This window comes from Aeromonas sp. SER (assembly GCF_038739615.1).
Taxonomy (GTDB): domain Bacteria; phylum Pseudomonadota; class Gammaproteobacteria; order Enterobacterales; family Aeromonadaceae; genus Aeromonas; species Aeromonas jandaei.
Map to the genome: position 1 here is coordinate 226165 of NZ_JBCGFC010000001.1, position 113849 is coordinate 340013.

General features: G+C 58.8%; 108 protein-coding genes (2 of these 108 only partly in view). 65 read left to right on the forward strand and 43 right to left on the reverse strand.

The annotated features are described in order from the left end of the window. From AAHA41_RS01140 to AAHA41_RS01200, 13 genes are all read left to right on the forward strand, one after another. Positions 1 to 511 carry the 3' portion of an autotransporter gene (locus AAHA41_RS01140; RefSeq protein ID WP_208736842.1) on the forward strand. 146 nt of this gene lie to the left of the window's left edge, so only the last 511 of its 657 coding nucleotides appear in the window; its start codon lies off the left edge, out of view; the stop codon is at positions 509 to 511. A 180-nt stretch (positions 512 to 691) separates the two neighbouring features. Then, the gene (locus AAHA41_RS01145; RefSeq protein ID WP_139394956.1) at positions 692 to 1639 is read left to right on the forward strand and encodes a DUF523 and DUF1722 domain-containing protein; all 948 of its coding nucleotides are present in this window, start codon (positions 692 to 694) and stop codon (positions 1637 to 1639) included. 69 nt (positions 1640 to 1708) lie between these two features. Then, a complete protein-coding gene (locus AAHA41_RS01150) occupies positions 1709 to 2596 on the forward strand; it encodes a MerR family transcriptional regulator (protein ID WP_279007052.1) in 888 nt (295 codons plus the stop codon). After that, positions 2593 to 4014: a deoxyribodipyrimidine photo-lyase gene (gene phrB / locus AAHA41_RS01155; protein ID WP_323068565.1), complete on the forward strand. Its 1422-nt coding sequence runs from the start codon at positions 2593 to 2595 to the stop codon at positions 4012 to 4014. Before AAHA41_RS01150 ends, phrB begins: the two co-directional genes overlap by 4 nt. A 1-nt stretch (position 4015) precedes the next feature. Next, complete coding sequence (locus AAHA41_RS01160) at positions 4016 to 4444, forward strand: nuclear transport factor 2 family protein (protein ID WP_005338685.1); 429 nt, start codon at positions 4016 to 4018, stop codon at positions 4442 to 4444. Further along, positions 4441 to 5175 carry an SDR family NAD(P)-dependent oxidoreductase gene (locus tag AAHA41_RS01165; protein WP_323068566.1) on the forward strand — a complete coding sequence of 245 codons (735 nt, stop codon included), beginning with the start codon at positions 4441 to 4443 and terminating at the stop codon, positions 5173 to 5175. The genes AAHA41_RS01160 and AAHA41_RS01165 overlap by 4 nt, the downstream gene beginning before the upstream one ends. Then, positions 5172 to 6431: an FAD-dependent oxidoreductase gene (locus AAHA41_RS01170; RefSeq protein ID WP_323068568.1), complete on the forward strand. Its 1260-nt coding sequence runs from the start codon at positions 5172 to 5174 to the stop codon at positions 6429 to 6431. The genes AAHA41_RS01165 and AAHA41_RS01170 overlap by 4 nt, the downstream gene beginning before the upstream one ends. Continuing rightward, positions 6428 to 7210, forward strand: coding sequence for a DUF1365 domain-containing protein (locus AAHA41_RS01175; protein ID WP_323068570.1), 783 nt, complete (start codon positions 6428 to 6430; stop codon positions 7208 to 7210). The genes AAHA41_RS01170 and AAHA41_RS01175 overlap by 4 nt, the downstream gene beginning before the upstream one ends. Further along, a complete protein-coding gene (locus AAHA41_RS01180) occupies positions 7210 to 8466 on the forward strand; it encodes a cyclopropane-fatty-acyl-phospholipid synthase family protein (RefSeq protein WP_323068571.1) in 1257 nt (418 codons plus the stop codon). Before AAHA41_RS01175 ends, AAHA41_RS01180 begins: the two co-directional genes overlap by 1 nt. Positions 8467 to 8468: 2 nt before the next feature. After that, entirely contained in the window at positions 8469 to 8945 is a 477-nt protein-coding gene (locus AAHA41_RS01185) for a DUF2878 domain-containing protein (protein WP_041208039.1), read from the forward strand. Next, positions 8945 to 9163 (forward strand): TIGR02450 family Trp-rich protein, encoded by a 219-nt coding sequence (locus AAHA41_RS01190; RefSeq protein ID WP_033114239.1) that lies wholly within the window; start codon positions 8945 to 8947, stop codon positions 9161 to 9163. Before AAHA41_RS01185 ends, AAHA41_RS01190 begins: the two co-directional genes overlap by 1 nt. Further along, entirely contained in the window at positions 9120 to 9662 is a 543-nt protein-coding gene (locus tag AAHA41_RS01195) for a chalcone isomerase family protein (RefSeq protein WP_323068573.1), read from the forward strand. The genes AAHA41_RS01190 and AAHA41_RS01195 overlap by 44 nt, the downstream gene beginning before the upstream one ends. Before the next feature lie 14 nt (positions 9663 to 9676). Further along, a complete protein-coding gene (locus AAHA41_RS01200) occupies positions 9677 to 10240 on the forward strand; it encodes a DUF3833 domain-containing protein (protein WP_323068575.1) in 564 nt (187 codons plus the stop codon). Positions 10241 to 10314: 74 nt separating this feature from the next. Here AAHA41_RS01200 and nqrM read toward each other — a convergent pair whose 3' ends face one another. From nqrM to AAHA41_RS01245, 9 genes are all read right to left on the reverse strand, one after another. Continuing rightward, positions 10315 to 10539, reverse strand: coding sequence for a (Na+)-NQR maturation NqrM (nqrM, locus tag AAHA41_RS01205; RefSeq protein ID WP_041208041.1), 225 nt, complete (start codon positions 10537 to 10539; stop codon positions 10315 to 10317). Between the two features lie 9 nt (positions 10540 to 10548). Further along, on the reverse strand, positions 10549 to 11586 hold the full coding sequence (locus tag AAHA41_RS01210) for an FAD:protein FMN transferase (protein ID WP_323068577.1): 1038 nt from the start codon (positions 11584 to 11586) through the stop codon (positions 10549 to 10551). Between the two features lie 3 nt (positions 11587 to 11589). Beyond that, on the reverse strand, positions 11590 to 12813 hold the full coding sequence (gene nqrF / locus AAHA41_RS01215) for an NADH:ubiquinone reductase (Na(+)-transporting) subunit F (RefSeq protein WP_033114210.1): 1224 nt from the start codon (positions 12811 to 12813) through the stop codon (positions 11590 to 11592). A 32-nt stretch (positions 12814 to 12845) separates the two neighbouring features. Further along, the gene (gene nqrE, locus AAHA41_RS01220) at positions 12846 to 13442 is read right to left on the reverse strand and encodes an NADH:ubiquinone reductase (Na(+)-transporting) subunit E (protein ID WP_041208043.1); all 597 of its coding nucleotides are present in this window, start codon (positions 13440 to 13442) and stop codon (positions 12846 to 12848) included. Positions 13443 to 13445: 3 nt separating this feature from the next. Continuing rightward, the gene (locus AAHA41_RS01225; RefSeq protein ID WP_033114212.1) at positions 13446 to 14078 is read right to left on the reverse strand and encodes an NADH:ubiquinone reductase (Na(+)-transporting) subunit D; all 633 of its coding nucleotides are present in this window, start codon (positions 14076 to 14078) and stop codon (positions 13446 to 13448) included. Further along, entirely contained in the window at positions 14071 to 14859 is a 789-nt protein-coding gene (locus AAHA41_RS01230) for a Na(+)-translocating NADH-quinone reductase subunit C (RefSeq protein WP_041208044.1), read from the reverse strand. Before AAHA41_RS01230 ends, AAHA41_RS01225 begins: the two co-directional genes overlap by 8 nt. Further along, positions 14849 to 16078 (reverse strand): NADH:ubiquinone reductase (Na(+)-transporting) subunit B, encoded by a 1230-nt coding sequence (locus tag AAHA41_RS01235; RefSeq protein WP_041208045.1) that lies wholly within the window; start codon positions 16076 to 16078, stop codon positions 14849 to 14851. The genes AAHA41_RS01230 and AAHA41_RS01235 overlap by 11 nt, the downstream gene beginning before the upstream one ends. Positions 16079 to 16081: 3 nt before the next feature. Then, positions 16082 to 17425 (reverse strand): Na(+)-translocating NADH-quinone reductase subunit A, encoded by a 1344-nt coding sequence (locus tag AAHA41_RS01240; RefSeq protein ID WP_041208046.1) that lies wholly within the window; start codon positions 17423 to 17425, stop codon positions 16082 to 16084. Positions 17426 to 17862: 437 nt separating this feature from the next. Continuing rightward, positions 17863 to 18177, reverse strand: coding sequence for a BolA/IbaG family iron-sulfur metabolism protein (locus tag AAHA41_RS01245; RefSeq protein ID WP_033114216.1), 315 nt, complete (start codon positions 18175 to 18177; stop codon positions 17863 to 17865). A 205-nt stretch (positions 18178 to 18382) separates the two neighbouring features. On the opposite strand from AAHA41_RS01245, the gene AAHA41_RS01250 reads away from it, so the two are divergent. From AAHA41_RS01250 to AAHA41_RS01270, 5 genes are all read left to right on the forward strand, one after another. Beyond that, positions 18383 to 19516 (forward strand): methyltransferase, encoded by a 1134-nt coding sequence (locus AAHA41_RS01250; protein WP_323068582.1) that lies wholly within the window; start codon positions 18383 to 18385, stop codon positions 19514 to 19516. A gap of 12 nt (positions 19517 to 19528) precedes the next feature. Next, positions 19529 to 20113 carry a YajG family lipoprotein gene (locus AAHA41_RS01255; protein ID WP_043849300.1) on the forward strand — a complete coding sequence of 195 codons (585 nt, stop codon included), beginning with the start codon at positions 19529 to 19531 and terminating at the stop codon, positions 20111 to 20113. Between the two features lie 2 nt (positions 20114 to 20115). Further along, positions 20116 to 20691: a peptidylprolyl isomerase gene (locus tag AAHA41_RS01260; protein ID WP_033114219.1), complete on the forward strand. Its 576-nt coding sequence runs from the start codon at positions 20116 to 20118 to the stop codon at positions 20689 to 20691. Between the two features lie 164 nt (positions 20692 to 20855). After that, complete coding sequence (locus tag AAHA41_RS01265; RefSeq protein WP_108571658.1) at positions 20856 to 22229, forward strand: AmpG family muropeptide MFS transporter; 1374 nt, start codon at positions 20856 to 20858, stop codon at positions 22227 to 22229. Between the two features lie 156 nt (positions 22230 to 22385). Further along, positions 22386 to 23228, forward strand: a complete 843-nt coding sequence (locus AAHA41_RS01270) for an outer membrane protein OmpK (protein ID WP_215807416.1) — start codon at positions 22386 to 22388, stop codon at positions 23226 to 23228. Positions 23229 to 23329: 101 nt separating this feature from the next. Here the strand turns inward: AAHA41_RS01270 and AAHA41_RS01275 are convergent, their stop codons facing one another. Beyond that, entirely contained in the window at positions 23330 to 23812 is a 483-nt protein-coding gene (locus AAHA41_RS01275) for a YajQ family cyclic di-GMP-binding protein (protein ID WP_104015496.1), read from the reverse strand. A 199-nt stretch (positions 23813 to 24011) separates the two neighbouring features. On the opposite strand from AAHA41_RS01275, the gene AAHA41_RS01280 reads away from it, so the two are divergent. Then, entirely contained in the window at positions 24012 to 24953 is a 942-nt protein-coding gene (locus AAHA41_RS01280; protein WP_042030228.1) for a 2-dehydropantoate 2-reductase, read from the forward strand. A gap of 31 nt (positions 24954 to 24984) precedes the next feature. Further along, positions 24985 to 25545, forward strand: coding sequence for a DJ-1 family glyoxalase III (locus tag AAHA41_RS01285; RefSeq protein ID WP_323068586.1), 561 nt, complete (start codon positions 24985 to 24987; stop codon positions 25543 to 25545). A gap of 112 nt (positions 25546 to 25657) precedes the next feature. Here the strand turns inward: AAHA41_RS01285 and AAHA41_RS01290 are convergent, their stop codons facing one another. Next, positions 25658 to 25864 (reverse strand): hypothetical protein, encoded by a 207-nt coding sequence (locus AAHA41_RS01290; RefSeq protein ID WP_323068587.1) that lies wholly within the window; start codon positions 25862 to 25864, stop codon positions 25658 to 25660. Positions 25865 to 25996: 132 nt separating this feature from the next. On the opposite strand from AAHA41_RS01290, the gene dinB reads away from it, so the two are divergent. The 6 genes from dinB (at position 25997) to rlmM (ending at position 32601) form a co-directional block, all read left to right on the forward strand. After that, complete coding sequence (dinB, locus tag AAHA41_RS01295) at positions 25997 to 27052, forward strand: DNA polymerase IV (RefSeq protein ID WP_323068589.1); 1056 nt, start codon at positions 25997 to 25999, stop codon at positions 27050 to 27052. 67 nt (positions 27053 to 27119) lie between these two features. Then, positions 27120 to 29261: a methyl-accepting chemotaxis protein gene (locus tag AAHA41_RS01300; protein WP_323068591.1), complete on the forward strand. Its 2142-nt coding sequence runs from the start codon at positions 27120 to 27122 to the stop codon at positions 29259 to 29261. Between the two features lie 283 nt (positions 29262 to 29544). Next, positions 29545 to 30465: a transcriptional regulator GcvA gene (locus tag AAHA41_RS01305; RefSeq protein WP_005338622.1), complete on the forward strand. Its 921-nt coding sequence runs from the start codon at positions 29545 to 29547 to the stop codon at positions 30463 to 30465. Then, positions 30458 to 31096, forward strand: coding sequence for an alpha/beta fold hydrolase (locus tag AAHA41_RS01310; protein WP_323068605.1), 639 nt, complete (start codon positions 30458 to 30460; stop codon positions 31094 to 31096). Before AAHA41_RS01305 ends, AAHA41_RS01310 begins: the two co-directional genes overlap by 8 nt. A 31-nt stretch (positions 31097 to 31127) precedes the next feature. Beyond that, on the forward strand, positions 31128 to 31514 hold the full coding sequence (locus tag AAHA41_RS01315) for a DUF423 domain-containing protein (protein ID WP_041208057.1): 387 nt from the start codon (positions 31128 to 31130) through the stop codon (positions 31512 to 31514). Then, positions 31507 to 32601 (forward strand): 23S rRNA (cytidine(2498)-2'-O)-methyltransferase RlmM, encoded by a 1095-nt coding sequence (rlmM, locus tag AAHA41_RS01320; RefSeq protein WP_201907843.1) that lies wholly within the window; start codon positions 31507 to 31509, stop codon positions 32599 to 32601. Before AAHA41_RS01315 ends, rlmM begins: the two co-directional genes overlap by 8 nt. 75 nt (positions 32602 to 32676) lie before the next feature. Here rlmM and AAHA41_RS01325 read toward each other — a convergent pair whose 3' ends face one another. The 7 genes from AAHA41_RS01325 to queF all read right to left on the reverse strand — a co-directional run bounded on the left by AAHA41_RS01325 (position 32677) and on the right by queF (position 41815). Next, entirely contained in the window at positions 32677 to 33132 is a 456-nt protein-coding gene (locus AAHA41_RS01325) for a hypothetical protein (protein WP_231499725.1), read from the reverse strand. Between the two features lie 116 nt (positions 33133 to 33248). Continuing rightward, positions 33249 to 34256 carry an isocitrate dehydrogenase gene (locus AAHA41_RS01330; RefSeq protein ID WP_042030240.1) on the reverse strand — a complete coding sequence of 336 codons (1008 nt, stop codon included), beginning with the start codon at positions 34254 to 34256 and terminating at the stop codon, positions 33249 to 33251. 158 nt (positions 34257 to 34414) lie between these two features. Then, the gene (gene xni / locus AAHA41_RS01335; protein WP_323068595.1) at positions 34415 to 35215 is read right to left on the reverse strand and encodes a flap endonuclease Xni; all 801 of its coding nucleotides are present in this window, start codon (positions 35213 to 35215) and stop codon (positions 34415 to 34417) included. Positions 35216 to 35346: 131 nt separating this feature from the next. Beyond that, positions 35347 to 36702, reverse strand: a complete 1356-nt coding sequence (gene ppnN, locus AAHA41_RS01340) for a nucleotide 5'-monophosphate nucleosidase PpnN (protein WP_033114234.1) — start codon at positions 36700 to 36702, stop codon at positions 35347 to 35349. A 150-nt stretch (positions 36703 to 36852) separates the two neighbouring features. Continuing rightward, positions 36853 to 38469, reverse strand: coding sequence for a GGDEF domain-containing protein (locus tag AAHA41_RS01345; RefSeq protein ID WP_071912266.1), 1617 nt, complete (start codon positions 38467 to 38469; stop codon positions 36853 to 36855). An 88-nt stretch (positions 38470 to 38557) separates the two neighbouring features. Continuing rightward, positions 38558 to 40831 carry a hypothetical protein gene (locus AAHA41_RS01350; protein WP_323068597.1) on the reverse strand — a complete coding sequence of 758 codons (2274 nt, stop codon included), beginning with the start codon at positions 40829 to 40831 and terminating at the stop codon, positions 38558 to 38560. A gap of 135 nt (positions 40832 to 40966) precedes the next feature. Beyond that, complete coding sequence (gene queF / locus AAHA41_RS01355; protein ID WP_323068599.1) at positions 40967 to 41815, reverse strand: NADPH-dependent 7-cyano-7-deazaguanine reductase QueF; 849 nt, start codon at positions 41813 to 41815, stop codon at positions 40967 to 40969. A 182-nt stretch (positions 41816 to 41997) separates the two neighbouring features. Between queF and syd the strand changes: the two genes are divergently transcribed. Continuing rightward, positions 41998 to 42546: a SecY-interacting protein gene (gene syd, locus AAHA41_RS01360; RefSeq protein ID WP_323068601.1), complete on the forward strand. Its 549-nt coding sequence runs from the start codon at positions 41998 to 42000 to the stop codon at positions 42544 to 42546. Positions 42547 to 42672: 126 nt separating this feature from the next. Here syd and AAHA41_RS01365 read toward each other — a convergent pair whose 3' ends face one another. The 5 genes from AAHA41_RS01365 to AAHA41_RS01385 form a co-directional block, all read right to left on the reverse strand. Beyond that, the gene (locus tag AAHA41_RS01365; RefSeq protein ID WP_323068603.1) at positions 42673 to 43458 is read right to left on the reverse strand and encodes a Zn-ribbon-containing protein; all 786 of its coding nucleotides are present in this window, start codon (positions 43456 to 43458) and stop codon (positions 42673 to 42675) included. A gap of 3 nt (positions 43459 to 43461) precedes the next feature. Then, complete coding sequence (locus AAHA41_RS01370) at positions 43462 to 43758, reverse strand: DNA-binding protein (protein WP_041208065.1); 297 nt, start codon at positions 43756 to 43758, stop codon at positions 43462 to 43464. Positions 43759 to 43851: 93 nt separating this feature from the next. After that, positions 43852 to 44088 carry a DUF2789 family protein gene (locus tag AAHA41_RS01375; RefSeq protein WP_043849317.1) on the reverse strand — a complete coding sequence of 79 codons (237 nt, stop codon included), beginning with the start codon at positions 44086 to 44088 and terminating at the stop codon, positions 43852 to 43854. Between the two features lie 342 nt (positions 44089 to 44430). Next, positions 44431 to 44730 (reverse strand): DUF3301 domain-containing protein, encoded by a 300-nt coding sequence (locus AAHA41_RS01380; protein ID WP_041208068.1) that lies wholly within the window; start codon positions 44728 to 44730, stop codon positions 44431 to 44433. Between the two features lie 119 nt (positions 44731 to 44849). Then, the gene (locus AAHA41_RS01385) at positions 44850 to 45890 is read right to left on the reverse strand and encodes a DUF3549 family protein (RefSeq protein WP_041208069.1); all 1041 of its coding nucleotides are present in this window, start codon (positions 45888 to 45890) and stop codon (positions 44850 to 44852) included. Positions 45891 to 46149: 259 nt separating this feature from the next. Between AAHA41_RS01385 and AAHA41_RS01390 the strand changes: the two genes are divergently transcribed. From AAHA41_RS01390 to ptsG, 6 genes are all read left to right on the forward strand, one after another. Continuing rightward, positions 46150 to 46485 carry a YqcC family protein gene (locus tag AAHA41_RS01390; protein WP_033113715.1) on the forward strand — a complete coding sequence of 112 codons (336 nt, stop codon included), beginning with the start codon at positions 46150 to 46152 and terminating at the stop codon, positions 46483 to 46485. After that, a complete protein-coding gene (gene truC, locus AAHA41_RS01395; RefSeq protein ID WP_323070334.1) occupies positions 46482 to 47255 on the forward strand; it encodes a tRNA pseudouridine(65) synthase TruC in 774 nt (257 codons plus the stop codon). The genes AAHA41_RS01390 and truC overlap by 4 nt, the downstream gene beginning before the upstream one ends. Before the next feature lie 77 nt (positions 47256 to 47332). Further along, complete coding sequence (locus AAHA41_RS01400; RefSeq protein ID WP_042030251.1) at positions 47333 to 47767, forward strand: flavodoxin; 435 nt, start codon at positions 47333 to 47335, stop codon at positions 47765 to 47767. 526 nt (positions 47768 to 48293) lie between these two features. After that, positions 48294 to 49625, forward strand: coding sequence for a maltoporin (locus AAHA41_RS01405; RefSeq protein WP_156852357.1), 1332 nt, complete (start codon positions 48294 to 48296; stop codon positions 49623 to 49625). Between the two features lie 91 nt (positions 49626 to 49716). Further along, the gene (locus AAHA41_RS01410; protein ID WP_198037932.1) at positions 49717 to 50688 is read left to right on the forward strand and encodes a MalM family protein; all 972 of its coding nucleotides are present in this window, start codon (positions 49717 to 49719) and stop codon (positions 50686 to 50688) included. A gap of 420 nt (positions 50689 to 51108) precedes the next feature. Then, the gene (gene ptsG / locus AAHA41_RS01415) at positions 51109 to 52539 is read left to right on the forward strand and encodes a PTS glucose transporter subunit IIBC (RefSeq protein ID WP_201960008.1); all 1431 of its coding nucleotides are present in this window, start codon (positions 51109 to 51111) and stop codon (positions 52537 to 52539) included. A gap of 172 nt (positions 52540 to 52711) precedes the next feature. Here ptsG and AAHA41_RS01420 read toward each other — a convergent pair whose 3' ends face one another. The 4 genes from AAHA41_RS01420 to map form a co-directional block, all read right to left on the reverse strand. Continuing rightward, the gene (locus AAHA41_RS01420) at positions 52712 to 53095 is read right to left on the reverse strand and encodes a DUF3461 family protein (protein ID WP_323070335.1); all 384 of its coding nucleotides are present in this window, start codon (positions 53093 to 53095) and stop codon (positions 52712 to 52714) included. A gap of 127 nt (positions 53096 to 53222) precedes the next feature. After that, the gene (gene dapD, locus AAHA41_RS01425) at positions 53223 to 54050 is read right to left on the reverse strand and encodes a 2,3,4,5-tetrahydropyridine-2,6-dicarboxylate N-succinyltransferase (protein WP_033116099.1); all 828 of its coding nucleotides are present in this window, start codon (positions 54048 to 54050) and stop codon (positions 53223 to 53225) included. Positions 54051 to 54223: 173 nt separating this feature from the next. After that, on the reverse strand, positions 54224 to 56860 hold the full coding sequence (glnD, locus tag AAHA41_RS01430; RefSeq protein ID WP_323070336.1) for a bifunctional uridylyltransferase/uridylyl-removing protein GlnD: 2637 nt from the start codon (positions 56858 to 56860) through the stop codon (positions 54224 to 54226). Positions 56861 to 56946: 86 nt separating this feature from the next. After that, complete coding sequence (gene map, locus AAHA41_RS01435) at positions 56947 to 57735, reverse strand: type I methionyl aminopeptidase (protein WP_108570430.1); 789 nt, start codon at positions 57733 to 57735, stop codon at positions 56947 to 56949. A 371-nt stretch (positions 57736 to 58106) separates the two neighbouring features. On the opposite strand from map, the gene rpsB reads away from it, so the two are divergent. The 17 genes from rpsB to accA all read left to right on the forward strand — a co-directional run bounded on the left by rpsB (position 58107) and on the right by accA (position 77448). Continuing rightward, complete coding sequence (gene rpsB / locus AAHA41_RS01440) at positions 58107 to 58835, forward strand: 30S ribosomal protein S2 (protein WP_005303470.1); 729 nt, start codon at positions 58107 to 58109, stop codon at positions 58833 to 58835. Positions 58836 to 58939: 104 nt separating this feature from the next. Beyond that, positions 58940 to 59821 carry a translation elongation factor Ts gene (gene tsf / locus AAHA41_RS01445; protein WP_033116096.1) on the forward strand — a complete coding sequence of 294 codons (882 nt, stop codon included), beginning with the start codon at positions 58940 to 58942 and terminating at the stop codon, positions 59819 to 59821. Between the two features lie 71 nt (positions 59822 to 59892). Beyond that, positions 59893 to 60627, forward strand: coding sequence for a UMP kinase (pyrH, locus tag AAHA41_RS01450; RefSeq protein ID WP_041208077.1), 735 nt, complete (start codon positions 59893 to 59895; stop codon positions 60625 to 60627). Positions 60628 to 60675: 48 nt separating this feature from the next. Next, positions 60676 to 61233, forward strand: coding sequence for a ribosome recycling factor (frr, locus tag AAHA41_RS01455; RefSeq protein WP_041208078.1), 558 nt, complete (start codon positions 60676 to 60678; stop codon positions 61231 to 61233). Between the two features lie 72 nt (positions 61234 to 61305). Then, positions 61306 to 62082, forward strand: coding sequence for a polyprenyl diphosphate synthase (gene uppS, locus AAHA41_RS01460; RefSeq protein WP_033116093.1), 777 nt, complete (start codon positions 61306 to 61308; stop codon positions 62080 to 62082). A gap of 27 nt (positions 62083 to 62109) precedes the next feature. Beyond that, on the forward strand, positions 62110 to 62967 hold the full coding sequence (locus tag AAHA41_RS01465) for a phosphatidate cytidylyltransferase (RefSeq protein WP_041208079.1): 858 nt from the start codon (positions 62110 to 62112) through the stop codon (positions 62965 to 62967). After that, positions 62967 to 64163, forward strand: coding sequence for a 1-deoxy-D-xylulose-5-phosphate reductoisomerase (gene ispC, locus AAHA41_RS01470; protein ID WP_323070337.1), 1197 nt, complete (start codon positions 62967 to 62969; stop codon positions 64161 to 64163). Before AAHA41_RS01465 ends, ispC begins: the two co-directional genes overlap by 1 nt. After that, positions 64163 to 65515, forward strand: a complete 1353-nt coding sequence (rseP, locus tag AAHA41_RS01475) for a sigma E protease regulator RseP (protein ID WP_323070338.1) — start codon at positions 64163 to 64165, stop codon at positions 65513 to 65515. Before ispC ends, rseP begins: the two co-directional genes overlap by 1 nt. Positions 65516 to 65549: 34 nt before the next feature. Further along, the gene (bamA, locus tag AAHA41_RS01480; RefSeq protein WP_323070339.1) at positions 65550 to 68090 is read left to right on the forward strand and encodes an outer membrane protein assembly factor BamA; all 2541 of its coding nucleotides are present in this window, start codon (positions 65550 to 65552) and stop codon (positions 68088 to 68090) included. Between the two features lie 149 nt (positions 68091 to 68239). Beyond that, positions 68240 to 68752, forward strand: a complete 513-nt coding sequence (locus AAHA41_RS01485) for an OmpH family outer membrane protein (protein ID WP_033116088.1) — start codon at positions 68240 to 68242, stop codon at positions 68750 to 68752. 3 nt (positions 68753 to 68755) lie between these two features. After that, complete coding sequence (lpxD, locus tag AAHA41_RS01490; protein WP_005343790.1) at positions 68756 to 69775, forward strand: UDP-3-O-(3-hydroxymyristoyl)glucosamine N-acyltransferase; 1020 nt, start codon at positions 68756 to 68758, stop codon at positions 69773 to 69775. Positions 69776 to 69799: 24 nt separating this feature from the next. After that, positions 69800 to 70261: a 3-hydroxyacyl-ACP dehydratase FabZ gene (fabZ, locus tag AAHA41_RS01495; protein ID WP_005338559.1), complete on the forward strand. Its 462-nt coding sequence runs from the start codon at positions 69800 to 69802 to the stop codon at positions 70259 to 70261. A gap of 5 nt (positions 70262 to 70266) precedes the next feature. Further along, the gene (gene lpxA, locus AAHA41_RS01500) at positions 70267 to 71058 is read left to right on the forward strand and encodes an acyl-ACP--UDP-N-acetylglucosamine O-acyltransferase (protein ID WP_042030265.1); all 792 of its coding nucleotides are present in this window, start codon (positions 70267 to 70269) and stop codon (positions 71056 to 71058) included. Further along, positions 71051 to 72190, forward strand: a complete 1140-nt coding sequence (gene lpxB / locus AAHA41_RS01505) for a lipid-A-disaccharide synthase (protein WP_201930266.1) — start codon at positions 71051 to 71053, stop codon at positions 72188 to 72190. Before lpxA ends, lpxB begins: the two co-directional genes overlap by 8 nt. A 153-nt stretch (positions 72191 to 72343) precedes the next feature. Next, positions 72344 to 72934 carry a ribonuclease HII gene (gene rnhB / locus AAHA41_RS01510; protein ID WP_042030268.1) on the forward strand — a complete coding sequence of 197 codons (591 nt, stop codon included), beginning with the start codon at positions 72344 to 72346 and terminating at the stop codon, positions 72932 to 72934. Between the two features lie 68 nt (positions 72935 to 73002). Continuing rightward, on the forward strand, positions 73003 to 76482 hold the full coding sequence (gene dnaE, locus AAHA41_RS01515) for a DNA polymerase III subunit alpha (protein ID WP_323070358.1): 3480 nt from the start codon (positions 73003 to 73005) through the stop codon (positions 76480 to 76482). A gap of 15 nt (positions 76483 to 76497) precedes the next feature. Then, on the forward strand, positions 76498 to 77448 hold the full coding sequence (gene accA, locus AAHA41_RS01520) for an acetyl-CoA carboxylase carboxyl transferase subunit alpha (protein WP_108570439.1): 951 nt from the start codon (positions 76498 to 76500) through the stop codon (positions 77446 to 77448). A gap of 150 nt (positions 77449 to 77598) precedes the next feature. On the opposite strand, the gene AAHA41_RS01525 is transcribed toward accA, so the two are convergent. Both AAHA41_RS01525 and tal read right to left on the reverse strand, forming a co-directional pair. Then, entirely contained in the window at positions 77599 to 77781 is a 183-nt protein-coding gene (locus AAHA41_RS01525) for a DUF3545 family protein (RefSeq protein WP_005338547.1), read from the reverse strand. Between the two features lie 159 nt (positions 77782 to 77940). Beyond that, positions 77941 to 78891, reverse strand: coding sequence for a transaldolase (gene tal / locus AAHA41_RS01530; RefSeq protein ID WP_323070340.1), 951 nt, complete (start codon positions 78889 to 78891; stop codon positions 77941 to 77943). Positions 78892 to 79602: 711 nt separating this feature from the next. Between tal and AAHA41_RS01535 the strand changes: the two genes are divergently transcribed. Then, complete coding sequence (locus AAHA41_RS01535; RefSeq protein ID WP_041208088.1) at positions 79603 to 81033, forward strand: sodium:alanine symporter family protein; 1431 nt, start codon at positions 79603 to 79605, stop codon at positions 81031 to 81033. A gap of 71 nt (positions 81034 to 81104) precedes the next feature. Here the strand turns inward: AAHA41_RS01535 and AAHA41_RS01540 are convergent, their stop codons facing one another. From AAHA41_RS01540 to AAHA41_RS01550, 3 genes are read right to left on the reverse strand one after another with little or no spacing between them, the layout of a single operon-like run. Continuing rightward, positions 81105 to 83075, reverse strand: a complete 1971-nt coding sequence (locus AAHA41_RS01540) for a DUF3488 and DUF4129 domain-containing transglutaminase family protein (RefSeq protein WP_323070341.1) — start codon at positions 83073 to 83075, stop codon at positions 81105 to 81107. Then, the gene (locus tag AAHA41_RS01545; RefSeq protein ID WP_323070342.1) at positions 83062 to 84045 is read right to left on the reverse strand and encodes a DUF58 domain-containing protein; all 984 of its coding nucleotides are present in this window, start codon (positions 84043 to 84045) and stop codon (positions 83062 to 83064) included. Before AAHA41_RS01545 ends, AAHA41_RS01540 begins: the two co-directional genes overlap by 14 nt. Then, a complete protein-coding gene (locus tag AAHA41_RS01550; protein WP_323070343.1) occupies positions 84042 to 84962 on the reverse strand; it encodes an AAA family ATPase in 921 nt (306 codons plus the stop codon). Before AAHA41_RS01550 ends, AAHA41_RS01545 begins: the two co-directional genes overlap by 4 nt. 210 nt (positions 84963 to 85172) lie before the next feature. On the opposite strand from AAHA41_RS01550, the gene ampC reads away from it, so the two are divergent. The 6 genes from ampC (at position 85173) to dtpB (ending at position 92941) form a co-directional block, all read left to right on the forward strand. Next, entirely contained in the window at positions 85173 to 86321 is a 1149-nt protein-coding gene (ampC, locus tag AAHA41_RS01555) for an FOX/MOX family class C beta-lactamase (protein ID WP_323070344.1), read from the forward strand. A gap of 294 nt (positions 86322 to 86615) precedes the next feature. Next, entirely contained in the window at positions 86616 to 87788 is a 1173-nt protein-coding gene (locus tag AAHA41_RS01560; protein WP_323070345.1) for an MdtL family multidrug efflux MFS transporter, read from the forward strand. Between the two features lie 18 nt (positions 87789 to 87806). Beyond that, on the forward strand, positions 87807 to 88766 hold the full coding sequence (gene yidZ, locus AAHA41_RS01565; RefSeq protein ID WP_323070346.1) for an HTH-type transcriptional regulator YidZ: 960 nt from the start codon (positions 87807 to 87809) through the stop codon (positions 88764 to 88766). Positions 88767 to 89195: 429 nt separating this feature from the next. Beyond that, positions 89196 to 89549, forward strand: a complete 354-nt coding sequence (locus AAHA41_RS01570) for a hypothetical protein (RefSeq protein ID WP_323070347.1) — start codon at positions 89196 to 89198, stop codon at positions 89547 to 89549. 440 nt (positions 89550 to 89989) lie between these two features. After that, positions 89990 to 90955: an HTH-type transcriptional regulator YidZ gene (gene yidZ / locus AAHA41_RS01575; protein ID WP_041208097.1), complete on the forward strand. Its 966-nt coding sequence runs from the start codon at positions 89990 to 89992 to the stop codon at positions 90953 to 90955. A gap of 480 nt (positions 90956 to 91435) precedes the next feature. Next, positions 91436 to 92941, forward strand: a complete 1506-nt coding sequence (dtpB, locus tag AAHA41_RS01580; protein WP_323070348.1) for a dipeptide/tripeptide permease DtpB — start codon at positions 91436 to 91438, stop codon at positions 92939 to 92941. A gap of 56 nt (positions 92942 to 92997) precedes the next feature. Here the strand turns inward: dtpB and ruvX are convergent, their stop codons facing one another. Both ruvX and AAHA41_RS01590 read right to left on the reverse strand, forming a co-directional pair. Continuing rightward, complete coding sequence (ruvX, locus tag AAHA41_RS01585; RefSeq protein WP_033116074.1) at positions 92998 to 93420, reverse strand: Holliday junction resolvase RuvX; 423 nt, start codon at positions 93418 to 93420, stop codon at positions 92998 to 93000. A 37-nt stretch (positions 93421 to 93457) separates the two neighbouring features. Further along, positions 93458 to 94012, reverse strand: a complete 555-nt coding sequence (locus AAHA41_RS01590) for a YqgE/AlgH family protein (RefSeq protein ID WP_043849418.1) — start codon at positions 94010 to 94012, stop codon at positions 93458 to 93460. A 118-nt stretch (positions 94013 to 94130) separates the two neighbouring features. Here AAHA41_RS01590 and AAHA41_RS01595 point away from each other — a divergent pair, with 118 nt between their 5' ends. Beyond that, positions 94131 to 95756: a methyl-accepting chemotaxis protein gene (locus AAHA41_RS01595; RefSeq protein WP_323070349.1), complete on the forward strand. Its 1626-nt coding sequence runs from the start codon at positions 94131 to 94133 to the stop codon at positions 95754 to 95756. 108 nt (positions 95757 to 95864) lie between these two features. Here the strand turns inward: AAHA41_RS01595 and gshB are convergent, their stop codons facing one another. From gshB to metK, 5 genes are all read right to left on the reverse strand, one after another. Then, positions 95865 to 96818: a glutathione synthase gene (gene gshB, locus AAHA41_RS01600; RefSeq protein WP_040098063.1), complete on the reverse strand. Its 954-nt coding sequence runs from the start codon at positions 96816 to 96818 to the stop codon at positions 95865 to 95867. Between the two features lie 114 nt (positions 96819 to 96932). After that, complete coding sequence (gene rsmE / locus AAHA41_RS01605; protein ID WP_005343824.1) at positions 96933 to 97664, reverse strand: 16S rRNA (uracil(1498)-N(3))-methyltransferase; 732 nt, start codon at positions 97662 to 97664, stop codon at positions 96933 to 96935. Between the two features lie 119 nt (positions 97665 to 97783). Further along, positions 97784 to 98488 (reverse strand): endonuclease, encoded by a 705-nt coding sequence (locus tag AAHA41_RS01610; RefSeq protein WP_043849340.1) that lies wholly within the window; start codon positions 98486 to 98488, stop codon positions 97784 to 97786. A gap of 73 nt (positions 98489 to 98561) precedes the next feature. Further along, positions 98562 to 99101, reverse strand: a complete 540-nt coding sequence (locus tag AAHA41_RS01615) for a SprT family zinc-dependent metalloprotease (RefSeq protein WP_323070350.1) — start codon at positions 99099 to 99101, stop codon at positions 98562 to 98564. Between the two features lie 68 nt (positions 99102 to 99169). Further along, positions 99170 to 100321 carry a methionine adenosyltransferase gene (metK, locus tag AAHA41_RS01620; protein ID WP_042030287.1) on the reverse strand — a complete coding sequence of 384 codons (1152 nt, stop codon included), beginning with the start codon at positions 100319 to 100321 and terminating at the stop codon, positions 99170 to 99172. A gap of 176 nt (positions 100322 to 100497) precedes the next feature. Between metK and AAHA41_RS01625 the strand changes: the two genes are divergently transcribed. The 3 genes from AAHA41_RS01625 to AAHA41_RS01635 all read left to right on the forward strand — a co-directional run bounded on the left by AAHA41_RS01625 (position 100498) and on the right by AAHA41_RS01635 (position 103843). Beyond that, positions 100498 to 100623 carry a hypothetical protein gene (locus AAHA41_RS01625; RefSeq protein WP_323092244.1) on the forward strand — a complete coding sequence of 42 codons (126 nt, stop codon included), beginning with the start codon at positions 100498 to 100500 and terminating at the stop codon, positions 100621 to 100623. Positions 100624 to 100671: 48 nt separating this feature from the next. Next, positions 100672 to 102663 (forward strand): transketolase, encoded by a 1992-nt coding sequence (tkt, locus tag AAHA41_RS01630; protein ID WP_323070351.1) that lies wholly within the window; start codon positions 100672 to 100674, stop codon positions 102661 to 102663. A gap of 358 nt (positions 102664 to 103021) precedes the next feature. Further along, positions 103022 to 103843, forward strand: a complete 822-nt coding sequence (locus AAHA41_RS01635; protein ID WP_323070352.1) for a hypothetical protein — start codon at positions 103022 to 103024, stop codon at positions 103841 to 103843. 56 nt (positions 103844 to 103899) lie between these two features. Here AAHA41_RS01635 and AAHA41_RS01640 read toward each other — a convergent pair whose 3' ends face one another. Beyond that, positions 103900 to 105165 (reverse strand): RidA family protein, encoded by a 1266-nt coding sequence (locus AAHA41_RS01640; protein ID WP_104015452.1) that lies wholly within the window; start codon positions 105163 to 105165, stop codon positions 103900 to 103902. A gap of 929 nt (positions 105166 to 106094) precedes the next feature. Here AAHA41_RS01640 and AAHA41_RS01645 point away from each other — a divergent pair. Beyond that, a complete protein-coding gene (locus AAHA41_RS01645; protein WP_323070353.1) occupies positions 106095 to 106556 on the forward strand; it encodes a GNAT family N-acetyltransferase in 462 nt (153 codons plus the stop codon). Between the two features lie 80 nt (positions 106557 to 106636). Here AAHA41_RS01645 and AAHA41_RS01650 read toward each other — a convergent pair whose 3' ends face one another. Both AAHA41_RS01650 and AAHA41_RS01655 read right to left on the reverse strand, forming a co-directional pair. Then, positions 106637 to 107755, reverse strand: a complete 1119-nt coding sequence (locus AAHA41_RS01650) for an anhydro-N-acetylmuramic acid kinase (protein WP_323070354.1) — start codon at positions 107753 to 107755, stop codon at positions 106637 to 106639. A 124-nt stretch (positions 107756 to 107879) separates the two neighbouring features. Continuing rightward, entirely contained in the window at positions 107880 to 109217 is a 1338-nt protein-coding gene (locus AAHA41_RS01655; RefSeq protein ID WP_042032862.1) for a peptidoglycan DD-metalloendopeptidase family protein, read from the reverse strand. Positions 109218 to 109326: 109 nt separating this feature from the next. On the opposite strand from AAHA41_RS01655, the gene tyrS reads away from it, so the two are divergent. Then, on the forward strand, positions 109327 to 110526 hold the full coding sequence (gene tyrS, locus AAHA41_RS01660; RefSeq protein ID WP_041208119.1) for a tyrosine--tRNA ligase: 1200 nt from the start codon (positions 109327 to 109329) through the stop codon (positions 110524 to 110526). Positions 110527 to 110548: 22 nt separating this feature from the next. On the opposite strand, the gene AAHA41_RS01665 is transcribed toward tyrS, so the two are convergent. Then, entirely contained in the window at positions 110549 to 111460 is a 912-nt protein-coding gene (locus AAHA41_RS01665; protein ID WP_323070355.1) for a LysR family transcriptional regulator, read from the reverse strand. Positions 111461 to 111568: 108 nt separating this feature from the next. Here AAHA41_RS01665 and budA point away from each other — a divergent pair, with 108 nt between their 5' ends. Together budA and alsS are read left to right on the forward strand one after the other, a co-directional pair. Beyond that, positions 111569 to 112363 carry an acetolactate decarboxylase gene (gene budA, locus AAHA41_RS01670; RefSeq protein ID WP_033115811.1) on the forward strand — a complete coding sequence of 265 codons (795 nt, stop codon included), beginning with the start codon at positions 111569 to 111571 and terminating at the stop codon, positions 112361 to 112363. Positions 112364 to 112381: 18 nt separating this feature from the next. Further along, positions 112382 to 113849: the 5' portion of an acetolactate synthase AlsS gene (gene alsS, locus AAHA41_RS01675; protein WP_323070356.1), read on the forward strand. It continues 203 nt past the right edge of the window; only the first 1468 of its 1671 coding nucleotides appear in the window; it begins with the start codon at positions 112382 to 112384; its stop codon lies beyond the right edge, outside the window.

A 113849-nucleotide genomic window follows, 5' to 3' on the forward strand; every position in this document is an offset into this window, starting at 1 on the left:
GGACTTCTCGCGGGATAATGGCGGCTCACGTGATTTTGGCGGTTTGACTCTGGACTTGTCCAAATCCTTTGCCGATCACTTCTACGGCCGTTTGCTTTCCGAGGGTACCTCTGCTCAGAGCGGCAATGACAGCATGGCTATCGGTAGTCTGGGTGTTGGTGTCTTTACCCCGCTCAGCACTGGCCTGAACCTCTACGGTGAAACCGGTGTGATGGGTTATACCCTGGAGCGAGAGGTGATGAGCAACGTTGACAACAAGGGTTGGGATGCAATCGTGCGCAAAAACAGCGGCAGCATGTACGGTGAAGTGGGCCTGCGCTACGACATCGGCAATGTCGAGCTCTCCACAGCCTACCGCTACGCCAACATGACCGGCGATATGCACGACTTCAAAGTGGGCGGCGCCTACAAGCTCAACCAGAACTGGGCACTGACTGCCGACTACACCTACCGCAAGTGGGATGTGCAACAGGGTTCCATCTCCAGCCTGGGTGTGAAGTACAGCTTCTAATCCCCCTTCCCGTAGTCCGTAGTGTCTTGATTTTTACCCATGGCGTTTGCCATGGGTTTTTTCTTTTTCCGGTGATCCTCTTTTTCTCCTTGTGTCGTATCAGTTGGCAATAGTTATACAACTTCCATTTCTTTGTATAACTGCTATAACTGAATCAATGCTTATACAAGGAGCGTCATCATGTACAAGATTAAAGTCGGTATCAGTGCCTGCCTGTTGGGACAAGAGGTGCGTTTCGACGGGGGCCACAAGCGCTCCAGCTTCTGCGAACGGGATCTTGGCGCTCACTTTGACTATCACCCCGTCTGTCCCGAGATGGCTATCGGTCTCGGGGCGCCCCGCGCCGCCATCCGGCTGGTCAAGCGCCACGGCGAGATCCGCGCCGAGGCGAGCAACGGCAGCTTCGATGTCACCGAAAAGCTGATTGCCTTCAGCGAGCAGAAAGCGCGCCAGCTCGACTTTATCTCCGGCTACATCCTCTGTGCCAAATCCCCCAGCTGCGGCATGGAGCGGGTGAGAATTTATGGTGCCAACAACGAGGGGAGCGCCAAGGAGGGGATAGGCCTCTTTGCCAGGGCGTTGATGGAGGCCAACCCCCTGTTGCCGGTCGAAGAGGATGGCCGCCTGTGCGACCCCATCCTGCGCGAGAACTTCGTGCTGCGGGTCTTTGCCTACCACGACTGGCAGCAGCTCTGCGCCCGCGGCATCACCGCCTCTGCGCTGATCCGCTTCCACTCCCGCTACAAGTATCTGGTGCTCTCCCACGCCACCACCCACTACCGGGCGCTTGGCAAGCTGCTCGGCAATCTGGGCAAGTCCGCCAACCTGCAGGAGGTAGCCGACAACTACATCAAGGGGTTGATGGCTGCGCTGACCCTGCGGGCCAACCGCCGCAGCCATACCAATGTGCTGATGCACCTGCAGGGCTATTTCAAGCGGGTGCTGACCCCGGCCCAGAAGCAGGAGCTGGCCGATACCATCGACAAGTACCGCACCGGCATATTCCCCTTGCTGGTACCGCTCACCCTGATCCGCCACTACCTGCGCGAGTACCCCAATCCCTATCTCGCCGAGCAGGTTTATCTCAATCCCCACCCCGATACTCTCAAATTGCGTTACGGGCTCTGAATCCGTTCTGTTGCCCCGGCGCATGGCTTGCGCCGGAGCGCTTCACCCCTCTGTTTGATGGACGTTGTCATGTCTGATTTACCGCAAGAAGTTGCTCCTCTGGCTGATGAGGGGATCTACCCCATTCGCGAGGTCTCCCGCCTCACCGGCGTCAACGCCGTGACCCTGCGCGCCTGGCAACGTCGCTACGGTCTGGTGCAGCCGGCCCGTACCGAAAAGGGCCACCGCCTCTACAGCGAGCAGGATATTCGCCAGATCGGCGAGATCCTGAGCTGGCTGGAGCGGGGGGTGAGTATCGGGCAGGTGAAGGGGCTCTTGAGTGAACCCCATTCCGAGCCGGTGAGCGATCACTGGCAGCAGACCCTGGAGCAGTTCAGTCAGGCGCTGCTCGCCTTCAACCAGCGCAAGGCGGAGGCCGAGCTCAACGATCTGCTGGCGAGCTACCCGTTCGAGCTGGTGCGCAGCCGGGTACTGCAACCGCTGGTGGAGCGACTGCTGGGGCTGTGGCGCGAGCGGCCCGATGGCGAGCTGCTGCAACAGGTGTGGCTGGGTTGGCTCCATACCCGCTTCGCCCGCCACCTGATCGAGCAGGAGAAGGGCGTGCCGATCACCTTGGCGAGCTGGGGACAGGTCGGCCCCCTCGATCTGGTCTGGGCCGCCTACGAGCTGATCGGTCAGGGCTATGAGGTGCAACTGCTGGGAGCGGTGGAGCCTCGCCATGTCAGCCTGTTGGAAGGACGTGCCGTTACCCCCTGGCTGGTATTGCTGGGAGCCGGTCTTGGCAAACAGGAGCTGGCCGCCGGGTGGCCCGCCGGTACGCGCCTGTTTGGCGAGTTGGGGCGCCTCTACGATGATGAGTGGCTTAAAGCCCACGGCTGGCAGGCGAGCCTTGCCGAGCTGATGGTGGACGTACCTGCTGCGGCTGGCGCCAGTGGACGCGGGAGGAAAAAATCATGAAGCTGGTCTGGTTGCGCAATGATCTGCGCCTTGCCGACAACCCCGCGCTACGGCATGCCTGCGCCGGTGATGAGCCAGTGGCCGCGCTCTTTATCATCTCCCCCACCCAGTGGCAGCAGCACAAAATGGCCCCCATCCGTCAGCGCTTTATGTTGGCGCAGGTCGATGTGCTGGGCCGCGAGCTGGCGGCGCTCGGTATCCCGCTCCATCTGCTGCGAGTGGAGACTTTTGCCGAGGCGCCCGCCGCGTTGGCAGACCTCTGCCGCGAGCAGGGGGTGACCCAGCTCTACGCCAATCAGGCTATCGAGATCGACGAGCAGCGTCGCGATCATGCCGTCAGCGCGGCGCTGGCAGAGCAGGGGGTGAGTTGTCACTGGCTCAACGGTTGTTGCGTATTGCCGCCGGGGCGGGTGCTGACCGGCTCGGGTGAGATGTTCAAGGTCTTCACCCCTTTCAGCCGCGCCTGGCTCAAGGCACTCGATGAGGAGGGGTTTGTCATTCATCGGGCGCCGACACCTCGTGGTGAGCCTTTGCCGTGGCAGCCGCTGGCTGAGCGGGAGTGGGTTGATGAAGCACTCGGCGAGCTGACGACTGATCCACGCTGGCCGGTGGGGGAGGCGGAAGCCCGGCGTCGTTTGAACGATTTTCTGGAGCAGGCGGTGCTCGACTATGGGGAGACCCGGGATTTTCCTGCCATCGCGGGCACGTCCGTGCTCTCCCCCTATCTGGCGGCGGGCATCATCAGCCCGCGTCAGTGCGTGGCGGCGCTCCAGCAGCGGCTCGGCTATCGGCCCCAGTCGAATGCCCAGCCCGGCTTTGTCTGGCTCAATGAGCTCATCTGGCGCGAGTTCTATCGCCACCTGCTGGTGCTGATCCCGACCCTCTCCATGAATCGCCCCTTCAAGCCCGAGACGGCGGCCTTGCCGTGGAGCTGGGACCCGGATGCCTTCGCCGCCTGGTGCGAGGGGCGCACCGGCTACCCCATCGTCGATGCGGCGATGCGCTGCCTCAACGCCACCGGCTGGATGCACAACCGGCTGCGGATGATAGTGGCGAGCTTTCTCACCAAGGATCTCCATATCCACTGGCGGCTCGGGGAGGATTACTTCATGAGTCGGTTGATCGACGGCGATCTGGCGGCCAACAACGGCGGCTGGCAGTGGGCTGCGGGTACCGGCGCCGATGCGGCGCCCTATTTCCGGGTCTTCAACCCCACCACTCAGGGGCAACGATTTGATCCACAAGGGGAGTTTATCCGTACTTGGGTAACTGAACTTGCCGATATTCCCGCCGCTTATGTGCATCAGCCCCACGACTGGCTGCGGCTCAAGGGGCGACAGAATTATCCGGCACCCATGGTGGATCACGCCGTTGCCCGGGTTAGAGCCATCGAGATGTTTCGCTCTCTGGAGAAATAGGATGAACGAGCCGCTGGCCCGCTTTATTGGCCTCTATCAGCAACTGGACAAACAGCAGTTGCACCGCTTGCCCGAGGTCTATGCCGAACAGGTGGTCTTTACCGATCCGGCCCACCGTATCGAGGGGCTGGCGGCCCTTGGCGACTATTTTGCCGCCCTCTATCAGCGCCTCGCCTACTGTCGCTTCGTCATCACCAGTCAGCAGCAGCAAGGGCAGCAGGCCTGGCTCGGCTGGACCATGACCTTCTCTCACCCCAGATTGCGTGGTGGTGAGCCGGTGACGGTGGAGGGGGCCACCCGCCTCGAGTTCGACGAGGCGGGCAAGGTGTGCCAGCACCGGGACTATTTTGATCTGGGCGCCATGCTCTACGAGCAGTTGCCGCTGCTCGGGCCCGTGGTGCGCACCATCAAAAGGAGGCTTGGCGCATGAGCGGCCGAGTGCTTATTACAGGCGCGACCTCCGGCATCGGTCGTCAACTGGCGCTGGATTACCGGCGGGCAGGCTGGCAGGTGTGGGGCTGTGGCCGCGATGGCGAACGGCTGCAGGAGCTGGGGCTGCACGGCATTACCCCGCTGCAGTTCGATGCCCGGGATCTGGCCGCAATGAGCGGGGTGGCTGCCACGTTGCCATCCCTCGATCTGCTGATCCTCAACGCAGGCAACTGCGAGTACATGGATGTCGGCGAGGGGTTTGACAGCGAGCTGTTTGCCCGGGTGATCGACACCAATCTGACCGCTACCGGCCATGCGCTGGCCGCCTTCTTGCCGCTGCTAGGGGCGGGATCACGCCTTGCCATCGTCAGCTCGTCGGTGAGTTGGCTGCCGCTGCCGCGAGCCGAGGCGTATGGTGCCTCCAAGGCGGCCCTCGACTATCTGGCGGATACTTTGCGCCTCGATTTGGCCAGCAAACGGATCGGGGTGACCCTGATCCGCCCCGGCTTTGTCCAGACGCCGCTGACCGCCAAAAATGATTTTCCCATGCCCTGTCTGGTGACGGTGGAAGAGGCCTCCCGCGCCATCATGGACGGGCTGACCGCTGGTCGTCACCAGATCCACTTTCCCCGCCGTTTCATCTGGTTGCTGCGCCTGCTTGGTGCGCTGCCGGTGGGGCTCTGGCTGCGCCTTGGCCGCGCACTCGTATCGAAAGGAAGCCATTCATGAAGAAAAAGATCGCCATCGTCGGTTCAGGGATCTCGGGGCTCACCGCCGGTTTTCTGCTCCACAAACTCCATGACATCACCCTGTTCGAGGCGGCGCCGACCCTGGGGGGGCATACAGCCACTGTCGATGTTAATCAGGCTGGCCGCAGCTATGCCATCGACACCGGTTTTATCGTCTTCAATGATCGCACCTACCCCAACTTCTTGAAGTTGCTGGCTCGGATCGGCATGGCGCGGCAACCGGCCGAGATGAGCTTCTCAGTAAAGAGCCCGGAGGGGCTGGAGTATAACGGCCACAATCTAGATACCCTGTTTGCCCAGCGCAGCAATCTGCTGAGTCCGCGCTTCTACGGTTTCGTCGCCGAGATTTTGCGGTTCAACCGGGAGGCACGAGCTTGGCTGGCAGATGGTCAACATCAGGATGCAGTCCCCGAGCTGACCTTGGGGGACTTTCTGCTGGCGGGGGAGTTTAGCGACTACTTCGCCCGCCACTACATCTTGCCGATGGGGGCGGCGATCTGGTCATCGACCCTGGCCGATATGCGCGCCTTCCCCCTTGGCTTCTTCCTGCGCTTTTTTGCCAACCACGGCCTGCTCGATGTAGCCAATCGCCCCCAGTGGTACGTGATCCCGGGCGGCTCGCGGGAATATATCGGCCCCCTTACCGCGGGTTGGCAATCGCAGATCCGCCTCGCCTGTCCGGTGCAGAGCGTGCGGCGGGAAGCGGACGGCGTGGTGATCCTGAGCAGTTACGGCGAGGAGCGGTTTGACGAGGTGATCTTCGCCTGCCACAGCGATCAGGCGCTGGCGCTGCTGGCGGATCCCGGCGAGCGGGAGCAGGCCATTCTCGGCGACATGCCCTATCAGGCCAACGATGTCTGGCTCCACACCGATGCGCGCTGCCTGCCTACCCGCCGCAAGGCATGGGCCAGCTGGAATTATCAGCTCGATGGTAATGACGAGGCGCGGCCGCTGGTGAGCTACAACATGAACATCCTGCAGGGGGTGAGCTCGCCGGAGCCCTTCTGCGTCAGCCTCAACCCCAGGGGCAAGGTGGATGAGAGCAAGGTACTGCGCCGCTTCGTTTACCACCATCCGGTGTTCAATCAGGCCTCCATCGCTGCCCAGCAGCGCCGCGCGGAGATCTGCGGCCAGCAGCACACCCACTTCTGCGGCGCCTACTGGTACAACGGCTTTCATGAGGATGGGGTGCGCAGCGCGCTGGACGTGGCCAGACGGTTCGGGGCCGAGCTATGAACGGCGCCACCGTGGCCACCGAACATGAGCGTGCCGACGAACTGGCCGGCGTCACCAGCGCCATCTGGCAGGGTTCGGTGCGCCACCGCCGTTTTGCACCGCGGGCCCACGCCTTCTCCTACAGCCTCTTTATGCTGGGACTGGATCTCGACGAGCTGCCGCAGCTCGATCAGGGGCGCTGGTTCGGTGTGGAGCGCTCGGGGCTGCTCTCGTTTCACCGCCATGACTATCTCAAGGGGAGTGAGGGAAGCCTCAAGCAGGCCGTGTGGCAGAAGGTGAGCGAACTGGGTGGCGATGCCGACCCTGAGGGGCGGGTACTGCTGCTCGGCAATGTGCGCTGTCTCGGGTTCTACTTCAGCCCGGTCAACTTCTACTTCTGCTACCGGCAGGGAGACGCCCGCTATCTGCTGGCAGAGGTCTCCAACACCCCCTGGAACGAGCGTCACTACTACCTGCTGGATCTGGCGGTGCTGGCGCCACATGACAAGGATTTTCACGTCTCCCCCTTTATGGGGCTGGCGATGCGTTATCACTGGCGGATCAGGCCGCCCGCGCGGGAGACACTGATCCATATCGAGAGTCATCCCGTATCCGGTGAAGCCAAGCTGTTTGACGCAACCCTGGCGCTCACGCGCGAACCCTTGTCGCGCAAGGGGCTGGTGGCCCTGCTGGCCCGCTGGCCCTGGATGACCATGAAGGTGCTGCTCGGGATCTACTGGCAGGCCCTGCGTCTTTTTATCAAACGAACCCCGATTTTTACCCATCCGGAGAGCCGCTAATGGAACTTGCTCAATCAACCCTCTCTGCCTCTTTCATCGACAAGGGGGCAAGGCAACTGCTGCTCAATCTGCTGGGTCGCCTCGAACATGGCCAGCTGCTGCTGCGAGATGGCGGTGAGCGCTACAGCTTTGGCGTCGCGGGTACCGATCTGCATGCCGAACTGGTGGTGCAGGATCCGGCCTTCTATCGCCGCCTGTTGCTGGGAGGCAGCATTGCCGCCGGGGAAACCTGGGTAGAGGGGCTATGGACCAGCCCGGATCCGGTGGCGCTGGTGCGGCTGCTGGCCCGCAATCTGACCCTGCTCGGCTCCCTCGAGCGGCGCTTGGGCTGGCTCAGCTTCCCCTTCAACAAGGTGCGTCACTGGCTCAACCGCAATACCCTGACCGGCTCGCGCTCCAACATCGCCGCCCACTACGATCTCGGCAATACCCTCTATCAGGGTTTTCTCGACAGCCATATGCAGTACTCGAGCGCCATCTATCCGAGCGCCGGGGCCACTCTCGAAGAGGGACAGCAGGCCAAGCTGCGCACCATCTGCGAGCGACTGGCGCTGGGGCCTGACGATCATCTGCTGGAGATCGGCACCGGCTGGGGTGGCCTCGCCGTTTATGCCGCCCGCCGCTATGGCTGCCGGGTGACCACCACGACTATCTCCCGGGCTCAGCACGACTATGCCAAGGAGTGGATTGCGCGGGAGGGGCTGGAGGATCGCATCACCTTGCTGCTGGAGGATTACCGCAAGCTGGAGGGCACCTATGACAAGCTGGTCTCCATCGAGATGATCGAGGCGGTGGGCCACGCCTTCCTGCCCGACTATTTCCGCCAGTTGTCACGGTTGCTCAAGCCGGGTGGCCGCCTGCTCATTCAGGCCATTACCATCGCCGATCAGCGTCATGCCCAGTATCTGCGCGGGGTTGATTTCATCCAGCGCTACATCTTCCCCGGTGGCTGCCTGCCGAGCGTCTCCCAGATGGCGGGGTTGCTGGCACGGGAGACCGATATGCAGCTGGTGCGGCTGCACGATCACGGCCATCACTATGCTCGCACCCTGGCTCACTGGTGCGAGCGCTTTCTGGCGCTGGCGCCCGAGCTGCCCAAGCTCGGTTACAGCCAGGATTTCATCCGGCTGTGGCACTTCTACTTCGCCTATTGCGAGGGGGGATTCTGGGAGCGCAGCATCAGTCTGGTGCAGCTGGAGGCCGCCAAGCCGGGGCCCGCTGGCTGGTCGGGTGATTTGCCAGTAAGCGGTCACTGACCATGTGGCAGTGGGCTCACCTGCTGGGATTCAACCTCTACTGGTTGCTGGCGGTGAAGTGGCAGCAGCCGGGCCCGCTGCTGGTGATCTTGCTGTTGCACTTTCTCTTCTCACCCAGCCGTCAGCGTGACTGGCGGCTGCTCCCCATCGCGGTGGCCGGCTGTCTGCTGGATGCCCTGCTCTGGCAGCTCGGCTTGTTCCGCTTTCCTGCCGGTTTTCCTCTCTGGCTGGTACTGCTCTGGCTCGGTTTTGCCCTGACGCTTGCTCATGGCATGCGCTGGCTGCTGCGCTTGCCTCGCTGGCAACAGGCGCTGTTTGGCATGGTTGGCGGCACCTCCTCCTATGTGGCGGGAGCCGCCATGGGGGCAGTACACTTACCTTGGGGCATCGGGATCAGTGCGGCACTGCTGGCAGTGATCTGGATGTGGTGGTTACCCGTACTCCTGTGGGTAATGGTCAAGCTGGAGGGTGAGTCATGATGAACTCCTTTTCGACCGACACGCTGCTTTTTTCCAAGTGGACCAAAGAGAGCCAGCACGAGCTGACGGATCGCTTCTATCTGGTGGTTGCCTGCCAGCGGAATGCGCAGGGACAGCTGGTGCAGGTGGTGATGCAGGATATCAATACCCTGCAGGAACAGGAGATGGACTGGCATGAACTCGAAGACCCCAATCACTGGCATATGGGGTGGAATTAGCCTCCACCTTGCCGCCCTTAGCCTGCTCGTTGCGACCACCAGCGATGCGGCAACACTCCCCTGGCAGAAGCTGCGTCCGGTCGGTCAGGGACAGATGCATTGGCTCTGGTTCAAGCTCTACGACGCAACCCTGTTTAGCGAGAGTGGTCGCTACCAGCCGGGCCACTATCCACAAGCGCTTACCCTCACCTATGCCAAAGCCATCGAACGGGATGATCTGCTCGGCGCCACTTCGTCCGAGTGGCAGCGCCTCGGAGTGGGGAGCGATACCGAGCGCAAACAGTGGCTGGAGCAACTTGCTGCAATCTGGCCGGATGTGGCTGCGGGCGATCGGCTCACCTTCTATGTCGATGAGGAGGGCCATGGCCACTTCTGGTGGCAAGACAAACGCCTTGGCTCCCTCGACGATCCCCGCTTTTCGGCTGCCTTTCTCGCCATCTGGCTGGCTGACAACAGTCTGGATCCTGCACTGACCCGCCGTCTACGCGGCCAATCCTGATAGTGGAGTCTGCCATGCTGTTTATCCCGTCGTTGTTACGGCCACTGCTACTTGGGCGGTGTCTATTTGTATTGTGCCTCGGCCTGCTGCTCAGTGGTTGTGGCGCCAGTCTCGACAGTTATCGGGGCCAGGGGCCGAACTGGGATCTCGCCCGTTTCTTCAATGGCAAGCTGGTGGCCCATGGTCTGGTGACCGACCGCAGCGGCGAAGTGACCAGCCGCTTTCGGGTCGAGATGACCGGGCAATGGCAGAACGGCAAGGGCGAGCTGTTCGAGCAGTTCTATTTTGACGATGGTCGCCAGCAGACTCGTACCTGGTATCTCAGCAAGGGGGCTGATGGCCACTGGCGTGGTACGGCATCGGATGTAGTCGGGGAGGCCGTGGGCAAGAGTGAAGGGTTTGCCCTCAACTGGCGTTATCAACTCGATCTGGCGCTGCCGGACGGCGAGGTGGTGCGGGTGAGCTTCGATGACTGGATGTATCTGCTGGATGAGTATCGCCTGATCAATCGTGCCGCCATCAGCAAATTCGGCATCCATCTGGGTGAGGTGATCCTCTACATCGAGCGAACATCCTGACCGATGTGCTTCGCATTCAAGCCAATAAAAAAGCGCGCCGATGGCGCGCTTTTGTCTATCGCAAGGCAGGCAGATCAGATGATCCGGTTCTCCTCCAGCATCTTGCGACGGGCCTCTTCCTTGGCCATCTTCTTCTTGCGATTGTCGCAAGGTTCGGGGCAGTCGCACTCCTTCTCGATGCCGACGCCACCCAGGCCGCCACAGGAGCCCGAGATGGTCTTCTTCTGGAAGATGTAGCCAATGGCCATGGCCACAATCACCAGCATGAATACCCCGAAGGTGATCAGAAAAATCTGCATCTCTACCTCTTACTTCTTGACCAGATAAGGCTTGAAGGCCTCGGAGTAGGCCTCTTCATAGCCCTTGTCGGTCTTGGTGATGACAAAGATCGCCAGACCCCGCTCGTTGGCATAGGCCAGGCTCTTCTCGGTACCCATCACCATGAACACGGTCGCCAGCCCGTCTGCGGTCATGCAGGAGGGGTGGATCACGGTCACCGACACCAGACGATGCTGGATCGGTTTGCCGGTGCGCGGGTCTATGGTGTGGGAGAAGCGCTGGCCATCCAGCTCATAGTAGTTGCGGTAATCGCCGGAGGTGGCAACGCCATTGTCACCCGGGACAATAACTTCCTGCACCGAGCCGGCATTGGCAGTCGGCTTTTCGATGGCGACGCGCCAGGGGTGACCCTTGCCGTTGACGCCATTGATCCGCAGCTCGCCGCCAATCTCCACCAGATAGTTGCGCGCCCCCAGGGATTCCAGATACTCGGCCACCTTGTCGACGCCAAAGCCCTTGGCGATGGCGGAGAGGTCGACGTAGAGGTCGGGAATATCCTTTTGCAGGGTATCGGCATCCACCGAGGTGATGACGTGCAGGTTGCCAAGACCGGTCTTCTGACGGGTCTGGGTGATCAGCTCGTCGGACGGTATCTTGGTTGGTCGCTTGTCCGGGCCAAAGCCCCACAGATTGACCAAGGGGCCGACGGTGACGTCCAGCGCCCCCTGGCTCTCACGGCCAATGTGAATGGCCTCTGTGACTACCCGTGCGGTATCCCGCGAGACCACCACCGGCGTGGAGCCGCGATGCTGGTTGAAGCGCGACAGCTCGGAGTCGGGACGATAGGTGGACATCTGATCGTTGACCCGCTCCAGCAACACATCGACCTCGGCCTGAAGCTTGGCCGGATCTGTGATGACGCTGTCCGCCACCTTGATGGAGTAGTAAGTGCCCATGGTGCTACCGGTGATGTGGATCTCCGGTTTGGATTGGACCGTTTCCTGACCGCACCCAGTCAAGAAAAAGGCTAGCCCGAAGGCTAGCCAGGTCTTTACAACACTGTGCATGGATTAACCACCAAAGTCATCCAACAGGATGTTTTCGTCTTCAACGCCCAGATCTTTGAGCATGTTGATGACGGCTGCGTTCATCACGGGAGGACCACACATGTAGAACTCGCAATCTTCCGGTGCTTCGTGGTTCTTGAGATAGTTCTCGTAGAGCACGTTGTGGATGAAGCCGGTGTAGCCGTCCCAGTTGTCTTCCGGTTGCGGATCGGACAGGGCGACGTTCCAGGTGAAGTTCTCGTTCTCGGCGGCGAGCATGTCGAAGTCTTCGACATAGAACATTTCGCGCTTGGAACGGGCACCGTACCAGAAGCTCATCTTGCGCTTGGACTTCAGGCGACGCAGCTGGTCGAAGATGTGGGAGCGCATCGGCGCCATACCCGCACCACCACCGATGAATACCATTTCGGCATCGGTATCCTTGGCGAAGAACTCGCCGAACGGACCGGAGATGGTCACCTTGTCACCCGCTTTCAGGTTGAAGATGTAGGAGGACATCTGTCCCGGAGGGGCAGTCCAGTTGCTGGGCGGCGGCGTAGCAATACGCACGTTCAGCATGATGATGCCGAACTCTTCCGGATAGTTGGCCATGGAGTAGGCACGGATGATCGGCTCATCGACCTTGGACTCCAGCTCAAAAATCTTGAAGCGATCCCAGTCACCACGATACTCCTCGGGAATATCGAAGTTTTTGTAGTAGACGTGGTGAGCCGGCGCTTCGATCTGGATATAACCACCGGCGCGGAACGGCACGCTCTCGCCATCGGGAATCTGCAGCTTGAGCTCCTTGATGAAGGTGGCCTTGTTATCGTTGGAGATAACAGTACATTCCCACTTCTTCACCCCGAAGATCTCTTCCGGCAGTTCGATGTCCATGTCGCCACGAACGGTGACCTGACAGGCCAGACGCTCGCCGTGACGGGCTTCGCCCTTGCTGATGTGATCCAGTTCGGTCGGCAGGATGTCGCCGCCGCCAGACTTCACCCGCACCTTGCACTGACCGCAGGAGCCACCGCCGCCACAGGCGGAGGAGACGAAGATACCGTTGCCGGCCAGAACGCCGAGCAGCTTGCCACCGGCCGGGCTGGTCACAGCCTTGGCCGGGTCACCGTTGATGCTGATTGTCACGTCGCCCGCGGTCACCAGCTTGGACTTGGCGAACAGAATGACTGCCACCAGTGCCAGCAGGATCACGGTAAACATGACCACACCCAAAATAATTTCCATCTATCGTTCCTTTCTGATTGCAGGAAAGCCGATTACAGGGAGATACCAGAGAAGGACATAAAGCCCAGCGCCATCAGGCCGGCAGTGATGAAGGTGATGCCCAGACCACGCAGGCCTTCCGGAACATCAGAGTACTTCATCTTCTCGCGGATACCTGCCAGCGCAACGATCGCCAGCATCCAGCCTGCACCTGAACCCACGCCGTAGACCACAGACTCCATGAAGTTGTAGTCACGCTGCACCATGAAGGAGACGCCACCGAAGATGGCGCAGTTCACGGTGATGAGCGGCAGGAAGATACCCAGGGCGTTGTAGAGCGCCGGGAAGTACTTGTCCAGCGCCATCTCCAGAATCTGCACCAGCGCCGCGATCACCCCGATGAAGGTGATGAAGCTCAGGAAGCTCAGATCCAGGTCAGGGGAGAGGGCACCTGCCTTCAGCACGTAGTTGTAGATCAGGTTGTTGACCGGTACGGCGATGGTTTGCACCACGATAACGGCAATACCAAGACCCATGGAGGTCTTTACCTTCTTGGACACAGCCAGGAAGGTACACATCCCCAGGAAGAAGGAGAGTGCCAGGTTTTCGATGAAGATCGATTTAATCAACAGACTCAGATAGTGTTCCATACCTTAATCCTTCGCCTCCACCTGCTTGGGATCCTTGGTGCGAACGCCCCAGATGATCAGACCAATGATGAAGAATGCACTCGGCGGCAGCAGCAGCAGACCGTTGGGTACATACCAGCCACCGTTGTTCACCAGCGGCAGCAGCTCGATGCCGAACCAGGTGCCGGAGCCCAGCAGTTCACGCACGGTAGCGACGCTCAGCAGAATGGCGCCATAGCCCAGACCGTTGCCGATACCATCCAGGAAGGAGGGGAGCGGCGCGCTCTTCATGGCGTAGGCTTCGGCACGACCCATCACGATACAGTTGGTGATGATGAGGCCGACGAATACCGACAGCTGCTTGGAGATGTCATAGGCATAGGCCTTGAGCACCTGGTCAACCACGATAACCAGCGAAGCGATGATGGCCATCTGGGCAATGATCCGCACGCTGTTCGGGATCTGGTTGCGGATCAGAGAGATAAACAGGTTTGAGAAGGCGGTGACCGCCATGACCGCGAGGGTCATTACAAACGCTGTCTTCATCTGGCTGGTAACCGCGAGTGCAGAACAGACACCCAGCACCTGCAAGGCGATGGGGTTGTTGCCCAGCACAGGGGTCAACAGCAACTTTTTCATTTCGCTCTTGTCAGCCATTGTTGATTTCTCCTGCACGAACCTTGGCCAGGAAAGGACCGAAGCCCTTGGGACCCATCCAGAAGTCGAAGGTATGCTGTACGCCGTTACCGGTCAGAGTGGCACCGGAGAGACCGTCGATCTCGTGCTCGGAGCCAGCCGGAGCGTGACCCTTGATGACGCGCAGCGCCGGCATGCCATCCTGATCGAACAGCTTCTTGCCGACAAACAGCTCGCGCCAGGCCGGATTCTCGATTTCACCGCCCAGACCCGGGGTTTCACCGTGGTCGTAGTAGGTGATGCCCTTGATGGTCTGGCCATCAGCGGCAACCGCGACGAAGGCATACATGGTCGACCACAGACCCTGACCGTAGATGGGCAGGATGATGTTGTCGATCTTGCCTTCGGCATCCTTGGCGAAGAACACCGGAACCAGCTTGGAGATCTGACGCAGACCAGCCTTGTCGTCGGCAGCAGCCAGACGGATGTTTTGCGCCGGATCTTTGGCCGCCTGCTTGGTATCGAAGTTGTCGGCATCGCCGTCAACAAAGTTACCGGTGGCGAGATCCACCAGACGGGCTTCGATCTTGTCGCCATACAGCTTGGCCAGATCGCGCTTGGCCACATCGCTGATGTCTACGCCGGCTACGGAGAGAATGTTGCTCTGCTTGTCCAGCGCCTTGTTCTCCTCTTGGGTAGAACGCAGGCCAACGGCAGCAACGGATACCACGATGGAACAGGCCAGGCAGAGGCCGGTTACCACGCTGATGGTGCCGAAGGTTGAGTCTTTATTAAACGCCACGAGCAATCCTCCGCTTGATGTTTGCCTGAGCGACGAAGTGGTCAAACAGGGGAGCAAACAGGTTTGCAAACAGAATGGCCAGCATCATGCCTTCCGGGAACGCCGGGTTGACTACGCGAACCAGCACGACCATCACGCCGATCAGGGCGCCGTACCACCATTTGCCCTTGTTGGTAAAGGCGGCGGAGACGGGGTCGGTTGCCATGAAGGCCATACCGAAGGCAAAGCCACCCAGCACCAGATGCCAGTGCCACGGCATGTTGAACATGGGGTTGGTATCGGAACCGATGACGTTGAACAGCAGGGAGGTGGCGATCATACCGATCATCACGCCGGCGATGATGCGCCAGGAGGCGATGCGCATGTAGACGATCATGGCTGCGCCCAGCAGGATCATCAGGGTAGAGACTTCACCGATGGAACCCGGCAGGTTCCCCAGGAAAGCGTCCATCCAGCTGATAGCCTGACCGGTTGCACCGTTGATCAGTGCCATCTGGCCGCCCTGTGCCCACTGGCTCAGCGCGGTTGCGCCGGAGTAGCCGTCAACAGCAACCCATACGGCGTCACCGGAGATCTGGCCCGGGTAGGCGAAGAACAGGAAGGCACGACCGGCCAGCGCCGGGTTCAGGAAGTTTTTGCCGGTACCACCGAACACTTCCTTGGCCATCACCACACCGAAGGTGATACCCAGAGCAGCTTGCCACAGGGGCAGCTCGGGCGGCACGATCAGGGCAAACAGGATGGAGGTCACGAAGAAGCCTTCGTTGATCTCGTGCTTGCGTACCATGGCGAACAGCACTTCCCAGAAGCCACCGACCAGGAAGGCGGTCAGGTAGATAGGGAAGAAGTGGGCGGCACCGATCATCATCTTGCTGCCAATACCGGCAACAGCGGGATCGAGGGAGGCACCCAGCATGGTCGCCAGCGCATATTGCCAGCTGCTGGCACCGGCTGCCGAGCCCATGTGGGCGATCGCGGCAATGGCCTGGTTACCAACGTTGTACATGCCCCAGAACATGGCCGGGAACACGGCCAGCCACACCATGATCATCATGCGCTTCAGATCGAGCGCATCACGAACGTGGGAGGCGTTGCGGGTTACGGAACCCGGGGTATAGAACAGGGTGTACGCCGCTTCGAACAGGGCGTAGTACTTCTCGTACTTTCCACCCGGTTCGAAGTGGTGTTCCATTTTTTCAAGAAGTTGCTTGAAACTCATCGCTTAACCTTCCAGTTCAATCTTGGTCAGGCACTCACGCAAGATGGGGCCGTACTCGGTCTTGCCGGGGCAGACGAATGTACAGAGGGCCAAATCTTCCTCATCCAGCTCCAGACAACCCAGTGCCTGGGCACCGTCGGTATCACCGGAGATCATGTCCCGCAGCAGCAGGGTCGGCAGGATGTCGAGTGGCATCACCCGCTCATAGTTGCCGATAGGCACCATGGCACGGTCACTACCGTTGGTAGTGGTGGTGAAGTTGATCAGCTTGCCCTTCATCAGATGAGAAAGGGTGGTGCGGGTGATGGAGAACTTATTGGCGCTGGGGTTGATCCAGCCCAGGAACTCTTTCTCGCGACCTTCGCCCAGTACGCAAACCTGATTGTGGTAGCGACCCAGATAGTCGTGAACACCGTCAGCCTTGGCACCGCTCAGCAGAGAACCGGAGATGACGCGGTTTTCGTCAGCGCGCAGCTCGTTGTTGGTGAGCTGGCTGATGCAGGCACCCATGCGGGTACGCAGCAGACGCGGCTTGAGCACGTTCGGGCCTGCCAGAGCGATCACCTTGTCAGTGAAGATCTGGCCGGTGGTGAACAGCTTGCCGAATGCGATCACGTCCTGATAGTTGATGTGCCACTGCACCTTGGTGCTGCTGACCGGATCCAGGAAGTGGATGTGGGTACCTGGCAGACCGGCAGGATGCGGGCCAACAAAGATCTCTTCCTTGACCTTGGCCAGAGGAGAGTGAGGCAGACTGCCTTCGCCCTTGCAGACATAGACGGTGCCGTCGGTCAGACGAGTCAGCACGGCCAGACCGTCGAGGAACGCCTGAGACTGCTCCTTGATGATCAGCTCTGCGTTGGCGGCCAGCGGGTTGGTGTCCATGGCGGTCACAAAGATGGCGCGCGGGGCTGTGCCTACCGCGGGAACTTTGCTGAAGGGGCGAGTGCGCAGCGCGGTCCACTGGCCGGATGCAAGCAGGATCTCCTGTACTTTGCTGCGCTCGAGCTTGGCCAGCTCGGCAGAGGCAAAGTGCTCGAAGGTCACCTGTTCATCGGAGCCGTCCAGGTCGATGACCACGGACTGGAGAACACGTTTGGCACCACGGTTGATCTCTGAGACCACACCGGTGGCGGGAGCTGTGAATTTAACGCCCGGATTCTTCTTGTCTTCGAAGAGCTCCTGACCTTTGATGACGCGATCACCTACTTTGACGAACATAGTAGGTCGCATCCCCACGAACTCCTCGCCCAGTGTAGCAACACGGGTGATGGCGGGGCCATCGTAGATTACTTGCTCTGGCGCACCCAGCACGGGGATGTCCAGTCCTCTTTTGATTGTAATCATACTTAATTGCACTACCGTTACGGGAAGAGAGGTTGGTTAGCGCCGAGAAATACATCACGACGGGTGGTTGAATGAATCGGCATTGCAGCCGTGCCAGGCGGGCTGACACAACGATTATTAAACATGCGAGGTCATTCAAAAGCGCCTGAGTTTACCACTCAAGGTGCATTTTTTTCCATGCCAAATGGGCAAAATCCCCGTGGCATCACAAAATTAACCTGCAATGAATAATCGCCAAACCCCTTGTAACTCGTGGTTTTAAAGGTTTTTTATTTGCGCTTTGTCGAGGAAAGAGGAGGGGGAGACCTGGATGAGGCAGCCTTGAACATCGTCCGGGAAAATTGCATTTCCAACCCGTCAAAAAGGCTGGAAATGCACAGTATTTGTTTAATTTATGGCTATTTGCCGATGTTCAGGTTATCGGGAGGTCAATTGTGTCAGGAGAGCGACGGTTTGCCCACACAGCTCGGGGTCCGCGGGGCATTGCCTTTCTCCTGCCACTCGCTGCCGGTGTAGGTGTGCAGCGCCAGCGCATGAACCGGCCCTGCCAGTTCGTCGGCCAGAATGGCGTTGACCTGGCGATGGCGGGCAAGCAGGCGCTGTCCGGCAAATTGTTCACTGACGATGATGACCTTGAAGTGGCTCTCCGAGCCTGGTTCAACCCGATGCATGTGGCTTTCGTTGATCACTTCCAGCAGGCTGGGGGAGAGGGCTGCGGTCAGCTTGGCTTCGATCAGTTGTTGCATGGTCATCTGTGTTGTTTCCGAAACGTGAATGTCGGGCCATTCTATCGGCAGTTGCGGGGCTGAATAACCCCCTTGCGAGGGAAATCATCCATCAGCAGCGCGCTCTGACGCGCTTGCAACTGGTGAAATTCCTGCTCCTCGCTAGAATAGCGCCACTTTGCGTCGTCCCAGGCGCCTGTTATCCGAATCAAGCCGAGGTTGGACTCATCCTATGCAAACCCTTCTCGAGACGCCCCATTGCCAGCTCACGCTCTATCGTTATCCGCGCCTGAGCCAGGAGACGCTGCAAGCATGGGATGCGGCTGACGAATATCTGATCAATACCCTGGCGGAGGCGCCGCTCGAGCAGGTTGGCCCCGTCATCATCATGAATGACAACTTCGGAGCGCTGACAGCTTTTCTGTATGGCCATGCTCCCTGCTGCGTGACCGACTCCTACATCAGCGAGCGCGGGATCCTGGCCAATCTGGCCGAGAACGGACTGGATGTTGGCGGGATCACCCTGCAGGATGCGCTGGCACCGCTGCCTGTTACCCCCGCGCTGGTGGTAATCAAGGTCTCCAAATATCAGGCGCTGCTGGAGCAGCAACTGTTAGCGCTGCGGGAGGTGGTGACACCGGCGACCCGCGTCATCGCAGCCGGCAAGGCGAAGGATATTCATACCTCGACCCTCAAGCTGTTCGAAAAGTATCTGGGGCCGACTCGTACCTCGCTGGCCTGGAAAAAGGCGCGTCTCATTCACTGCGAGCCGCAGGCTGACCTGCCGGCGCTGGCCAACCCCTTTCCGACCGTTTGGCCGCTGGAGGGCACCGACATGCTCATCCATAACCACGCCAACGTCTTCTCGCGCACCAGTCTCGATATCGGGGCCCGCTTTATGCTGGACAACTTGCCTATCCACAGCGCCCGTCAGGTGATCGATCTCGGTTGCGGCAACGGCGTGCTGGGACTCTCGCTGCTGGCGCGGGATCCCGAGGTGGAGGTGACCTTTATCGATGAGTCCTACATGGCGGTTGCCTCGGCTCGGCTCAATGTGGAACAGAATCTGGCCGATGCGCTGCCGCGCGCCCGCTTTATGGTCAACAACTGTCTCGACGGTGTCGCGGCTGGTTCGGCGGATCGGATTCTCTGCAATCCTCCCTTCCATCAGTTGCAGGCAATCACCGATCATATCGCCTGGCAGATGTTCTGCGATGCGCACCGGGTGTTGCCTCGGGGGGGCGAACTCTGGATAGTAGGCAACCGTCATCTGGACTATCACAACAAGCTCAAGCGTCTGTTTGCCAACGCACAAGTCGTTGCGTCGAACAGCAAATTCGTTATTTTGAAAGCCATCAAACGCTAAAGGAAACCCATGATGAAAAAGTCACTCTTGCTGCTGGCCGCCCTGATGCTGGGCGGGTGTGCCACTCACTGGCCGGAGACGGCGATGCTCAACCCGCAGGTGATCCCCGCCAACCAGCAAGTCTACTCTGGTAACCGCATCACCATGGAAGGGGTGGACAAGCGTGAAGCCGCCTATGTCTTCTCCATCAAGTACAAGGAGAAAGCACCTGTGCTGGTCAACAGCGAACGTCCGCTCAACCTGCTGATGGCCGAACGGCTGGCGGAAGGGCTGCGCAGTCAGGGGCTGGAAGTGGGCAACAGCGGTACCACCAACCTGACCCTGGTCATCTCCAACGCCGCGGTCAATGTGGAAGAGAAGACCTTTACCTATGTCACCAAGTCCCGTGTCAGCTTGCAGGTGATCGCCGATTTTCAGGGTAACCGTCTGACCAAGCAGTTCAACATGTCCTCCAGCAAGGAGAGCCCGAGCGAGCCGAGTATGGCGGATCTGGAATCCACCCTCAACCTGCAACTGGGTAGCGCACTGCAGCAGATCATGGCCGACGAGGCGCTGCGTGGTTATCTGAAAGGTCAGCCTGCGACCACAGGGGTGTAAAGATGAAAAAACTCTGGTTGCTGGCCATGTTGATTGCCCCGCTGGCGTTCGCTGGTCCGAAAGTGAAGCTGGAAACCAACCACGGTAATATCGTGGTGGAGCTGGCATCCAAACAGGCACCGCAGACGGTGAAGAATTTCCTGCGCTACGTGGCGGATGGCAGCTATGACGGCAGCATCTTCCACCGGGTGATCCAGGATTTCGTGGTGCAGGGCGGCGGTTACAACCAGCAGTTCCAGCAGCTGCCAACCTATGAACCGGTAGTCAACGAATCCCGTGGCGGCCTGCCCAACAAGCGCGGTACCATCGCCATGGCCCGTACCCAGGCGGTCGATAGCGCCACGCGTCAGTTCTATTTCAATCTGGTCGACAACAACAACCTCAACGCCGATGGCGGTGCCGGTTACACGGTATTTGGTCAGGTGGTGCAGGGGATGGAAGTGCTCGACAAGCTGGCGCAGGTGCAGACTGGCTACAGCCCCATTCTGCGTGCCAACGATGTGCCGACCAGTCCCATCATCCTGAAGAAGGTGGTGTTGCTGGCTGAACCCCCGGTAGAGAAGAAAGCCAAGAAGTAGGTGCCAGTTTTCCCTGCCACGCTCTCTTTGGCTGGTCCGGTAACTGTTTTGAAGGCTCATCCCGTTTGGGGTGAGCCTTTTGTTCATCTATCTCCCTGCCTTGGCTATCGCGCTCCAACCTGCCAAAATGGCGCACTTTTCCCAGATTCGTCAGGTAGTTCAACATGATCCGCAAGCCGAGCTGGCGAGAATCCCTCGCCGTTTATCTCGAACCCAGAGTGCTGATCCTCTTTGCCATGGGCTTCTCATCGGGTCTGCCCCTGTTGCTGGTCTTTGGCACCCTCTCTTACTGGCTGCGGGAAGCGGATGTCAGCCTGACCGATATCGGTTATATGAGCTGGGTTGCACTGGCCTATGGCTTCAAGTGGCTGTGGTCGCCACTGGTGGATCGCATGCCGCTGCCACTGCTCTCTACCCTGCTGGGGCGTCGCCGCAGCTGGATGCTCTTCTCCCAACTGCTGATCGCCGGTGCGCTGGTCGGTATGGCGTTTTGTGATCCCAAGAGTGGTTTGACCCAGCTGGCACTATTCGCCCTGCTGGTGGCGTTTGCTTCAGCGACGCAGGATATCGTGATCGACGCCTATCGCATCGAGTCGGCACCGGAGCGGCTGCAAGCGGCGATGGCGGCCTCCTATATGACCGGCTACCGGTTGGCGATGATCATCGCCGGTGCCGGCGCACTGGCGCTGGCGGCCTGGTTTGGCAGCAACAGCGGGTATGACTATCACGGCTGGCAGGTGACCTATCTGCTGATGGCTGCGCTGATGTCCCTTGGGGTGATTACAACCCTCTTGTGTCATGAACCGGAAATCGATCTGGCGGGACAGAGCCAGCAGCAGGGGGAGCGAAAGGCTCTGTTGCTGGCCCGTGGCTGGCCTGCACCGCTGGCCAGTGCGGGGGCCTGGGGTTATGAGGCGGTCTGGAGCCCCTTTGCCGACTTCTTCCGTCGCTACGGTCACTCGGCAATGCTGATCCTGGCGCTTATCGCCTGTTATCGGGTTGCCGATGTGGTGATGGGGGTGATGTCCAACAGCTTCTATGTAGACATGCAGTTCAGCAAGACCGAGGTGGCCACCATCACCAAGGTGTTCGGGGTGATCATGACGCTGGTGGGGGCCGCCGTGGGGGGGGTGCTGGTGATGCGGTTTGGCACATTGCGCATTTTGTTTCTTGGCGCGCTGCTCACTGCCAGTACCAACCTGCTGTTCGCGCTGCTCCACCAGGTAGGCCACAATCTGGAGCTGCTGACGCTGATCATTTCCCTCGACAACCTCAGCGCCGGTATCGCGACTGCTGCGTTTGTCACCTATCTCTCGAGTCTTACCAATGTCGCCTTTTCGGCGACCCAGTACGCCCTGTTCAGCTCGGTGATGTTGCTGTTGCCCAAACTGCTGGCCGGTTTTTCCGGACAAATTGTGGAGCAGATTGGCTACAGTGCCTTCTTTGTCGGAACCAGTTTATTGGGTTTGCCTGTGTTGTTGTTGATTGTGCTGGTAGCCAGAAAGGGGAGTGCGTTGCTCTCAGCGGCTGACAAATAGCAAGCGTTTGCGTAGAATCGGGGGTGATTAGATTCACACTTCCGGATAAAGTTCCCGAGAAGTTGTTTCTCCCCCTATTTTATTTGATTAGAATTCCTCTCGCTCCTTGTGGGCAGGCTACGGAAAACCTCAACTAACGCACAAGAGACCAATAAAATGGCCAAATTTACCAAGACTCTGATCGCTGCCGGCCTGATGGCTGCTGCTGCCACTCCGGCCTTCGCTGCTGACTACAGTGGTGACATCCACAAAAACGATTATAAATGGATGCAGTTCAACGTAATGCACACCATCGACCAGCGTCCTATGAGCGCGAAAGATGGCTATAACGACACCTATCTGGAAATGGAATTTGGCGGTCGCTCTGGTCTGTTTGACCTGTATGGCTATGTAGACGTATTTGATATTTTCCAAAGCAGCCACAGTGACAAACACAATGGCAGCAACATCTTCATGAAGTTTGCACCGCGTCTCTCTCTGGATGCTCTGACCGGTAAAGATCTCTCCTTTGGCCCCGTGCAGGAACTCTATATTGCCACTTTGAACAACGTGGAAACCGGACACGGTACCGATGGCAATATGATGGAAAACATGATCGGTCTGGGTGCTGATGTACAAGTGCCTTGGTTCGGCAAAGTAGGTATGAACTTGTATGCTCGTCATGCAACTGAAAGTGGCTTCGCAGAGGAAGAAGGCGACTGGAACGGTTATCAGTTCTCAATGAACTGGTTCAAGCCTTTCTATACCTTCTCCAACGGTAGCTTCGTATCCTATCAGGGCTATCTGGATTATCTGTTTGATAAAGATACTCATGGTAATGACAACCAGAGCTCCAATGGTCTTGGGACTTTCCATGGTATCTACTGGCACTCCGATCGTTATGCGGTCGGTTACGGTCTGAAGTACTTCAACGAAATTTATGGTATCAACAATGGTGCGTTCGGTGGTCTGAGCACTACCGGTTTTGGTCACTACTTCTCTGTTACCTACAAGTTCTAATAAAGCTTGGGGTACAAAAAAACCGGAGCCTTGGCTCCGGTTTTTTATTTTCGCGCTTATTGCGTGACGTGCTCGGTAGCGGCGCCACGCAACAACATTATTTAGTCGCGGAAATTCTGGAACTGCATCGGCTGACCCAGCTCGGCGCCACGGATCAGTGCCATGGTCTCTTGCAGATCGTCACGCTTCTTGCCGGTGACACGTACTTCATCACCCTGGATGGCAGCCTGCACCTTGATCTTGGAATCTTTGATCAGTTTGACCAGCTTCTTGGCCACTTCCTTGTCGATCCCCTGCTTGAACTTTACGGTCAGGTGGAAACGCTTGCCGGAGTGAACGGAATCGCCCACGTCCATCGAGCTGTTTTCGATATTGCGCTTGAGCAGGGCGCCACGCAGGATTTCAACCATCTGCTTGAGCTGGAAATCGGCATCCGCCTCCAGCTTGACCTCTTCCTTGTTCAACTCGAAGCTGGCTTCTACCCCACGAAAATCGAAACGGGTGGCCAGTTCACGATTGGCGTTGTCGACGGCGTTCAACACCTCGTTCATTTTGACTTCAGAGACAATATCGAATGACGGCATAGCCGGGCTCCTCATGTTGCGTTATCGGGGGCCAAATCTACCAGAAATAAGGCAAATTTGCTGATTTTGATGGGGCTGCTCTGCTAGAATCTTGTGCGCACAGGATGGGTGGACCCGATAGTGTCCGCCAGCGACAGCTTCACTTATCCCCGGTAACAGGTTGAGAGGATTGCAACCCTTACCCTGACAGAGTCACACCATGCCAAGCGGATTAAAGAATTCCCGACAGCCTGCCACTACTCAATGGTCCATATTGGGTTGCGGTGCTCTCGGCGGCGTTTTTGCCTCCCTGTTGACCCAAAGCGGCCAGTCAACCCGAGTGTTGTTGCGCGAGCATCATCAATCCACCCTGCATCCGGGGTTTGATTTCACCTCGCTGGAAGGGCACGTTCAGCTGCTCAATATCGAACGTGGTTTCGCCAGCAAACCGGGCAAGATCAAGCGCCTGCTGGTGATGACCAAGGCCAGTCAGGTGGTTGCTGCACTGGCGCCGCTGGTTGGCAAGCTGGATGCTGAAGTGCCCATCATACTGCTGCACAACGGCATGGGGATTGCCGAGCAGGTTGTTGCCATGTTTCCCCACAATCCGGTTATTGCCGGTGTGACCAGCCATGGTGCCATGCAGTTGGGCCACTTCGTGTTTCGCCACACCGGCAAGGGCGAAACCTGGCTCGGGCCGGTCAATGAGGCCGCCAGGGCACATGCCGCTCTGGCTGACGAACTGGCACTGGCGCTCGGTCAGGCCGGTTGGGATGAGCAGATTTTGCAGCGTCAGTGGCAAAAGCTGGCCATCAACTGCGCCATCAACCCGCTGACTGCGTTGCACAAGCTGAAAAATGGCGAGCTGGCTGGCCCCCGTTTTGCTGATGCACTGCAGCAGGTCTGCGTCGAGGTGGCCGATGTGATGAGCGCGCAAGGCATTGCCACGACCGCTGAAGAGTTGCTGCGCCGGGTGATGACAGTGGTCGAGCTGACCGCCGACAACTACTCCTCCATGTGTCAGGATATGGAGCTGGGTCGAGAGACCGAGATTGAAGCGATCACCGGATTCCTCTTGGCCAAAGCGGCCGAGCATGGCATCGCGGTCCCGGTCAATCAGGGGCTCTATCAGGCGGTCAAAGAGAAGAGTCAGACCGCCTGACTCTGACGAGGTCAACAGCAAGGAGGCAAAGATGAGCGTACTGGTTCTGGTTGCGCCCGGATCGGAAGAGATCGAGACGGTGGCGATTGTCGATACCTTGGTGCGTGCCCAGCTGGAGGTGGTGTTGGCCTCCTGTTGCCCGCTTGGCGAGCGCCAGATCAAGGCGTCGCGCGGGGTCCAGCTGGTGGCCGACTGCCATATCGATGAGCTGGCTCATCGTGATTTTGAGGCTATCGTGGTGCCGGGTGGCCTGCCTGGCAGCGAAGTGATCCGCGATACCCCGCTTGTTATCGAGCTGCTCAGGGCGCAGGCGAGCGCTGGTCGCTGGCGAGCCGCCATCTGCGCAGCTCCTGCCGTCGTGCTGCACCACCACGGCTTGCTGGATAAGGCTTGCGTGACCTGTCACCCCGCTTTTCAGGCTCGGTTACCGGCAACGCAGCTCTCCACCGCTCGGGTTGTAAGGGATGAGATGCATCGCCTGATCACCAGCCAGGGGCCGGGCTGCGCTATCGAGTTTGCCCTCGAACTGGTGCGGGTGCTGCGTAGTGATGAGTTGGCTGCTGCGGTAGCGGCGCCTATGGTGTTGCCTTAACCAAGGGTTATCTGCTTCATGAGCCTTTAGCTGCGCTCTCATCTTGTCTGACAACGGGCCCCCGCCATATCGGCAGGGGCCCGTTTTTTCTATGCCCGAACGATACCCCTGGTCAGTAGTCGTACTCTTTGCACTGTTTCTCTTTGAACTCGGTGCGCCAGCGGGAGAGCTCTTCCTGCGTGCCCAGCTTGTCCCCCTTCTTGATGGCTTGTTCCAGTGCCGCGATGCGATCGTAGAGCCAACGGCACTCGGAGGTCGGATTGTTTTTGCCGATCCCGGCGAACGGCAGCAGACAGAGTCCCAACCAGAGGTATTTCATTGCCAACACTCCTTGTTGCAGTGATTGATGAGGTCTCTTTGGAGTCTAACAGCAACGCAGCCATTGATTGAGATAGAGCTCCTCCCGGGCTTGCAGTAATATGATGCGATGTCTGTTTATTTATACAGTGGTATGCGCAAAATCATCCATATCGACATGGACTGTTTTTTTGCCGCGGTGGAGATGCGGGATAACCCCGCATTGCGGGAAGTACCGCTGGCGATAGGGGGGGCGTCCGAGCGACGTGGCGTTATTTCGACCTGCAATTATGTTGCCCGCCGCTTTGGTGTGCGCTCGGCCATGCCCACCGCGCTGGCGAAAAAGCTCTGTCCGCCGCTGGTGCTGTTGCCGGGAAGGATGGTGCTCTACAAGGATATTTCCCGTCAGTTAAGAGCCATTTTTCATCGCTATACCGATCAGGTGGAGCCTTTGTCGCTGGATGAGGCTTATCTCGATGTCACTCACAGTCGCTGCTGCGGCGGCAGTGCCACCCTGATGGCCCGGGAGATCCGTCATGCCATCGTCACCGAACTGGGGCTGACCGCGTCGGCTGGGGTAGCGCCAAACAAGTTTCTGGCCAAGCTCGCCTCGGAGCAGCGTAAACCGGATGGTCTGTTCATTATCCGCCCTGACGAGGTGGAGGCGTTTACCTGCCTGCTTCCTCTTGGCAAGTTGCCCGGCGTCGGGCGCAAGACGGCAGAGCGGCTGGAGGCGCAAGGGCTGTTCACTTGCGAGGATGCCCGGGCACTGGCGCCTGAGGAGTTGCAAAGCCGGTTCGGCAAGCTGGGCGAGATGCTGACGAGCCGCATCTGGGGTCTGGATGAAGAGCCGGTGCAGGCACAGCGGGTTCGCAAGACGGTTGGCGTGGAAACCACACTGGCAAGCGATCTCTGTGATGAATTGGCCTGCATGGAGGTGCTAAATCGACTGTTACCCGAGCTGGAGCGCCGCTTCCAGCAGGTCTGCCCGGCAGAACAGCTTATGGGGCAGGGGATCAAGCTCAAATTTGCTGATTTTCACCAGACAACTGTTTATCGCAGTCAGGGAGGATATCAGGCCGAGTTGTTCATACCCTTATTGAAAGAGGGGTTGCTGCGGGCGCAAGGGCGATCGGTACGTCTGCTGGGGTTGGTGGTGGGTTTGCCGAAAGAGGGAGAAGTTAACCAACTATCGCTGGATTTGCTCTGAGATAGTTAAGTTTTTGTTTATAAAGTCGATAAACTATCCATATCGCTATGACGTTAGGAATATTGGCATGAGTGCTCTTTCTGTCCAGGGTCGGATCACCCTGATTGCCGGTTGTTGTTTGTTGGTTACCGCAGCCGCACTGGTTGCTTCATCTCTTTTCAATGCCAACAAGATGCAGGAGCAAGTGCGCCAAGCAACAATGCATGAGGCGCAGCAATCGGCAGAAAACTGGATGAAAGCGATGGGGGCGGAGCAGGCTGCCAAGGTGACCAGTTATCTGGACGAGGCCTATTTCCGGGCGACTCTGCTTGCTGAAAATGTGCTGTTCCAGCGCAAGAATGCGGCCGACAACTTTGTTCACTCCGAGGCGCTACGTGGCGCTATCAACCAGCAGCTGCACGATGCCGCAGCCTCTTCCACCAATCTGCTCGGCGTTTACGCTGTGTTTGAACCCGATCAGCTGGACGGAGAGGACAGCAACTATCAGGGCTCCAGCGAGATAGGCTCCAATGACAAAGGGCGTTTCTCAACCTATTGGGCCTATGACAACGGCAAGCTGGTACCTGAGGTGCAAAACGAGGATGTGCTGGCTGACGAAACACCGACCGCGTCAGGTGGCGTTGAAAACGAGTGGTATCGTTGCAGCATTCGCACCAAGGCGCTCTGCCTGCTTGAACCATATCTGGATGACGTCGGCGATAAAAAGGTTCTGATCACGTCGGTGAGCACCCCTCTATTGGAGAACGGCAACTTGCTGGGGATGGTTGGCGTCGACATCTCTCTGACTGCGTTGCAGAATCTGGTTTCCACCATGGACAAGGAGCTCTATGACGGCAAAGGCAGGATCTTGCTGGTCAGTCATGAAGGGCGTGTGGCAGGTGCTGATCAATTTGATGTCACGCTGGGGCGAGCACTGGATCAGAAGTATCAGGGGTTGGCTGCTGACCTGAAAGGGTGGCTCAACCAAGGGCAGGAGCTGAGCCGCTGGAGCAGCGATGGCTCTATACTACAAACCTTTGTCCCCGTGACCATGCGTGGTACCGATCGCAAGTGGGGCATCTATATCGAATTGCCCCGAGCCGTGGTGCTCGCATCGGCCCAGCAGCTGCAAGAGGATCTCGCCAGTGAATCGAGTCGCAGCGTCGCCACCCAGCTTGGGATTGGCGCGCTTATCTCCTTACTGGCCTTGAGCTTTATCTGGCTGATGGCCCGTCAAATCGTTGCCCCCATCCGTGCCGTGGTTGCCCGACTCAAGGATATTGCCACTGGTGAAGGGGACTTGACCCAGCGGATCGAAATTCATCGTCAGGACGAGATCGGCGAGCTGGCCAAGTGGTTCAACAGCTTCCTCAACAAACTGCAATCGACCATCAGTCAGGTCATCGCTACGGTAGAAGGAACGCGTACCAGTGCCGAGCAGGCGGCTCACGTTGCCGAGCGCACCAGCAGTGGCATGCAGACCCAGTATCAGGAGGTCGATCTGGTCGCTACTGCCTTTGAAGAGCTCAGCGCAACGGCTCTGCAGGTTTCCGGCAACGCCTCCTCGGCGGTGGCTGCGGCCAATGAAACCGACGCGGCAGCCCAAGAGGGCAAGTATGTGGTGGCCGATACCCAGGAGGCGATGCGCAAGCTGATGGCCATCATCAACAATGCACTGCCGGTGGTTGAACGGCTCTCCGCCAACAGTGACAACATCAACGATATTCTCACCGTGATCCAGGGGATTGCGGAGCAGACCAACCTGCTGGCGCTCAATGCGGCCATCGAGGCTGCGCGGGCCGGTGAACAGGGCCGTGGTTTTGCCGTGGTGGCGGACGAGGTGCGCAATCTGGCGGGTCGTACCCAGAATGCGATTGTCGAGATCCAGAAATTGATCAGCGAGTTGCAGTCCGGCACCGGAGCCGTGGTCAAGGCGATCCACGATGGTCATGGTCAGGCTGACCAGACGCTGGGCAAGGTCGATCTCTCGGTGCGGGTGCTGGAGCAGATCATCCAGTCGGTCTCCACCATCCACCAGATGAACGAGCAGATAGCCCGGGCGGCGCAGGAGCAGAGCAGGGTCGCAGACGAGATCAACCGCAACGTCAGCAACATTCGCGATGTGAGCCACACCATCCGCGCCGAGGCTGCGACCTCCGCCGAAAACGGTCGCGAATTGTCGGCGCTGGCCGACAAGCAGCAGCAGCTGGTGGGTCAGTTCAAGGTATAAGGGAATGAAAAAAGGCGCCATCCGACAGGAGGCGCCAAACACATTCAGATGACAGACTGGGTCAAATCGATAAGATTTAAACCCCTCTTCCCGCAGAGGAAGAAACACAACACCACAATCACAGTCGAACGACTCACGAAAAACCCATGCAAACCAACATGTAGTAGAAAATGTGAGCCATATGGCGACTGATTGCTGGGCGAATTATGTTTATTCACTGGTCGACCCGCAACCGACAAATTATAATGCGCCCCATTAGAAAAACTCATCGTCGGCTGGTGTCATGTCTCGTCGTTTACCCCCGCTCAATGCCCTCAAGGCGTTCGAAGCTGCGGCTCGTCACTTAAGCTTTACCCGGGCTGCGGAAGAGCTGTTCGTTACCCAGGCTGCCATCAGTCATCAGATCAAGGCGCTGGAGGAGTATCTTGGCATCAAGCTGTTCCGCCGCAAGAACCGCTCCCTGCTGTTGACGGAAGAGGGGCAGGGCTACTTCCTCGATATCAAGGATATCTTTGCCTCCATCTCGGAAGCGACCGACAAGCTGCTGGCACGCAGCGCCAAAGGGGCGCTGACGGTGAGCCTGCAGCCGAGTTTTGCCATCCAGTGGCTGGTGCCGCGGCTGGTGAAGTTCAGCGAGCGCCATCCCGACATCGATGTGCGGATCAAGGCGGTCGATCTGGATGAAGGCTCACTGACCGATGATGTTGATGTGGCTATCTACTACGGCCGTGGCAACTGGCCGGGTCTGCGCTCGGACAAGCTTCACACCGAATACCTTATCCCCGTCTGCTCCCCCTTGCTGCTGACTGGCCCGAAGCCACTGCGCACTCCGCAGGATCTGACCTTGCACACCCTGTTGCACGACACTTCCCGCCGCGACTGGAAGGCGTGGTTCCGCCAGCTCGACATCGATGCGCCCAACGTCAATCAGGGCCCCATCTTCAGCCACTCCACCATGGTGATCCAGGCGGCGATCCACGGTCAGGGAGTGGCACTTGGCCACAGCGTGCTGGCTCAGCCCGAGATTGAGGCTGGCCGCCTCATCTGTCCGTTCGAGCAGGTGCTGGTGAGCAAAAATGCCTTCTATCTGGTTTGTCAGGAGCAGCAGTCCGATCAGGGCAAGATCGTAGCCTTCCGCGACTGGATGCTGGAGCTGGTTGAGCAGGAAGAGGCTCGCCGCAGAGCGCGACTCGCCGATGCATGAGGTGATCCGTGAGGGGGCTGTTGATGCCCCCGTTCGCATTTTATTGGCACATGGTGCCGGCGCCGGAATGGAACACGCCTTTCTCGCCGAGCTGTCGCGTCTGCTGGCCGGGCCGGATATCGAGGTAGTGCGCTTCAACTTTCCCTATATGAGCAAGCGGGCTCTGGATGGCAAGCGTCGCCCGCCAGACCGGCAACCCGTCTTGCTTGACCATTGGCGCGAGATGGTACGGGAATTTGCCCATCCCCGGCTGTTTCTGGCTGGCAAGTCGATGGGAGGGCGGATGGCGGCCGAGATCAGTGACGAGATCTATTGCGAGATGAATGCTGCAGGTTTGCTCATTCTCGGGTATCCTTTCCACCCCCCGGCTCGGCCCGACCGTTGGCGGGGCGAGGTTCTCAAGCAGATCAAGACGCCGACCCTGCTGCTGCAAGGGGAGCGCGACACTTTCGGTTCTCGCGTCGAACTGGCCGATTTTCCTTTCTCATCCGCCGTATCGGTCCACTGGCTGACCGATGGTGATCATGGTTTCAAGCCGAGAAAGAGCAGTGGTCTTTGCGAGCAGGATAATCTGCAACAGGCCGCCAGCCGGATACGGCAATTCGTTGGTGTTGTGCCGATGCCGGTTTGACGCATCGGGGAATCATAGAAGGAGAGTCAGGATGAGTATCCATCGACACTGGCTGGTGCTGGCCGGTTTTTTCGGGCTGACGGCAACCATGCTGGGGGCTTACGGCGCCCACGGACTGGCCGCCACCGGCATTGCTCCCGAGCGTCTGGCGGCCTTTAATACCGCCGTGCAGTATCAGTTTTTTCACGCACTGGCCCTGTTGGTACTGGGTTGGTGCGGGGTGCGCAGCAAGGTGATTACCGTTGCCGGCACCGCATTTGTGCTGGGGATCCTGGGATTCTCCGGCAGTATTTACGCCATGGTGCTGCTTGGCAGCAAGGGGCTGGGGCTCATTACCCCGGCCGGTGGCCTCTGTTTTATGTTGGGATGGGCGGCTCTGATATGGGCTGGCTGTCGTCTTGGAGGAAAAAATGAATAATCTGCTGCTTTATTGCCGCCCCGGTTTTGAGAAAGAGGCTGCTGCAGAGATCACCGAGCGTGCCGGTAACATGCAGTGCTACGGTTTCGCCCGGGTCAAGGACGACAGTGGTTATGTGATATTTGAACTGTATGACGAGGAGCAGGCGGACCTGCTGGCTCGCAAGCTGCCATTCCGCGAACTTATCTTTATCCGTCAGATGCTGGTGGTCACCCATGATCTGAAGGATCTGGATGTTGCGGATCGGATCACCCCCATCATCGAAGCTGTTCGCGAATACACCATTTGCGGCGATCTGCGGGTCGAGACTGCTGACACCAACGAAGCGAAAGAGCTGTCGGCCTTCTGCCGCAAGTTCACCGTGCCGCTGCGTCAGGCGCTGCGCAACAACGAAATCCTCACCAAGAAGGAGACGCCGAACCGCCCTGTGTTCCACGCATTCTTCATGGCCAATGATCACGTGTTGCTGGGTTACTCCTACTCCTTCAACAACTCCGGATTCCATATGGGGATCCCGCGTCTGCGCTTCCCGGCCGATGCGCCGAGCCGCTCCAGCCTCAAGCTGGAAGAGGCGTTTTACGTGTTCGTGCCGCGAGAAGAGTGGGATACGCGTCTCTGCTCCGGCCTGAAGGCGGTGGATCTGGGGGCCTGCCCGGGTGGCTGGACCTATCAGCTGGTGCGTCGTGGCATGATGGTGACGGCGGTCGACAACGGCATGATGGCGCAATCTCTGATGGATACCGGTCAAGTCAAACATGTGCGCGATGACGGCTTTGTCTGGCGTCCGAGCAAGAAGAACACCTACTGGCTGGTGTGCGACATGGTCGATAAACCGGCGCGGGTCGTTCACATGATTGCGGACTGGTTCCGGGAGAATGATTGCCAGGAGGCGATGTTCAACCTCAAGCTGCCGATGAAGAAGCGTTATGCCGAATCGGTGCACAATATCGAGGTATTGCGTGAGATGCTCAAAGAGATCGACAACGCGTTCGTGATCCAGGCCAAGCAGCTCTACCACGATCGTGAAGAGATCACTGTGCATGTCTACAACAAGTACTGGGTTTCCAAGCTGCAACCCAAGGCCTGATAGACAGGACGCATATCCGAGATAGTAAAAAGACCGGCGAGGAAACTCACCGGTCTTTTTACTATCTGGCACTGGCTAGAAGCGATAATCGACGCGCAGGGAGGATTCGTCATTGGTGACCTTCAGCTCGATCTCGAGGGGAATGCTCTTGTCGACCGGATTGAGCTGCAGTTTTACTCCGTTGCCCCTCAGTTTGATTGCCGTATTCATGGTGCCGGTTCTGAACTTGACCTTGGGTTTGTAGCGCTCGAAAGAGAGGCTGACACTCTTTTCAGGGGTGAGATTGAGCTGCGGATAGGAGGAGATCTGCTGGTTGCCGTAGTTGTCGGTGGTGACTTCAATACCGAACGAGAGCGGTTTGGGAGCTTTGAGCAGATCGTTGGTATCCAGCGTAGAGCGCCACACTTCGCGACTGGTCAGCGCCTGCTGGCGCGGGAGCATGGCTCCCGGATTGGTGCTGTTTTCCAATGCGACAGCCCGGTCAGTCAAGAGTAACAACCCTGTCAAAAATACCATTCCGGTAGTACGCATCGGAGACCCTCCCTGTCACCTCTCCTATGAAAATAGACGGCAAAAGACAGCTGGGTGAGGTCATTGCGAAGATAAAAAAGGGAGCCGCAGCTCCCTTTCAATATCAATGGATTAACTCATAACCGCTCGATGATGGCCTGAGTAAATTCGCTGGTGGAGGCGCTACCACCCAGATCCCGGGTAACCCGATCACCGGATTCGATAGTGGTGCGTACCGCCTCGCGGATCCGCTCCGCTTTATCCTGCATGCCGAGGTACTCCAGCATCTGGATGGAGGCGAGGATCACCGAGGTCGGGTTGGCGATGTTCTTGCCTGCTATATCCGGCGCCGAGCCGTGTACCGCTTCGAAGATAGCTGCACCATCGCCGATGTTGGCACCCGGCGCCATGCCGAGACCGCCAACCAGACCGGCGCACAGGTCCGAGAGAATGTCGCCAAACAGGTTGGTGGTGACCATCACATCGAAGCGCTCCGGATACATCACCAGATTCATGCAGGCGGCATCGACAATCATCTCTTCGCTCTGGATATCCGGGTAGTGGCTGGCGATTTCACGAGCCACTTCGAGGAACAGGCCGGAGGTTGACTTGAGGATGTTGGCCTTGTGGATGATGGTGACCTTCTTGCGCCCCTCCTGACGGGCCAGCTCGAAGGCGAATTTGACGATGCGCTCGGCCCCCTCGCGGGTGATGATGCTCATCGCCTCGGCGCTCTTGTTGTCATCGCTGCGCTTCTGGCCCGCGCCCGAATACATCCCTTCGGTATTTTCGCGCACCGTGATGATGTCGATGTTTTCGTAACGGCTCTTGGTGCCTTTGAAGGAGATGACCGGACGCACGTTGGCGTAGAGGTTGAATTTCTTGCGCAGGGAGACGTTGATGGAGGTAAAACCGCCGCCAACCGGAGTGGTGAGCGGCCCTTTCAGGGTGACCTTGTTCTTCTCGATCAGATCCAGCGTCGCCTGTGGCAGCAGTTCGCCATGCTTTTCAAGGGCAACCAGACCCGCATCTGCATACTCATATTCGAAATCACAGCCTGCGTGGGTCAGGATCTGGATGGCTGATTCGATGATGCTGGGGCCAATGCCGTCGCCCGGGATAACGGTAATTGTTCTTTTGGACATGAGAGGGTTCCACTTCCAGGGTATAGGGGAGGATGGGGCTGCTTTATATCATTTACTTAGCAATCCAACCACATTCCTTTACATTCTACTCATTTTCATCAACGACGAGGGTGAGTCTCGTCATGGTTCGCACCCTTGCCTGCATTTTTGTTCGGGCGTTATTCGGGCTGGGGCGGGTACCGGATGTCCCGCAGGTTGAATCCCAGCGGAATATCCTGTTGCAACCGCACCAATCGCTGGGCCAGCAGCGCCTCTTCCCTGTGCTGACGCAGCTTGAGCAGCGCTTTCGCTGCCTCTTCCTGCTCGCTGGCAGCTAGCATGGCGGCCAGATCGCCATATTGCTGTAGCAACTGGGTAGCGGTCTTGGAGCCAATCCCCGGAACACCCTTGATGTTGGAGCCCCCGATACCGGTAAGCGCCCAGAAATCGACCAGTTGTGTCGGCGCAACCCCGTATTGCTGCTCGACAAAGGCGGCATCCAGCCAGCGCTTGTTGAAGTAGTCGCGGATCTGGATCTGCGGGCAGATAAGTTGGCAGAACCCCTTGTCGGTGGAGATGATGGTAGCTCTTGCCCCGTGTTGGGCAATGCCACAGGCAAGGGTGGCGATGAGATCGTCGGCTTCATCGGTTTGTGAAAGCAGGGCGTCGATGCCGCACTCCCAGAAGGCATCCTGCAGTGTGCCCAGCCCTTCGCGCAGCTCTGGTGGCATGGGTGTGCGTCCCTCCTTATAGGCCGGATAGATCTCCTTGCGCCAGCTATGCACCTCCCCGTCGAAAACCGCGATGACATGGGTTGGTTCGCTATTGGTCAGCAACTTGCGGCAGGTATTGACGAGGTTGGCGCGGGTGGCGACCAGCGCCTGGGCAGGAGTCAGCGCCTGCTGTGATTGCACCGCATGCAGACGGCGGATGAGGTTGAGGGCATCGATGATAAGCAGGTGTGGCCTTGGATTTGACATGGGGCACTCTTGGCAGTCGGAACGCCCCATTGTAACAAACCCGCGAGCCTGATGGGGGATTGATGGCCGTTGGCAGCTGAGTGGCAAAAGAGAGGGGCGCATTGCGCCCCTTGATTTACCTGCTGTACCCGTCAGCGTACGATTTCGTAGCAAGGCACATACTGACTGCCCGGCAGCTTCATCCGCTGCTGCTTGACGAAGCTCTCCAGCAGCTTGTCCATCAGGTGCATCAGCTCCTTGTCGCCGTGCAGCTTGAAGGGGCCTTTCTTCTCGATGGCGCGAATGCCGCCCTCTTTCACGTTGCCCGCGACGATGCCGGAGAAGGCTCGACGCAGGTTGGCCGCCAGCAGCTGGGGCGGCTGGTTGCGGTGCAGATCCAGACTGGCCATATTGGCGTGATCCGGCTCGAAGGGGAGCTGAAACTCCGGCTCAATCTTGAGCGACCAGTTGAAGGAGTAGGCATCGCCGACCGATTTGCGATATTCGCGAATTTTCGGCATCGCCTCTTTCATCACTCGCGCCACTTCCGGCGCATCGCCGACGATGATCCGGTAGAGGCGGGTAGCCGGTTCACCCAGGGTCGCCTTGACGAAGTCGTCGATGGCACGGAAGTAGTCCGCACTCTCTTTCGGGCCGGTCAGGATGATGGGCATCGGCTGGCGTTCGTTGGCCGGGTTCATCATGATACCGAGCAGATAGAGCAGCTCTTCTGCCGTACCTACTCCGCCCGGGAAGATGATGATGCCGTGGCCGAGGCGCACGAAGGCTTCCAGTCGCTTCTCGATATCCGGCAGGATCACCAGCTCGTTGACGATGGGGTTGGGCGGCTCGGCCGCGATAATGGAGGGTTCGGTCAGGCCGATGTAACGGCCGTTGCGTACCCGCTGCTTGGCGTGGCCAACCGCAGCACCCTTCATCGGGCCTTCCATGGCGCCCGGGCCACAGCCGGTACAGATGTTGAGCTCGCGCAGACCCAGCTCGTTGCCGACTGCCCGGGTGTACTGGTATTCGATCTCGTTGATGGAGTGGCCGCCCCAGCAGACGATCAGGTTGGGATCGGCGCCTGGCTGGATCACCTTGGCATTGCGCAGGATGGCAAAGACCACGTTGGAGATGTGGGTCGAATTGGTCAGATTGACCTGACGGTTCGATTCGAGCTGGTTGGAGACATAAAGGATATCGCGCAGCACCGAGAAGAGGTGCTCCTGAATGCCGCGAATGATCTCGCCATCGACGAAGGCGTGCTCCGGCGCGTTGAACAGCTCGAGTTTGACCCCGCGCTCGCGCCGGATCACGTGAATATCAAACGATTTGAAACGCTCAAGTATCTCTTTGGAGCTATCGGTGTGGCTGCCAGAGTTGAGCACCGCCAGCGAACAGTTGCGAAACAGCTGATAGATATCGCTGGAGGCTGTCTGCTTGAGGCGATCGACCTCGAGCTGTGACAGCAAATCCATGCTGCCGACCGGATTTATATGCGTAATCATAGGGTTCCCCTTTACTCATCTTGTTATCGTTGTGCTTTTCCCTGGGGAGAAAAGGGGATGCCTTCTTGCATCCCCTGACTTCGATAGTAGTGGTAACTGAGGGGGGAGGGAAATAGGGGGACGACTGTTCGCTGTTTTTTTGACCGCCAGTCAGGCCAGAGTCACTTGATCCCGACCGGTATGCTTGGAGTGGTATAGCGCCTTGTCCGCCCGCTCGAACACATCGGACGGGTTATCCCCCTCCTTGAACAGGGTGGCACCGATGGAGATGGTGATCTCCACCTTGGCATCCCGAAAGCGGAACGGAATGCTCTTGATGGTCTGGCGCAATGTTTCAAGGGGCTTCTGGAACTTGTCCGGATTGATGTTGGGCAGCAGCACCACAAACTCCTCGCCGCCGAAACGGGCGATGAAGTCGGTGTCACGCAGTGCACTTTGCAGCGCCTTGGCAACCACTTTCAGCGCCTTGTCGCCCGCCATATGACCGTAGTTGTCATTGATGTTCTTGAAGTGGTCGATGTCGATAATGGCCATGCAGAGCGGCGTGCGGTAGCGCAGCCAACGTTTGTACTCCTGCTCCAGCCGTTCGTCGAGGGCGGCCCGGTTGTGCACCTGGGTCAGGCTGTCGAGGAACAGCTTGTGCTTCTGGATGGTGAGCCGCTTCTTGTACTCGGCAGTCTCCTCCTTCATCAACCTGAGCTTGGACTCCATGGTGGAGAGGCGGGTGAGCAGATGGCGCTCCCTTGCCGCCGTGTTTTCGCGCTCCTGCAACAGCTGGTTGATGGCGCCCATATGGCCGGAAATCGCCTCTTTAAGCGCATCGAGAGTGTTGTGGCTGGCCAGCGTCTGATCGATGGCCTGCAACTCGTTAACCAGCGCCTCGCGGGTCTCTTTGGTCTCGTTGTGCAGGGCGCGCCCTTCATCCAGCGACTCGGTAAAACCGACGTGAACGGCGGAAAGGCTTTCGTTGAGGGTGCTCAGGAAGGCGCGGGAAGCTTTGCGCTCCTCACGAGTGCCCTCGATGATGAGTTCGATCACCTGCAGGCTGGTTTCAGCCAGCAGAGCGGGGTTGATCCCGATCAGCAGCTGGCGGCGAATGTCACTCAGGCTCTCGCCGATGGAACCGGCAAAATCGAGCTCGGTGATGAGACGCTGCAACTCGTCGGCCAGACGGACATGCTCCTTGAGATCGAAGGCATCGTTTTCTGTTTGGGGCTCGCCGGGGTTCGCTTCACTCTCGGCTGCGGGTTGCTCCGGATTGACCTGCAGGGGTTGGCTTGGCAGCAGCTGGATCTTGATGGCTTGCTGGTAGAACTCCAGCAGCCGGATCACCTTCTTCTGATGGTCGGCAATGCCGTAACCGGCGGGACTGGCCAAAAACTCCTTGAGGGATTTGCGGGTCTCTTCCGGAAAGCCTTTGATGGTCTTGAGCTGCCTGGAGCCCAGATCGATAGCAGCCTGGGTCAGGGTCATCGACTCTTCGATGGCATTGCTGTGCTGCTGCAGCAGTTTTTCGATCGCCAGCAGATCGGCGTCAAGGGCGGTGAAAGCGGGATTATTATCCAGTTTCTGCTTGAGTTTGGCGAAGCGGTTGTCCAGCTCACGGTCGAAGCCACGGCAGGAGAGCATCAGCTTGTTGATAAACTGAATGCCGCGGGCACGCTCGGCATCGGAGAATGAGAGTACTCCGTCGAGTTCCAGCTGTTTCTGCTGAAGGGATTCCCTTAGCCTTGCCAATTGTCCTGCTACGGCAGCGATATCATTCATTATCAGGTCGCCCTGTTGTCATTATTGTTTTTCGTGTCAGATAGCAACAGTGACCGAACCCGTTATCGAGCCTCGTCTGTTATCTATTTTACGGTTGTGGGCCGGTGTCTTGCTTCCTTGCAAGCTGGTGCCAATTAACCCATTGCTTTTCATGAGAAGAATTGACTTTTACCAGTCCCTTGTCAATTGCCATCAGGGCGCATTGCCACACATCCCCATTAAAAAATGCTGCTTGTTGGCAATCGATGGCGGCCAGCTCCAGCCAGACGTTTTGCTGGTGTTTTTCACTGAGCTGAATGGCTCCCGACAGGGCGAGATAACAGAGGTCAAACAGGCCATGGTGATCGAGTGCGGTCGCCGCCTTCGGCAGGAAGGGGTGGCTGACGATGCCAAGGCTGACCCGGCGATCGATAGGGTAGTCGCAGGGGAAGGCGGCGATGGCGATCAGCAGATCTCCGGCCAGCTGGTGCAGATTGGCCACATGCCGCTGCGGCACCACATAGAGCAGGTGCCCTTCGCGCAAATCGTAGATGCGGCCATCCTGCGGAGTCAGGGTCTCGATATAGGCGCCAAAGGCCTGTTCAATCTCGCTGCTGGCCTGATAGCCGTGCTGCTCCCGCACATTGAGCAGGAAGGGAACCCGGAACAGCAAATAGTGCAGCTTGTCGTCAAATTCGCTGGTGGGCTCTTCGCTCAGATACCAGCGCTCCGATTTGAGCTGACGTTTGGCCATCTCCCGCGGCCAGCGATTCATCAGGCGCTGCCAGTTGGCCAGTCCCGAGCGGGGCTCGATCAGCAGGGCTTCACCGGTGCGCTTGGCCTGCAGACGGGCGGTGCGCAGCTTGAGCCAGAGGGTAAAGAAGAGATAGATAAAAAGGGCGAGCAGCAGACTGGTGGTGATGCTCGACCAGAGATAGCGCTCCTGCTGATGCTCGCTCTGGCTTAGCTGCTGCTCCAGCTCCTTGATGTGTTGCACCCGTTCGACGTGGACATAGTTGTCGCGGATGGCGGCCTGCTCCTGGGCGATCTCCTGCTGGCGTACCTCCTCACCCAGTCGGTGGAAACGCTTGTAGCTGTCCAGCGCCTGGCGCAGGAATCCTTTCTGTTCGTAGGCCAGCGAGAGCAGGCGGAACACTTCGTACTGGCGGCGGGTATCGCCAATCTGGTCGGCCAGTGCCCGGGCATTCTCCAGCTGCAGGATGGCGATGGCGGCCTCCTGCTTTTTCAGATAGAGCTCGCCGAGCAGCAGCAGGGTATCGATAAGCGGCTCTTTGGCATCGTTCAGCTCATGGGACTGGCGCGCCGCATTGAGGTAGTTGCTGGCCAGCGAGAGGTTGCCGCTTTGCAGGTAGGTTTTGCCAATCTCGTACTTGAGCAGGGAGGACTGTGGCCGGTTGCTCCCTTCATCGATGAGGTCGAGGGCATTGAAGAAGTAGACCAGCGCCAGATTGAGGTCTCCCTGATCCCGGTTGAGGCGCGCCAGCACGATGAGCGAGTCGCACAGCAGGGAGGGATTGCCGATGGAGTGGAAGTAGTTGGCCGCTTCATTGGCATACTGGAGCGCTTTCTGGGGCTCCTGCTCCTGCTGGTAGAGCTTGACGATCTGGTTGGAGAGCAGGCCGAGGAAGAGCGGATCGTTGAGATTTCTCGCCTGCTGCTGGGCATCGATATATTCGCCAAGGGCCAGCTGGGGTTGCTGCAGGGCGCGATAGAGATCGCCACTGATGGCGCTGACCCAGGCGCTGGCCAGCGGATAGCCCGCTTTCGCTGCCCAGTTGCGGGCCTCGGCCAGATGCACCTTGGCATCCTCGAGCTGCTGATTGTCGATGTCATAGCTGGTGCGTAGCAGCCGGCTGTAGATCTGCAGCTGGCTCTGCTTGAGATTGGGGGCTGTCAGCTGCTCCTCAAGCTCGCTGAGCAAGGGGCGACTGCTGCTCTGGTGGTCAGGCTTGAGCAGCTGGCTGCGGATCTTGAGATAGAGGCCGTGTGCCTTGAGCTCTGGCAGATTCTCCTTGTCTGCCAGAACCATCGCCTTGTCGAGCGCCTGCTGGGTCGCCTGATACTGGCCCAGCTGCAACAGGCACTCCCCCTTGAGCAGATAGGCGCCGACGGACTGGGCGATGGTGCTGTAGTTCAGGATTGGCTCGCGATAGCCGAACTCCTGCCGGTTGCTGATGATCTGCTGGGGATTGTTGGCTGCGCGCGTCAGGAAGGCGGAGGTGATCTGGACGCATCTGGCGGGATCGGTCTGAACCAGCGACTGAGCCTGCTGGAGGTCGACAGAGAGCTGCTCCTTGTCCAGATCCAGATTCGGAGCGGACAGGGAAGACATCATCATGGCCAGAAAAAACAGTTGATTCATTGGATTAAGGACGGCACAGGGGTGAGGGCATGTTATCCAACGCCCCCCTGTGCGTCCAGAGTTTACTCATGCTTCCCCTGCAGATAAGAAGAGGGCGTCCAACCGACGCCCTCTCATTTCTATTGTCAGCCCGTTTTACTGACGGATCAGCCGCAGATTGGCGGGGACCGCCTCGAAATCGGAGCGGAACGGGTTGATGTCGAGGCCGCCGCGACGGGTATAGCGGGCATAGACGGTGAGCTGCTCCGGCTGGCAGTAGTGCTTGAGGTCGATGAAGATGCGCTCGATGCACTGCTCGTGGAACTCGTTGTGCTGGCGGAACGAGATGAGGTAGCGCAGCAGTTTCTCCCGATCGAGTTGCGGCCCCTTGTAGCGGATCACCACAGAGCCCCAGTCCGGCTGGCTGGTGACCAGACAGTTGGACTTGAGCAGGTGGCTGTGCAGGGTCTCCTCGACCAGCTCGCTGCTGGCTGCGCCCTGCAGCAGGTCGGCATCAAACTCGTAGTGGTCGACCTCGATATCCAGCTCGTCGATGCACTCGCCGGGCAGGGTAGCGATCTGGTGCGGGGCGCGATCGAGCGGGAACAGGGTCACCTTGACCGGCTCGCCGGCGCAGGCGCCGAGATCTTGCTCCAGCAAGGCCGCCAACGCATCGATGGAGTCGCAACGGGTCTGGTTGAAGGAGTTGAGGTAGAGCTTGAACGATTTGGACTCGATAAGATTCGGGCTGGTGGCCGGAATGGTCACTTCGCCCACGGCCACCATCGGCTTGCCCTTGCTGTTGAGCCAGGAGAGCTCATAGAGCGTCCAGACATCGCAACCGGTAAAGGGGAGGTCGTCACCGAGTTTCAGGTCATCCCGGTTCAGGCTGCGGGGAACCGGTTGCAGCAGGGAGGGGGTGTACTGGCTGATGTAGTCGGATTGCTGGCCCAGACTCAAGCCCTTGAGGGCGCTGGCGCCGGCGTATCTATCTTGTTTGCTCACAGGTTTGCTCACCTAATGTGTTCATCATGATTGGGAGGAAGCGGGCCATTGCATGGCCAGAGCGTGCTCGCAGCCTTGCCAGAGGGGATAACCCCGAGCTGCAACGGGGCGCTGGCAACCTTGTCTGTCACCCGGTTTGATGGTGCAATAGCGGACTTTGCCAGCAATTGTGGGGATTTTCGATGTCGGATCAAGTTTTGTCTGCCCTGAAGCACTTTTTTACCCGCTGGCAGCGTGACGGCGAGGCCAGACGAGGCTTGCCCCTGTGCCAGTGGGAGTCGGAGTGGCGCTCCCCCTGTCAGCTTGGCGAGCCGGTCGACGGCCAGATCAGCTGGCGCCCCCATCTGCGCAGCGAACCCGGCGATTTCACCGCCATGAACGAGGCGCTGGAGCTGCAGCTTCATCCTGCGGCGACCACCCTGTTTGGCCACTGGTTCAGCCGACCTGTCCCCTGCCTCTTCAAGGGGCTGCGCCTTGAGCTGATCCTGCCGTGGAACGAGGCGGATCTCGACCTGCTCAAGGAGAACCTCATCGGCCACCTGCTGATGCTGCGCAAGCTCAAGCGCCCCCCCTCCATCTTCCTTGCCACCACCCGCAACGAGATGACCCTCATCTCTCTGGATAACGAGAGCGGTCAGGTGTGGCTGGAGTGGCTCGACTCAGGCCGCCGGCTGCCGCTGGCCCCCTCTCTGCCGGCGTTTCTGGAGCGGCTGGAGACCCTGCCGCAATAGCGCCTGTTCGCGCGACTGTTGCTTGGCGGAACAGATCTCGAAACGAAATGCCGAAACGAATATCGAAACAAAAAGAGCCTTGCCGCGTGGCGAGGCTCTTTTTATGGCGTCACGGGCAGGGCACGCTTAATCCTTGAAATCCCAGGAGAGGTTGGAGACCAGCCGGCAGCTGTCGCACTTGAAGTCGAAGATCTCGTGCAGTGGCGCTGCCAGCGCCCACTCGCCGCCACAGCTTGGGCAGGGGCGCGCCTTCTCCTCGGACGCGCTCACGCCGCCCACCCGGTAGAGGTAGTAGTAGGTGGGGATGCCGGTCAGCACTTCCAGCCGTTTGGCGAGATCGCTGCCACGCCGGTAGAGACGACTGCCCACTTCCCCAATCTCGTGCAGCGCCGCATGTTCGGCGATGGAGCCGTTCATCTGCAGCTGATCGCACGCCTCCCAATCCTCCTGCCACTTGATGATCTGTTTGTGATCGCCGTTGGCGACGGCTGGCACCTGATAGAGCGGGATGGGGGCGAAGTGGTCGCCACAGCGCAGTGGCGAGCAGGTATGCAGGAAGCTGGTGTAGAGCATCATCCAGCTGGGGCGCTCGCCCTGCTGGCCGCAAGGATCTGTGCTGTCGGAGAGCAGATCCGCCCCCTGCAAATGGAGTTTTGGCGCCAGCAGCCCCGCCTGATTGAGCTGCTGCTCGGCCAGTTTTACCTGCTCGCTCTGGTTGTCCGGGTGGAGGCTGTCCTGCTCCGGACAGACCACCCGGCTGACGAAATAGCCCTCGTGCATGCTGGTGGGAAACTCGCGGCCGAGGATCTGGCCCTGATAGCGCAGCATATCCAGATAGTTGACGATGGCCCGCTCGGCTTCACCGAGGGAGGTGTCGCGATAGCACTCAAAGCAGAGTTCGACGATATACATGGCTCAGTTTTTCCCCTGCTGGATGAGCAGGTCGGTCAGCCGATCCACTTTGCGCTCGAGACGATTGAGCTGTTCGGCAAGCTGCAGCAGGGTGGGCTCGGCAACGGGGGCGGGGGCTGCCTGCTCCTGGCTGGCCGCTTCCGGGGCGCCGGCGGGCTGCTGTTTCCACTGGCTCAGCACTTTCAGCAGCTCGGCCATGGCAACCGGCTGGCTTAGGCGAGCCTTGATCATGGCGGTGGTCGGGGTGATCCCCTTGGCGGCCAGTTCGTTGGCGATACGGATGATCTCGTGGGCGGACATAAGCGTGCTCTGCTGAATGGGTAGATGGGGGGCCGAAGTGGCTGGTCGGGGCGGGATCTTAACCAAAGCCCGCAGGGGATAAAAGGGGAGGGGTCAGCGGGGCTGGCGCAGCATCAGGTCGAGCTGGTCGATCGCCTCGCACCAATCGGAGTCGTGCCACAGGGCATCGCGCAGAAAGCTGGCCTGAGCGGCGCTCCAGAACTGCGCTTCCGGCAGCAGGGTCTCGTTGTCGAGATGATGCTCGTGGACGAAGCGATAGAGGCTCAGCTCGTCGTTGGCCATGCCGAGCTGGGCGAACAGGGCGGGCAAATCGTGGTGCAGGGGGTCCATCTCGTCTCTCCCTTGGCTAATCCCTGAGATTATAGACAGGCGAATTTCTTCCCCCCGCGACGGACTGGGGTTTCATCCTGATGGCGGAGGGGGCATTGCGCCGCTTATGACGAGGGCTGAAGAGAGGAGAGATGGCCCGGCTTGGTCGCTATAAACAAAATTTATGGGTTTTAGGAAAATGACCCGACTTTAGCTTATACCAAGGAGGGCGCACAGCTGGCGGCATTCACCATGCCGTTTGTGCTCATCAAAGGCATTCGTCCGATCTCTGTCATATGGCTTGCCGGCCCCGACCCGGATGGGGAGGGGGATAAGCAGGCCGATTAATGAAGCAAGGGGATGTCAAACCGTGGGAATGCGATGGGGCGGCAGCTCGACGCCGATAACGTGCAGGCCCTGCATCTTGAGGGTGCCCTGATAGTGGCTCTCGCCATCGCTGGAGAACTCGAACTGGTAGTGGGTGAGCAGCCTGAGCGGCTTGCCGGCCACTTCACGACGGCTGCGAGCCAGCGACAGCAGTTGCAGGTCGTGGTGCTGGCAGTAGCGACGCATATATTGCCACGCCAGTTCGGCCTGACGGCGTTGCAGCCAGAACGCACCGGCTATTGCCATCAGCGCCAGAATTCCGAGCATCTCTCCCATAGGCAGCTTCCTTGTTGTCGGATCATTGTCAGAGTCGGCTGTCAGCCAGATAGCGGGAGCCTGTGGTCAGACTCCCTTGTTGCCCGGGCCGTGGCCAATGGGCCCGGCGGTGTCGCAGATCAGGCAGAAGCAAACAGGCGGCCAATCGCCTTGCCCAGCTCCTCGCTGCGTTCCGGGTCACGCAGTCTGGCCAGCATATCATTGCGCAGGGCCGGTAAAGTGACGAGCTCGGCAAAAACCTGATTGAAGAACTGGGTCGGTTGCAGGGCGAGCTGCTCCAGATAGTCGCCGAGCAGTCTGGCATCCTGCAGATCGGGCCAGAGCCGGCCTGCGATGGCGAGCAGTAGCGCCGGGCTCGGTTGGGTTTGCAGCAGGGTCAGCAGCTTGTTGGTGCGCAGCGCGCTGCCGGGGCAGGAGGCCATGGCGCGGCAGAGGTAAGCCAGGGTCTCCGGGTTGGGGGCGGCACACTCCTGCTCCTTGCCGATCCGCTCGAGCAGGGCGCCTTGCACGGCCGGTGGCAAGGGGGCGCTCTCCAGACTCTGGCAGAGGGCGTAGAGCGGCTCTTGCGGCAACTTGGGCAGCGCCTTGCAGACCAGCGCCAGATTGCGCTCATCATGCAGCCGCTCCGCCAGATCGGCAAACCCCTGCAGCCCCAGTGTCTGCCAGCCGGTGTCGTTGGGGGCTGCCAGATAGTGGCAGAGCGCTTCGTAATAGGCTGACGGGGCCTGCTCCAGCTGGCGCGCCAGCTTGGCGTGCAGGCTGGCCATCTTGGCCTCGGCCGGGCGGAAGGTGTAGGGGTTGTCAGCCAGTCGCTTGGCTTTCTCCTCGTCGAGCTCGCCGGTCAGCTTGTAGCCCAGCGTCTCCACCACCTGATCCATGAAGTGCTTGGGGCCGCTCGAGATGAGCAGACCGCGCTCGTCGAGGGCAAACTTGAGGAACCAGAGGTAGTGGCGCGACTCGCTCGGCTGGAAGAAGTGGACGCCGAGCCAGGCGTGCTGCTGCAGCGGCCAGGGGTAGGGCTCCTGCTGCTGTTCGATGCGCACAAAGGTGTCGCTGGCCAGCGGCCGCACCTGGCGGCCCATGTCAAACAGCTGGAACTGGGTGCCAGCCTGGGTCAGAAAGTCGGTCAGAGTATTGATGGCGGTCGGCGTCGCAGACATGGAGAGCTCCGGCTTGAATATGATGCGGGCCGATTATAAGGCCATGGCCACGGATAGCCAGCGTTGGCTCCGGCCCTGATGGCGAGTCTGTGGCGGGATCTCTGCATGGCAGCCGCTCGGGAGGAGGTGTATAGTATCGCCCTTTTTTACGGGCGGTTGGCTGCGAAGGCTGCCGCTCTGGCTGGCGTCTTGTTGTTGCCTTGCTCGGCAAGCGCACGGCCATCCCGGATCAACCTGTGGTGATGAGGAAGTGCACGATATGAATCAATATTTGCTGGTCGCCGGCTTGCTGGGGGAACTCACGGCCGAGCTGCAGCGCCTCGAGCGCTGGCAGGCGGAGCATCCGGGCGAGGAGGCACTGGCCAGTACCCTGCCTTTTTGTGTCGATACCCTGAGCTTTGACCAGTGGTTGCAGTTCGTGCTGATCCCGCGCATGGAGCAGCTGGTGGTGATGCAGGCGCCGTTGCCGAGCAGCGTCTCCCTCTACCCCATGGCCAGCGAAGTCTATAAAGAGGAGCTGGCCGAGGTGGAGGCCCTGCTGCGGCTGATCGCCCGCTTCGACCTGCTGCTCTCCGGCAAAGTGGTCGAGCAATGATGGACGAGCAGAGCAAAGAAGAGAAAGCGCTGCAGCTCACCCTGCTCTATCAGGATGAGTGGCTGGTGGCGGTCAACAAGCCCTCCGGCTTGTTGGTGCATCGCAGCTGGCTCGACAAGGCCGAGACCCGCTTTGCCATGCAGATGACCCGGGATCTGATCGGCGGTCGCCACGTCTATCCGGTTCATCGTCTCGACCGGCCCACCTCCGGGGTGCTGCTGTTTGCCCTCGATCCGGCGGTGGCTCGTACCCTGACCGAGGCGTTTGCCAACCGTCAGGTGCACAAGGAGTATCTGGCGCTGGTGCGCGGCTGGGCGCCCGAGCAGGGGGTGATCGACTACCCCCTCAAGGAGCAGCTGGACAAGATCGCCGACGCCATGAGCGACCCGGATCGGCCGGCGCAGGAGGCGGTCACCACCTTCCGCCGGCTGCACCGGGTCGAGCTGCCCCATGCGGTCTCCAAGAAACACCCCACCAGTCGCTACAGTCTGGTCAGATTGTTCCCGAAAACCGGCCGCAAGCATCAGCTGCGTCGCCATATGGATCATCTGTTCCACCCGATTGTGGGCGACACCACCCACGGCGATGGCCGCCATAACCGCTTCTTCCGCGAGCACTACGGCTGCGAGCGCCTGCTGCTGGTGGCCCGCACCCTGAGCTTTACCCACCCGATCCTCAAAGTGCCGATGCGGATCGAGGCGCCGCTTGGTCAGGATGTGCTGCGTCTGTTTGCCGAGTTGGGCTGGCCTGCCAGCGAGAGCGACTACTGATCCGCATCAGGTTGCATCTGGCGCCAGCTTGTCGATAAAGTGACTCATCATCCGACTGAAATGGCAGGGAGCAGGTGATGGCACAGATCGATATCGTGGTAGGGAGCGTCTATGGTGCGGCCATGCTGGTGGCCGAGACGCTGGCAGATGAGCTGGCACGGCAAGGGCACAAGACAGCGCTTTATGAAGAGGCACGGCTGGAGGATATCGACCCCGGCCGTTTTTTATTGCTGGTCAGCGCCACCACGGGGCAGGGGGACATTCCCCCCAATCTGCAGCCCTTTGCTACCGATCTGGCTGAGCGCGCCCCCTGGCTCAAGGGGTTGCGTTATGCTCTGGTCGCCATGGGGGACAGCAGTTACGACCATTTTTGCGGTGCCGGCCGTCGGCTGGATAGCCAGTTGCAGGAGCTGGGGGCGACAGCGGTTGTCCCGCGCCTTGAGCTGGATGCGACCCTGCACGATGAGCCGGAGCGGGTCGCTCTGGCCTGGCTAAAAAGCTGGCATATATAGCCGGAAAATTACGCTGTAATTTGCCTCATATAAGTCCCCTGTCCGGTTCGGCAGGGGATTATTATTTGTGCGCCATTCTCCCCATGTTCATCAAATATCCGCACTGACAATAACGATATATTTCTCACTGACACCGTTTTCTTGTTTGTGCTGTTCCAAAAGGCAGCAAGACATATCAGGCAAATAAAAGTTCAATCATGAAAGCGATTTCAGTCATGTTTTTGCCAATGAACCATCAAATATTCACTTTCATCTCGTCGCGAATTAATTAATGAGAGCGGTTTCAGATTGATCTTGATCGCTTCATTTTTGATGTGATTGGTTAGTTATTGCTTTGTCTTTGGATTTTTTGCGTCATTGGTGTGAGGCGATCGTTTGCCGAGCGATTTGTCGCCATTTTGTGAGTCGGTTCATATTTGTCGTGATATGTGCTCCCTATAATCGACCTCGGTTATCACCAGCAGGATTGCCCGGTGATAAATATTCAGGATCACACTCCTCACAGCGGGAAATAAGGAATATGACAATGAAAATGAAGTGGCTCCCGATTGCTGCAGCTGTTACTGCCGCCCTGGCTTCCCAAGCCGCCTTTGCCGTAGATTTCCACGGTTACTTCCGTTCCGGTGTTGGTGTTTCCAGTGATGGTGACATGCAGACTTGGAGCAAACAAAAGGTAGGCCGTTTGGGTAACGAAGACGATACCTATGGTGAAGTGCAGCTTGGCCAGGAAGTATTTAACAAGGATGGCAAGACTTTCTACGTTGATTCTATGGTCGCCATGACTTCAAATGGTTCCAACGATTGGGAAGGTACTGGCACAGTATGTAACTTCGATGAAAAACAATGCAGTAACGATTCCGAGTTCGCTCTGCGCCAGTTCAACGTTCAGGCCAAGGGGCTGCTGGGCTTTGCTCCGGAAGCCACTCTTTGGGCAGGTAAACGTTACTATCAACGTCACGACATTCACATCTCAGATTTCTACTACTGGAACATTTCCGGTGCTGGTGCCGGTATCGAAGGCATCCAGGCCGGCCCGGGCAAAGTATCCTTTGCTTGGATCCGCAATGATCGCGGCTGGGATGGTAAGGATGGCTGGACCAAATTCAGCAGTATGGATGTAAACACCCTTGATCTGCGTTATGCAGGTATTCCGTTGTGGCAAGATGCCTCTCTGGAAATGGGTGTTGATTACGCAATCGTTAATCCAACCGATGCCCAGAAGAGCTCTTCCAATAGCCAGTATAAAAATGCCAAAGATGGCGTAATGCTGACTGCTGAAATGACCCAAGGTGTTCTGGGTGGCTTCAACAAGACCGTGCTGCAGTACGGTACTGAAGGTTACGCCAAGACAATGGCCTTCTACGGTGATGGTTCCTGGTATGGTGCTGAAGCCAAAGATGGGGCTGATGGTTTCCGTATCATCAACCACGGTGTCATCCCGATGGGTAACTCCTGGGAGATGGGTCACCAGCTGGTCTACGGTGTAGGTAACGACATGTGGGTCGGCAACGACAAGTATGAAGCCATGTCCGCTGTTGTTCGCCCCATGTTCAAATGGGATGATTTCAACAAGACAATCTTTGAGGGCGGTTATTTCAAAGACAATAATAAGTCTACCAGTGGCACGACGGCTAAAGATTCTGGTTACAAGCTGACTCTGGCTCAAGCATGGTCTGCTGGTTCCAGCTTCTGGGCTCGACCGGAGATTCGTGTATTTGCTACCTACTTGAAACAAGACAAGACATCAGACAAATTCGATGCAACAAGCGTTAATGTTGGTCAGGATAAGTATGCGTTCGATGGTGGTCTGTCTAAAGATACTTGGAACTTTGGTGTTCAGGCAGAAGCTTGGTGGTAAACCGTAGTTTCAGTTAAGTTAGTGACTGCCCCCGTATGGGGGCAGTTTTGTTTCGCCGTGTGACGGCAACCGGGTTATGGAGATAAGAAGAATGAAACTGGTAAAGATATCTATCACAGCAGTGGTTACTGCGCTGCTGGCTGGTTGTGCCGGTAGCATGGTTGTACCCGTGCAAGAGCATGCATCCATCCTGAGTAATGCCGAACAGGCCAAACAGGCTCTTTCAATGGTGAGCAGCTGTTGCAATGGGTTCAAAGATTTCAATTATGTAGCTTTGCCCGAAGGCGATACTCTGCTGACCATCGATGGCAAGCAACCCACTTTTCAGTTTGATGAGGGGATGAGCTACTTCGCAGCTTATCGCCTGCCGGCCAACACTGGCAATTTGGCTATCAATATTGCGTCCCAAGTAGGTAAGACAGTGCTGATCCCGCAAGTCATCATGCTGGATGCCCAGTTCAAGGTGACTCGTGTGCTGGGCGATTCGGTATTCACTTATCAGCCAGCACACCTGCTGGATAATGATCGGGTGGAGGGCAAGCTTTTTGTTGATCGCAGTATGCCGGGTAACCCTGCGGCAGAAACCTACATGATTATTTATGCACCAGCCAGCAAATTGGCCGATAGTACAACCATACTGCACCCTTCTAAAGCGTTTGCCCGAGCGAATGGCTCGGTCGAGCCGGATATCAAGGATCCTGTGATCCCTCATTCCCCATGGGGTCTTGTACAGATCAAGGTTGTGGATATGGCCAAAGGCCAGGGACTGGAGGCAGTATTCAAGCCTGAATATGCAGACAAGGTTGCGATGGGTAAAGGCGCACCAGCGGTGACCTCTGCTGTTGCTGCTGGTAGTGTCACGGCAGCTGTGGTGGCAGCACCAGCCACACCTGCTCCTGCCATGCTGAGTGAAACCGAAGCCTTCTATCAATCCCAGATCGAGAAGGCGGTGAAAGCGGGCGATATCGACAAGGCGATGCAGCTGGTCAATGAAGCTGAGCGTGCCGGTTCGACCAAAGCGAAACAGGTATTTGTCGATGCGGTGAAGCGCTCGCAAAAATAAGCTCAAGCAAATTTGAGTGATCACTATATTTATTAAGGCCTCCCTTGTTGGAGGCCTTTTTAATCGGTAGACTGTAATAATAGAGAATAAGCTTGTTACATTGAGTTACACGTTGTTTCCGTTCGCATTGTTTGGAATGATAAAAATACAATGCGAAACTGTAATTTATATTTAGGTGTAATAGAGTGATTGTGCAGAATTGCATTCAAAAAATATGTGCAATTCTCCCTCCAGAACAAGTTGTGATCTTCCCTCCAAAATCAATATTCCACTTCCATCGAAAGCAGAAATTTACGACCCGCTGGGTTATATTCTGATGGTCAAAATAAGCAAACCCCATTCGATAATATTTCGATGAAGAGTCGTTAGTTCATCCTAATAAATCGTTCAGGGACGACAATCCATTCAGGAGCGCACACAATGTTGAAAAATGCTTTCGCTAATCTGCAAAAGGTTGGTAAGGCGCTGATGCTGCCAGTATCAGTCCTGCCAGTCGCAGGTATTCTGTTGGGGGTGGGTGCTGCCCACTTCAGCTGGCTGCCGGAAATTGTTTCCCAGTTGATGGAACAGGCCGGTGGTTCCGTATTTGGCCAGATGGCCCTGCTGTTCGCAGTGGGTGTCGCCCTTGGCTTTACCAATAACGACGGTGTATCCGGTCTGTCTGCCATCGTTGGCTACGGCATCATGGTCGCCACTCTGAAGGTAATGGCACCTGTCATGGGTGTTGAAAGCATCGAGACCGGTGTGCTGGGTGGTATCCTGGCCGGTGGTATCGCTGCCTGGGCCTTCAACCGCTTCTACAAGATCCAGCTGCCCGAGTATCTGGGTTTCTTCGCCGGCAAGCGTGCCGTACCCATCATCACCGGTTTCCTCTCTATCGGTCTGGGTGTCATCCTCTCCGTCATTTGGCCGCCTGTAGGTGGCGCTATCGGTGCCTTCTCTGACTGGGCTGCCAACCAGAACCCGGTACTGGCCTTCGGTATCTACGGTGTGGTTGAGCGTTCTCTGATCCCGTTCGGCCTGCACCACATCTGGAACGTACCGTTCTTCTATCAGGCTGGTACCTGTGTCAACGGTGCCGGTGAAACTGTTCACGGTATCATGACCTGCTTCCTGACCGCTGATGACGCGTCCCGCGCTGCCGGTAACGGCTTCGGTCAGCTGGCTGGTGGCTACCTGTTCAAAATGTTCGGCCTGCCTGCCGCTGCGTTTGCCATCGCTCACGCCGCCAAGCCGGAGAACCGTGCCAAGGTAGTAGGTATCATGGCCTCTGCAGCCCTGACCTCTTTCCTGACCGGTATTACCGAGCCGATCGAGTTCTCCTTCCTGTTCGTTGCTCCGGTACTGTACGCCATCCACGCTGTACTGGCTGGTCTGGCTTACGTGCTGACCAACACCCTGGGTATCGTACACGGTCACACCTTCTCCAACGGTTTCATCGACTTCGTTGTTCAGTCCCCGCGTGCCAGCCACATGATGCTGCTGGTTGGTCTGGGTCTGGTATACGCTGCCATCTACTACGTGGTATTCAGCTTCGTTATCCGTGCCATGAACCTGAAAACTCCGGGTCGTGAAGACGAGAGCGCCGAGTCCACTGTTGGTCAAGGCAAAGACGAAATGTCTGCCGCTCTGGTTGCTGCCTTCGGTGGCAAAGAGAACATCGCTTCTCTGGATGCCTGCATCACCCGTCTGCGTGTTGGCGTGAAAGATGTTGCCAAGGTTGACCAGGCTGGTCTGAAGAAACTGGGTGCTGCCGGTGTGGTAGTGGCTGGTTCCGGCGTACAAGCCATCTTCGGTACCAAGTCCGACAACCTGAAAACCGACATGGATATCTGGATGAAGAGCAACTAATTCAGTTGCCTGACATCAGGTTCCGGAAGAGGGAGGCGCAAGCCTCCCTCTTCTTTTTGTGCCGTTTGGTGACTGGGAACGGAGTCTGCCATGAAACACTTGACCGGTATTGCTGGTACGCGGCAATAAAAAGAGCGCCACATCGGGCGCTCTTTAAGCAAGAGGGGGAGGGTTAGAGTTTCTCCAGATCCCGCTCAATCTCGCTGATCTTGTTCTGTACCACCTTCTCCAGATGGCGCAAGTCGCGCAGGATCTTCTGCTTGATATCCGGGTCGGCATGAACATGCACACCCAGGGTCAGGCTGTCGAGCTCGTCCACCACGTATTTGAGGTTGGCGTTGATCTCGGTGACATCCTTGTACTCATGGGTGCCCGAGTCGACCAGCATGGTCTTGCGCTGGCGCGGGTATTTGAATTTGACACTCTTGGCGAAGAACTCGCCCTTCTGCTTCTTGAAGTAGATCTTGAGGATGTCGTGGTTGGCCTCCTGGCGCAGGGTGTAGCTGTCGACGGAGGCGGGATCCTGGATCCCCAGGCTCTTGAGATTCTCGTACATCAGGCTTCCTCGGTTTGAAACGATCCTGTCCCATCTATCTTAACCGAGCTTGTGCTGCTTGCCTGTGACAGCGGCGCCAAAATCAAAAGGGCGCCATCAGGCGCCCTTTAAATCACGGTAAAACGGCTTACTCGTCGATGGAGCGCAGCAGGGCGTTGATGCCGACCTTGGCGCGGGTCTTGGCATCGACCTTTTTGACGATCACGGCTGCGTAGAGGCTGTACTTGCCGCACTTGGAGGGCAGGGAGCCGGAAACGACCACTGAGCCAGCCGGTACGCGGCCGTAGTGGATTTCGCCGGTTTCGCGGTCATAGATGCGGGTGGACTGACCGATGAAGACGCCCATTGAGATAACGGAACCTTCCTCGACGATCACCCCTTCAACCACTTCGGAGCGGGCACCGATAAAGCAGTTGTCTTCTATGATGGTCGGGTTGGCCTGGAGTGGCTCCAGTACGCCGCCGATGCCGACGCCGCCGGAGAGGTGTACGTTCTTGCCGATCTGGGCGCAGGAACCGACGGTGGCCCAGGTATCGACCATGGTGCCTTCGTCAACGTAGGCGCCGATGTTGACGTAGGAGGGCATCAGCACAGTGTTGGGGGCGATAAAGGAGCCTTTGCGGGCGGTCGCCGGCGGCACCACACGTACACCGGCAGCCTTGAACTGCTCTTCGGTGTAGTTGGAGAACTTGAGGGGAACCTTGTCGTAGTACTGGGCGTCGTCGCCCTTGATGATGCCGTTGTCGTTGATACGGAACGAGAGCAGTACCGCCTTCTTCAGCCACTGATGAACAACCCACTCACCGGCGATCTTCTCGGCAACCCGGGCCTTGCCGGAGTCCAGCAGCTCGATGACTTGCAGGATGGCGGATTTGGTAGCGCTGTCCACAGTGCTCGGGGTAATGGTGTCGCGGCGCTCGAAGGCCGCTTCAATGATCTGTTGCAACTCGGTCATGACAGGTTTCCTTTAAAAAATTCTGTTTGTTGTATCACACTTTTCCGACTGTTTTTAAGTGGCTGACCGGAATTCTTCCGGCCAGCGACCATTTCTTTCATATTTCCCGGCCAACCATTTGTTTGGTATGGGAAAATGGAGGTGAAAACAGCCTCTTTCGAATCAGATTGCACTCATTCCATAGCAAATTGCTGCGGGTTGAGCTGATGCACCAGCCGCTCTTCCAGCTGCAGTTGCTGCTCCGGTGTCAATGGCTCGCCATCGAGGCTGGTCAGACTGAAAAAGTCCTCGACCCGTTCGCCGAAGGTGGCGATCTTGGCGGCGTGCAGCGACAGGCCGCACTGCTGGAACACGGCGCCGATCCGAGCCAGCAGGCCGGGAGTATCGAGGGCGGTCAGCTCCATCAGGGTGTGGCGGCTCTCCCCCTTGTGCGGCAGAAAAACGACCCGGGTCGGCACGCTGAACTGGCGGTGGCGCCGCGACAGTGGCTTGTTGCGCAGCACCAGCTTGCCCGGCTCCTGCAGCGCCTTCTCCAGCGCCTTCTTGATGGTGGCGGTGCGGTTGGGGCTGATGGGTTCGCCGTTCGGTTCCAGCACCACAAAGGTATCGAGCACGAAGTTGCTGCGCGAGTTCATGATCTGGGCGTCGTGAATGTTGAGGTTCTTCTGATCCAGCGCCGAGGCGACGGTGGCAAACAGGTTCGGCGTGTCGCGGCAGTAGATGAACACCTCGCTGCCACCGCGGGTCGGGTGTTTGCCGATCAGCACCAGTGGGGCCTGGTTGTTGCCATGCTCGATGATGTGGCGGCAGTGCCAGGCGATCTGTTCCGGGCTGTGACGCAGGAAGTAATCGGCCTTGAAGTCGCTCCAGAGCTGGTTGATCGCCTCCTCCGGCACGTCGCGCTGCGCCAGCAGCTGTTTGGCCTGACGCTGGTTCTCGCGAATGCGCAGCCGCATGTCGGGCGGGTTCTCCAGCCCCTGGCGCAGCGCCTTCTGGGTAGCAAAGTAGAGCTCGCGCAGCAGGGTGCCCTTCCAGTCGTTCCACAGGGTGTCGTTGGTGGCGCAGATATCGGCCACGGTGAGGCAGTAGAGCAGGTCGAGATGCTGCTCGTCGCGCACCTTCTGGGCAAAGTCGGTGACCACGTCGGGGTCATAGATATCGCGGCGCTGGGCGGTGACCGACATCAGCAGATGGTGGCGCACCAGCCAGGCGACCAGCCGGCTCTCGTAGCGATCGAGGCCGTGCAGCTGGCAGAACTCCAGCGCATCGACGGCGCCAAGTTCCGAGTGATCGCCACGCCGCCCCTTGGCGATATCGTGGAACAGGGCAGCGATGCTGAGCAGCTCCGGTTTGCGCAACCGGGTGAACACCTCGTGGCAGAGCGGGTGACTCTGGCGGTTGGCCGGGTTGGGAAAGCCGTGAATGTTCTTGAGCAGCCGATGGGTGTGCTCATCCACCGTGTAGGCGTGGAACATGTCGAACTGCATCTGGCCGACGATGAGGTTCCACTGCGGCAGGTAAGCCGCCAGAATGCCGTACTTGTGCATCAGGCTCATCGGCAGGCCGATACCGTTGGGGTGGCGCAGCAGCGCCATGAACAGGCGACGGCACTCCGGCAGATCCTGCAGCCAGCAGTTGAGCTTGCGCCGCGCTTCGCGCAGCTGGCGCAGGGTGGCGGAGTGGATACCGGCAATCTCGGGATGCTGGGCCATCTGGTAGAAGAGGCGCAGGATAGCGGCAGGCTCGCGGGCGAACAGCTCGGCATCTACTGCATCGATGAGGCGGCCACGGAGCTGGAACTCGTCGGAGAGGCGGCGCACATCCATGGCGCTGTTGCCAAGAATCGCCTCGTCAAACAGTTGCAGCAGCATCTCGTTGAGCTCGGCAACCCGCCGCACTGTCTGGTAGAAGCGCTTCATCATCTGCTCGATCGGCGCGTTGCCTTCCCCCTCGAAGCCCAGCATCTGGGCCACGGTGCGCTGGCGGTCGAACAGCAGGCGGTTATCCCCTTTGTTGATGGCCATGTGCAGGGCAAAGCGTACCTTCCAGAGGAAATTCTGGCAGTCGAGCAGCTCGCGGTACTCGGCGCGGTTGAGGAAGCCGTGACTGGTCATCTCGAACAGGGTGGTGGCACCGAAGTGGCGACGGGCGACCCAGGCGAGGGTCTGGATGTCGCGCAGGCCGCCAGGATTGCACTTGAGATCCGGCTCCAGTTTGTAGGCGGTACCGAGAAACTGCTGGTGCCGCTCCGCCTGCTCCTGGCGCTTGGCGCGAAAGAAGGCTTCGCTCGGCCAGAAGTGTTGGGGGCCGGTCGCCTCCTTCAGTTGCCGGAAACCCTCCTTGCGGCCCGTGATGTAGCGCGCCTCAATGAGGTTGGTGGCGACTGTGATGTCGGCCTTGCCCTGCTCGATGCACTCCGCCACGTTGCGTACCGCCTGACCCACCTCCAGCTTGAGATCCCACAGCAGGGTGATGAACTCGCCGATGCGCAGCCCCAGCACTTCGTCCAGCTCGTCGCCGTCATAGAGGATCAGCAGGTCGATGTCGGAGTGAGGGTGCAGCTCGCCTCGGCCATAACCGCCTACCGCGATGAGGGTGAGGTCGCTCTTGTCGAAGCCAAACTTCTGCCAGAGGCGGCAGAGCAGTTGATCCATATATTCGGAGCGGGTGGCAACCAGCTCGATGATATTGTCACCGGCATCGAAGCGGGCGTGCAGCCAGCCGAGAAAGCGGCTCAGGTACTCTTTGCAGTTGTCGCGGGTGAGCTGGTCGTCGGGTAACAGGTGGGGGGAAAGCAGGCTGGCGTCCATGGCATCTCACACACAAGTGGCAGGCATATGGCTGAAACGGGCAGTAAAAACCCCGGCGCTTTTCGCTAAAGGGCCGGGGTTCGATGTTAGCTGTGTTTGATGAAGCGGTCGATAGTGTCGTCGGGGCGCAGGGTCAGCACTTCGCAGCCATCTTCGGTCACCAGCAGGGTGTGTTCCCACTGGGCAGAGTCGCCGCCATCCTTGGTGGTGACGGTCCAGCCATCCTTCGGATTGACCTTGCAGTGGTACTTCTTGCTGTTGACCATCGGCTCGATGGTGAAGCACATGCCCGCTTTCAGCTCCAGCTTGCCGCCGTTGCGGTAGTGGAGGATCTGCGGCTCTTCGTGGAACTCGGCACCGATGCCGTGGCCACAGTAGTCACGCACCACGGAGAAGCCGGCCTTCTCGACGATGGGCTGGATCACGGCGCCGATCTCGGTGATGCAGGCGCCCGGGCGCACCTTCTTGATGGCGGCGTAGAGGCTCTCTTGCGCAACCTTGCAGAGCTGACGACGCAGCGGGGTGGTCTCGCCCACGATGAACATGGCGGAGGTGTCGCCGTGGTAGCCATCCTTGATGACGGTGATGTCGAGGTTGATGATGTCGCCATCACGCAGCTTCTTGTGGTTCGGGATGCCGTGGCAGATCACATCGTTCACTGAGGTGCAGATGGACTTGGGGAAGCCGTGGTAGTTGAGCGGAGCCGGGATAGCCTGCTGCACGTCAACGATGTAGTTGTGGCAAAGGGTGTTCAGTTCGTCAGTGGTGACGCCGGCTTTGACATGGGGCGCAATCATGACCAGCACATCGGCGGCCAATTGGCCGGCAACGCGCATCTTTTCAATCTCTTCCGGTGTCTTGATTTTAATGGACATGGGATCTCTCTTGCGGCCTGCCACCGGGCCTGCGAGGGCAGGCTGGACAGGTAATGAAAAATAGATGCGTTTGCAATCAGGCCAAAATTTTATCCGCAACCCCTTCGTACTTCCAGTGTGATTGTCATCACAACGTCAAATGACAGTCGCAACCTCCGTTGACGGGATCCATATTTAGCGCTCGTTTAGCCTCGCTTCGGTGGTGTCGTGGCCAAAGTTATGATATAAAGCGCGCCGGAATGGGGAACTTGCGTCCCGATTTCATCACCCTTACTTAAACAACACACACACATCGACACATATGCCGGGGTGCCTTAACGGGTCGGTTATATGGGATGTGTGGAGGCCTAACCCCAATACAGAGGTATAAAATGGCTAAAGTTTCTATGCGCGACATGCTGCAAGCCGGCGTTCACTTCGGTCACCAGACTCGTTACTGGAACCCGAAAATGAAATCCTACATCTTCGGTGCTCGCAGCAAAGTTCACATCATCAACCTGGAAAAAACCGTTCCGATGTTTGACGATGCCATGAACTTCATCAGCTCCGTAGCTGCCAAGAAAGGCAAGGTACTGTTCGTAGGTACCAAGCGTGCCGCGTCTGAAGCCGTAAAAGAAGCCGCTGAGCGTTGCGACCAGTTCTATGTTAACCACCGCTGGCTGGGCGGCATGCTGACCAACTGGAAAACCGTTCGTCAGTCCATCAAGCGCCTGAAAGATCTGGAAACCCAGAGCCAGGACGGTACCTTCGACAAGCTGACCAAGAAAGAGGCGCTGATGCGTACTCGCGAAATGGAAAAGCTGGAGAAGAGCCTGGGTGGTATCAAGAACATGGGCGGCCTGCCTGACGTTCTGTTCGTTGTCGATGCCGACCACGAGCACATCGCTATCAAAGAAGCCAACAACCTGGGTATCCCGGTAGTTTCCATCGTTGATACCAACTCCAACCCGGACGGCGTTGATTACGTCATCCCGGGTAACGACGACGCTATCCGTGCTGTTCAGCTGTACCTGAATGCTGCTGCTGACACCGTACTGGAAGCTCGCGCTCAGGACATCGTTGTTCAAGCTGAACAAGATGGCTTCGTTGAAGCTGAGTAATTGATAAGGACTGCAAAGCCCTTATTAACCAAGCTGATGTAATTGGTTAGCAGGGGCCCTTGTGGCCCCTGTTTCTTGTCAATTCAAGACCGAGGATACTGGACATGGCAAACATTTCTGCCGCCCTGGTAAAAGAACTGCGCGAGCGCACCGCCGCTGGCATGATGGATTGCAAAAAAGCACTGGAAGAGGCCAACGGCGATATCGAGCTGGCCATCGAGAACATGCGTAAATCCGGTCAGGCCAAAGCCGCCAAGAAAGCTGGCCGTATCGCCGCTGAAGGTGTGATCTTCGCCCGTACCGAAGGCAACGTTGCCGTCATGATCGAGCTGAACTGCGAGACTGACTTCGTTTCCAAGGATGCTGGTTTCCTGGCCATGGGTCAGAAGATCGTCGAGATCGCTGCTACCCAGAAGATTGCTGACGTTGACGCGCTGAAAGCCGCTGACTTCGGCAACGGTGAGTCCGTAGAGCTGACCATCACCAACCTGATCGCCAAGATCGGTGAGAACATGAACCTGCGTCGCGTGATGCTGGTTGAAGGTGACAACCTGGGCACCTACGTTCACGGTTCCCGCATTGGTGTTATCACCAAGCTGACTGGTGGTACCGACGAGCTGGCCAAAGATCTGGCCATGCACGTAGCTGCCAACAGCCCGCAGTTCGTCAAGCCGGAAGATGTTTCCGCTGACGTCGTTGCCAAAGAGCGCGAAATCCAGATCGACATCGCCATCAACTCCGGCAAGCCGAAAGAGATCGCCGAGAAGATGGTTGAAGGCCGCATGAAGAAGTTCACCGGTGAGGTTTCCCTGACTGGTCAGCCGTTCGTGAAAGATCCTTCCATGACCGTTGCCGAGCTGCTGAAGAAAGAAGGCGCTGACGTTGTCTCCTTCACCCGTTTCGAAGTGGGCGAAGGCATCGAGAAGCAAGAGACCGATTTCGCTGCTGAAGTTGCAGCTCAAATCGCGGCTGCTCAGAAGGCTTAATCGAACCGGTTTTTCCGTTTCCCCAGACCGCGACTTATGTCGCGGTCTTTATATGACCAGGAATCAGTGACATGAGTACCAATCCCAAACCTGCATACAGACGTGTTCTTCTGAAGTTGAGTGGTGAAGCCCTGCAAGGCGCCGAGGGTTTCGGCATTGATCCGGCGGTACTGGATCGGATGGCCCAAGAGATCAAGGAGCTGGTTGAGTTGGGTGTTCAGGTCGGTCTGGTCATCGGTGGCGGCAACCTGTTCCGTGGTGCCGGTCTTGCCAAAGCGGGTATGAACCGCGTGGTGGGCGACCACATGGGTATGCTGGCAACCGTGATGAACGGTCTGGCCATGCGTGATGCCCTGCATCGTGCTTATGTGAATGCCCGTCTGATGTCTGCCATCTCCCTGCAGGGGATCTGTGACTCCTACGTCTGGGCCGAAGCCATCAGCCAGCTGCGTGCAGGCAAAGTGGTAATCTTCTCTGCCGGTACTGGCAACCCCTTCTTTACTACCGATTCTGCGGCCTGTCTGCGCGGGATCGAAATCGAAGCCGACGTGGTGCTGAAAGCCACCAAGGTCGATGGTGTATACAACGAGGATCCGGTCAAGAATCCGGATGCCGTGCTGTACCATGAATTGAGTTATGATGAAGTTCTTGAAAAAGAGCTCAAGGTGATGGATCTTGCTGCCTTTACTCTGGCACGTGACCATGATCTGCCGATCCGCGTGTTCAACATGAACAAACCGGGTGCCCTGCGCCGGGTTATCATGGGTGAGCCGGAAGGTACCCTGATCCATCACGTCAGCAAATAAGATAGATGCGAGCCGCGCGGCGGCTCGTTCGCCAAAAGGAAAACCGCTGTGATCAACGAGATTAAAAACGACGCCAAGGAGCGCATGGGCAAGAGTGTCGAGTCACTCAAAACCCAGATGTCCAAGATCCGTACCGGCCGTGCTCACCCGAGCCTGCTCGACGGTATCCAGGTTGAGTACTACGGTGCGGCCACTCCGCTGAAGCAGCTGGCCAACGTGGTAGCCGAAGACTCTCGCACCCTCTCCATCTCCGTATTTGACCGCTCCATGATCCAGGCGGTAGAGAAAGCGATCCTGACTTCCGATCTGGGCCTGAACCCCTCCAGCAACGGCCAGAGCCTGCGTGTGCCGCTGCCGCCGCTGACCGAAGAGCGTCGCCGCGACCTGACCAAGGTTGTTCGTGGTGAAGCGGAAAACGCCCGTGTTGCCGTGCGCAACATCCGTCGCGATGCCAACGCCGATCTGAAAGCGCTGCTGAAGGACAAAGAGATCTCCGAAGACGACGACCGTCGCGCCCAGGAAGAGATCCAGAAACTGACCGACTCCTACATCAAGCTGGTCGATGAGGCCCTTGCTGCAAAGGAGAAGGAGCTAATGGAAATCTAAGCGCCTGAAAGGTATATTACGAGCGCCGTGTAGTGCCCCTGCACGGCGCTTTTGTCTTTGTGGGAGAAAACCATGTCGCTTTTGGCTGCGTTGGGTGATTGCGCCAACACCTCTTTGCCCCGTCACGTCGCCATCATCATGGATGGCAACGGCCGCTGGGCCCAGAACCGTGGCAAGATGCGGGTCTATGGGCACAAGGCTGGCGTCAAGTCGGTGCGTGAGGCGGTGACCTTTGCCGCCCGGGCCAAGATCGAAGCATTGACCCTGTTCGCCTTCTCCAGCGAGAACTGGCGGCGCCCGGAAGGGGAGGTCAGTGCCTTGATGGAGCTCTTCATTACCGTGCTGGGCCGTGAGGTGAGCAAGCTTCACAGCAACGGCATCCGGCTCAAGGTGATCGGCGATACCGCACGCTTTAGCGAGCGGCTGCAGGCCAAGATCGCCAAGGCGGAAGCGCTGACCGCCAACAACAAGGGTTTGACCCTGAACATTGCGGCCAACTATGGCGGCCAGTGGGATATTGCCCAGGCGGCCCGCAAGCTGGCCACTGCCGTGGCGGCCGGTGAATTATCTGCCGACCAGATTGATGAGTCCATGCTTGGCCGCGAGGTATGCATGGCCGATCTGCCCCCGGTGGATCTTCTGATCCGTACCGGTGGTGACCATCGCATCAGCAATTTTGTTTTATGGCAGCTCGCCTATGCCGAGCTCTACTTTACCCCGGTGTTGTGGCCCGATTTCAACGAGGCCGAGTTCAGTGAGGCCGTTGCCTCCTTTGTTGCCCGCGAGCGCCGCTTCGGTTGCACGGGTGAACAGATCCGGGAATTGATCGCCGAGCAGCAGACCGGCTAAACCCCGCTCCCAAGAGAGAGGTTTCTTTTGCTAAAACAACGAATTATTACTGCTTTGATGTTGATCCCCCTGGTATTGGGGGCGCTTTTCTTTCTGCCATTGAAGTTTTTTGCCCTGTTGGCTGCGCTGGTCTTTTTGCTGGCCAGCCGTGAATGGAGCGGCTTTGTTTCTGCCGCCCCGCAACAATGGTTACCCATCGTATTCTGCCTGCTGCTCGGGGCTAGCCTGTTCTGGCTGCCGGTGGAGCAGCTCTGGACGCCTCATCTGCATCCGCTGGTGATGGGCGTACTCTGGACCGCCGTCAGCTGGTGGCTGCTCGGCTTGCTGCTGGTGTTGCGCTATCCGCAAAGCGCCAAGCTGTGGAAAGAGTCGGTCTGGCTCAAGTCCCTGTTTGGTCTGGTGACTCTGGTTCCCTTCTTCTGGTCACTGGTAGCCATCCGTGGTTACAACTTCTATCACGACCCCATGATGGGGGCCTGGATCCTGCTGTTCGTCATGGGACTGGTCTGGGCGGCAGATTCTGGCGCGTATTTTTTCGGCAAGGCGTTCGGCAAACACAAGCTGGCACCGGCCGTGAGCCCCGGTAAAACCATCGAAGGGATGTGTGGTGGCCTCTTTACTGCCAGCCTGCTGGCGGTAGGGGTGACCTGGTTCATGGGCTTCGTGCCCGCCAAGATGGGGATCGTGCTGTTCTGCTCGCTGCTGGCGGTGCTCGCCTCTGTACTCGGCGATCTGACCGAGAGCATGTTCAAGCGTGAGGCCGGTATCAAGGATTCCGGCTCCCTGCTGCCGGGCCATGGCGGCATCCTCGACCGGATCGACAGCCTGACGGCCGCCCTGCCGGTGTTCCTGCTCAGCTATCTGCTACTCAGTCAGGAGTTCTGATGCACAAGTCTCTGGTTATTCTGGGGGCGTCCGGCTCCATTGGTCAGAGTACCCTGAAGGTGCTGCGCCACAACCCGGGCAGTTGGCAAGTATTGGCGCTGACCGCCGCCCGCAACGTGGATGCCATGTTGCGGGATTGTCTCGAATTCTCCCCCCGTTTTGCCGTGATGGTCGATGAAGAGGCCGCCCGTGAGCTGGCTGCTCGTCTGCAAGCGCACGGCAGTGCGACTCGGGTCATGTCTGGTGCCGCCGCCCTGTGCGACGTAGCCGCACACCCCGATGCTCACAGCGTAATGGCGGCCATTGTCGGTGCGGCCGGACTCGCCCCCACCATGGCCGCGGTACGTGCCGGCAAGCGCATTCTGCTGGCCAACAAGGAGGCGCTGGTGATGTCCGGTGCCTTCTTCATGGAGGCCGTGCGTGAGCATGGTGCCGAGCTGCTGCCCATCGACAGCGAACATAACGCCATCTTTCAGTGCCTGCCGACCGAAGTGCAGCGTCAGCCCGGTTTCTGCGATCTGGCGGCGGCGGGGATCAGCAAAATCCTGCTGACCGGTTCCGGTGGCCCGTTCCGTTATACCGAGGTTGGCGAACTGGCCCATGTCACGCCGGCACAAGCCATCGCTCACCCCAACTGGTCGATGGGGGCCAAGATTTCGGTCGACTCTGCCACCATGATGAACAAGGGGCTGGAGTATATCGAGGCGCGCTGGTTGTTCAACGCGGCGTCCGAGCAGATCCAGGTGGTGATCCACCCGCAGTCGGTGATCCACTCCATGGTGCAGTACAAGGATGGCTCCGTGCTGGCCCAGCTCGGCAATCCCGATATGTGCACTCCTATCGCCCACGCGCTGGCATATCCCAATCGCATCCCTTCCAGCGTGGAACCTTTGGATTTCTTCAGTGTCGGAGAGTTCAGCTTTATCCGGCCTGATTACGATCGCTATCCCTGCCTGGCACTGGCCATCAATGCCTGCCACAAGGGGCAAGCAGCGACTACTGCGCTCAATGCGGCCAATGAAGAGGCGGTTGCCGCCTTCCTGACCGAGCGGATTGGCTTTATGGATATTGCCCGGATCAACGAGGCGGTGATGCTGGCGCTGGAGAGCAGTGCCGTCAGCTCCCTCGACGATCTCTTTGCCCTGGATGGCGTAGCGCGTGCCCGTGCTCGCCACCTGATTGAGGAGCTTGGCTGATGGGCGGTGTGTTGTGGAATATCGGGGCCTTTGTCGTTGCCCTTGGCCTGCTGGTCGCAGTGCACGAGTTTGGCCACTTCTGGGTTGCCCGCCGTTGCGGCGTCAAGGTTGAGCGTTTCTCCATCGGTTTTGGCAAGGCGATCTGGCGTCGTCTTGGCAAGGACGGCACCGAATACGTGCTGGCCCTGATCCCGCTGGGTGGTTACGTCAAGATGCTCGATGGCCGGGTGGATGAGCTCAAACCCGGTGACGAGCAGTATGCCTTCAATCACAAATCGGTATGGGCCCGGATGGGCATCGTTGCGGCTGGCCCCATGGCCAACTTCGTTTTTGCCCTGTTTGCCCTCTGGCTGATGTTCATGATCGGCGTACCGGCGGTAAAACCGGTGATTGGCGAGGTACGCCCTGCTTCCATCGTGGCCGAGGCGGGCATCCTGCCGGGCATGGAGATTGTCGGGGTCGGTGATGAGCAGACCGGCGACTGGGAGAGCGTCACTTATGCCCTGCTGAGCCATCTGGGCGATCAGTCGGTCACCCTCAAGGTCAAAGCCCCCCAGACCAGCTATGCCACCGACAAGAATCTGTCGCTGGAGAGCTGGAAGTTTGATCCGGACCGGGAATCCCCGATCGGCAGCTTGGGGATCGTGCCCCTTGGTGGCAAGGTATTGCCTGTGGTGTCGGCCGTGGTAGCCAAGAGTGCCAGTGAAAAGGCGGGTTTGCAGGTTGGCGATCGCATCAAGCGGGTCGGCGAGCAGGAGATCACCGAGTGGGCCCAGTTTGTCGAGCTGGTGCAGCACGCACCGGGCGTACCGCTGCAGGTGGTGGTCGAGCGCAACAACCGCGACCTTGATGTGACCCTGACCCCGGATACCAGAAAGGTGCAGGGCAAACTGGTTGGTTTTGTCGGTCTCTCGCCGCAACTGGTTCCATTACCGGATGAATACCGAATTCTGTTACAGTATGGCCCTTTGCAGGCCCTGTGGCAGGGAGCCCAGAAGACCTGGAGCCTGATCACGCTCACCTTTGACATGATCGGCAAGCTGGTTGCTGGCATAGTGTCGCTGGATAACCTGAGCGGCCCCATCTCCATTGCCAAGGGGGCGGGCAGCAGTGCCGACTATGGTCTGGTCTATTTCTTGAGTTTTCTGGCGCTGATCAGCGTCAACCTGGGGATCATCAACCTGTTCCCCCTGCCGGTGCTCGATGGTGGCCATCTGGTCTATTTCCTTATCGAAGCGGTCACTGGCAAACCGGTGTCGGAGAGAATTCAGGAAGTGGGTTTCAGGATCGGTGCCGCCATTCTGATGTTATTGATGGGCATTGCGCTGTTTAACGATTTCGCTCGCCTCTGAGGCCAGAGCATCAACAAGGACACATAAGAACAAAATGGCTGTTAAAAAAGCATTGGTGTTGAGTTGCCTGCTGGGCGCCAGTTTCCTGGCCCAGGCGGCCCCTGCCTCTTTTGTGGTGCAAGATATCCAGGTCGAAGGTTTGCAACGGGTGACCCTGGGGGCGGCACTCTTGAACCTGCCGATCCGGGTTGGCGACTCTGTCGACTCCGTCGCATTGGCGAATGCCATCAAGAAGCTCTACTCCTCGGGCAACTTCGAGGATGTGAAGGTCTACCGTGATGGTCAGGTGCTGCAGGTCATGGTCAAGGAGCGTCCGACCATCTCCAGCATCGAGTTCTCCGGCAACAAGGATATCAAAGAGGAGCAGCTGACCCAGAGTCTGGAGTCCTCCGGCATCCGTGTCGGCGACCCGCTGGATCGCACCGTGCTTACCTCCCTCGAGAAAGGGCTGGAAGATTTCTACTATGGCGTGGGCAAGTACTCCGCCAAGGTCAAGGCCATCGTCACCCCGCTGCCGCGCAACCGGGTCGATCTGAAGTTCACTTTCGTCGAAGGTCAGGCCGCCAAGATCCAGCAGATCAACATCGTTGGCAACAGCGTTTTCCCGGAAGACAAGCTGATTGCCCAGCTCTCCCTGCGTGACGAGGTACCCTGGTGGAACTTCACCGCGGATCAGCGCTATCAGAAGCAGAAGCTGGCCGGTGATATCGAAACCCTGCGCTCCTACTACATGGACCGCGGTTATATCCGTTTCCAGCAGGAGTCCACCCAGGTCTCCATGACCCCGGACAAGAAGGGCGTTTACGTCACCCTCAATATCAAGGAAGGGGATCAGTACAAGGTCTCCGGCGTCCAGCTCAAGGGGGATCTGATCGATCGCGGCGGCGAGATGAAGGGGCTGATCCCCATCGAAGCGGGCAGCATCTACTCTGCAAGCCAGGTCACCCACACCGAAGAGGTACTCTCCAAGTTCCTCGGTCGTTATGGCTACGCCTATCCGAAAGTGGTCACTTTCCCGCAGATCAACGACAAGACCAAGGAAGTCGAGCTCATCGTCAACGTTGAGCCGGGTCCGCGCGTCTATGTGCGCAACATCAACTTCACCGGTAACGCCACCACCGAAGATCAGGTACTGCGCCGCGAGATGCGCCAGATGGAGGGGACCTGGCTCTCTTCCGACAACATCGAGCAGTCCAAGAGCCGTCTCAACCGCCTCGGCTACTTCGAGAGCGTGGAAGTGGACACCAAGCGGGTGCCGGGCAACGAGGATCTGGTCGATCTCGACTTCAAGGTCAAAGAGCAGCCGGCCGGCTCCATCAACGCGGGTGTGGGTTACGGTACCGAATCGGGCCTGAGCCTGCAGGCGGGGATCTCCCAGGACAACTTCATGGGAACGGGCAAACGGGTTGCCATCAACGCCAGCACTAACGACTACTCCAAGAACGTCGATTTGAGTTACAACGACCCCTACTTCACCGTCGATGGCGTCAGCCTGGGTGGTCGGGTCTACTATAACCAGTTCCGCGCCGATGATGCGGATATCGTTGATTACGAAAACGAAACCATCGGTTTCCGTCTCTCCAGCGGTTTCCCGGTCAACGAGTTCAACCGTCTCGACTTCAGTACCGGTGTTGAGAGTACCAAACTGAGCCGTCCGTCATTCAATGCCCAGAACTATCAGGAGTGTCTGAAAGACAACCCGGATACCAACGGCAACACCTACTGCTGGGATCAGTGGAACGACAACCGCCAGTCGGTGCAGATGGATCAGTTCTGGAACCTCTATTCTCAGGATGGCTCCAACCTCGACTTCGTGACCGTCGACTTGACCGCAGGCTGGACCCGCTCCACCCTGAACAAGGGGATGTTCCCGACGGCCGGTGATCGCCAGCGGGTCAACGCCAAGGTGACCGTGCCGGGCATGGAGCTGCAGTACTACAAGCTCTCCGCCGAAGATGCCCACTACTTTCCGCTCGATGCGGATCATAGCTGGGTGATGATCGGCAAGGGGCGTGTCTCCTACGGCAATGGCTATGGCAATGACTCCATGCTGCCGTTCTTCGAAAACTACTATGCCGGTGGTTTCGATACGGTGCGTGGCTTCAAGAGCAATACCATCGGTCCCAAGGCGATCTACAAGGTCTATAACAAGCCAACTGTTGCTGGACAAAGTCCGACTTGTCAGACAAATGCTGACGGTTCTTGCTTGTACGAAGGTTCCGACACCTCGGTCGGTGGCAACGCTCTGGCAGTGGCCTCGTTCGAACTGGTCTTCCCGACTCCGTTCGTCTCCGAGACCTACCGTCCGCAGATCCGCTCTACCGCCTTTATTGATGCCGGTACGGTCTGGAGCACCGATTTTGCCAATGGTGCCTACCCCTGTGCTTCCGGGGCGGATTGCAACTACTTGAGCCAGGACTACTCCAGCCCAGGTAACATCCGGGTCTCTGCCGGTGTCTCCCTGCAGTGGCTCTCGCCGATGGGCCCGCTGGTATTCGCATTGGCCAAGCCGATCAAGAAATATGAGGGTGACCGTACCGAGTTCTTCTCGTTCAACATCGGCCGAACCTTCTGATGAGTGTTTCACCCCCACCCATGCGGTGGGGGTATTCAATGATGGGACGCGCAGCTTGCGTGCCTCACCAGGTAACAAGACGGTGTCAATGCCGCTTGCATAATCGGGTAAATCAGGTAGCCCTCGCCATGAGGGAACAAGGAGTAAGTGTGAATAAAGCGTTGAAAGTAGCTGGTTTGAGCTTTGCACTGATGGCTGCCGGCATGGGTTCTGCCTTCGCTGAGACCAAGATTGCCGTGGTCGACATGGGCGAAGTTTTCCAAAAGCTGCCCCAGCGTGAAGCCGTTGCCGCCAAGCTGAAAGGCGAATTCGAGCCGCGCATGCGCGAGCTGCAGAAGCTGGAACAGGAAGGCCAGAAGCTGGTCGAGAAGTTCCGCAAGGATGAAGCCTTCATGAGCGCCGAGCAGAAGAAGCAGAGCCAGGAGAAGCTGGCCAAGCTGCAGATGGAGTTCAACCAGAAGCGCCAGGCATTCGAGCAGGACAACGGCCGTCGTCAGTCTGAAGAGCGCAACAAGATCCTGACCAAGGTGCAAGCTGCCATCGACTCCATCGCCAAGAGCAATGGTTACGATCTGGTGCTGGAGCGTAACGCCGCCCCGTATGCCGCCAGCAAGCTGGACATCTCCGGCCAGGTTATTTCTCAGGTAAGCAAGAGCAACTAATTGATGGCATTTACTCTCGCACAGCTGGCCCAGCAACTGGGGGCCCAGGTCCATGGCGACGGAACCCTGGAAATCCGCAAGGTAGCGACACTGGAAAAGGCCGGGGAGGGTGAGATTACCTTCCTGTCCAACAAGAAGTACCGCTCTTATCTGGAGCAGAGCAAGGCGACTGCCGTGCTCATCACTGAGGCGGATCTCCCTTTCTGTCCTACCAATGCGCTGGTGCTCAAGGATCCCTACGTGGGTTTTGCCCGGGTAGCCCAACTGCTGGACACCACCCCGCAGCCGGCCATGGATATCCATCCGAGTGCCGTCATCGCGGCCGACGTCCAGCTGGGCGAGAGAGTGGCCATCGGTGCCAATGCAGTGATCGAATCCGGCGTCGTGCTGGGTGACGATGTCCGTATTGGCCCGGGTTGTTTCGTTGGCAAGAATACCCGGCTGGGAGCTCGCTCCCGGCTGTGGGCCAACGTCACCCTCTATCACAATGTAACCATGGGTACCGACTGTCTGGTTCAATCCGGCACAGTGATCGGTGCCGATGGTTTCGGTTATGCCAACGAGCGTGGCGAGTGGATCAAGATCCCCCAGCTCGGCGGCGTGACCATTGGCAACCGGGTCGAGATCGGTGCCTGCACCACCATCGACCGCGGTGCGCTGGAAGATACCCGCATCGCTGACAACGTTATCATCGACAACCAGTGCCAGATCGCCCACAACGTCGAGATCGGCTACGGCACCGCCGTGGCGGGCTCCACCGTGATGGCAGGTAGTCTCAAGGTCGGCAAATACTGTATCATTGGCGGCGCTTCCGTCTTTAACGGGCATATGGAGATCTGCGACCAGGCCACCGTCACCGGTATGGCCATGGTGATGCGACCCATTACCGAGCCCGGTGTCTACTCTTCCGGCATCCCTCTGCAAACCAATAAAGAGTGGCGCAAGACCGCCGCCCGGGTGATGCGTATCGAAGAGATGCACAAGCGGTTAAGCAAGCTTGAGAAGAAGCTGGATCAAGAATAATCACGATTGGTATAGGGTACTGTTTTGACTACTGAAAAGAAGAGCCTGGGCATCCAGGAAATCATGGATCTGCTGCCCCACCGTTATCCGTTCCTGATGGTGGATCGTGTAGACGACTACGAGATCAGCGATGAGCGTAAAACCCTGCGCGCCATCAAGAACGTCTCCTTCAACGAGCCGATCTTCCAGGGACACTTCCCGGCCAAGCCGGTGTTCCCGGGCGTACTGATCCTGGAAGCGATGGCGCAGGCCACCGGTATCCTGGCCTTTACCATGGTGGGCAAGCCGTCCCCCAATGAACTCTATTACTTTGCCTCAATCGACAACGCTCGCTTCAAGCGTCCAGTCGGCCCCGGTGACCAGCTGGTGCTCGACGTGGAGTTCCTGAAAGAGCGTCGCGGTATTGCCAAGTTCACCGGTGTCGCCACCGTCGACGGTGAAGTGGTCTGTACCGCCGAGCTGATGTGCGCCAAACGCGAGGTTTAACACACGTGATCGACCAGACTGCCACCATTCACGATACTGCTATCGTCCATGAGTCTGCCGTGATCGGTAAAGGGGTTGAAATCGGCCCCTTTTCTGTCATCGGCGCCGAGGTAGAAATCGGCGACAACACCTGGGTGGGCTCCCACGTGGTGATCAAGGGCCCGACCAAGATTGGTCGCGGCAACAAGATCTTCCAGCACACCTCCATCGGTGAGGATTGCCAGGACAAGAAGTACGCCGGTGAGCGCACCTTCCTCGAGATTGGCGACAACAACGTCTTTCGCGAGAACTGCACCGTGCACCGCGGCACCATCCAGGATCAGAGCCTGACCAAGGTCGGTAGCGGCAACCTGTTCATGGTCAACGTTCACGTTGCCCACGACTGCATCATCGGTGACAACTGCATTTTCGCCAACAACGCGACCCTGGCGGGCCACGTGGTGATCGGCGATTTCGTGATCTTCGGTGGTCTCTCTGCCATTCACCAGTTTGGCCGTGTCGGTTCCCACGCCTTCGTCGGTGGCTGTGCCGCCCTGAACAAGGATGTGCCGCCCTACGTGATGGCAGCAGGCAACTACGCCAAGCCGTTCGGGGTAAACTCCGAAGGTCTGCGTCGCCGCGGTTTCAGCGCCGAGGCTATCTCCGCCGTCAAGCGTGCCTACAAAGAGATCTTCCGCTCTGGCAAGACCATCGAAGAGGTGCTGCCGGTGCTGATCGAGATGGCGCAAGCCGAGCCGGCCGTCCAGCTCTATGTGGACTTCCTCAAAGACAACGAGCGCGGGATCATCCGTGCCTGATCCGGTTCGTATCGGTATCGTCGCCGGAGAGGTCTCCGGCGACATTCTGGCTGCCGGTCTGGTGCGCGAGCTGCAAGTCCGCTATCCGGACGCGCAGTTTGAAGGGATCGCCGGGCCGCGCATGCAGGCTCTGGGCGTCAAGGCCCTGTTCGAGATGGAAGAACTCTCCGTCATGGGGATCACCGAGGTGCTGGGGCGTCTGCCGCGTATTCTCAAGGTTCGTCGCGAACTGCTGCGCCACTTCATTGCCAATCCGCCCGATATCTTCATCGGCGTGGATGCACCGGATTTCAATATCGGGGTGGAGCTTAAACTGCGCCGCGCCGGTATCAAGACGGTTCACTATGTCAGCCCCTCGGTGTGGGCATGGCGTCAGAACCGCATTCACAAGATCAAGGCCGCCACCGACATGGTGCTCGCCTTCCTGCCGTTCGAGAAAGCCTTCTACGACCGTTTCGACGCCCCTTGCCGTTTTGTTGGCCACACCATGGCAGATGACATTCCGCTGGTGCCGGATCAGGCTGCCGTGCGTCGCAAGCTGGGCATCGATGCTAACCGCCGCTGGCTGGCGGTACTGCCGGGCAGCCGCACGGCGGAAGTGGGCTTTATGTCCCCTCTGTTTCTCGAAGCGTGCAAACACCTGACGGTGCGCTATCCGGATCTCGGTTTTATCGTGCCGCTGGTCAACCAGAAACGGCGTGAGCAATTCATGGCTATCAAGGCCGAAGTGGCGCCGGATCTCGAGATGGTGCTGCTGGAAGGGCAGGGGCGCGAGGCGATGATCGCAGCCGACGTGGTGATGCTCGCCTCCGGCACCGCGGCGCTCGAAGCCATGCTGGTGAAAAAGCCGATGGTGGTGGGTTACAAGCTCAAGCCCTTCAGCTACTGGCTGGCCCAGCGGCTGGTGAAGACCGAATTTGTCTCCCTGCCCAACCTGCTGGCCGGGCGCATGCTGGTGCCGGAACTCATCCAGCACGAGTGCACCCCGGAGAATCTGGTGGAAGAGGTGAGCAAGTATTTCGAGCACGACAACAGTGCGCTGGTCAACACCTTCACCGAGCTCCATCAACTCATTCGCTGCAACGCCGATCTGCAGGCTGCCGAGGCGGTAGCCGAGCTGCTCGGCAGATAGCAGCTGTAGGTTCGATTAGCCGCGCTGCGGCGTAATCGGACGATCGCGTCACTGTGTCGCCGAACGCTCACCTAACTAATACATGTCCAGGGAACGTTCGAATACGCTTCGCTATTCGAACCTACCTTCCTTGTTTTGATTCAAGGCTACAAGATGATGATCGATATTCCTGACGACAAGCTGGTTGCCGGTGTGGACGAAGTGGGCCGTGGCCCGCTGGTGGGCGACGTGGTCACCGCCGCGGTCATTCTCGACCCGGCCAATCCGATTGCCGGGCTGGCTGACTCCAAGAAGCTTTCCGAGAAGAAGCGCCTAGCCCTGTTTGATGAGATCAAAGAGAAGGCGCTGGCCTTCGCCATCGGCCGTGCCACACCGGAGGAGATCGACGAGCTCAACATCCTGCATGCCACCATGCTGGCGATGCAGCGCGCCGTAGCGGGGTTGAAGGTGACCCCCGAGCTGGTCTTTATCGATGGTAACCGCTGCCCGGCTCTGCCGATGGAGGCGCGCGCCGTGGTCAAGGGCGATAGTCTGGTGGCCGCCATCAGCGCCGCCTCGATCCTCGCCAAGGTGACCCGTGATGCGGAAATGACCGAGCTGGACAGCCGTCATCCCGAATACGGCTTTGCCCGCCACAAGGGTTATCCGACTGCAGAGCACCTCGCCATTCTGGCCGAGCGCGGCCCGCTGCCGGAGTATCGCAAAAGCTTCAAGCCGGTGCGCCGCGCACTGGGGCTCGAATAATCCATGCTGATCTGTCTGAACGATTTCTGCCTTGGCTGGTTCTGCTTGCGTAATGAGAGGGCATGACGATGGCTGACCCCCGTTTTATCCATTTGCGAGTCCACACCGACTTCTCCATGGTGGATGGACTGCAGAAGATCAATCCCATCGTCGGGGCTGCCGCGGCCGACAACATGCCGGCGATTGCCCTGACCGACCAGATGAACATGTGCGGTCTGGTGCGCTTCTATGGTGCCGCCCACGGCAAGGGGATCAAACCCATCGTCGGTGCCGACTTCTGGGTACAGAGTGACGAGCTTGGCGACGAGCAGTTCCGCCTCACCCTGCTTGCCATGGACAACGAGGGCTACCAAAACATCACCCTGCTCATCTCCCGCGGTTACCAGCGCGGCCATGTGCAGGGGCGTCCGGTCATCGACAAGGCCTGGCTTGCCGAACACGCCAAGGGGGTGATCGTCCTCTCCGGCGGGCGCGAGGGGGATGTGGGCAAATTCCTGCTCAAGGGTAACCGCCAGATGACCGAGCAGTGCGTCGCCTTCTATCAGACCCACTTCCCGGATGCCTATTACCTCGAGCTGCTGCGCACCGGTCGCTCCGACGAGGAGGTCTGTCTGCATATGGCGGTGGCCATTGCCACCGAGTTCGAGCTGCCGGTAGTAGCCACCAATGAGGTGGTGTTCCTCAACGCCGATGATTTCGACGCCCACGAGATCCGGGTCGCCATCCACGATGGCTATACCCTGATGGACAAGCGCCGTCCGCGCCGCTATAGCCCCCAGCAGTATCTGCGCAGCCAGGAGGAGATGTGCGAGCTCTTTGCCGACATCCCCGAGGCGCTGGAGAACACGGTGGAGATCGCCAAGCGCTGCAACGTGACGGTGCGTCTCGGCGAATATTTCCTGCCCAACTTCCCGACCGGCGACATGACCACCGAAGATTTTCTGGTGGCCAAATCGAAAGAGGGTCTGGAGGAGCGTCTCGAGTTCCTGTTCCCGGATCCGGCGGTGCGGGCCGAGCGCCGTCCCGAGTATGACGAGCGCCTCGATATCGAGCTGAAAGTAATCAACCAGATGGGGTTCCCGGGTTACTTCCTCATCGTGATGGAGTTTATCCAGTGGTCCAAGGACAACGGCATCCCCGTTGGCCCGGGCCGTGGCTCCGGTGCAGGCTCTCTGGTGGCCTACGCCCTCAAGATCACCGACCTCGACCCGCTGGAATTTGACCTGCTGTTCGAACGTTTCCTCAACCCCGAGCGGGTATCCATGCCCGATTTCGACGTCGACTTCTGCATGGATCGGCGCGACGAGGTGATCGAGCATGTCTCCGACATGTATGGTCGGGAGGCGGTGTCGCAGATCATCACCTTCGGCAGCATGGCGGCCAAGGCGGTGGTGCGGGATGTGGGCCGGGTGCTGGGCCACGCCTACGGCTTTGTCGATCGCATCTCCAAGCTCATTCCGCCGGATCCGGGCATGACCTTGGCCAAGGCATTCGAGGCTGAGCCCAAGCTGCCCGAGCTCTACGAGCAGGATGAGGAGGTCAAGGACCTCATCGACATGGCCCGCCGGCTCGAAGGGGTAGTGCGCAACGCCGGTAAACACGCTGGTGGCGTGGTGATCGCGCCCACCAAGATCACCGACTTTGCGCCGCTCTACTGCGATGACGAGGGTCATCACCCGGTCACCCAGTTCGACAAGAACGACGTGGAATACGCCGGTCTGGTGAAGTTCGACTTCCTCGGTCTGCGAACGCTCACCATCATCGACTGGGCGCTCGGCATGATTAACCCGCGCCTTGCCAAAGAGGGCAAGCCGCCGGTCGACATCGCCGCCATTCCCATCGATGACAAGCGCTCGTTCGACCTGCTGCAGCGCTACGAGACCACAGCGGTATTCCAGCTTGAATCCCGCGGTATGAAGGACCTCATCAAGCGGCTGCAGCCCGACTGTTTCGAAGACATGATCGCACTGGTGGCCCTGTTCCGACCGGGCCCGCTCCAATCAGGCATGGTGGATAACTTCATCGACCGTAAACACGGTAATGAAGCCATCTCCTATCCGGACGAAAAGTGGCAGCACGAGAGCCTCAAGCCCATCCTCGAACCCACCTACGGCATCATCCTCTATCAGGAGCAGGTGATGCAGATTGCCCAGACGCTGGCGGGCTACACGCTCGGTGGCGCGGACATGCTGCGCCGGGCGATGGGTAAGAAAAAACCCGAGGAGATGGCCAAGCAGCGGGCCGGTTTCGAAGAGGGCGCCATCAAGAATGGCGTCGACGGCGAACTGGCGATGAAGATCTTCGATCTGGTGGAGAAGTTTGCGGGCTACGGCTTCAACAAGTCGCACTCCGCCGCCTATGCGCTGGTCTCCTACCAGACCCTCTGGCTCAAGACCCACTTCCCGGCCGAGTTCATGGCGGCGGTCATGACCGCCGATATGGACAACACCGACAAGATCGTGACCTTGGTGGACGAGTGCCAGCGGATGGGGCTCACCGTGATCCCGCCGGACGTCAATACCGGCCGCTACCGCTTCAGCGTCAATGAAGATGGTCATATCGTCTACGGTATCGGCGCGGTGAAGGGGGTGGGTGAAGGCCCTATCGACGCGATTCTGGACGCGCGGGATCGGGACGGCCCGTTCCGCGACCTGTTCGACTTCTGCAACCGGGTCGACATCAAGAAGCTCAACAAGCGGGTGATGGAGAAGCTTATTCTCTCCGGTGCCATGGATCGGCTCGGCCCCCACCGCGCCGCCCTGATGGCGACCCTGGAGGAGGCGATGCGCGCCGCCGAGCAGCACGCCAAGGCGCAGGCGGTGGGGCAGGTCGACATGTTCGGCGTGCTCACCGAGGAGATCGACGACGTCAAGAAGGCGTTCGCCAACGTGCCGCACTGGCCTGACAAGGTGTGGCTGGAAGGGGAGCGCGAGACCCTCGGGCTCTATCTCACCGGCCACCCGATCAACCAGTACAGCGGCGAGCTGCGTCGTTATACGTCGGGCCGGTTGTGCGATCTGCATCCTACTTCCCGCGATACGGTGACCACGGCGGCGGGGCTGGTGATTGCCGCCCGCAGCATGGTGACCAAGCGCGGCAACAAGATGGGGATCTTCACTCTGGACGACCGCTCCGGCCGTCTCGATGTGACACTTTTCAGCGAAGCGCTGGAAAAGTACGAAGAGTTGATGCAAAAAGACCGTATTTTGGTGGTTTCTGGACAGGTCAGCTTTGATGACTTCTCCGGTGGCCTTAAAATGTCGGCCCGTGAATTACTGGATATCAACGATGCGAGGGAGCGTTTTGCCAGAGCAATTCGCATCTCCCTTGATGAACAGCGTATCGATGATCGCTTTTTTCCGCGTTTGTGCGAGATTTTGGAGCCCGCCCGTGCCGGAGTCTGTCCGGTTCAGGTAAACTATCGTCGCCCCGGTTCCCGGGTGCGATTGACGCTCGGTACCGAGTGGCGGGTGACGCCCACCGATCAACTGTTAGATGACTTGCGCGTCCTGCTTGGGCGAGAGCGGGTCGAGTTGGTTTTTGATTAGAGGTTCTAAGGCCCTATGAGTCTTTTTCTGGATTTTGAACAGCCGATTGCCGAGTTGCAGGCGCAGATTGATGAACTCAAACATGTGAGTGAAGGCAATCGTGCCGTGGATCTTAAAGACGAGATCCATCGGCTGGAGAAGAAAAACGAAGAGCTGACCAAGAAGATCTTCGGTGATCTGGGTGCCTGGCAGGTATCCCAGATGGCGCGTCATCCCCAGCGCCCTTACACCCTCGACTACCTCGAGCATATCTTCACCGATTTTGACGAGCTGGCTGGCGATCGCGCCTATGCCGACGACAAGGCCATCGTGGGCGGTATCGCCCGTCTCGACGGCGAGCCGGTGATGGTGATTGGTCACCAGAAGGGTCGCGAGACCAAGGAGAAGATCAAGCGCAACTTCGGCATGCCGCGCCCGGAAGGGTACCGCAAGGCCCTGCGCCTGATGGAGATGGCTGAACGCTTCAAGATGCCGATCATCACCTTTATCGACACTCCGGGCGCCTACCCGGGCGTGGGTGCCGAGGAGCGTGGTCAGTCCGAAGCGATTGCCCGCAACCTGAAGGTGATGGCCGGTCTGACCGTGCCGGTAGTCTGCACCGTGATCGGTGAAGGCGGCTCCGGCGGCGCACTGGCTATCGGTGTGGGTGACCGCGTCAACATGCTGCAGTACTCCACTTATTCCGTCATCTCGCCGGAAGGGTGTGCTTCCATCCTGTGGAAGAGTGCCGACAAGGCCTCCGTAGCGGCCGATGCGATGGGGATCACTGCCCAGCGCCTGAAAGAGCTCAAGCTCATCGACTCCATCGTCGAGGAGCCGCTTGGTGGCGCTCACCGTGATGTCGCCAAGATGGCCAAAAGCCTCAAGGCGCGCATCAAGCAGGATCTGGATGCCCTGCGCCCGCTCGATAGCGAGCAGCTGCTGGAGCAGCGTTACCAGCGTCTGCTGGGCTACGGCTACTGCTAAGTCCACTCGCTCTGCACCAAGCCCCCGTCGATACGGGGGCTTTTGTTTTATGGCCCTTTAACAAGCTGTCTGGCGTGTTTCTGAACGCCGGTTGGAGGCAACAAAAAAGCGCCCCGGGTGAGCGGGGCGCTTTTGCCAAGATTGACTCGATTACAGCTCAATCTCGTCGGTCAGACCTTCATAGGCGATATCGATTGATTGCAGCTCCTTCTGCAGGCGGTGCTTGTCTTTCAACGCCTCAATCTCGCGCCATTTGCGTTTTTTTCCCGTTGTCCCGCGGCTACGTGAACCGAGCTCAACTACCTCGTCATAATCGAAGTTGAACATTTCCATGGCTCCCTCCTTGGTTTTTATCGTTTTCACCATCCGTATAACATAACGAGGTTGAAAATAAAACGTTTTCGTTACAGCTCTATGACCGTGCTAAAAGTCGGGTACAAAAAAACCGGGCTCCCCTGAGGGAGCCCGGTTTTTCGTAGAAAAATTAACCGATTACAGGCGGCCAGCCAGCATGGTTTCCAGCTTGCCCTGGTCGATGGCAAACATGCGGATACCTTCGCCCAGCTTCTCGTGAGCCATGGCGTCCTGGTTCAGCTCCCAGCGGAATTCGGCCTCGGTCATCGGGGCCGGTTTCGCTTTGCGCTCGCCGGTGTAGTCCAGCTTGCGTACCACAGCGCCTTCAGCCTTGCTCAACTCTTCCAGCAGGGCCGGGCCAATGGTCAGACGGTCGCAGCCTGCCAGCTCCAGGATCTCGCCAGTGTTGCGGAAGCTGGCGCCCATGACCACGGTCGGGTAGTCGTGCTGCTTGTAGTAGTTGTAGATGGAGGTAACGGAGACCACGCCCGGATCTTCGCTGGCAGTGTAATCACGGCCATTTTTGGCTTTGTACCAGTCGAGGATGCGGCCCACGAACGGGGAGATCAGGAAGGCGCCGGCTTCGGCACAGGCGCGAGCCTGGGCGAAGGAGAACAGCAGGGTCAGGTTGCACTGGATACCCTCTTTCTCCAGCACCTCGGCGGCACGGATCCCTTCCCAGGTGGAAGCCAGTTTGATCAGGATGCGGTCGTTGCTGATGCCGGCTTCGTTGTAGAGACGGATCAGTTTGCGGGCCTTGGCGATGCTGGCGCCGGTATCGAAGGAGAGACGGGCATCCACTTCGGTGGAGATGCGGCCCGGAACGATCTTCAGCACTTCCAGACCGATGTTGACTGCCAGCTTGTCGCCCGCGTCGATGATTTGCTGTGCCTTGTCCTGGCTCTGGGATTTGGCCCACTTGATGGCGTCTTCGATCAGCGGTGCGTACTCGGGGATCTCGGAGGCTTTCAGAACCAGAGAGGGGTTGGTGGTGGCATCGATGGGCTGATAGCGTTTGATCGCTTCGATATCGCCGGTGTCGGCAACAACAGTGGTCAGGGCTTTCAGCTGGGTTAATTTATCGGCCATAGCGAATGTCATCTCTTAATGAGGGAGTAATCCCTGGGTTGCGGGCTTGAGACGGTGGTTCTGAAATAAAATTACAGGATCTTGATGCCTCAGGCTCAGAAAAGCGCGATGGGTATGACCCATCATCATTGCCTGCCTAATTAATACTTATGTGGTGCTTCCTGCAATAGGGGCACTTGGCTGTTAAATATTCAGGCTGTTGAGATATTCCGTTTTAATGTGCAAAACCTACTGATTAATAAGGTTTTTTATATTTTTCGGCAGACTATTTCCGGTTTGCCGCCAAGCCATTTTTTTTAGCCAATATTCATATTTGCGTGGCCGATCACATAAATTGTTGAGTTGCATACTTGAAATTTTCTTACAGCGAAAACGTTTTGCGAAATATCCCCTCTTGAAAGCCGTTTCATGCAAGCGTTTGCCTGTTTCTGACGGAGAGAAATAGGCCGGCAGAAAAATACTCCTATGGAGCTATATTCGCGTTTGTCTGATTAAATTATTGGATTTGTTGAAAGTTTGCGATTTAAATGGAGCTTTAGTGGCGTTTTCCGTTCGTTTTTTGTGTCCAGGGTGATCGGGATCACTATTCCGGGTTCTTCCGCTGTGCTAGATTCCGCCCCTTTAGCGACACGATAATTAAACAACAGACAGAAAGCGGCCTGTGTACGCAGATTTGCACTGGCCATGGATGTGAATAACAACGAGAGAATTATGGACACCTTGATTGCGATGCTAAACGACCTGATGTGGGGAGCCGTGCTCATCTACCTGCTCATCGGGGTCGGTATCTTCTTCACCTTCCGCCTGGGTTTTATCCAGATCCGCCACTTCGGCCACATGTTCTCCGTGCTGAAAAACAGCCGCAAATCGGACAACGCCGGCATCTCCTCCTTTCAGGCTCTCTGCACCAGCCTTGCCGCCCGGGTCGGCACCGGCAATCTGGCCGGTGTGGCCGTTGCCATCTATCTGGGGGGCCCCGGTGCCATCTTCTGGATGTGGCTGATCGCCTTTATCGGCATGTCGACCGCCTTCGTCGAAAGCACTCTGGCCCAGCTCTACAAGGTCAAGGATGAGGATGGCAACTACCGTGGCGGCCCTGCCTACTACATGGAGAAGGGGCTTGGCATGCGCTGGATGGGGGTGCTCTTTTCGCTCTGCCTCATTCTGGCGTTTGGTCTGGTCTTCAATGCGGTGCAGGCCAACTCCATCAGTCTGGCGATGAAGGTGGCCTTCGGCATTCCTGACTGGGTCAGCGGTCTGGCACTGGTGGCGCTCTCCGGTCTCATCATCTTCGGCGGCATTCGCGGTATCGCCCGTTTTGCCGAGCTGGTGGTACCCTTCATGGCGCTGGCCTACATCCTGCTGGCGCTGGTCATCGTAGCCATGAATATCAGCGAGCTGCCCCACGTGATGATGCTGATCTTCAAATCTGCCTTCGGCATTGAGCAGGCTGGTTCGGGGGCGCTCGGCTATGCCATCTCCCAGGCGATGATCAACGGTATCAAGCGCGGTCTCTTCTCCAACGAGGCGGGGATGGGCTCGGCCCCCAACGCAGCGGCCACCGCCACTCCCTATCCGCCGCACCCGGCCTCACAGGGTTATGTGCAGATGCTGGGGGTCTTTATGGACACCATCATCATCTGCACCTGTACCGCTGCCATCATCCTGATGTCAGGCCAGTTTGAGCCGGGCTCCGGTGTGACCGGGGTGGAGCTGACCCAGCGGGCGCTCTCCTCCCAGATTGGTCATGGCGGCAATATCTTTATCGCGGCGGCCATCTTCTTCTTCGCCTTTACCTCCATCGTGGCGAACTACTCCTATGCCGAGACCAACCTGGTGTTCCTCGAGCACAACCACAAGGGCGGCCTGATGCTGTTCCGGATGTTTGTGCTGGGAATGGTGATGTTCGGCTCGGTAGGAGAGTTGCCGACCGTCTGGGCGATGGCGGATGTCTCCATGGGGTTGATGGCCATCGTCAACCTGGTGGCCATCCTGCTGCTCTCTGGCGTCGCCATCAAGCTGGCGAAGGATTACAACGACCAGCTCAGGCTGGGCAAGGTGCCTACCTTTGATGCCAACAAGTATCCCGAGATCCGCTCTCAGCTGGAAGAGGGTATCTGGGATAATCCCGTCAAAAAGTAATCCGTGTTGCATGATGTGCAAGAGAGGGGAGCCGGTGGCTCCCCTCTCTTTTTATGCCTTGTGTGATGCGCTTATGGCTGGCGATCCCAGCTCTGGCAAATCTGGTGCACTCGCCGTGTCAGCTGTCGCTGGCAGCGTTTCTGCTGATGGGCGGTGAGCGGCCCGTAACGCCAGCGCCGGTAGAGCCAGGCCGCCTGCAGCAAGGGGCGGGATAGAGCGGGACGCAGCGTTGCCAGTCGTTCACACCACTGGCCCAGCGTCTCGCCCGCTTGCACTGTGCAGCCGGCCGCTGTTCCCCGACGCAGCAGTGGCTGCCAGATCCGCAGGGTTGCGGGTTCGCGGGCAGGCCAGAGGAGCGGCAGGCTGACCATCAGAGCGACCAGCAGCAAACTGAGCAGGATAAGCCAGGGGATCTGCCCGGCCAGCGATGGCCAGCGCAGCGCAACCTGTTGCCAGAGCTGGCTGGCATCGTGCCCCAATACCCACCGGCTCCACTGGTAGTCGAGATTGTTGCCCCACCAACGCAACTGGTTGAGCAGGGCCCAACTGCGATAGCGCTGCAAAGAGAGGGGATCGGCGGCGGCAAACTGCTCGCCAAGCGCCTGCGCCATATTGCCCTCGATCCGATCCGGTGCGACGGCTGCGGTCGGGTCGATGCGCTGCCAATGCTGCTTCCGGTCGAGATACTCCACCCAGGCGTGGGCATCGAACTGGCGGACTGCCAGATAGCTGCCCTGCGGATTCCACTCGCCACCGAGGTAGCCGGTCACCAGTCGTGCCGGAATACCGGCTGCCCGCAGCACAAAGGCAGTTGCCATGGCGTAGTGGCCACAAAATCCCCGCCGGGTATCGAACAGAAAATCGTCCACCCCATCCGGGCCAAGCCGCGGCGGTGTCAGAGTATAGGTGTAAGGCTGGCTGCGAAATCGGGTCATCAGGGCCCCGACCAGCGCGCTCGGTTCGGGATAACGGTTGGCAAGCTCCCGGGCATAGGCCCGCGCCTGCGGGTTGCCCTTGGCAGGTAGCTGGAGGTTGCGCTGCCGTTCACGCTCTGTCGCGTCGGGGAGCGTCGCTGTGCTTGCCCGATAGCGGATGGCCAGATCGTTGCTCCCCTGTCGGTAGAGGGTTGCGATCGGAGTGGTTTGTACCGGCCCCGCCACCACGCGGGGCGCCGTCATGGCGAAGGCCCAGCGATGGCGCTGTGGCTCTGCGAGCACTTCATAGCTTCCCGCAGGCAGCGGGCTATCTGATAGCGTTGATGTCGCGTTCAGCAAGGGGACTGTTTGCTGCCATCTTTTCACCTCGGTGCTCAGTTGCCAGCGCCGTCCGTCAAAATACTCCTGCCGCATGACCGGAAAGTAGCGCTCGTACTGCGGCGGCGGGTCATCGGCAAAGGTGACGCGAAACACCAGCTCGGAGGAGCTGACCAGCTCGTTGATGTCGCCAGGGGCCACCTCTTCCGAGAGGCCTGTCAGGGCTCGGCTTGCGGTGGGCATCTGCCAGAGCGGTGGCAACCTTGGCAGCACGATAAAGAGGGTCAGCAGCAGGGGAAGGGCGAGCAGCAGGGCGCCGCCCGCGCTGCACCATGGACGCTTCTGCTGCGGGGCTGCGGCATTGACCAGTGCAGTGACCGCCAGCCAGAGCGAGAGTGCCAGCAACAGCGCCCAGCCGATGCTCTGGCGCTGCACCAGTGCCAGCGCAATCAGGAAGAAGGCGAGCAGCAGCACCTGTTCGACATCCCGATCGCGCCGGACCTCGATGAGCTTGAGGCTGTAGCCGAGCCAGAGCAGGTTGACCAGCGCGGGCAGGGTGCCCAATCCCCGCCACTGCAGCAGGAGCATCAGCAAACAGCCGATGGCCAGTATCGCCAGCACTCGTGCCGGTGGAGGCCGCCATCCGCGCCACAGCATCATGGCGCGGGTAAACAGGGTGATGGCGCCCACCGCCATGACCCATAGCTGTAGCTGGGGCCAGAGTGCGGCAATGATCAGCAGCTGTTGCAGGGCGATGAGGGGCAGCAGGCGCCGGTTATCGAGCAGCATCTGTTCTGCCCTCGTCTGCCGGGTTATCCAGTTGCGCCAGTGCCAGCAGGCAGCGCTGTACAAATGCGGGGCCGCTATCAGGCCCCAGCGTCTCCCGGGCCAGCGTCAGGGAGAAGAGGAGCCCCTGTTTGCCATAGTCGCAGCACCACCAGGCAAGTACCGCCAGCCGCTGCTCCAGATCGCCGCCTGCTACCCGCGACAGAGTGAGATGGCGGCCAGCCCGATGCGGCTCACAAAACTGTTTGCTCAACAGGCCGCGCCCCTGTGCCAGTTGCTTCCAAGCGATCCGGCTCATGGCTTCGCCCTGCTGGTGGGCCCGCAAGGTATCAAAGTCGCCAATCGCGGCTGGCAACATATCCCCCTGCTGCCCGTCGGCTGTGGTGCTCTCACCCTCCCGCAGCGGGCCATGGACAGCCTTGGGGTAGACCCACCCTTCGAGTTGCAGATCCGGCAGCGACCAGCAGCGAAAGAGGCCGAGGGGATAGCGGCTCTCGACTTTAAGCCGGCCAAGGGGCAGGCGACCGCGGCGCCGACCTGTGACCGGCAACAGCAGGTCGAGGGGCGTCGAGCCTATCTCGGCCTGCCAGAGCGCGCCATCACCCAGGGTGAACTTAACGCCGTAGATCGGGCGCGTGCTCTGTACCCGTATTCTGATGGGAAGCTGGCTGCCCGCCTCGCCGGTAGCTGTGGGTCCGCCCATCAAGGCCAGACCCAGCAGGTTGCGATGGGTGAGCCACATGGCCGTCATAAACAGGCTGCCGAGGCAGTAGGCGACCAGCAACACCAGATTGTTCTGGTAGTTGGTGCCGAGCAGGTAGATGGCGAGCAGTACCAGCAGATAGATCAACCCCATGCGGGTGGGCAGGATGAAGAGGCTGCGCGGCCCCAGCGTGATCTGGCGTGACGGGGGAATGCGGCGATCAAGCCAGCGCAGCTGCCAGCGATCCCTTAACCGGCGCCAGTCAGTCATGGCCGATCCGGATCGATGCTGGCCAGCAGCCGCTGGCTCAGGGGGCAGGCTTCGCCGTGCTGCACGCCAAAGCTGCCCCGCAGCCGATGCTCCGCCACATAGGGAAAGACCGCCTGCACATCCTCCACCGTGACGAAGCGTCGCCCCGCTGCCAGCGCCCAGGCCCGGCTCACTGCCAGCAGGGTCTGGGCCGCCCGGGGGGAGAGGGGCTGTGGCAGCTCGCCATCAAACCGGCTCTGCTGTACCAGTGCCAGCAGGTAGTCGAGGGTGGCATCCGAGAGGTGAATGGCCCCGGCTTCGGCTTGCAACAGGGCCAGGGCATCGGCGTCCAGCAGGCAGGGGAGAGGCTGGCTCAGCTGCTGGCCGCGCAGCAGTCTGCGCTCCGCCTCGCGAGGAGGGAAACCGAGTGAAAGCCGCACGGCAAAGCGGTCGAGCTGGGATTCGGGCAGGGGATAGGTACCCGCCTGATCGGCTGGGTTCTGGGTGGCGATGACGAAGAAGGGTGTTGGCAGCGGGTGAGTGTGGCCCTCGATGCTCACCTTCTGCTCGGCCATCGCCTCCAGCAGCGCGCTCTGCACCTTGGGGCTGGCGCGGTTGATCTCGTCGGCCAGCAACACCTGGGTGAAGATGGGGCCGGGGTGAAAGGTGAAGTGCTGCTGGCGGGGATCAAAGATCTGCAGGCCCAGCAAATCGGCAGGTAGCAGATCGGCGGTAAACTGCATCCGGCGGCAGCTCAGTCCCAATACCTGTGCCAGCGCCTGAGCCAGAGTGGTCTTGCCCATGCCGGGCAGATCCTCGATCAGCAGGTGGCCACGGGCCAGCAGGGTGACCAGTGCAACCTTGAGCTGCAGCGGTTTACCCAGAATGACCCGTTCCAGTGTTGTCAGCACCGCCGTGATCTGTTCCTGTGATTTCACTATTCCTCCCGCTTTCGCCTTGTCCGTATCTTGCTTCTCTCTTTTGGCTCCTACAGCTTATACGCCAGTCGCTCAGGGCGGGCTCAGTACGCCGTAAAACCATTGAAATTGCTTTTTTTCAATGACTTCACACCGACTTCACAGTTGTTCACGCTCAGCTCACCAAGCGTCCTTATGATGCACTTCTCAACTCACCACAAGACAGATGTCATGAAACAACCAACAACTCTCTCGCTGCTGACGCTGGGTTCCCTGCTGATCTCTTCATTTGCTTCTGCCGCGCAGGATGTTCCGCTCGCTACCATCGTGGACGGCACCATTCAACCCGTACTCAAGGAGTACCGGATCCCGGGAATGGCGGTTGCCGTACTGAAAGATGGCAAGGCCCACTACTTCAACTATGGCGTTGCCAACCGGGAGAGCGGTCAGCGCGTCAGCGAGCAGACCCTGTTCGAGATTGGTTCGGTCAGCAAGACCTATACCTCCACCCTCGGCGCCTACGCCGTGGTCAAGGGGGGCTTCAAGCTCGATGACAAGGTGAGCCGGCACGCGCCCTGGCTCAAGGGCTCCGCCTTTGATGGCATCACCATGGCCGAGCTCGCCACCTACAGCGCAGGCGGCTTGCCCCTGCAGTTCCCCGATGAGGTGGAATCGGTCGAGCAGATGCAGGCTTACTATCGCCAGTGGACGCCGGCCTATCAGCCGGGCAGCCATCGCCAGTACTCCAACCCCAGCATCGGCCTGTTCGGCTATCTGGCGGCGAGCAGCCTGCAGCAGCCATTTGCCCGCTTGATGGAGCAGACCCTGCTGCCTGGGCTGGGTATGCACCACACCTATCTCGAGGTGCCGAAGCAGGCCATGGGGGACTACGCCTATGGCTATTCGAAAGAGGACAAGCCCATCAGGGTCAATCCCGGTATGCTGGCCGACGAGGCCTACGGCATCAAGACCAGCTCGGCGGATCTGCTCGCCTTCGTGAAGGCCAATATCAGCGGGGTTGATGACAAGGCGTTGCAGCAGGCCATCTCCCTGACCCACCAAGGGCGCTACTCGGTAGGCGAGATGACCCAGGGACTGGGCTGGGAGAGTTATGCCTATCCCGTCAGCGAGCAGACGCTGCTGGCGGGCAACTCCTCGGCGGTGATTTACAATGCCAACCCGGTCAAACCTGTTGCCGCGTCCCAAGAGACGGGGGGGGCGCGACTCTACAACAAGACCGGCTCGACCAACGGCTTTGGTGCCTATGTTGCCTTTGTCCCGGCCAAGGGGATTGGCATCGTCATGCTGGCCAACCGCAACTATCCCAATGATGCCCGGGTCAAGGCGGCTTACGCCATTTTGAGCAAGCTGGCCGACTGATCACGGGGATAGCGTTTTACCGTAAGCAAGTGCGCCGGGATTGCCCTGCGCACTTTTTATCGCGTTTATTTTTACTCAGTTCATAGTTCTCTTCTGCCCGGCGGCTTGTCCATTCAGTTGCCTTAATCGCACATTGGCAGAAACAATATTTCCATTTTGGAATGTATCGATCGCCATCTCTTCACTAGGTGTGGTGGTAAGCCCCCCCTATAGTGCTCCGCATAGTCACTTGCTTGCCTGCTGTTTGCCGCGCTTTTGGCAGAACAGGGGCCAGATTTCTGTTACGGAGCCTCCATGAGAACTTTTCTGCTGTGCGCCTTTCTGATGATCATCCTCTATCCGGTCGGCATTGATCTCTATCTGGTCGCCGTCCCCCGGATTGCCGAGAGCCTGCAGGCCAATGAGGCGCAGATCCACACCGCCTTCTCCATCTACCTCTTTGGCATGGCTGCGACAGTCCTGTTGGGAGGCATGATTGCCGATCGTTATGGCCGTCGCCCCGTGGTGCTGGGTGGTGCCATCATATTTCTTGCCGCCTCGCTGGTGGCAGCCCATTCAACCGATGTCACCCAGTTTTATCTGGGGCGATTCTGGCAGGGGGTCGGGGCGGGGGCACTCTATATCATGACTTTTACCGTGTTGCGGGATGTGCTGAGCGAAGAGCGGCTGGCGATGGCACTCTCCATGATCAACGGGGTTATCTGCGTCATTCCGGTACTGGCGCCGGTGTTGGGCTACCTCATCCTCTCCCGTTTTCAATGGCAGGGGATCTTCATCACGATGGCTCTGGTGGCGGCATTGACCGGTCTGATCAACTTCCTGCTGCTCAAGGAGACCCGGCCGGCAAACAGACAGGAGAGTGCCGGCGGTTTGCCATTTACCTTGTTGCGCTCCCCGCGCTTTATGCTGATCTCGTTGCTGACCAGCACCAGCGTGACCGCCATTCTGGTCTACGTCAGTGTCTCTCCCCTGATCCTGATGCAGGAGCATGGGTTCTCCCCCGAGCAGTACTCCGTCGTCATGATGGTGATGGCAGGAGTGAGCATGTCGACCTCCTTCCTGACGCCACTGCTGTTGCGCTGGTTGGGCAAACAGCGAGTGCTGGCGCTCTCCCACCTTGCCTACCTGCTGGCGGCATGCCTGCTGCTGGGCAGCTGGTTGCGGGGCAATGATGTCACGCTGCTGCTGGCGGGCTTTGCACTGGTCTGTGTCGGCTTTTCCTGCGGCTTCGGGGTGGCCATGGGAAAAGCGCTGGATGGCTGCCAGCACAATGTGGCCTTCGCCAGCGCGGTGCTCTGCGTCATGCAGATCAGCCTGTCCGGCCTCTATATTTGGCTGACGGGGCAGCTGGGCTTTTCCCCGCTGGCTATGCTTTTCTGCTCCCTGCTGCTGACGCTGCTCAGTTACCTGGGAGTGAAAGGGCTGGTACCATGGCTTGCTGTTCGCGAAGCGCAATCGCGGGGATAAACTGGAATGAGGAGGGATATGCGTACGTTGGTTGAGCTCGATCTGAACCTGCTGATTGTATTCAAGTATCTGATGCAGGAGCGCAGTGTCGCCGGTGCAGCCAAGAGGCTCTGCGTCACCCCGTCGGCGGTTAGCAAGGCGCTGGCCAAGCTGCGGGAGTGGTTTGACGATCCCCTCTTTGTCCGGGTACGACAGGGGCTGCAGCCGACCAATCTCTCCCTGACGCTGGAAGAGGAGCTCAAGGTCTGGTATCAGCTGACCGACAGCATCACCTCGCTCAACAGCGAGGCGATCCCTGATGGTGCCCGCTTCAGTCTGGTGATGGAGTCCCCCTTCTACATCAGCTTCCTGAGCGATCTGCCGATGACCATCTACGAAAAGTATCCCAACTCGGTGGTCAGGATGCTGGGTTGGGATCATCACTCGCTCAACGACATCGTCAATGGCGATGCCGATCTCGGTTTTTGTGCCCGGGAGACCTATTCCCGCTCCCGGGCCAAGGTAAACCGGCTGCCCTATTACATCGATCACGAAGTGTTGTTCAGCGATCGTCCAGTCGCTTTTCTGCGTAAGGATCACCCCCTGCTGCAGCAGAAGTGGTCGTTGGAGAATTTTCTGGCTTGTCCCCAGGTCAGCATGGTGTGGGAAGCGAATGATACCTGGGCTCTTGATAGTCTGTTGGAGGACGAGGGGCTGAAGCGGGAGGTGCCCATCATGGTCTCCAGCTTCGAGCAGGCGCTGCATATTGCCGCCCAGTCTAGTCACGAGCTTATCGCGGTGGCGCCCTCCTACTGCGGGGGGTATGCGGCCAGGCACCATGCCAACCTGATTGCCATGCCCTTGCCACTGCCGGAGAAACTCTATCAACAGCTGGAGATCGCTTTTATCCTGCTCTGGCACAAGCGGCACAATCAGGATGCCAAGGTAATGTGGCTGCGCAACGAGATAAGGCGGCTCTACAATCGCGAGTCGGAATAATTGAATGGATAAAAACCGGAGCGCTTGCTCCGGTTTTTTTATGCGCGCTGAATAGCTGATACTGATAAAAATGTATTTATATTGATACATTCTCTTAACACTGATTCCGTAATGGAACGTTCTGACTTCCTGTTTTGCTATAGACTCTATACCTCCCTCTGTTAGATACTGCCACTTATAATAAACGCCTCTGCATTGCACTGAAAATATTGTTTTCTGTGTATGCCAGAGGCTACGCAGTAATTACAATATTAATAATATTGACTTGTTTGATATTATTACCCTGTTCTACATCTGGATGTTTATTCAGGGGGCGTCTATTAGTATTTGAACCCTCATGAAGTAAATTATTACGACTTTTATTTTTATTTATACCCAAAAAGCTCTATTTGACCCCATGGTTATAGCAGTAAAGGTTCGATGTGGTTGGTGAGTGGAACTGAAAAGGTTGTTTATATGATTAATTGCAAAACTATAACGGTCATCAGTTTATTGACAGTATTACTCTGTGGCTGTGCCAAGAATACTGTTCACTCTGATGGCTCACAGACTATTGCACTTAATAAAGGTGCGATTATCCATTCAGAAGAGATTACCAGCCATTTCTTCTTTTCTGATGTCGACTTCGGTCTAAATGACAAAATTGATGCGGCAGCTATTTGTCATGGTGTTGAAAATGTCGTGCAGATAGAGACAAAACGGGGATTTTGGGACTCTGTGTTTGGCAGTTTGAGCGCAGGCCTGTATGCGCCTCGTACGACAAGAATTGATTGCGCAGGATGACAAAGAGAGGATACCGAGGGTGTGAAAACAGAATATTATATTGTCGGTTGCGCTTGGTGTAGGAGCTTTTTATATTTGTAGTTATAACTAATATAAAGTCGTTCTAGTAAAAATAAAAACCAAAATGCTCCAGAGCAATTGGATAATATAGATGGATGGTGTGGTTGCTTATATCGCAATCATTTAAAAATGACGGGGGGGCAGAGATGCTGGTGATTGGTTTCCCGAATCTGGAAGGTCTCTTCTTTGTGGTGCCAAAGAGCTAGGCAAAGTTTGAGTCGTCACAAATCAGGTTGATGGCAGTACGGGAATTAGTCTCTTGCTGTTGAGGTTCAACGGCAAGCCATTCTATCGGCCCGTCATTACGCTGCGATGGCAAGCGTTATGACGGGCCGCTATTGTATCAAGGCAGCTATGGCTAATGCCTGACGAGAAGAGATATGCGTGCGCTCAAAGATCTTGATTTGAATCTGCTGGTGCTTTTCAAATACCTGCTGGCTGAGCGCAGTGTGGCCGGTGCGGCCAAGCTGCTCAATGTTACGCCTTCCACGGTGAGCAAGGGATTGGCCAAGTTGCGGGAGTGGTTTGCCGATCCGCTTTTTGTGAGAGGGCGCAGGGGGTTGCAACCTACCAATCTTGCCTTGACGTTGGGGGATGAGCTGGAACTCTGGTTCCAGCTTACCGGGGTGATCGCCTCGCTTAATCGTGATGCTATCCCCGATGGGGCTCGCTTCAGTCTGATGGTGCAATCCCCTTTCTATCTACTCAGTGACCTGCCCATCAAAATTCATGAGAAGTACCCCAACTCGATAGTCAAGATGCTGGCATGGAATCGCCACTCCCTTGGCGACCTTGTCAATGGCGACGCAGATTTGGGTGTCTGTGTGCGCGAAAGTTACGACCGCTCTCTGCTCAAACTGGGTAATCTTCCCTACTACATCGATCATGAAGAGCTCTTTTGCGACAGGCCCGTAGTCTTCCTGCGCAGAGATCATCCGCTGCTTCGGCAACTGTGGTCGCTGGAGAACTTTTTGGCCTGTTCCCATTGCAGCGTGGTGCTGGAGGTCAAAGAGACATGGAGTCTGGATATGTTGCTGGAGGATGAAGGGCTCAAGCGAAATGTATCCGTGATGGTATCCAGCTTCGAGCAGGCTCTGTATATGGCAGCCCAGTCGCAGCAGGAGCTTATTGCGGTTGCGCCCTCCTACTGCACCGCGTTTGCGGCCAAATATCATCCCAATCTCGTTACCTTGCCGCTACCTCTGCCCGAGCGCCTCTACAGCAAGCTGGAACTCACTTTTATCCTGCTTTGGCACAAGCGGCATAATCAGGACTCAAAGGTTAGGTGGTTACTGCAGGAGATAAGGCGGCTCTATCAGCGAGCGCCAGCCCGGGGGGCTACCTGAATTCAGCCGGCGGATCTGCGCCGGCTTTTTTGTGCCTGCCAGTTGTCCTGAGTCTGCGATAGCAGCACAGAGAGCCATTTGCTGTCGTTCAATACACAGAATAGAAGATAAATCACGTCTTGAGTGACACTCTTTGCAAGAGAATTTGTAATCCTGTTTCATTAGAAAACATCATGAAAGTCGGGTTTTAAAGTGTGATCAACCATTAAGTCAGTTAATTGCCAGTGACATAACATGCCTCACCTTGAAATGACGGGGCGTGCCCCCTTATTGCTGCTCGCCCCTTTGCGGTGCATCAGTGTCGCTTCTTGCCCCACTTAGCACCTTGAAGATGACGAATGAAACATCTGTTGCCAGATATCGAGCGGCGGCTTGCCGGCACAGGGCAAGGTCGCAGCCGGGTGGCTTGGCAGGTATTTCATTTCATGGGCTCACCGCCATCAGATTAATAACAATAAGCAGCTATCAAGGCAGGTTACTATGCGTCCAGCAACAGCACCGACCGGGTTGTTACAACAGCCCAAACCCTTCTTCATGATATTTTTTGTCGAACTCTGGGAGCGCTTCGGTTATTACGGCGTGCAGGGGATCCTGGCAGTTTTCTTTGTACAGCAACTGGGTTTTTCCCAGGAGCAGTCGTTTATCACCTTCGGTGCCTTTTCGGCGCTGGTGTATGGCCTTATCTCGATCGGTGGTTATGTTGGCGACCATATTCTCGGGACCAAGCGCACCATGGTATTGGGGGCGGTTGTACTGGTTATCGGCTATTTCATGACCGGCATGTCGATTTACAATCCTGACCTGATTTTCTATGCGCTCGGTACCATCGCGGTCGGCAACTGCCTGTTCAAGGCCAACCCGGCCAGTCTGCTCTCCAAATGTTATGCCCCGAAGGATCCGCGGCTGGATGGTGCCTTTACCCTCTTCTACATGTCGATCAATATTGGCTCGCTTATCTCCCTGTCGCTGGCTCCGGTCATCGCCGATCACTACGGCTATACCGTCACCTACAACCTCTGCGGTGTCGGGCTGGTGATTGCGCTGCTCACCTTCTTTGCCTGCCGCAATATGGTGAAAGACATTGGCTCCGAGCCGGATCATCTGCCCCTCAACTACGGTAAGTTGCTGATGGTATTGGCTGGCTCGGTGGTCATGGTCTTCTTCTGTGCCTGGTTGATGCACCACGTAGTGATCGCCAACATGGTGCTGATGACGGTGACTATCGCCGTGGTAATTGTCTTTTTTCGCGAGGCGTTCAAGCTCGACACCGTGGGTCGCAACAAGATGTATGTGGCCTTCGTGCTGATGCTGGAGGCGGTGCTCTTCTATGTGCTGTACGCCCAGATGCCGACTTCACTGAACTTCTTTGCCATCAACAACATGCATCACGAGATGCTGGGCATGAGCGTCAACCCGGTCAGCTTCCAGGCGCTCAACCCCTTCTGGGTGGTGGTGGGTAGCCCGGTGCTGGCGGTGATCTATACCCGGATGGGCAGCAAGGGGCGGGATCTCACCATGCCGCTCAAATTTACCCTCGGGATGTTCTTCTGCTCGCTCGGTTTCCTGACCGCCGCTTCTTCCGGCTGGTGGTTTGCCGATGAGCAGGGTCTCACCTCGCCCTGGTTTATGGTGCTTATTTACCTGTTCCAGAGCATCGGCGAGCTGATGATCAGTGCGCTGGGTCTGGCCATGGTGGCAGCGCTGGTGCCGCAACGCCTGATGGGTTTTATCCTCGGGATGTGGTTCCTGACCCAGGCGATGGCATCACTGCTTGGGGGCTATGTCGCCACCTTCACCGCCGTACCGCAAGGGATTACGGATCCGCTGCTGACTTTGCCCATCTATACCGGCGTGTTTGGCAAGATCGGGATAGCGACCCTGATTATCGCCGTGGTGATGGGCCTGATGGTGCCCTGGCTGAACCGGATGATGAATGCCGCACCGCAGGAGGAAGAGGGGCTGCTGGCGCCGCAGTCACAGGCGTGACGGGGAGATAGATGCAAACAAGGCAGGGGCACACCCCCTGCCTTGTTGTTGATGGCTTAGTTGTACTGCTCTTCCATCCAGGCTTCGACGATCAGCTGCGCCGATACGCCGTCCACGCTGCCCTTCTCCAGCGCGCGATATCCACCCTGTTCGAAGAGACGGGCACGGGCGTCCGTGGTGGTGAGTCGCTCATCCTTGAACTCGACCGGTTTGCCGAAGCGACCATGCAAGCGGTTGCCGAACTTGCGGGCACGAACCGTGATCTCCTGATCGGTGCCATCCATGTTCAGGGGCAGGCCGACAATGAGCAGATCCGGTTGCCACTCCTTGAGCAGCTTCTCGATTTCGTCCCAGTTGGGGATGCCGTCATTGGCCTTGAGGGCGCGCAAGGGACGGGCAGTGCCGGTCAGCTCCTGGCCGATGGCAACGCCAATGCTCTTGGTGCCGTAGTCAAAGCCCATGATGCTGCGTGATGACATGAAAAATCCTCGAAATAAAGCGGGGTTCGCCAGCGGCTCAGCTGTGGCCTACATCGCTGGAGAGATGGATCGGATTAACCCCGATGCTGGCGGCAGCCTGCTGCCACCGTTTGTGGATGGGGGTTTTGAAGATAAGGTCAGGATTGGGCGGAATCACCAGCCAGGCGCCATCAACCAGCTCCTGTTCCAGCTGTCCGGCACTCCAGCCAGCGTAACCAAGCGCCACCAGCCAATGATCGGGAGCCTCACTCGTACCCAGGGTTTCCAGTATATCCTTTGAAGTGGTCACCATCATTTCGTCCCCCACCTGCATCGTTGAGCCGAAACCGGGGCGGAAGCTGTGCAGTACAAAGCCACGATCGGCGTGCACCGGCCCCCCTTGCACCACCGGCTGCTTGAGTTCCGCAACGGTCGGGGGCGTGAGCTTGAGCTGGGTCAGCATGGCCTCAACGGACATGTCGACCGGGATGTTGACGACCAGCCCCATGGCGCCCTCTTCGTTGTGTTCGCACAAGTAGACCAGCGAACGCTCGAAATAGGGGTCCGAGAGGCTTGGCATGGCAAGAAGAAAGTGATTTTGCAGTGTTTGCATATGGGCCAGATATTGCAAAGGTATTTGCGGCAATTATGGCAGCTCGACTCTGTGGGCAAAACCGCTTTTTATCGAAGGCGTGCCGGCCCGCCATTTATCCGGGTAGGGAGAGAAAACCATGGAAGGGATTTCAATCAGGCAGAAGTTGATTCTGGGTTGTGTGGTGCCTCTGCTGGCACTGTTGGCCTTGCTGGTGGGGGCAACCCAGGCGATGTCCCAGCTGATGGCAGGCATGAACGCCATGTACCAGGGGGAGGTGGTGCAACTGAAGGAGCTCAAGCACATTGCCGATCTCTACGCCGTCAACGTCATTGATGCCACCAACAAGGCCAATGTGGGCGGCTTTACGCCGGAGAAGGCGAAAGCGGCCATCATGCAGGCTCAGCACGATGTGACCCAGGGATGGCAGAATTACCGCAACATGGCGATGGATCAGGGGGAGACGCAGGAGGCGGATCGGGTGCAGATGCTCTTCGCTGCGGCCGATCAGCAGATTGCCGCCGTATTGCAGGTGCTTGATGGCGGGCCGGAGGAGGTACGCGCGCATCTTGGTGCCCGGATCATGCCCCTCTATGGTGCCATCGACCCCCTCAGCGATGCGGTCAGCGCTCTGGTGCAGTATCAGCTGACCGCTGCCGAACAGAGCATGACCGAGCTGACCCAGCTCAAGGATCGCCTCTTCCAGCTCTTTCTCCTGCTGTTTCTGATCGGGGGCGGTTGCGTGCTCTTCTTCGGCATGTGGGCCGGCCGCAGCGTGAGTCAGCCGCTGGCGGCAATGAGTCAGGTGCTGCGCGGCATGCAGACCGAGCTCGATCTGAGCCAACAGGCGCCGGTATTGCGTAAGGACGAGATGGGGGCGCTGGCCCAATCGCTTAATCAGGTGATCAGCCACTTCCGCGGTTTGATTAACCAGATCAACGAGATGGCGGAGCACCTTGCCAAGGAGTCCGCTCGTCTTGCTCATATCGGGATGGAGAGCCGCCAGCGCTTTGCCCAGCAGCAGGCCGAGACCGATCAGAGCGCGACGGCCATGAACCAGATGAGCGCGACCGTGGCCGAGGTGGCTAACAGCTCGTCCGGAGCGGCCGATGCGGCCAGGGTGGCCGACCAGAGTGCCCGTCACGGTCATGAAGTGGTGGAAGATGCCATCCAGCACATGTCCTCCCTCTCTTCCCATATCCAGAGTACGGCGGCGATGATCACCCAGCTGGCCGATGACAGCCGCGATATCAGCAGCGTGATGGATGCCATTCGCGGCATTGCCGAGCAGACCAACCTGCTGGCGCTCAACGCCGCCATCGAAGCGGCGCGGGCAGGGGATCAGGGGCGCGGTTTTGCGGTAGTGGCGGATGAGGTGCGTACACTCTCCCAGCGTACCCAGCGCTCGACTGAAGAGATCGGCAAGACCATCGTCAAGCTGCAGCAGGGGGCGAGCGAGGCCGCCAACAGCATGATGCACGGGCTGGAGCAGGTCGAGGAGTCCAACCGCACCGTGCTTGCCTGTGGCAAGGCGCTCGGCGAGATCGTCACCTCGGTGGAGATGATCAACGAGCTCAATACCCATATCGCCACCGCCGCCGAGGAGCAGAGCAAGGTGGCCGAGGATATCACCCGCAACGTGGTCAATATTGCCCAGATTGCGACCGAGTCGACGGCAGCTGCCTCCGATATGAACCAGAGTTGTCACGAGCTGGAGCTGCTATCGAGCGATCTCAAGCTGAAGGTGGGGCAGTTCCGCTGTTAAGCCTTCCTACCAATGAGCAAGGCATGAAATAGAAGAGGCGGCCCCGGGGCCGCCTCTTTGCATTAACACTCGCTCACTACATCGAGCAGCAATTTAACTGTGGCGGGCTCAGGCCTTGGCCAGTCGGCGCTCGATGGCATCCATCAGCATGCCGGTAATGTGCACGTCGAAGGCCGCTTCAATCTCGCGAATGCAGGTCGGGCTGGTGACGTTAATCTCGGTCAGGCGGTCCCCGATGATATCGAGGCCGACGAAGATGAGCCCCTTCTCTTTCAACGTCGGGCCCACCGCGCGGGCGATGGCCCAGTCGGCTTCGCTCAGGGGACGTGCTTCACCACGGCCACCGGCCGCCAGATTGCCACGGGTTTCCCCCTGCGCCGGAATGCGCGCCAGACAGTAGGGAACCGGTTCGCCGTCCACTACCAGTACCCGCTTGTCGCCATCCTTGATGGCGGGCAGATAGGTCTGCGCCATGCAGTACTGGCTGCCGTGGGCGGTCAGGGTTTCGATAATCACGCCGACGTTGGCGTCATCCTCCTTCATGCGGAAGATGGAGGCGCCGCCCATGCCGTCCAGCGGCTTCAAGATCACGTCTTTGTGCTTCGCGTGGAAGGCGCGCAGCTTGTCGGCGCGGCGGGTCACCAGCGTGGTCGGGGTGTGCTCGGCAAACCAGGCGGTGTAGAGCTTCTCGTTGGCGTCGCGCAGGCTCTGCGGCTTGTTGACGATAAGGCAACCCTCATCCTCGGCCCGCTCCAGCATGTAGGTGGCATAGATAAATTCGGTGTCGAACGGCGGATCCTTGCGCATCAGGATCACATCGAGGTTGGAGAGGGGCTGATCCACCACCTCGCCCAGGGTGTACCAGTCGGCATAGTCATATTTGACGGTGAGCGGGCGCATGGTGCCAAAGGCGCGACCGGCTTCCATGTAGAGATCCTTCATCTCCAGATAGAAGAGCTCATAGCCGCGCTTTTGCGCCTCTTCGAGCATGGCAAAGCTGGAATCTTTCTTGATGTTGATGGCCGAGATGGGGTCCATCACGATGCCGAGTTTAATGGTCATCCGCTGTTCCTTCTTAATGGCTCGATAGGGTTGTAGGGTCGATTAGCGCAGCGTAATCGGCCGCTTGCGGCTGCGTCGATGCAGCCATAGGGCTGATTGATGCGGCCGATAGTATCAAGCGAGATCGCCAAAGCGGCACTGCAGCGCAGTAATCGCCGTCAGGGCGGCGGTTTCGGTGCGCAGCACCCGCGGCCCCAGCAGCATCTCTTTGAAATCTTCCTGCACGGTACGGGCGATCTCGTCGCTCGACAATCCCCCTTCCGGGCCAATCAGCAGGCGCACGCCGTGCTCGGGAACGGGCAGGGTGTTGATGCTGTACTCGGCGCGCGGGTGCAGGTTGAGCTTGAGCTCCTTGGTCTCTTCCGCGAGCCAGGCGTCGAGCTCCATCGGCATACGCACCTCGGGCACCACGTTGCGGCCGCACTGTTCGCAGGCGCTGATCACCACCTTCTGCCACTGCTCGCGCTTCTTCTCCAGTCGATCGGCTGGCAGCTTGACGCCGCAGCGCTCGGAGAAGAGCGGGGTGATGCAGGTGACGCCCAGCTCCACCGATTTCTGGATGGTGAAGTCCATCTTGTCGCCGCGGCTGATCACCTGACCCAAGTGGATGGCCAGCGGTGACTCCACTGATTGGACGTCGCAGCTGTCGATGGTCACTTCCACCGACTTCTTGCCGACGCTGGCGATGGTGGCGGGATATTGATTGCCATCGCCGTTGAACAGCTCGAGCTGCTGGCCCGGCTGCATGCGCAGTACCCGGCCGATATGGTTGGCGCCGTCTTCCGACAGGGCGATGGTCTGGCCAACTTGCAGGGTGGCCGGTTCATAGATACGTGGAATGCGCATGTCTGCTAGTCAGTCTCTTGCTTGGAAACCCTTCATATCCTGCGGCGAGCAAGGCTCACGCGGCAGAAGGAAAGAGTTTCATGATAGGAGGGGCGATCCCCCTCCCTGGTCAAATGGGGTTATTGGCACTGCTTTTCAATAAAGGGATTGGTATTGCCCTGCAGCTTGCCGATGCGGCGGTTACGCTCGCACTCCCAGCCCTCTGCCGGGTACTGGCGATCCCAAGCTTCGAACAGTTTACGCTGTTGCGCTGCCAGACGCAGCCCATACTGCTCGCTCATGTAGAGGTAGGCGCGGGCGATCTGACCCCGTACCGGCCCCTTGGGCGGCTGCACCCGGCGCTCCTTGAAATCCACCAGCATCTGGCACTGGCCGTACTGATCCGGCTTGCCGTTCCAGTCGGAGAAGCGGAAGTTGGCGCGATCGCCGTTCACCTCGCCAATGGCGGGGAAGAGGTTGTGCATGTCCCCCTCCATCTTGTTGAACTCCGGGCTCACTTTCTCGCAGTTCTTGCGACCGCCATCCTGCCAGCACTGCAGCTGGTGGCCAAACTCCCAGGCGGGGACCACGTGCTCCCACTCGATACGGGCGGCCCGCTTGGGCTGCTTGCGCGGCTCATAGCCGCAGCTGGCGAGATCCGGGCTCATTTTCTTGCCCTGATAGTTGATGTCACAGCCGCAGTAGAAGGTGGTCGCGTCTGGCTGGCTGCGGTAGAGCTTGACCAGATCCTGCTTGGCTTCGCGAAAGGTCTGGGCGTGCAGAGGCGCGCTGAGCAGCGGCAAACCGGCCAGCAGGGTCAGGGCGAGGGAGGAGATGAAACGCATGGGATTCCTTGCAAACGGGATGATTGACGAACGATGGCGGGCACCCTACCACAAGAGCGCGACACCGGCTGGCTTACTGTTGGTGCTCCGGCCGTTCCCGCTCCAGCGGCTGCTTGCAGCGGCGGCAGTGATAGCGGGCTTCGCCGCGCACCACCTTGTTGTGGCGGCGTACCGACAGCTGATGCTGCTGACAGAGGCAGCGATAGGGGATGGTGCGCTGGGCCAGAACCGCCAGATCGAAGCTGTGGGTGGTTCTGGGTTCAAGGCCGAACACCTCCCGCATCACCGATTGCCACTGGCGGCCGTGGGGCAGCACCCGCGATCTGCCGCGGCCTTCCCCCCACAGGGCATAGACCAGCAGATGGGCCACCTCGTGGGGCACCACCTCATCCAGAAACGCCTGCTGGTTGGCCTGACAGAGGGCGGGATTGAAGCGCAGCTCCCAGGTTTGCAGCCGCGCCGATCCCGCCGCCCGACCACGCATGTTGCAATGGACTTGCGGGCGGGGGAAGGTGCGGCCAAGGCGCGCTTCGGCTTGTGCAAAGCAGGCATCGACGCGTGCGAGCAGCTGCTGGTGCAGGGCGGGGTCGAGGCGGGTAGGGGTGGCAGACATCGGGTTCTCGTCAAATGGCGGATAAGCAAAAGGGGAGCCAGGCTCCCCTTTTATCACAACCGTGAACCTTACAGGCCAGCGGCAGAGCGCAGCAGTTCGGCCTTATCGGTCTGCTCCCACGGGAACTCGTTGCGACCGAAGTGACCGTAGGCAGCGGTAGCCTGGTAGATCGGGCGCTTCAGATCCAGCATCTGGATCAGGCCGTACGGGCGCAGTTCGAAGTGCTCGCGTACCAGCTTGACCAGCAGATCCTCGGCAACCTTGGCGGTACCGAAGGTTTCCACGCTGATGGAGGTCGGCTCGGCCACGCCGATGGCGTAGGAGATCTGGATTTCACAGCGATCGGCCAGACCGGCGGCAACGATGTTTTTGGCAACGTAGCGGGCGGCGTAGGCAGCAGAACGGTCAACCTTGGACGGATCCTTACCGGAGAAGGCGCCACCACCGTGACGGGCCATGCCGCCGTAGGTGTCGACGATGATCTTGCGACCGGTCAGACCGCAGTCACCCATCGGGCCGCCGATAACGAAACGGCCGGTCGGGTTGATGAAGTATTTGGTGTCCTTGTTGACCCACTCGGCCGGCAGTACCGGCTTGATGATCTCTTCGCGTACCGCTTCAACCAGATCTTTGTGGCTGATGGATTCAGCGTGCTGGGTAGAGAGAACCACGGCATCCACACCGATGATCTTGCCTGCGTCGTCGTAGGCAAAGGTCAGTTGGCTCTTGGCATCCGGACGCAGCCACGGCAGGGTGCCGTTCTTGCGCACTTCAGCCTGACGCTTCACCAGCAGGTGAGAGTAGGTGATGGGGGCCGGCATCAGCACGTCGGTTTCGTTGGTGGCGTAGCCGAACATCAGGCCCTGGTCGCCAGCACCCTGCTCCAGCGGATCGCTGCGGTCAACACCCTGATTGATGTCCGGGGACTGCTTGCCGATGGCGTTCAGCACGGCGCAGGAGTCGGCATCGAAGCCCATGTCGGAGTGGGTGTAGCCGATGTCACGCACGGTATCGCGCACGATCTGCTCGATGTCTACCCAGGCAGAGGTGGTTACTTCACCGGCCACCATGACCATACCGGTCTTGACCAGGGTCTCGCAGGCAACGCGTGCCTTGGTATCTTGCTTGAGGATGGCGTCCAGTACCGCATCGGAGATCTGGTCCGCAATCTTGTCGGGATGGCCTTCGGAGACCGACTCGGAAGTAAACAGCTTTGCCATGATTTTAATCTCAGCTTGTCTGGGTTATCGCCACGGCAATAACCGGATGAATAGGACGGTGTAGAGGTATCTACATCTGGACGTCTATTTTAGTTAGCGCCCCCCCCGATTGCCAGCACTATTTTGTCGCTGTGTCGCAAGAAGGCCACTATTGGCTCCTTACTATCCCCAAGGGGATGAAAATCAAACGTTTGCGGCTGTTCCGGCTGGTCAAACGCCGCCAAGAAAAGCGATTGTCCTCCCAAAGCGGCTTTATTCGTCCAGATAACATTTGCACGCCGCGCGCCCTGCTGGGACAATAACGCGCCTTACATCTTGGCCATCAAATGAAGCAATCGCAGGAGATACAGATGCCTTCTCGTAAAGAGCTTGCCAATGCCGTTCGCGCATTGAGTATGGATGCCGTTCAAAAAGCCAACTCCGGTCACCCGGGCGCCCCCATGGGAATGGCGGATATCGCCGAAGTATTGTGGCGCAGCCACCTCAGACATAACCCGAACAACCCCAAGTGGGCCGACCGCGACCGTTTCATCCTCTCCAACGGCCACGGCTCCATGCTGCTGTACTCCCTGCTGCACCTCTCCGGTTATGACCTCTCCATCGACGATCTGAAAAACTTCCGCCAGCTGCACTCTCGCACCCCGGGTCACCCGGAGTACGGTTATGCGCCGGGCGTTGAAACCACCACTGGACCGCTGGGTCAGGGCATCACCAACGCCGTTGGTATGGCGATCGCCGAGAAGGCCATGGCTGACCAGTTCAATAAGCCGGGTCACGACATCGTTGACCACTACACCTACGCCTTCATGGGCGACGGCTGCCTGATGGAAGGTATCTCCCACGAGGCTTGCTCTCTGGCCGGTACCCTGCAACTGGGCAAACTGATCGCGTTCTGGGATGACAACGGCATCTCCATCGACGGTCACGTAGAAGGCTGGTTCACCGACGACACCGTCAAGCGCTTCGAAGCCTACGGCTGGCACGTTATCCCGGCTGTTGACGGCCACAACCCGGAAGCGATCAACGCTGCCATCGAAGCCGCCAAGGCCGAGACCGGCAAGCCGACCCTGATCTGCTGCCGCACCATCATCGGTTACGGTTCCCCGAACAAATCCGGTTCTCACGACTGCCACGGCTCACCGCTGGGCAACGACGAGATCGCCGCTGCTCGCGCCTTCCTGAAGTGGGACCACGCTCCGTTCGTTATCCCGGCCGACATCGCTGCCGAGTGGAACGGTCAGGAGAAGGGCGCTGCACTGGAAGCCGACTGGGCTGCCAAGTTCGCTGCCTATGAAGCCGCTCACCCGGCTCTGGCTGCCGAATTCAAGCGCCGCACCGCAGGCGACTTGCCGGCCAACTGGGCTGCTGAATCCGCCAAGATCATCGAAACCCTGCAAGCCAACCCGGCCAAGATCGCAACCCGTAAAGCGTCCCAAAACGCACTGGAAGCGTTCGGCAAGCTGCTGCCGGAATTCATGGGTGGCTCCGCTGACCTGGCTCCGTCCAACCTGACCATGTGGTCCGGTTCCAAGTCCCTGACCAACGACGACGCCTCCGGCAACTACATCCACTACGGTGTCCGCGAGTTCGGCATGTCCGCCATCATGAACGGTATCGCCCTGCACGGTGGTTTCATCCCCTACGGCGCCACCTTCCTGATGTTCATGGAGTATGCCCGCAACGCCCTGCGCATGGCTGCCCTGATGAAGCAGCGTTCCATCTTCGTTTACACCCACGACTCCATCGGTCTGGGTGAAGATGGCCCGACTCACCAGCCGGTTGAGCAGATCGCCTCCCTGCGTCTGACTCCGAACATGAGCACCTGGCGTCCGTGTGACCAGGTTGAATCTGCCATCGCCTGGAAACACGCCATCGAGCGTACCGACGGCCCGACCTCTCTGATCTTCTCTCGTCAGAACCTGGCCCAGATGGATCGTACCGCCCAGCAGCTGGCCGACACCGCCAAGGGTGGCTACGTGCTGAAGGATTGCGCCGGTACTCCGGAGCTGATCCTGATCGCCACCGGTTCCGAAGTGGAACTGGCTGTTGCCGCCTATGAGCAGCTGACTGCCAAGGGCCGTGCCGTGCGCGTGGTCTCTCTGCCGTCTACCGACGTGTTCGACGCCCAGTCTGCCGAGTACAAAGAGTCCGTTCTGCCGTCCTCCGTCACCAAGCGTGTGGCCATCGAAGCTGGCATCGCCGACTACTGGTACAAGTACGTCGGTTTCGGCGGCAAGATCATCGGTATGACCACCTTCGGTGAGTCCGCCCCGGCCGAGCTGCTGTTCAAGGAATTCGGCTTTACCGTGGAAAACGTGGTTGCGACCGCAGAGTCCCTGTAATAGCTGACCATTGGGCCACCCTGGCCCAATAGCCGGAAAATAAAACGCCCTCCATCGCAAGATGGGGGGCATTTTTTATGACGCCACTAAAATTTCAACAGGAGACTTTATGAAATAAATGGGTTCCAAACAGAGGTGTTGTTAGCGAGACCATTTATCAAATGGATGTTGATGCGTACAATATTCCTACTTGGATACTGGTTTATGAGACAGTCATAATAATAAATGAAATACTATATTTTAAGGTTATAGGGTGTTGTAAAAAATTTAAAAATTTAGCTAAATCAACATAGCCGCCTTTAAAAACACATTTATCAATTTCTGGTGTGACATCAACTTCCTAGGTTCCGAGGCCTGTATGCCAAAATATAAACCAAATCATATCCCAGTTGGAATACGCCTAATTTGTGCTTTCGTAATGGTTTTTTTTGTGATCTATGGTGTTGCAGAACTGGCTAATGGGTATACTTATGTGCCAGCGAAAAGAGGTGGCTTCTTTATATCTGGCATTCCAACATTAATCATTGCCATTTCATCGTTTTTATTCTCTATTGTCGCGGCATTGAAAATAATAGATCACTATGACAAGAGAGATAATGAAAAAGTCTATTTAAAAGTACAAGGCATAATATTCAAGGTTGCGCTCTATATGCTCTTGGGGGCGCCATGTATTGATATATTAAATGTTGTTTTGATGGATAATGGGATCGATGTATTTCCTAAGCTTCATGGATTCGCAGAGTCATTTTCATACCATACGCCAGGAATGCGAGCTTTTCTAATATATGTGACCCCTTTTTCAGATAATGCTCTATACATTGTGGGAGGCGCATGTGGCTTAGTTTTAATCAGCGAAACTCTAGAGGGGTATCATGGTGAAAAATATAAATCGCTGTGTGCTGTATTAAATTTTATTGCCATGATTGGGTTTGGTGTTTTTATTTTATCTCTTTCATTCAAAGAGTTGCTGCTAGGAGAGGCTGGCTTCGGAAAAGAGCATGCGTATGCTGTTACAGCCATGGATGAACCTGCTAAATTCAATGCAGTATTGCTCACCGGGTTTATGGTCGGAGGAATGTTCTTCTTTTCTGGGTGTATTGCACTGATAGATTCAGCGATAAAAAAATTGAGAAAATCTAGGTGTTACAAGACTCAATCCAACGACATATTATTTAAATAGCGTAATAAGAGGACACCGGCCATAAGCCGGTGTCCTTTTATCGTCAACGAAACAGCTTACGCCTGCGGCGGGGTACTTTCCGCGTTGGACATCACCGCATCCATCTGGATTCGTGCGCCGGCGGGCAGCTCGCGCACCGCGATCACGGTGCGGGCGGGCAGGTAGGCCGGGAAGTATTTGGTGTAGATGGCATCCACCTCGGCCAGATCCGCGATATTGGCGAGCTGGATATTGACCTTGACGATATCGTCCATCACATGGCCGATGCTCTCCACAATCGCCTTGATATGGCTGAGACACTGGGCGGTCTGCTCCCGCACGCAGCCGGTCAGGATCTTGCCGGTGGCCAGATCAACCGGCAGCTGAGCGGCGATATGGTTGTAGTGGGAGAAGGCGACGGTCTGGGTGTGCAGCGGGCTGCGCGGTGCCTTGTCGGTATTGCGCGGGCGGATCACCAGATTGTGTCTGTCTTCCACCAGTTGCGGCGGGGTGCCGTCACCGTGGGAGATGACCGCATCCATCTGCACCAGCGCACCCATGGGCAGCGCAGAGGCGGCAATCACGCTGCGGGCCGGCATATAGGCGGCGGCGCGGGCAATGGCAGAGTCGGGGAAGAAGGTGGTGTAGACCTCGTTGACGGCATCCAGATCGTCCAGATTGGTCAGGTAGACGGTCACCTTGACGATATCGTCGAAGGGCACGTCGATCCCCTCCAGCACCGCCTTGATGTTGTGCAGACACTGGGCCGCCTGCTCGCGAATGCCGCCGCCAATCAGGGCGCCGGATGCGGGCTCAACCGGCAGCTGGGCGCCGATGTTGTTGTAGTGGGAGAAGGCGACGGTCTGGGTGGAGAGCGGGTCTTGCGGTGCACGGGCGCTGTTGCGGGCGAGCTTCACCAGCGGGCAGGGAGCCTGCGGGAAGGTGCCTTCGCCGTTGGAGATGAGCGCATCCATCTGCACTTTGGCGTGCAGCGGCAGACCCGCCACGGCCAGCACGGTGCGGGTCGGCAGGTTGCGCGGGAAGAACTCGCGATAGACCTCGTTGACTGCCTCGAGGTCAGCCATCTCTTGCAGGAAGAGGGTCACTTTCACCACGTCGTCCATCACATGGTCGATGCTCTCGACGATGGCCTTGATATTGGTGAGGCACTGTCTGGCTTGCGCCTTGATATCACCCTCGATCAGGGCGCCGCTTTTCGGGTCGATCGGCAGCTGGGCGGAGATATTGTTGTAGTGGGAGAAGGCCACGCTCTGGGTATAGGGGCCGATATGCTGCGGAGCATTGGGGGTATTGCGGGCCGACTTGATAATAGTGCCACTCATTGGGATACACCTCGTTGTAATCATCGTTATTGGGGTCAGGGGTTCCTCCCGCCAGCGACAAAAAATGTGGGCAGAGCGCGGCGATATAGCGCGCCCGGCAACCATTGTGGCACCAGAGGGGGAGAGGGTTCAGACAAGCGCGATTCTATGAACCGCAAAATAGCGATGCAAACCGGGATCGCGTTTCTATGAGATGGCTCAACGCCCTGAAATATATCTCCGGTGCGGATCAATTCAGGGATGATAAGAGGCATCTGGCGGCCATTTTTAGCGGCCTGCAGGGCGAGGCCCGCGCCAACGGTATTGGCGCCAGAAATAGGGGTGGCTGGCACTCAGGATAATTGCAAATTATTCAGGCTTGCTGGCAGCGCATTCATTTTTTGCCGCATAAATATCTATTTTTGCATTTTTATAAGCACTATCTGGCAGAGCAAAAATATGGTAGCCGCGGGATATTCAGGCCCCCGCAAAGATGTAACGGGAATATAATTCAGCGCTTTTGCATGGGGCCGGTGAAAAGGCTTTCCGGATATCCCGTGGCACGCCGCTGCAAGGAGTCCACCGCATCAGCCGTATGCCATGAATTTTCAGCGGTGCCGAGCCGGGCAAGCGGGCTCGTTCAGACTCCCTTCACCCCTGCATGTCAGGATCGGCCACCGGCCCTGACTCCGGTTTCCCGACCGGTGGTTGTCAGGGCTCCCCGCTATTTTTGCACCAGTGAAATGGTGTTTCTGTTCTTTGTTACTCAGGTGAAACAATTTGAGCCTGCCATCGGGCGCACAACCCTGTGTTGTTGTGGCAGGCTTCCCCTCCGGTTTTGCCCGTGATGACGGTGCAAGCGTTATGACTGTGCAGCGTTAAGACAGCGCAAAGAGAGGAGAGGGCTTATTTAGCGCGGCCAGCGGGCCGGATACAACGGAAGGATGTAGATGATCAGGATCGAGAAGATCGATGCCTCGAACTGCTTCGAGGTGTGCGAGCTGACAACCAACAAGGACGGGGTAGGCACCCTGTTCGAGCAGTATCTCTGCTGCAATGCCATCTCGCTGGTGGAGGCGGCCTACTTCCTAGGCTTTGAGCCCAGAGCGATTTATCGCGGGGAGGAGCTGGTGGGCTTTGTCATGTACAAGGGGGGTGATGCGCCGGGCGACATGGTCGAGATCTTCCGCTTTATGCTGGATGCCCGCTTTATGGGGCAGGGGCTGGGGCGGCAGGTCTTTGGCGAGCTGCTGGCCCACTTTGGCCGCGAGGGGTATCGGGAGGTGCTGCTGATGATCGACGAGGATAACCGGATTGCCAAAGAGCTCTACGCCTCGTTCGGTTTTCGCTTTACCGGCAAGATCGAGAAGGATGAGCACTACTACAGCCTCAATATCGAGGGGCTGCATTAACAGGTGTGGGTGAACCGGGGAGGGGAACAAGCCTGCCAGCCGCAGGCTGACAGGCGATAGCAAGGCCGGGTATGGGCCCGTCAGCCCGCCGGATAGAGGGCGCCGAGCACCGCCGGACGGCTGGCGCCGGTGACGGCGGGCAGGTTGCCGGGTTTGCGCTTGATAAAACGCTCCGCCAGCCAGGCAAAGGCAGCTCCTTCCATCCAGTCGGGAGCAATCCCCAGCTCGGCGGTGTTGGCGATGCGCCAGCCGGGCAGCAGGCTGGCCAGTTCCGCCAGCAGCGGGGTGTTGTAGGCACCGCCGCCGCAGACAAAGAGCTCGGTCTTGGGTTGGCTGGCCCCGAACGCCGCGGGAGTCGCAGGCAGCTGGCGGGCGATGCTGTGGCAGGTGAGCGCCTGCAGGGTGCGCTGCACGTCCGCCGGAGCATAGGGGCGACCTGCCAGCTCGCCATCGAGCCACGCCAGGGTGAACATCTCTCGCCCGGTGCTCTTGGGATGGGGGGCGGCGAAGTAGGGGTGAGCCAAGAGCTGCTCCAGCAACTCGGGAATGAGCTGGCCGCTGGCTGCCCACTGGCCGCCGGCATCGTAACCGGCGCCCTTGGGGTGATGGCGGCGATACCAGCCGTCGAGCAGGGTGTTGGCCGGGCCGGTATCGAAGCCATAGACCCCGTTGGCATGGCCAGGCAGCACCGAGATATTGGCGATGCCGCCGAGGTTCAGCACCACCCGCAGGGCGCCGGGGCGGGCAAAGAAGGCTTGATGGAAGGCGGGCACCAGCGGCGCTCCCTGACCGCCGAGGGCCATGTCCATGGTGCGAAAGTCGGCGATAACGTCGATGCCGGTCAGCGCCGCCAGCAGGGCCGCGTTGCCGATCTGCAGGGTAAAGCCAAGCTGGGGGCGGTGGCGGATGGTCTGGCCGTGGCTGCCGATGGCGCGAATATCGGCGGGCGTGAGGCCCGTCTTGGCCAGCAGGGCGTGGGTGGCGGCGGCAAATTCGCGCGCCACCAGATTGTCGGCCACCCCCATGCGATCGATCTCGTTGTCGCTCGGCGTGCAGAGCTCATGGAGCTCATGGGCGGTGGGCCAGGGGTGGCTGAGGGCCGCCTCGACCCGCAGTTGATCCCCGTCGATCACCACCAGTACGGCGTCGATGCCGTCCATGCTGGTGCCTGACATCAATCCGATATAGCGTTCAGCCATTGGCTCTCCTCACTCGCTGGTCGGGATAGTCCGCTTCCCGACACCGATGCAGCATGGCGCAGAGCCATGCGCAGGCAAAATAAAAAGGGCTGACGGGGCTGCTACCCCGCCAGCCCTGAAGGCTTTAGTTGCCGCGACTCTCCCGCTTGTTCTGGGCCAGCTGCAGCTCGGGGCTGTCGAGCTTGGCCAGTTGCGGTGTCGCCAGTTTTCTGAAGTTGGCCAGCTCGCGTCCGCTCAGGGACTCCGCCTGCGGCAGGTTGAGGGTGCGCGGGTTCTTGTGTACGCCGCCCACCACGAATTCATAGTGCAGGTGCGGGCCGGTGACGCGACCGGTGCCACCCAACAGGCCGATGGTCTGCCCCTGCTTGACTCGCTGCCCCTTGTTGACGGTACGTTTGGAGAGGTGCAGGTACTTGGTCACATAGTTGCCGGCATGCTTGATAAAGACGTAGTTGCCGTTGAACTGGTTGTAACCCGCCGCCACGACGTTGCCGGAGCCTGCCGCCATGATGGGGGTGCCCACCGGCGCCACATAGTCGATGCCGTTGTGGGGGCGGATCTTGCCGGTCACCGGATGGAGGCGGCGCGGGTTGAAGTTGGAGCTGATGTATTTGAAGTTGACCGGCGCGCGCAGGAAGCTCTTGCGCATCGCTTTGCCTTCCGGGGTGTAGTAGTTGCCATCTTCATTGAGCACGGCGCGGTAGGCGGTGCCCTGGTTGACGAACTCGGCGGCCAGAATATCGCCGGAGGCAACCCGCTCGTCATCGCGGAACTTGTCTTCGTAGACCACCCGGAAGCTGTCGCCCGGTTGCAAGTCCTGGGCAAAGTCGATGTCCCAGCCGAAGATGGCGGCCAAGTCCATGATCTGATCTTCGGTCATGCCCGCCTCGACGGCGGAGCTCCAGAAGCTGGAGCGGATCTCCCCCTTGGTCACCTGTTCACGGGTGTCGAGGGCGATCTTGACGCTGCGGGCGACGAAGGTGTCATCCTTGCGGCTCACCTTGAGCGCCTGTTCGAGGCTGTGGGGGTAGTAGAGGCTGTGCAGCTGGCCATCTTCGGTCAGCTTGAAGGTGAGCTCCTGCCCCGGCTGCAACATGCGCAGCGGGTTGCTGTCATCGAGCTGGTCGATCAGGTGCAGATCCGTGGTGCTGAGCCCCAGACGCTGGAAGATCACCCCCATGTTGTCGCCACGACGCACCTTCACATGTTTGGTGACATAGCTCGGCTTGGGCGGGGTGGCCGGTTGCACGGCATCTGCGGTGATGTCGTCCTGGGGCAGATTGTCGTCGCTGTTCTCTTCCTGTTGCTGTCGCAGGGCAATCTCGTTGCCGTTTTCATCGACCCGGGTGGCGACCGCCTGTTCGCTGGGCCAGGCCGCCAGCATCATGATCATGATGCTCAAAATCAGCACCATCTTGCGGTGCCAGTGTGGGAGAGAGTTGAAGGCGTGCCAAATAACCATGAGATGCAGATGAAGTCGGGCAGAATGGACGGATTTTACAGCCTTTCCAATTGGCCCGCCATTCCAGTAATATGTTTGGCCCTGTGGAATCGTGATGGAGAGTCAAAAAATGTCCCAGCTCGAGGTGGCGCTAGCCGAGATCAAGCGCGGAGCGGAAGAAATTCTGGTTGAAGAGGAACTGGTTGCCAAGTTGAAGGAAGGGCGCCCGCTGCGCATCAAGCTGGGCATGGACCCGACGGCCCCCGACATTCACCTGGGTCACACCGTGATCCTCAACAAGCTGAAAACCTTCCAGGATCTGGGCCATGAAGTGATCCTGCTGATCGGTGACTTCACTGCCATGGTGGGTGACCCCTCCGGCAAGAACGCCACCCGTCCGCCGCTCTCCGAAGAGGCGATCAAGCACAACGCCCTCACCTATGCCGAGCAGGCGTTCAAGATCCTCGATCCGGCCAAGACCCGCATCGAGTACAACTCCAGCTGGCTGAGCGAGCTGGGTGCGACCGGCATGATCAAGCTGGCGGCCAAGCAGACCGTGGCCCGCATGATGGAGCGCGACGACTTCAAAAAGCGCTACAGCAATGGCCAGTCCATCGCGATTCACGAATTCCTCTATCCGCTGCTGCAAGGCTATGACTCGGTCGCGCTGAAGGCGGACGTTGAGCTGGGCGGTACCGACCAGAAGTTCAACCTGCTGATGGGCCGCGAGCTGCAAAAAGATGCCGGCATGGCGACCCAGTGCGTGCTGATGATGCCGCTGCTGGTGGGTCTGGACGGCGTCAAGAAGATGTCCAAGTCCGCAGGCAACTACATCGGTGTCCATGACGCTCCGGGCGAGATGTTCGGCAAGATCATGTCCATCACCGACGATCTGATGTGGAACTACTACGAGCTGCTCTCCTTCCGTCCGCTGGCTGAAATTGAAGAGTTCAAGGCAGGCATCGCTGCCGGCACTCTCAACCCGCGCGACGTGAAGATCTGGCTGGCCAAAGAGATCATCGCCCGTTATCACGACGAAGCGGCAGCCGAAGCGGCCCACGAAGATTTCACCCAGCGCTTCTCCAAGAACGCCATTCCGGACGAAATGCCGGAAGTCGAGCTGGCTCTGGAAGGTGAAGGTCTGGCCATTGCCAACCTGCTGAAAGATGCCGATCTGGTGGCCACCACCTCCGAAGCGCTGCGGATGATCAAGCAGGGCGCGGTCAAGGTTGATGGCGAGAAGCTGGAAGATGGCAAGGCTCTCATCGGTGCCGGTACCGCCGTCTATCAGGTCGGCAAGCGCAAGTTCGCCCGCGTGACCGTCAAGTAAACCGCGACCGTCAAGCAAGGCATCAAGATTGCCGTAACAGGCCTCCTTCGGGAGGCCTTTTTTGTATCTGGGCGATAAAGCGGCGCAGCACGGCGCTGCCGGGGTGGGAGCGGGTGGCGAGGCTGATGGTGGTCATCAGGCCGCTGCCGGCGATGGGGTGATAGCTCACCCCGACCGGACGCAACGCCGCCACCGAACTTGGCACCAGGGTCACGCCAAAGCCCGCCTGCACCATGCCGACGGTGGAGATCACCTGCGGGCAGACGGGGCCGAGCTGCGGCTCGAATCCCGCCTCCCGGCAGAGGGCCATGATGCCGTCGTGAAGGCCCGGGCCAATCTCGCGGGGGAACAGGATAAAGCTCTCATCGCGCAGGCTGGCGAGGGCGATGGGGCCGAGCTTGGCCTTGGGGTGGCTGGTGGGCAGGGCGATCAGCAGCGGCTCCTGTTCGATGAGGTGGTGATCCAGCCCCTGACTGCCGCTGCAGGGGAGGCGCAGGATGGCGGCATCGAGACGGTCGTGGCGCAGCGCCTCCACCAGTGCCGGCATGGTGCCCTCCTGCGGAGTGAGCGCCACCTCGGGGTAGCGTTCCCGATAGTCGTGCAGCAGGGTCAGCACTGCGGGGTGGAGCACGGTAGAGCCGGCAAAGCCGATACGCAGCGCCCCCTGCTCGCCGCGGGCGATCCGCTTCACCTTCTGTTTGGCGGCATCGGCCAGCGCCAGGATCTGGGTGGCATCCCGATAGAGGCTCGCGCCCGCCTCGGTCAGCTCGACGCCGCGAGTCAGGCGGCGCAGCAGCGGGGTGCCGAGGCTCTCCTCCAGCTTGCGGATCTGCTGGCTCAGGGGCGGCTGGGCCATGTTGAGCGCCTCGGCTGCCCGGGTGAAGTTCTGTTTGTCGACGACCGCCATGAAGTAGCGCAGGGTTCGCAGTTCCATATCGAAAGAGTCTCAAAGTCGCGGGATCGGTGTATTGGTGTTGAAATGTGATCTGGGTCACCATTGAATCCGAACGCTAACAGGATTCAGGCCGGAGGTGAAACCCGAATGGAACGTATTGCAACATCTGACAGTGCCGGATGCGCGTGTGCCCTCGAAGTGAGCCAGCAGTTTTCCCGCTGGCGCAGGCAGCACGATGGCGGCGAGATCTACCAAAGCTCGCTGATGAGCGCCCTGCTGGCGGGGGTCTACGAAGGGGAGACCACCATGAGCGAGCTGCTGCGCCACGGCGACTTTGGTCTCGGTACCTTCAACCACCTCGATGGCGAGCTGATCGCCTTCGAGCGCCAGATCCACCAGTTGCGGGCCGATGGCTCGGCCCGGCCCGCCCGCGCCGATCAGAAGACTCCCTTTGCGGTGATGACCCACTTTCGCCCCTGTCTGGAGCGTCGCTTCGACCATCCCCTCAGCCGCGACGAAATTCACCAGTGGGTCGACCGGCTGGTGGGCTCCGACAACGTCTTCGTCGCCATGCGCCTCGATGGCCAGTTCGAGTCGGCCAAGGTGCGCACCGTGCCGCGTCAGGAGCCGCCCTATCGCCCCATGCTGGAGGCCATCGAGCAGCAGCCGCTGTTCCGCTTTGCCGCGGTAGCGGGGACTTTGGTGGGCTTTCGCTGCCCGCCGTTTGTGCAGGGGATCAATGTGGCGGGCTTTCACGAGCACATGATCACCGCCGATCGCAGCGGCGGCGGCCATCTGCTCGACTACACCATGGCCCACGGCACCCTGCGTCTCTCGGTGGTGCGTCATCTCAATCTGGCCCTGCCATCGGATCCCGCTTTCCGGCAGGCCGACCTCAACCCCGCCGATCTCGATCGCGCCATTCAGGCCGCGGAAGGCTGATATAGAAGGAGCAATATCATGGCAAACAGACAGTGGAAGTGCGGCGCCGAGCTGGTGGTGCGCCATCTGGAGGCGCAGGGGGTCAAGCAGGTGTTCGGTATTCCCGGCGCCAAGATTGACCGGGTGTTCGATGCGCTGGAGGACTCCCCCATCGAGACCATAGTGGTGCGCCACGAGGCCAACGCCGCCTTTATGGCTGCCGCGGTGGGGCGCCTGACCGGCAAGGCGGGGGTGGCGCTAGTCACCTCGGGCCCCGGTTGCTCCAACCTTATTACCGGGCTGGCGACCGCAACCTCGGAGGGGGATCCCATGGTGGCGCTGGGCGGTGCGGTGCGCCGTGCCGACTGCCTCAAGCTCACCCACCAGAGCATGGATACGGTCAACCTCTGCCGTCCGGTGACCAAGTTCAGCGCTCAGGTCAACAGCGGGGCGGCCCTCTCCGAGGTGATGGCCAACGCTTTTCGTGCCGCCGAGTTTGGCCGCCCGGGTGCTGCCTTTGTCAGCCTGCCGATGGACATCATCAACAAGCCGGTGCAGGGGGAGGTGCTGGTGCCGCGCGAGATGCCGGAGCCCGGCGCCGCCGACGAGGCGAGCATGACCCAGGCGCTGGAGCTCATTCGCGAGGCGGACAATCCGGTGGTGCTGCTCGGCCTGATGGCGAGCCGGCCGGAGAACGCCGAGGCGGTGCGCGCCTTCCTCGACAAGGCGCGGCTGCCGGTGACCGGTACCTATCAGGCGGCCGGGGTGGTCGACAGTTGCCACTTCGATGATTTCGCCGGGCGGGTGGGGCTCTTTAACAACCAGCCGGGAGATCAGCTGCTGGCGGGGGCCGATCTGGTGATCGCCATCGGCTACAGCCCCATCGAATACGACCCCGTGTTGTGGAATGGCGACCGGGTGCGCCGCATCCTCCATATCGATGTGCTGCCCGCCGATATCGACAGTTGCTACTGCCCGGCGGCGGAGCTGCTGGGATCGATCCGCGCCAACCTGCTGCAACTGACCCGCCGTATGGGGTCGCCCAAGCTGCGCATCCCCGAGGTGGATCGCCTGCTGCAAGGGGTGCGCCAGCAGCGGCTGCGGCTGGCGATGCGGGCCGACGATCTGCACGGCACGCCGGTGCACCCGCTGCGGATCGTGCGCGAGCTGCAGGATCTGGTGCGCGATGACATGACCCTCTGCGTCGATATGGGCAGCTTCCATATCTGGATCGCCCGCTACCTCTACAGCTTCCGCGCCCGTCAGGTGCTGATCTCCAACGGTCAGCAGACCATGGGGGTCGCCCTGCCGTGGGCCATCGGCGCTGCGCTGGTACGGCCTGGGGAGAAGGTGATCTCGGTATCGGGGGATGGCAGCTTTATGCAGTCGAGCATGGAGCTGGAGACGGCGGTACGGCTCAAGAGCAATATCGTCCACATCATCTGGGTCGATAACGGCTACAACATGGTGGCGATCCAGGAGCAGCAGAAGTATTGCCGCACCTCCG

Bases quoted from the DNA above. Each gene is read 5' to 3' on its own strand.
- AAHA41_RS01145 (WP_139394956.1), top strand. From the start codon at position 692: ATGTACAAGATTAAAGTCGGTATCAGTGCCTGCCTGTTGGGACAAGAG.
- AAHA41_RS01150 (WP_279007052.1), top strand. From the start codon at position 1,709: ATGTCTGATTTACCGCAAGAAGTTGCTCCTCTGGCTGATGAGGGGATC.
- phrB (WP_323068565.1), top strand. From the start codon at position 2,593: ATGAAGCTGGTCTGGTTGCGCAATGATCTGCGCCTTGCCGACAACCCC.
- AAHA41_RS01160 (WP_005338685.1), top strand. From the start codon at position 4,016: ATGAACGAGCCGCTGGCCCGCTTTATTGGCCTCTATCAGCAACTGGAC.
- AAHA41_RS01165 (WP_323068566.1), top strand. From the start codon at position 4,441: ATGAGCGGCCGAGTGCTTATTACAGGCGCGACCTCCGGCATCGGTCGT.
- AAHA41_RS01170 (WP_323068568.1), top strand. From the start codon at position 5,172: ATGAAGAAAAAGATCGCCATCGTCGGTTCAGGGATCTCGGGGCTCACC.
- AAHA41_RS01175 (WP_323068570.1), top strand. From the start codon at position 6,428: ATGAACGGCGCCACCGTGGCCACCGAACATGAGCGTGCCGACGAACTG.
- AAHA41_RS01180 (WP_323068571.1), top strand. From the start codon at position 7,210: ATGGAACTTGCTCAATCAACCCTCTCTGCCTCTTTCATCGACAAGGGG.
- AAHA41_RS01185 (WP_041208039.1), top strand. From the start codon at position 8,469: ATGTGGCAGTGGGCTCACCTGCTGGGATTCAACCTCTACTGGTTGCTG.
- AAHA41_RS01190 (WP_033114239.1), top strand. From the start codon at position 8,945: ATGAACTCCTTTTCGACCGACACGCTGCTTTTTTCCAAGTGGACCAAA.
- AAHA41_RS01195 (WP_323068573.1), top strand. From the start codon at position 9,120: ATGAACTCGAAGACCCCAATCACTGGCATATGGGGTGGAATTAGCCTC.
- AAHA41_RS01200 (WP_323068575.1), top strand. From the start codon at position 9,677: ATGCTGTTTATCCCGTCGTTGTTACGGCCACTGCTACTTGGGCGGTGT.
- nqrM (WP_041208041.1), bottom strand. From the start codon at position 10,539: ATGCAGATTTTTCTGATCACCTTCGGGGTATTCATGCTGGTGATTGTG.
- AAHA41_RS01210 (WP_323068577.1), bottom strand. From the start codon at position 11,586: ATGCACAGTGTTGTAAAGACCTGGCTAGCCTTCGGGCTAGCCTTTTTC.
- nqrF (WP_033114210.1), bottom strand. From the start codon at position 12,813: ATGGAAATTATTTTGGGTGTGGTCATGTTTACCGTGATCCTGCTGGCA.
- nqrE (WP_041208043.1), bottom strand. From the start codon at position 13,442: ATGGAACACTATCTGAGTCTGTTGATTAAATCGATCTTCATCGAAAAC.
- AAHA41_RS01225 (WP_033114212.1), bottom strand. From the start codon at position 14,078: ATGGCTGACAAGAGCGAAATGAAAAAGTTGCTGTTGACCCCTGTGCTG.
- AAHA41_RS01235 (WP_041208045.1), bottom strand. From the start codon at position 16,078: ATGAGTTTCAAGCAACTTCTTGAAAAAATGGAACACCACTTCGAACCG.
- AAHA41_RS01240 (WP_041208046.1), bottom strand. From the start codon at position 17,425: ATGATTACAATCAAAAGAGGACTGGACATCCCCGTGCTGGGTGCGCCA.
- AAHA41_RS01245 (WP_033114216.1), bottom strand. From the start codon at position 18,177: ATGACCATGCAACAACTGATCGAAGCCAAGCTGACCGCAGCCCTCTCC.
- AAHA41_RS01250 (WP_323068582.1), top strand. From the start codon at position 18,383: ATGCAAACCCTTCTCGAGACGCCCCATTGCCAGCTCACGCTCTATCGT.
- AAHA41_RS01255 (WP_043849300.1), top strand. From the start codon at position 19,529: ATGAAAAAGTCACTCTTGCTGCTGGCCGCCCTGATGCTGGGCGGGTGT.
- AAHA41_RS01260 (WP_033114219.1), top strand. From the start codon at position 20,116: ATGAAAAAACTCTGGTTGCTGGCCATGTTGATTGCCCCGCTGGCGTTC.
- AAHA41_RS01265 (WP_108571658.1), top strand. From the start codon at position 20,856: ATGATCCGCAAGCCGAGCTGGCGAGAATCCCTCGCCGTTTATCTCGAA.
- AAHA41_RS01270 (WP_215807416.1), top strand. From the start codon at position 22,386: ATGGCCAAATTTACCAAGACTCTGATCGCTGCCGGCCTGATGGCTGCT.
- AAHA41_RS01275 (WP_104015496.1), bottom strand. From the start codon at position 23,812: ATGCCGTCATTCGATATTGTCTCTGAAGTCAAAATGAACGAGGTGTTG.
- AAHA41_RS01280 (WP_042030228.1), top strand. From the start codon at position 24,012: ATGCCAAGCGGATTAAAGAATTCCCGACAGCCTGCCACTACTCAATGG.
- AAHA41_RS01285 (WP_323068586.1), top strand. From the start codon at position 24,985: ATGAGCGTACTGGTTCTGGTTGCGCCCGGATCGGAAGAGATCGAGACG.
- AAHA41_RS01290 (WP_323068587.1), bottom strand. From the start codon at position 25,864: ATGAAATACCTCTGGTTGGGACTCTGTCTGCTGCCGTTCGCCGGGATC.
- dinB (WP_323068589.1), top strand. From the start codon at position 25,997: ATGCGCAAAATCATCCATATCGACATGGACTGTTTTTTTGCCGCGGTG.
- AAHA41_RS01300 (WP_323068591.1), top strand. From the start codon at position 27,120: ATGAGTGCTCTTTCTGTCCAGGGTCGGATCACCCTGATTGCCGGTTGT.
- AAHA41_RS01305 (WP_005338622.1), top strand. From the start codon at position 29,545: ATGTCTCGTCGTTTACCCCCGCTCAATGCCCTCAAGGCGTTCGAAGCT.
- AAHA41_RS01310 (WP_323068605.1), top strand. From the start codon at position 30,458: ATGCATGAGGTGATCCGTGAGGGGGCTGTTGATGCCCCCGTTCGCATT.
- AAHA41_RS01315 (WP_041208057.1), top strand. From the start codon at position 31,128: ATGAGTATCCATCGACACTGGCTGGTGCTGGCCGGTTTTTTCGGGCTG.
- rlmM (WP_201907843.1), top strand. From the start codon at position 31,507: ATGAATAATCTGCTGCTTTATTGCCGCCCCGGTTTTGAGAAAGAGGCT.
- AAHA41_RS01325 (WP_231499725.1), bottom strand. From the start codon at position 33,132: ATGCGTACTACCGGAATGGTATTTTTGACAGGGTTGTTACTCTTGACT.
- AAHA41_RS01330 (WP_042030240.1), bottom strand. From the start codon at position 34,256: ATGTCCAAAAGAACAATTACCGTTATCCCGGGCGACGGCATTGGCCCC.
- xni (WP_323068595.1), bottom strand. From the start codon at position 35,215: ATGTCAAATCCAAGGCCACACCTGCTTATCATCGATGCCCTCAACCTC.
- ppnN (WP_033114234.1), bottom strand. From the start codon at position 36,702: ATGATTACGCATATAAATCCGGTCGGCAGCATGGATTTGCTGTCACAG.
- AAHA41_RS01345 (WP_071912266.1), bottom strand. From the start codon at position 38,469: ATGAATGATATCGCTGCCGTAGCAGGACAATTGGCAAGGCTAAGGGAA.
- AAHA41_RS01350 (WP_323068597.1), bottom strand. From the start codon at position 40,831: ATGAATCAACTGTTTTTTCTGGCCATGATGATGTCTTCCCTGTCCGCT.
- syd (WP_323068601.1), top strand. From the start codon at position 41,998: ATGTCGGATCAAGTTTTGTCTGCCCTGAAGCACTTTTTTACCCGCTGG.
- AAHA41_RS01365 (WP_323068603.1), bottom strand. From the start codon at position 43,458: ATGTATATCGTCGAACTCTGCTTTGAGTGCTATCGCGACACCTCCCTC.
- AAHA41_RS01370 (WP_041208065.1), bottom strand. From the start codon at position 43,758: ATGTCCGCCCACGAGATCATCCGTATCGCCAACGAACTGGCCGCCAAG.
- AAHA41_RS01375 (WP_043849317.1), bottom strand. From the start codon at position 44,088: ATGGACCCCCTGCACCACGATTTGCCCGCCCTGTTCGCCCAGCTCGGC.
- AAHA41_RS01380 (WP_041208068.1), bottom strand. From the start codon at position 44,730: ATGGGAGAGATGCTCGGAATTCTGGCGCTGATGGCAATAGCCGGTGCG.
- AAHA41_RS01385 (WP_041208069.1), bottom strand. From the start codon at position 45,890: ATGTCTGCGACGCCGACCGCCATCAATACTCTGACCGACTTTCTGACC.
- AAHA41_RS01390 (WP_033113715.1), top strand. From the start codon at position 46,150: ATGAATCAATATTTGCTGGTCGCCGGCTTGCTGGGGGAACTCACGGCC.
- truC (WP_323070334.1), top strand. From the start codon at position 46,482: ATGATGGACGAGCAGAGCAAAGAAGAGAAAGCGCTGCAGCTCACCCTG.
- AAHA41_RS01400 (WP_042030251.1), top strand. From the start codon at position 47,333: ATGGCACAGATCGATATCGTGGTAGGGAGCGTCTATGGTGCGGCCATG.
- AAHA41_RS01405 (WP_156852357.1), top strand. From the start codon at position 48,294: ATGAAAATGAAGTGGCTCCCGATTGCTGCAGCTGTTACTGCCGCCCTG.
- AAHA41_RS01410 (WP_198037932.1), top strand. From the start codon at position 49,717: ATGAAACTGGTAAAGATATCTATCACAGCAGTGGTTACTGCGCTGCTG.
- ptsG (WP_201960008.1), top strand. From the start codon at position 51,109: ATGTTGAAAAATGCTTTCGCTAATCTGCAAAAGGTTGGTAAGGCGCTG.
- AAHA41_RS01420 (WP_323070335.1), bottom strand. From the start codon at position 53,095: ATGTACGAGAATCTCAAGAGCCTGGGGATCCAGGATCCCGCCTCCGTC.
- dapD (WP_033116099.1), bottom strand. From the start codon at position 54,050: ATGACCGAGTTGCAACAGATCATTGAAGCGGCCTTCGAGCGCCGCGAC.
- glnD (WP_323070336.1), bottom strand. From the start codon at position 56,860: ATGGACGCCAGCCTGCTTTCCCCCCACCTGTTACCCGACGACCAGCTC.
- map (WP_108570430.1), bottom strand. From the start codon at position 57,735: ATGTCCATTAAAATCAAGACACCGGAAGAGATTGAAAAGATGCGCGTT.
- rpsB (WP_005303470.1), top strand. From the start codon at position 58,107: ATGGCTAAAGTTTCTATGCGCGACATGCTGCAAGCCGGCGTTCACTTC.
- tsf (WP_033116096.1), top strand. From the start codon at position 58,940: ATGGCAAACATTTCTGCCGCCCTGGTAAAAGAACTGCGCGAGCGCACC.
- pyrH (WP_041208077.1), top strand. From the start codon at position 59,893: ATGAGTACCAATCCCAAACCTGCATACAGACGTGTTCTTCTGAAGTTG.
- uppS (WP_033116093.1), top strand. From the start codon at position 61,306: ATGTCGCTTTTGGCTGCGTTGGGTGATTGCGCCAACACCTCTTTGCCC.
- ispC (WP_323070337.1), top strand. From the start codon at position 62,967: ATGCACAAGTCTCTGGTTATTCTGGGGGCGTCCGGCTCCATTGGTCAG.
- rseP (WP_323070338.1), top strand. From the start codon at position 64,163: ATGGGCGGTGTGTTGTGGAATATCGGGGCCTTTGTCGTTGCCCTTGGC.
- bamA (WP_323070339.1), top strand. From the start codon at position 65,550: ATGGCTGTTAAAAAAGCATTGGTGTTGAGTTGCCTGCTGGGCGCCAGT.
- lpxD (WP_005343790.1), top strand. From the start codon at position 68,756: ATGGCATTTACTCTCGCACAGCTGGCCCAGCAACTGGGGGCCCAGGTC.
- rnhB (WP_042030268.1), top strand. From the start codon at position 72,344: ATGATGATCGATATTCCTGACGACAAGCTGGTTGCCGGTGTGGACGAA.
- dnaE (WP_323070358.1), top strand. From the start codon at position 73,003: ATGGCTGACCCCCGTTTTATCCATTTGCGAGTCCACACCGACTTCTCC.
- accA (WP_108570439.1), top strand. From the start codon at position 76,498: ATGAGTCTTTTTCTGGATTTTGAACAGCCGATTGCCGAGTTGCAGGCG.
- AAHA41_RS01525 (WP_005338547.1), bottom strand. From the start codon at position 77,781: ATGGAAATGTTCAACTTCGATTATGACGAGGTAGTTGAGCTCGGTTCA.
- tal (WP_323070340.1), bottom strand. From the start codon at position 78,891: ATGGCCGATAAATTAACCCAGCTGAAAGCCCTGACCACTGTTGTTGCC.
- AAHA41_RS01535 (WP_041208088.1), top strand. From the start codon at position 79,603: ATGGACACCTTGATTGCGATGCTAAACGACCTGATGTGGGGAGCCGTG.
- AAHA41_RS01540 (WP_323070341.1), bottom strand. From the start codon at position 83,075: ATGCTGCTCGATAACCGGCGCCTGCTGCCCCTCATCGCCCTGCAACAG.
- AAHA41_RS01545 (WP_323070342.1), bottom strand. From the start codon at position 84,045: ATGACTGACTGGCGCCGGTTAAGGGATCGCTGGCAGCTGCGCTGGCTT.
- ampC (WP_323070344.1), top strand. From the start codon at position 85,173: ATGAAACAACCAACAACTCTCTCGCTGCTGACGCTGGGTTCCCTGCTG.
- AAHA41_RS01560 (WP_323070345.1), top strand. From the start codon at position 86,616: ATGAGAACTTTTCTGCTGTGCGCCTTTCTGATGATCATCCTCTATCCG.
- yidZ (WP_323070346.1), top strand. From the start codon at position 87,807: ATGCGTACGTTGGTTGAGCTCGATCTGAACCTGCTGATTGTATTCAAG.
- yidZ (WP_041208097.1), top strand. From the start codon at position 89,990: ATGCGTGCGCTCAAAGATCTTGATTTGAATCTGCTGGTGCTTTTCAAA.
- dtpB (WP_323070348.1), top strand. From the start codon at position 91,436: ATGCGTCCAGCAACAGCACCGACCGGGTTGTTACAACAGCCCAAACCC.
- ruvX (WP_033116074.1), bottom strand. From the start codon at position 93,420: ATGTCATCACGCAGCATCATGGGCTTTGACTACGGCACCAAGAGCATT.
- AAHA41_RS01590 (WP_043849418.1), bottom strand. From the start codon at position 94,012: ATGCAAACACTGCAAAATCACTTTCTTCTTGCCATGCCAAGCCTCTCG.
- AAHA41_RS01595 (WP_323070349.1), top strand. From the start codon at position 94,131: ATGGAAGGGATTTCAATCAGGCAGAAGTTGATTCTGGGTTGTGTGGTG.
- gshB (WP_040098063.1), bottom strand. From the start codon at position 96,818: ATGACCATTAAACTCGGCATCGTGATGGACCCCATCTCGGCCATCAAC.
- rsmE (WP_005343824.1), bottom strand. From the start codon at position 97,664: ATGCGCATTCCACGTATCTATGAACCGGCCACCCTGCAAGTTGGCCAG.
- AAHA41_RS01610 (WP_043849340.1), bottom strand. From the start codon at position 98,488: ATGCGTTTCATCTCCTCCCTCGCCCTGACCCTGCTGGCCGGTTTGCCG.
- AAHA41_RS01615 (WP_323070350.1), bottom strand. From the start codon at position 99,101: ATGTCTGCCACCCCTACCCGCCTCGACCCCGCCCTGCACCAGCAGCTG.
- metK (WP_042030287.1), bottom strand. From the start codon at position 100,321: ATGGCAAAGCTGTTTACTTCCGAGTCGGTCTCCGAAGGCCATCCCGAC.
- AAHA41_RS01625 (WP_323092244.1), top strand. From the start codon at position 100,498: ATGAAAATCAAACGTTTGCGGCTGTTCCGGCTGGTCAAACGCCGCCAA.
- tkt (WP_323070351.1), top strand. From the start codon at position 100,672: ATGCCTTCTCGTAAAGAGCTTGCCAATGCCGTTCGCGCATTGAGTATG.
- AAHA41_RS01635 (WP_323070352.1), top strand. From the start codon at position 103,022: ATGCCAAAATATAAACCAAATCATATCCCAGTTGGAATACGCCTAATT.
- AAHA41_RS01640 (WP_104015452.1), bottom strand. From the start codon at position 105,165: ATGAGTGGCACTATTATCAAGTCGGCCCGCAATACCCCCAATGCTCCG.
- AAHA41_RS01645 (WP_323070353.1), top strand. From the start codon at position 106,095: ATGATCAGGATCGAGAAGATCGATGCCTCGAACTGCTTCGAGGTGTGC.
- AAHA41_RS01650 (WP_323070354.1), bottom strand. From the start codon at position 107,755: ATGGCTGAACGCTATATCGGATTGATGTCAGGCACCAGCATGGACGGC.
- AAHA41_RS01655 (WP_042032862.1), bottom strand. From the start codon at position 109,217: ATGGTTATTTGGCACGCCTTCAACTCTCTCCCACACTGGCACCGCAAG.
- tyrS (WP_041208119.1), top strand. From the start codon at position 109,327: ATGTCCCAGCTCGAGGTGGCGCTAGCCGAGATCAAGCGCGGAGCGGAA.
- AAHA41_RS01665 (WP_323070355.1), bottom strand. From the start codon at position 111,460: ATGGAACTGCGAACCCTGCGCTACTTCATGGCGGTCGTCGACAAACAG.
- budA (WP_033115811.1), top strand. From the start codon at position 111,569: ATGGAACGTATTGCAACATCTGACAGTGCCGGATGCGCGTGTGCCCTC.